Origin of the sequence: Nocardia farcinica, assembly GCF_001182745.1 — a bacterium.
Classification (GTDB): Bacteria; Actinomycetota; Actinomycetes; order Mycobacteriales; family Mycobacteriaceae; genus Nocardia; species Nocardia farcinica.
In genome coordinates, this window is sequence record NZ_LN868939.1 from 223,466 (window position 1) to 335,852 (window position 112,387).

The 112,387-nt window shown below is 70.2% G+C and carries 113 protein-coding genes and 2 pseudogenes; 48 read left to right on the forward strand and 67 right to left on the reverse strand.

Annotated elements, in window-relative coordinates:
- Positions 1 to 204 precede the first annotated feature (204 nt).
- Complete coding sequence (locus AMO33_RS18140; RefSeq protein WP_060593682.1) at positions 205 to 1,113, reverse strand: SDR family oxidoreductase; 909 nt, start codon at positions 1,111 to 1,113, stop codon at positions 205 to 207.
- Positions 1,114 to 1,162: 49 nt separating this feature from the next.
- Positions 1,163 to 1,957 carry an SDR family oxidoreductase gene (locus AMO33_RS18145; RefSeq protein ID WP_060593683.1) on the reverse strand — a complete coding sequence of 265 codons (795 nt, stop codon included), beginning with the start codon at positions 1,955 to 1,957 and terminating at the stop codon, positions 1,163 to 1,165.
- Between the two features lie 52 nt (positions 1,958 to 2,009).
- On the opposite strand from AMO33_RS18145, the gene AMO33_RS18150 reads away from it, so the two are divergent.
- From AMO33_RS18150 to AMO33_RS18165, 4 genes are all read left to right on the forward strand, one after another.
- Complete coding sequence (locus AMO33_RS18150; protein ID WP_011207042.1) at positions 2,010 to 2,783, forward strand: enoyl-CoA hydratase family protein; 774 nt, start codon at positions 2,010 to 2,012, stop codon at positions 2,781 to 2,783.
- Positions 2,783 to 3,664, forward strand: a complete 882-nt coding sequence (locus tag AMO33_RS18155; RefSeq protein WP_179946654.1) for a CoA transferase subunit A — start codon at positions 2,783 to 2,785, stop codon at positions 3,662 to 3,664. The genes AMO33_RS18150 and AMO33_RS18155 overlap by 1 nt, the downstream gene beginning before the upstream one ends.
- 71 nt (positions 3,665 to 3,735) lie before the next feature.
- Positions 3,736 to 4,497 (forward strand): CoA-transferase subunit beta, encoded by a 762-nt coding sequence (locus AMO33_RS18160; RefSeq protein ID WP_060595028.1) that lies wholly within the window; start codon positions 3,736 to 3,738, stop codon positions 4,495 to 4,497.
- Complete coding sequence (locus AMO33_RS18165; RefSeq protein ID WP_060593685.1) at positions 4,494 to 5,588, forward strand: NAD(P)H-dependent flavin oxidoreductase; 1,095 nt, start codon at positions 4,494 to 4,496, stop codon at positions 5,586 to 5,588. Before AMO33_RS18160 ends, AMO33_RS18165 begins: the two co-directional genes overlap by 4 nt.
- Before the next feature lie 120 nt (positions 5,589 to 5,708).
- Here AMO33_RS18165 and AMO33_RS18170 read toward each other — a convergent pair whose 3' ends face one another.
- Positions 5,709 to 6,662, reverse strand: a complete 954-nt coding sequence (locus tag AMO33_RS18170) for a GlxA family transcriptional regulator (RefSeq protein WP_060593686.1) — start codon at positions 6,660 to 6,662, stop codon at positions 5,709 to 5,711.
- A gap of 144 nt (positions 6,663 to 6,806) precedes the next feature.
- Between AMO33_RS18170 and AMO33_RS18175 the strand changes: the two genes are divergently transcribed.
- Positions 6,807 to 7,445 carry an isochorismatase family protein gene (locus AMO33_RS18175; RefSeq protein ID WP_060593687.1) on the forward strand — a complete coding sequence of 213 codons (639 nt, stop codon included), beginning with the start codon at positions 6,807 to 6,809 and terminating at the stop codon, positions 7,443 to 7,445.
- A 64-nt stretch (positions 7,446 to 7,509) separates the two neighbouring features.
- Here AMO33_RS18175 and AMO33_RS18180 read toward each other — a convergent pair whose 3' ends face one another.
- A complete protein-coding gene (locus AMO33_RS18180) occupies positions 7,510 to 8,280 on the reverse strand; it encodes an SDR family oxidoreductase (RefSeq protein WP_060595029.1) in 771 nt (256 codons plus the stop codon).
- A gap of 101 nt (positions 8,281 to 8,381) precedes the next feature.
- On the opposite strand from AMO33_RS18180, the gene AMO33_RS18185 reads away from it, so the two are divergent.
- Entirely contained in the window at positions 8,382 to 9,251 is an 870-nt protein-coding gene (locus AMO33_RS18185) for a helix-turn-helix transcriptional regulator (protein WP_060593688.1), read from the forward strand.
- 71 nt (positions 9,252 to 9,322) lie between these two features.
- On the opposite strand, the gene AMO33_RS18190 is transcribed toward AMO33_RS18185, so the two are convergent.
- The 4 genes from AMO33_RS18190 to AMO33_RS18205 all read right to left on the reverse strand — a co-directional run bounded on the left by AMO33_RS18190 (position 9,323) and on the right by AMO33_RS18205 (position 12,954).
- Positions 9,323 to 10,630, reverse strand: coding sequence for an NtaA/DmoA family FMN-dependent monooxygenase (locus tag AMO33_RS18190; protein WP_060593689.1), 1,308 nt, complete (start codon positions 10,628 to 10,630; stop codon positions 9,323 to 9,325).
- Between the two features lie 123 nt (positions 10,631 to 10,753).
- Entirely contained in the window at positions 10,754 to 11,260 is a 507-nt protein-coding gene (locus tag AMO33_RS18195; RefSeq protein ID WP_060593690.1) for a carboxymuconolactone decarboxylase family protein, read from the reverse strand.
- 39 nt (positions 11,261 to 11,299) lie between these two features.
- Positions 11,300 to 11,740: a DoxX family protein gene (locus AMO33_RS18200; protein WP_011207029.1), complete on the reverse strand. Its 441-nt coding sequence runs from the start codon at positions 11,738 to 11,740 to the stop codon at positions 11,300 to 11,302.
- A 41-nt stretch (positions 11,741 to 11,781) separates the two neighbouring features.
- Positions 11,782 to 12,954, reverse strand: coding sequence for a serine hydrolase domain-containing protein (locus tag AMO33_RS18205; RefSeq protein WP_060593691.1), 1,173 nt, complete (start codon positions 12,952 to 12,954; stop codon positions 11,782 to 11,784).
- Positions 12,955 to 13,236: 282 nt separating this feature from the next.
- Between AMO33_RS18205 and AMO33_RS18210 the strand changes: the two genes are divergently transcribed.
- Entirely contained in the window at positions 13,237 to 14,118 is an 882-nt protein-coding gene (locus AMO33_RS18210; RefSeq protein WP_060593692.1) for a sigma-70 family RNA polymerase sigma factor, read from the forward strand.
- 447 nt (positions 14,119 to 14,565) lie between these two features.
- On the opposite strand, the gene AMO33_RS18215 is transcribed toward AMO33_RS18210, so the two are convergent.
- Positions 14,566 to 15,675 carry a cytochrome P450 gene (locus AMO33_RS18215; protein WP_307582837.1) on the reverse strand — a complete coding sequence of 370 codons (1,110 nt, stop codon included), beginning with the start codon at positions 15,673 to 15,675 and terminating at the stop codon, positions 14,566 to 14,568.
- Positions 15,676 to 16,323: 648 nt separating this feature from the next.
- Between AMO33_RS18215 and AMO33_RS18220 the strand changes: the two genes are divergently transcribed.
- A complete protein-coding gene (locus AMO33_RS18220; protein ID WP_076573949.1) occupies positions 16,324 to 17,217 on the forward strand; it encodes a helix-turn-helix domain-containing protein in 894 nt (297 codons plus the stop codon).
- Positions 17,214 to 17,420 carry a DUF397 domain-containing protein gene (locus AMO33_RS18225; RefSeq protein WP_011207023.1) on the forward strand — a complete coding sequence of 69 codons (207 nt, stop codon included), beginning with the start codon at positions 17,214 to 17,216 and terminating at the stop codon, positions 17,418 to 17,420. The genes AMO33_RS18220 and AMO33_RS18225 overlap by 4 nt, the downstream gene beginning before the upstream one ends.
- 338 nt (positions 17,421 to 17,758) lie before the next feature.
- Here AMO33_RS18225 and AMO33_RS18230 read toward each other — a convergent pair.
- A pseudogene (locus tag AMO33_RS18230) lies at positions 17,759 to 18,409 on the reverse strand (IS3 family transposase); the annotation flags it as partial.
- Between the two features lie 69 nt (positions 18,410 to 18,478).
- Between AMO33_RS18230 and AMO33_RS18240 the strand changes: the two are divergent.
- A protein-coding gene (locus AMO33_RS18240; protein ID WP_373457302.1) for an IS3 family transposase occupies positions 18,479 to 19,644 on the forward strand; the annotation gives its coding sequence in 2 pieces (ribosomal slippage) (positions 18,479 to 18,761 and positions 18,761 to 19,644; 1,167 coding nt in all).
- A gap of 90 nt (positions 19,645 to 19,734) precedes the next feature.
- Positions 19,735 to 19,872, forward strand: coding sequence for a helix-turn-helix domain-containing protein (locus AMO33_RS30495; protein ID WP_019288304.1), 138 nt, complete (start codon positions 19,735 to 19,737; stop codon positions 19,870 to 19,872).
- 699 nt (positions 19,873 to 20,571) lie between these two features.
- On the opposite strand, the gene AMO33_RS18245 is transcribed toward AMO33_RS30495, so the two are convergent.
- Positions 20,572 to 21,753, reverse strand: a complete 1,182-nt coding sequence (locus AMO33_RS18245; protein ID WP_006902556.1) for a serine hydrolase domain-containing protein — start codon at positions 21,751 to 21,753, stop codon at positions 20,572 to 20,574.
- 179 nt (positions 21,754 to 21,932) lie between these two features.
- On the opposite strand from AMO33_RS18245, the gene AMO33_RS18250 reads away from it, so the two are divergent.
- Both AMO33_RS18250 and AMO33_RS18255 read left to right on the forward strand, forming a co-directional pair.
- Complete coding sequence (locus AMO33_RS18250) at positions 21,933 to 22,898, forward strand: alpha/beta hydrolase fold domain-containing protein (protein WP_006902557.1); 966 nt, start codon at positions 21,933 to 21,935, stop codon at positions 22,896 to 22,898.
- Positions 22,899 to 22,912: 14 nt separating this feature from the next.
- On the forward strand, positions 22,913 to 24,055 hold the full coding sequence (locus AMO33_RS18255; protein ID WP_060593695.1) for a helix-turn-helix domain-containing protein: 1,143 nt from the start codon (positions 22,913 to 22,915) through the stop codon (positions 24,053 to 24,055).
- 454 nt (positions 24,056 to 24,509) lie between these two features.
- Here the strand turns inward: AMO33_RS18255 and AMO33_RS18260 are convergent.
- The 5 genes and pseudogenes from AMO33_RS18260 to AMO33_RS18280 all read right to left on the reverse strand — a co-directional run.
- A pseudogene (locus AMO33_RS18260) lies at positions 24,510 to 25,148 on the reverse strand (HAD family hydrolase); the annotation flags it as partial.
- A gap of 628 nt (positions 25,149 to 25,776) precedes the next feature.
- On the reverse strand, positions 25,777 to 26,931 hold the full coding sequence (locus AMO33_RS18265) for an acetyl-CoA C-acetyltransferase (RefSeq protein WP_060593696.1): 1,155 nt from the start codon (positions 26,929 to 26,931) through the stop codon (positions 25,777 to 25,779).
- A 61-nt stretch (positions 26,932 to 26,992) separates the two neighbouring features.
- Positions 26,993 to 27,616, reverse strand: coding sequence for a TetR/AcrR family transcriptional regulator (locus AMO33_RS18270; protein WP_170916178.1), 624 nt, complete (start codon positions 27,614 to 27,616; stop codon positions 26,993 to 26,995).
- A gap of 45 nt (positions 27,617 to 27,661) precedes the next feature.
- Positions 27,662 to 28,459, reverse strand: a complete 798-nt coding sequence (locus tag AMO33_RS18275; RefSeq protein WP_060593697.1) for an SDR family oxidoreductase — start codon at positions 28,457 to 28,459, stop codon at positions 27,662 to 27,664.
- The gene (locus tag AMO33_RS18280) at positions 28,456 to 29,646 is read right to left on the reverse strand and encodes an acyl-CoA dehydrogenase family protein (protein ID WP_011207013.1); all 1,191 of its coding nucleotides are present in this window, start codon (positions 29,644 to 29,646) and stop codon (positions 28,456 to 28,458) included. Before AMO33_RS18280 ends, AMO33_RS18275 begins: the two co-directional genes overlap by 4 nt.
- A 90-nt stretch (positions 29,647 to 29,736) precedes the next feature.
- Here AMO33_RS18280 and AMO33_RS18285 point away from each other — a divergent pair, with 90 nt between their 5' ends.
- The 7 genes from AMO33_RS18285 (at position 29,737) to AMO33_RS18315 (ending at position 37,392) form a co-directional block, all read left to right on the forward strand.
- The gene (locus AMO33_RS18285; RefSeq protein ID WP_275896130.1) at positions 29,737 to 31,293 is read left to right on the forward strand and encodes a FadD3 family acyl-CoA ligase; all 1,557 of its coding nucleotides are present in this window, start codon (positions 29,737 to 29,739) and stop codon (positions 31,291 to 31,293) included.
- On the forward strand, positions 31,293 to 32,183 hold the full coding sequence (locus AMO33_RS18290) for an enoyl-CoA hydratase (protein WP_041559787.1): 891 nt from the start codon (positions 31,293 to 31,295) through the stop codon (positions 32,181 to 32,183). The genes AMO33_RS18285 and AMO33_RS18290 overlap by 1 nt, the downstream gene beginning before the upstream one ends.
- The gene (locus tag AMO33_RS18295; RefSeq protein WP_011207010.1) at positions 32,183 to 33,325 is read left to right on the forward strand and encodes an acyl-CoA dehydrogenase family protein; all 1,143 of its coding nucleotides are present in this window, start codon (positions 32,183 to 32,185) and stop codon (positions 33,323 to 33,325) included. The genes AMO33_RS18290 and AMO33_RS18295 overlap by 1 nt, the downstream gene beginning before the upstream one ends.
- Positions 33,322 to 34,350: an acyl-CoA dehydrogenase family protein gene (locus AMO33_RS18300; RefSeq protein ID WP_060593699.1), complete on the forward strand. Its 1,029-nt coding sequence runs from the start codon at positions 33,322 to 33,324 to the stop codon at positions 34,348 to 34,350. Before AMO33_RS18295 ends, AMO33_RS18300 begins: the two co-directional genes overlap by 4 nt.
- Positions 34,351 to 34,500: 150 nt before the next feature.
- Positions 34,501 to 35,556, forward strand: a complete 1,056-nt coding sequence (locus tag AMO33_RS18305; RefSeq protein WP_060593700.1) for an acyl-CoA dehydrogenase family protein — start codon at positions 34,501 to 34,503, stop codon at positions 35,554 to 35,556.
- Between the two features lie 121 nt (positions 35,557 to 35,677).
- On the forward strand, positions 35,678 to 36,154 hold the full coding sequence (locus AMO33_RS18310; protein WP_060593701.1) for a MarR family winged helix-turn-helix transcriptional regulator: 477 nt from the start codon (positions 35,678 to 35,680) through the stop codon (positions 36,152 to 36,154).
- Entirely contained in the window at positions 36,151 to 37,392 is a 1,242-nt protein-coding gene (locus tag AMO33_RS18315; RefSeq protein WP_060593702.1) for an MFS transporter, read from the forward strand. Before AMO33_RS18310 ends, AMO33_RS18315 begins: the two co-directional genes overlap by 4 nt.
- A gap of 59 nt (positions 37,393 to 37,451) precedes the next feature.
- Here AMO33_RS18315 and AMO33_RS18320 read toward each other — a convergent pair whose 3' ends face one another.
- Together AMO33_RS18320 and AMO33_RS18325 are read right to left on the reverse strand one after the other, a co-directional pair.
- Entirely contained in the window at positions 37,452 to 37,784 is a 333-nt protein-coding gene (locus AMO33_RS18320) for a hypothetical protein (protein WP_060593703.1), read from the reverse strand.
- Positions 37,784 to 39,001 carry a Rieske 2Fe-2S domain-containing protein gene (locus AMO33_RS18325; protein WP_011207004.1) on the reverse strand — a complete coding sequence of 406 codons (1,218 nt, stop codon included), beginning with the start codon at positions 38,999 to 39,001 and terminating at the stop codon, positions 37,784 to 37,786. The genes AMO33_RS18320 and AMO33_RS18325 overlap by 1 nt, the downstream gene beginning before the upstream one ends.
- Positions 39,002 to 39,200: 199 nt before the next feature.
- Here AMO33_RS18325 and hsaA point away from each other — a divergent pair, with 199 nt between their 5' ends.
- The 7 genes from hsaA to AMO33_RS18360 all read left to right on the forward strand — a co-directional run bounded on the left by hsaA (position 39,201) and on the right by AMO33_RS18360 (position 45,108).
- Positions 39,201 to 40,364: a 3-hydroxy-9,10-secoandrosta-1,3,5(10)-triene-9,17-dione monooxygenase oxygenase subunit gene (gene hsaA, locus AMO33_RS18330; RefSeq protein ID WP_060593704.1), complete on the forward strand. Its 1,164-nt coding sequence runs from the start codon at positions 39,201 to 39,203 to the stop codon at positions 40,362 to 40,364.
- Positions 40,364 to 41,245: a 4,5:9,10-diseco-3-hydroxy-5,9,17-trioxoandrosta-1(10),2-diene-4-oate hydrolase gene (hsaD, locus tag AMO33_RS18335; protein ID WP_011207002.1), complete on the forward strand. Its 882-nt coding sequence runs from the start codon at positions 40,364 to 40,366 to the stop codon at positions 41,243 to 41,245. The genes hsaA and hsaD overlap by 1 nt, the downstream gene beginning before the upstream one ends.
- A gap of 2 nt (positions 41,246 to 41,247) precedes the next feature.
- Complete coding sequence (gene hsaC, locus AMO33_RS18340; protein ID WP_011207001.1) at positions 41,248 to 42,156, forward strand: iron-dependent extradiol dioxygenase HsaC; 909 nt, start codon at positions 41,248 to 41,250, stop codon at positions 42,154 to 42,156.
- 46 nt (positions 42,157 to 42,202) lie between these two features.
- Positions 42,203 to 42,790 (forward strand): 3-hydroxy-9,10-secoandrosta-1,3,5(10)-triene-9,17-dione monooxygenase reductase subunit, encoded by a 588-nt coding sequence (hsaB, locus tag AMO33_RS18345; protein WP_011207000.1) that lies wholly within the window; start codon positions 42,203 to 42,205, stop codon positions 42,788 to 42,790.
- A 73-nt stretch (positions 42,791 to 42,863) separates the two neighbouring features.
- Positions 42,864 to 43,520: an SRPBCC family protein gene (locus tag AMO33_RS18350; protein ID WP_060593705.1), complete on the forward strand. Its 657-nt coding sequence runs from the start codon at positions 42,864 to 42,866 to the stop codon at positions 43,518 to 43,520.
- Entirely contained in the window at positions 43,520 to 43,906 is a 387-nt protein-coding gene (locus tag AMO33_RS18355; protein ID WP_060593706.1) for an ArsR/SmtB family transcription factor, read from the forward strand. The genes AMO33_RS18350 and AMO33_RS18355 overlap by 1 nt, the downstream gene beginning before the upstream one ends.
- 65 nt (positions 43,907 to 43,971) lie before the next feature.
- Positions 43,972 to 45,108, forward strand: a complete 1,137-nt coding sequence (locus AMO33_RS18360) for a Fic family protein (RefSeq protein WP_060595032.1) — start codon at positions 43,972 to 43,974, stop codon at positions 45,106 to 45,108.
- A gap of 2 nt (positions 45,109 to 45,110) precedes the next feature.
- Here the strand turns inward: AMO33_RS18360 and AMO33_RS31630 are convergent, their stop codons facing one another.
- From AMO33_RS31630 to AMO33_RS18380, 5 genes are all read right to left on the reverse strand, one after another.
- Positions 45,111 to 45,284 (reverse strand): hypothetical protein, encoded by a 174-nt coding sequence (locus AMO33_RS31630; RefSeq protein WP_159005432.1) that lies wholly within the window; start codon positions 45,282 to 45,284, stop codon positions 45,111 to 45,113.
- A gap of 87 nt (positions 45,285 to 45,371) precedes the next feature.
- A complete protein-coding gene (gene dmpG, locus AMO33_RS18365; RefSeq protein ID WP_011206996.1) occupies positions 45,372 to 46,409 on the reverse strand; it encodes a 4-hydroxy-2-oxovalerate aldolase in 1,038 nt (345 codons plus the stop codon).
- A gap of 13 nt (positions 46,410 to 46,422) precedes the next feature.
- A complete protein-coding gene (locus AMO33_RS18370; protein ID WP_011206995.1) occupies positions 46,423 to 47,331 on the reverse strand; it encodes an acetaldehyde dehydrogenase (acetylating) in 909 nt (302 codons plus the stop codon).
- Between the two features lie 10 nt (positions 47,332 to 47,341).
- Complete coding sequence (locus AMO33_RS18375; protein WP_060593707.1) at positions 47,342 to 48,127, reverse strand: 2-keto-4-pentenoate hydratase; 786 nt, start codon at positions 48,125 to 48,127, stop codon at positions 47,342 to 47,344.
- Position 48,128: 1 nt separating this feature from the next.
- Positions 48,129 to 49,763 (reverse strand): FAD-binding protein, encoded by a 1,635-nt coding sequence (locus AMO33_RS18380; protein WP_060593708.1) that lies wholly within the window; start codon positions 49,761 to 49,763, stop codon positions 48,129 to 48,131.
- A 99-nt stretch (positions 49,764 to 49,862) separates the two neighbouring features.
- Between AMO33_RS18380 and kstD the strand changes: the two genes are divergently transcribed.
- Together kstD and AMO33_RS18390 are read left to right on the forward strand one after the other, a co-directional pair.
- Complete coding sequence (gene kstD, locus AMO33_RS18385) at positions 49,863 to 51,587, forward strand: 3-oxosteroid 1-dehydrogenase (protein WP_060593709.1); 1,725 nt, start codon at positions 49,863 to 49,865, stop codon at positions 51,585 to 51,587.
- Between the two features lie 193 nt (positions 51,588 to 51,780).
- Entirely contained in the window at positions 51,781 to 52,641 is an 861-nt protein-coding gene (locus AMO33_RS18390; protein ID WP_060593710.1) for a MaoC family dehydratase, read from the forward strand.
- An 86-nt stretch (positions 52,642 to 52,727) separates the two neighbouring features.
- Here AMO33_RS18390 and AMO33_RS18395 read toward each other — a convergent pair whose 3' ends face one another.
- The 6 genes from AMO33_RS18395 to zapE form a co-directional block, all read right to left on the reverse strand.
- Positions 52,728 to 53,186 (reverse strand): hypothetical protein, encoded by a 459-nt coding sequence (locus tag AMO33_RS18395; protein WP_060593711.1) that lies wholly within the window; start codon positions 53,184 to 53,186, stop codon positions 52,728 to 52,730.
- A complete protein-coding gene (locus tag AMO33_RS18400; protein WP_060593712.1) occupies positions 53,183 to 54,457 on the reverse strand; it encodes a DUF58 domain-containing protein in 1,275 nt (424 codons plus the stop codon). Before AMO33_RS18400 ends, AMO33_RS18395 begins: the two co-directional genes overlap by 4 nt.
- Positions 54,454 to 55,416 (reverse strand): AAA family ATPase, encoded by a 963-nt coding sequence (locus tag AMO33_RS18405; protein WP_060593713.1) that lies wholly within the window; start codon positions 55,414 to 55,416, stop codon positions 54,454 to 54,456. The genes AMO33_RS18400 and AMO33_RS18405 overlap by 4 nt, the downstream gene beginning before the upstream one ends.
- 10 nt (positions 55,417 to 55,426) lie before the next feature.
- Positions 55,427 to 55,924: a hypothetical protein gene (locus AMO33_RS18410; protein ID WP_011206987.1), complete on the reverse strand. Its 498-nt coding sequence runs from the start codon at positions 55,922 to 55,924 to the stop codon at positions 55,427 to 55,429.
- Positions 55,921 to 56,856: a DUF4129 domain-containing protein gene (locus AMO33_RS18415; protein WP_076573967.1), complete on the reverse strand. Its 936-nt coding sequence runs from the start codon at positions 56,854 to 56,856 to the stop codon at positions 55,921 to 55,923. Before AMO33_RS18415 ends, AMO33_RS18410 begins: the two co-directional genes overlap by 4 nt.
- Positions 56,857 to 57,013: 157 nt before the next feature.
- Entirely contained in the window at positions 57,014 to 57,964 is a 951-nt protein-coding gene (zapE, locus tag AMO33_RS18420) for a cell division protein ZapE (protein WP_060593714.1), read from the reverse strand.
- Positions 57,965 to 58,043: 79 nt separating this feature from the next.
- On the opposite strand from zapE, the gene AMO33_RS18425 reads away from it, so the two are divergent.
- Positions 58,044 to 58,628 carry a TetR/AcrR family transcriptional regulator gene (locus tag AMO33_RS18425; protein ID WP_060593715.1) on the forward strand — a complete coding sequence of 195 codons (585 nt, stop codon included), beginning with the start codon at positions 58,044 to 58,046 and terminating at the stop codon, positions 58,626 to 58,628.
- On the opposite strand, the gene AMO33_RS18430 is transcribed toward AMO33_RS18425, so the two are convergent.
- The 7 genes from AMO33_RS18430 to AMO33_RS18460 are packed head-to-tail and all read right to left on the reverse strand — an operon-like array spanning position 58,625 to position 66,151.
- Positions 58,625 to 59,080 (reverse strand): NUDIX hydrolase, encoded by a 456-nt coding sequence (locus tag AMO33_RS18430; RefSeq protein ID WP_060593716.1) that lies wholly within the window; start codon positions 59,078 to 59,080, stop codon positions 58,625 to 58,627. The genes AMO33_RS18425 and AMO33_RS18430 overlap by 4 nt on opposite strands.
- 45 nt (positions 59,081 to 59,125) lie before the next feature.
- Complete coding sequence (locus AMO33_RS18435; RefSeq protein ID WP_011206982.1) at positions 59,126 to 60,322, reverse strand: lipid-transfer protein; 1,197 nt, start codon at positions 60,320 to 60,322, stop codon at positions 59,126 to 59,128.
- Complete coding sequence (locus AMO33_RS18440) at positions 60,312 to 60,749, reverse strand: MaoC family dehydratase (RefSeq protein WP_011206981.1); 438 nt, start codon at positions 60,747 to 60,749, stop codon at positions 60,312 to 60,314. The genes AMO33_RS18435 and AMO33_RS18440 overlap by 11 nt, the downstream gene beginning before the upstream one ends.
- A complete protein-coding gene (locus AMO33_RS18445) occupies positions 60,746 to 61,678 on the reverse strand; it encodes a bifunctional MaoC family dehydratase N-terminal/OB-fold nucleic acid binding domain-containing protein (protein WP_060593717.1) in 933 nt (310 codons plus the stop codon). Before AMO33_RS18445 ends, AMO33_RS18440 begins: the two co-directional genes overlap by 4 nt.
- Positions 61,679 to 61,721: 43 nt before the next feature.
- The gene (locus AMO33_RS18450; protein WP_011206979.1) at positions 61,722 to 62,891 is read right to left on the reverse strand and encodes an acyl-CoA dehydrogenase family protein; all 1,170 of its coding nucleotides are present in this window, start codon (positions 62,889 to 62,891) and stop codon (positions 61,722 to 61,724) included.
- Complete coding sequence (locus tag AMO33_RS18455; RefSeq protein ID WP_060593718.1) at positions 62,876 to 63,940, reverse strand: acyl-CoA dehydrogenase family protein; 1,065 nt, start codon at positions 63,938 to 63,940, stop codon at positions 62,876 to 62,878. The genes AMO33_RS18450 and AMO33_RS18455 overlap by 16 nt, the downstream gene beginning before the upstream one ends.
- 24 nt (positions 63,941 to 63,964) lie before the next feature.
- Entirely contained in the window at positions 63,965 to 66,151 is a 2,187-nt protein-coding gene (locus tag AMO33_RS18460) for an acyl-CoA dehydrogenase (protein ID WP_060593719.1), read from the reverse strand.
- 145 nt (positions 66,152 to 66,296) lie between these two features.
- On the opposite strand from AMO33_RS18460, the gene kstR reads away from it, so the two are divergent.
- From kstR to AMO33_RS18495, 7 genes are all read left to right on the forward strand, one after another.
- Positions 66,297 to 66,932, forward strand: a complete 636-nt coding sequence (kstR, locus tag AMO33_RS18465; protein ID WP_060593720.1) for a cholesterol catabolism transcriptional regulator KstR — start codon at positions 66,297 to 66,299, stop codon at positions 66,930 to 66,932.
- A gap of 249 nt (positions 66,933 to 67,181) precedes the next feature.
- The gene (otsB, locus tag AMO33_RS18470; RefSeq protein WP_060593721.1) at positions 67,182 to 69,752 is read left to right on the forward strand and encodes a trehalose-phosphatase; all 2,571 of its coding nucleotides are present in this window, start codon (positions 67,182 to 67,184) and stop codon (positions 69,750 to 69,752) included.
- A 148-nt stretch (positions 69,753 to 69,900) separates the two neighbouring features.
- Positions 69,901 to 70,881, forward strand: a complete 981-nt coding sequence (locus AMO33_RS18475) for a metal ABC transporter solute-binding protein, Zn/Mn family (protein WP_060593722.1) — start codon at positions 69,901 to 69,903, stop codon at positions 70,879 to 70,881.
- A gap of 126 nt (positions 70,882 to 71,007) precedes the next feature.
- Entirely contained in the window at positions 71,008 to 71,844 is an 837-nt protein-coding gene (locus AMO33_RS18480; RefSeq protein WP_011206973.1) for a metal ABC transporter ATP-binding protein, read from the forward strand.
- A complete protein-coding gene (locus tag AMO33_RS18485) occupies positions 71,844 to 72,710 on the forward strand; it encodes a metal ABC transporter permease (RefSeq protein WP_086839283.1) in 867 nt (288 codons plus the stop codon). Before AMO33_RS18480 ends, AMO33_RS18485 begins: the two co-directional genes overlap by 1 nt.
- 93 nt (positions 72,711 to 72,803) lie before the next feature.
- Positions 72,804 to 73,973 (forward strand): acyl-CoA dehydrogenase family protein, encoded by a 1,170-nt coding sequence (locus tag AMO33_RS18490; protein WP_041560602.1) that lies wholly within the window; start codon positions 72,804 to 72,806, stop codon positions 73,971 to 73,973.
- Between the two features lie 19 nt (positions 73,974 to 73,992).
- Positions 73,993 to 74,802 carry an enoyl-CoA hydratase/isomerase family protein gene (locus tag AMO33_RS18495; protein WP_011206970.1) on the forward strand — a complete coding sequence of 270 codons (810 nt, stop codon included), beginning with the start codon at positions 73,993 to 73,995 and terminating at the stop codon, positions 74,800 to 74,802.
- 37 nt (positions 74,803 to 74,839) lie between these two features.
- On the opposite strand, the gene AMO33_RS18500 is transcribed toward AMO33_RS18495, so the two are convergent.
- The 6 genes from AMO33_RS18500 to carD form a co-directional block, all read right to left on the reverse strand.
- Complete coding sequence (locus AMO33_RS18500) at positions 74,840 to 75,118, reverse strand: hypothetical protein (RefSeq protein ID WP_011206969.1); 279 nt, start codon at positions 75,116 to 75,118, stop codon at positions 74,840 to 74,842.
- 123 nt (positions 75,119 to 75,241) lie between these two features.
- On the reverse strand, positions 75,242 to 76,216 hold the full coding sequence (gene rlmB / locus AMO33_RS18505) for a 23S rRNA (guanosine(2251)-2'-O)-methyltransferase RlmB (protein ID WP_060595035.1): 975 nt from the start codon (positions 76,214 to 76,216) through the stop codon (positions 75,242 to 75,244).
- The gene (gene cysS / locus AMO33_RS18510) at positions 76,216 to 77,619 is read right to left on the reverse strand and encodes a cysteine--tRNA ligase (RefSeq protein WP_060593723.1); all 1,404 of its coding nucleotides are present in this window, start codon (positions 77,617 to 77,619) and stop codon (positions 76,216 to 76,218) included. Before cysS ends, rlmB begins: the two co-directional genes overlap by 1 nt.
- A 66-nt stretch (positions 77,620 to 77,685) precedes the next feature.
- Entirely contained in the window at positions 77,686 to 78,153 is a 468-nt protein-coding gene (ispF, locus tag AMO33_RS18515) for a 2-C-methyl-D-erythritol 2,4-cyclodiphosphate synthase (RefSeq protein WP_060593724.1), read from the reverse strand.
- A gap of 57 nt (positions 78,154 to 78,210) precedes the next feature.
- Complete coding sequence (gene ispD, locus AMO33_RS18520; RefSeq protein WP_060593725.1) at positions 78,211 to 78,903, reverse strand: 2-C-methyl-D-erythritol 4-phosphate cytidylyltransferase; 693 nt, start codon at positions 78,901 to 78,903, stop codon at positions 78,211 to 78,213.
- A gap of 2 nt (positions 78,904 to 78,905) precedes the next feature.
- Positions 78,906 to 79,394, reverse strand: coding sequence for an RNA polymerase-binding transcription factor CarD (gene carD, locus AMO33_RS18525; RefSeq protein WP_011206964.1), 489 nt, complete (start codon positions 79,392 to 79,394; stop codon positions 78,906 to 78,908).
- 351 nt (positions 79,395 to 79,745) lie between these two features.
- Between carD and AMO33_RS18530 the strand changes: the two genes are divergently transcribed.
- Positions 79,746 to 80,417, forward strand: a complete 672-nt coding sequence (locus AMO33_RS18530; protein WP_076573951.1) for a hypothetical protein — start codon at positions 79,746 to 79,748, stop codon at positions 80,415 to 80,417.
- 96 nt (positions 80,418 to 80,513) lie between these two features.
- Complete coding sequence (gene radA / locus AMO33_RS18535) at positions 80,514 to 81,902, forward strand: DNA repair protein RadA (RefSeq protein WP_060593727.1); 1,389 nt, start codon at positions 80,514 to 80,516, stop codon at positions 81,900 to 81,902.
- A gap of 25 nt (positions 81,903 to 81,927) precedes the next feature.
- Here radA and AMO33_RS18540 read toward each other — a convergent pair whose 3' ends face one another.
- Entirely contained in the window at positions 81,928 to 82,593 is a 666-nt protein-coding gene (locus AMO33_RS18540) for a hypothetical protein (RefSeq protein WP_060593728.1), read from the reverse strand.
- Between the two features lie 123 nt (positions 82,594 to 82,716).
- Complete coding sequence (locus AMO33_RS18545) at positions 82,717 to 83,340, reverse strand: carbonic anhydrase (protein WP_060593729.1); 624 nt, start codon at positions 83,338 to 83,340, stop codon at positions 82,717 to 82,719.
- A 123-nt stretch (positions 83,341 to 83,463) separates the two neighbouring features.
- Between AMO33_RS18545 and AMO33_RS18550 the strand changes: the two genes are divergently transcribed.
- Positions 83,464 to 84,363 carry an HhH-GPD family protein gene (locus AMO33_RS18550; protein ID WP_275896131.1) on the forward strand — a complete coding sequence of 300 codons (900 nt, stop codon included), beginning with the start codon at positions 83,464 to 83,466 and terminating at the stop codon, positions 84,361 to 84,363.
- Positions 84,364 to 84,370: 7 nt separating this feature from the next.
- Here the strand turns inward: AMO33_RS18550 and AMO33_RS18555 are convergent, their stop codons facing one another.
- Entirely contained in the window at positions 84,371 to 85,120 is a 750-nt protein-coding gene (locus tag AMO33_RS18555; protein ID WP_060593730.1) for an alpha/beta fold hydrolase, read from the reverse strand.
- A gap of 40 nt (positions 85,121 to 85,160) precedes the next feature.
- Here AMO33_RS18555 and mhuD point away from each other — a divergent pair, with 40 nt between their 5' ends.
- From mhuD to AMO33_RS18570, 3 genes are all read left to right on the forward strand, one after another.
- Complete coding sequence (gene mhuD / locus AMO33_RS18560) at positions 85,161 to 85,484, forward strand: mycobilin-forming heme oxygenase MhuD (protein ID WP_060593731.1); 324 nt, start codon at positions 85,161 to 85,163, stop codon at positions 85,482 to 85,484.
- A 183-nt stretch (positions 85,485 to 85,667) separates the two neighbouring features.
- Positions 85,668 to 85,865 carry a CbtB domain-containing protein gene (locus AMO33_RS18565; protein WP_060593732.1) on the forward strand — a complete coding sequence of 66 codons (198 nt, stop codon included), beginning with the start codon at positions 85,668 to 85,670 and terminating at the stop codon, positions 85,863 to 85,865.
- Complete coding sequence (locus tag AMO33_RS18570) at positions 85,856 to 86,638, forward strand: CbtA family protein (protein WP_060593733.1); 783 nt, start codon at positions 85,856 to 85,858, stop codon at positions 86,636 to 86,638. The genes AMO33_RS18565 and AMO33_RS18570 overlap by 10 nt, the downstream gene beginning before the upstream one ends.
- Positions 86,639 to 86,760: 122 nt before the next feature.
- Here the strand turns inward: AMO33_RS18570 and AMO33_RS18575 are convergent, their stop codons facing one another.
- Together AMO33_RS18575 and AMO33_RS18580 are read right to left on the reverse strand one after the other, a co-directional pair.
- Positions 86,761 to 87,192 carry an OsmC family protein gene (locus tag AMO33_RS18575; protein WP_060595037.1) on the reverse strand — a complete coding sequence of 144 codons (432 nt, stop codon included), beginning with the start codon at positions 87,190 to 87,192 and terminating at the stop codon, positions 86,761 to 86,763.
- An 89-nt stretch (positions 87,193 to 87,281) separates the two neighbouring features.
- Positions 87,282 to 87,740, reverse strand: a complete 459-nt coding sequence (locus AMO33_RS18580) for an SRPBCC family protein (RefSeq protein WP_060593734.1) — start codon at positions 87,738 to 87,740, stop codon at positions 87,282 to 87,284.
- Between the two features lie 70 nt (positions 87,741 to 87,810).
- Between AMO33_RS18580 and AMO33_RS18585 the strand changes: the two genes are divergently transcribed.
- Positions 87,811 to 89,310: a sensor histidine kinase gene (locus AMO33_RS18585; RefSeq protein ID WP_060593735.1), complete on the forward strand. Its 1,500-nt coding sequence runs from the start codon at positions 87,811 to 87,813 to the stop codon at positions 89,308 to 89,310.
- Between the two features lie 87 nt (positions 89,311 to 89,397).
- Here the strand turns inward: AMO33_RS18585 and AMO33_RS18590 are convergent, their stop codons facing one another.
- On the reverse strand, positions 89,398 to 90,246 hold the full coding sequence (locus tag AMO33_RS18590; protein ID WP_060593736.1) for an ABC transporter permease subunit: 849 nt from the start codon (positions 90,244 to 90,246) through the stop codon (positions 89,398 to 89,400).
- A complete protein-coding gene (locus AMO33_RS18595) occupies positions 90,243 to 91,142 on the reverse strand; it encodes an ABC transporter ATP-binding protein (RefSeq protein ID WP_060595038.1) in 900 nt (299 codons plus the stop codon). The genes AMO33_RS18590 and AMO33_RS18595 overlap by 4 nt, the downstream gene beginning before the upstream one ends.
- 110 nt (positions 91,143 to 91,252) lie before the next feature.
- Here AMO33_RS18595 and AMO33_RS18600 point away from each other — a divergent pair, with 110 nt between their 5' ends.
- From AMO33_RS18600 to AMO33_RS18615, 4 genes are all read left to right on the forward strand, one after another.
- On the forward strand, positions 91,253 to 92,458 hold the full coding sequence (locus AMO33_RS18600) for a sensor histidine kinase (protein WP_060593737.1): 1,206 nt from the start codon (positions 91,253 to 91,255) through the stop codon (positions 92,456 to 92,458).
- Positions 92,455 to 93,117 carry a response regulator transcription factor gene (locus AMO33_RS18605; protein ID WP_060593738.1) on the forward strand — a complete coding sequence of 221 codons (663 nt, stop codon included), beginning with the start codon at positions 92,455 to 92,457 and terminating at the stop codon, positions 93,115 to 93,117. The genes AMO33_RS18600 and AMO33_RS18605 overlap by 4 nt, the downstream gene beginning before the upstream one ends.
- A gap of 64 nt (positions 93,118 to 93,181) precedes the next feature.
- Positions 93,182 to 93,556, forward strand: a complete 375-nt coding sequence (locus tag AMO33_RS18610; protein ID WP_076573953.1) for a type II toxin-antitoxin system RelE/ParE family toxin — start codon at positions 93,182 to 93,184, stop codon at positions 93,554 to 93,556.
- Complete coding sequence (locus AMO33_RS18615) at positions 93,553 to 93,864, forward strand: helix-turn-helix domain-containing protein (RefSeq protein ID WP_011206945.1); 312 nt, start codon at positions 93,553 to 93,555, stop codon at positions 93,862 to 93,864. Before AMO33_RS18610 ends, AMO33_RS18615 begins: the two co-directional genes overlap by 4 nt.
- A gap of 69 nt (positions 93,865 to 93,933) precedes the next feature.
- On the opposite strand, the gene AMO33_RS18620 is transcribed toward AMO33_RS18615, so the two are convergent.
- From AMO33_RS18620 to ftsH, 18 genes are all read right to left on the reverse strand, one after another.
- Positions 93,934 to 96,489: an ATP-dependent Clp protease ATP-binding subunit gene (locus AMO33_RS18620; RefSeq protein ID WP_011206944.1), complete on the reverse strand. Its 2,556-nt coding sequence runs from the start codon at positions 96,487 to 96,489 to the stop codon at positions 93,934 to 93,936.
- Between the two features lie 399 nt (positions 96,490 to 96,888).
- Positions 96,889 to 97,437, reverse strand: a complete 549-nt coding sequence (locus tag AMO33_RS18625) for an anthrone oxygenase family protein (RefSeq protein ID WP_060593739.1) — start codon at positions 97,435 to 97,437, stop codon at positions 96,889 to 96,891.
- A gap of 200 nt (positions 97,438 to 97,637) precedes the next feature.
- Complete coding sequence (locus AMO33_RS18630; protein ID WP_220275695.1) at positions 97,638 to 98,237, reverse strand: FHA domain-containing protein; 600 nt, start codon at positions 98,235 to 98,237, stop codon at positions 97,638 to 97,640.
- 208 nt (positions 98,238 to 98,445) lie between these two features.
- The gene (locus AMO33_RS18635) at positions 98,446 to 98,808 is read right to left on the reverse strand and encodes a histone-like nucleoid-structuring protein Lsr2 (protein WP_011206941.1); all 363 of its coding nucleotides are present in this window, start codon (positions 98,806 to 98,808) and stop codon (positions 98,446 to 98,448) included.
- Positions 98,809 to 98,920: 112 nt separating this feature from the next.
- Positions 98,921 to 100,387 (reverse strand): lysine--tRNA ligase, encoded by a 1,467-nt coding sequence (gene lysS / locus AMO33_RS18640; protein WP_060593740.1) that lies wholly within the window; start codon positions 100,385 to 100,387, stop codon positions 98,921 to 98,923.
- A gap of 127 nt (positions 100,388 to 100,514) precedes the next feature.
- Positions 100,515 to 100,937, reverse strand: coding sequence for a rhodanese-like domain-containing protein (locus AMO33_RS18645; RefSeq protein ID WP_041560599.1), 423 nt, complete (start codon positions 100,935 to 100,937; stop codon positions 100,515 to 100,517).
- Positions 100,938 to 100,945: 8 nt separating this feature from the next.
- On the reverse strand, positions 100,946 to 101,578 hold the full coding sequence (locus AMO33_RS18650) for a cysteine dioxygenase (RefSeq protein WP_081433136.1): 633 nt from the start codon (positions 101,576 to 101,578) through the stop codon (positions 100,946 to 100,948).
- Positions 101,579 to 101,761: 183 nt separating this feature from the next.
- Positions 101,762 to 102,556, reverse strand: coding sequence for a type III pantothenate kinase (locus tag AMO33_RS18655; RefSeq protein WP_060593741.1), 795 nt, complete (start codon positions 102,554 to 102,556; stop codon positions 101,762 to 101,764).
- 28 nt (positions 102,557 to 102,584) lie between these two features.
- Complete coding sequence (panD, locus tag AMO33_RS18660; RefSeq protein ID WP_011206936.1) at positions 102,585 to 103,004, reverse strand: aspartate 1-decarboxylase; 420 nt, start codon at positions 103,002 to 103,004, stop codon at positions 102,585 to 102,587.
- A gap of 16 nt (positions 103,005 to 103,020) precedes the next feature.
- Positions 103,021 to 103,977: a pantoate--beta-alanine ligase gene (panC, locus tag AMO33_RS18665; RefSeq protein ID WP_060593742.1), complete on the reverse strand. Its 957-nt coding sequence runs from the start codon at positions 103,975 to 103,977 to the stop codon at positions 103,021 to 103,023.
- On the reverse strand, positions 103,974 to 104,921 hold the full coding sequence (locus tag AMO33_RS18670) for a Rossmann-like and DUF2520 domain-containing protein (protein WP_050767935.1): 948 nt from the start codon (positions 104,919 to 104,921) through the stop codon (positions 103,974 to 103,976). Before AMO33_RS18670 ends, panC begins: the two co-directional genes overlap by 4 nt.
- 134 nt (positions 104,922 to 105,055) lie before the next feature.
- Positions 105,056 to 106,684 (reverse strand): DUF6779 domain-containing protein, encoded by a 1,629-nt coding sequence (locus AMO33_RS32200; RefSeq protein ID WP_174520489.1) that lies wholly within the window; start codon positions 106,682 to 106,684, stop codon positions 105,056 to 105,058.
- A 71-nt stretch (positions 106,685 to 106,755) separates the two neighbouring features.
- Positions 106,756 to 107,223, reverse strand: coding sequence for a DUF3180 domain-containing protein (locus AMO33_RS18680; protein ID WP_041560597.1), 468 nt, complete (start codon positions 107,221 to 107,223; stop codon positions 106,756 to 106,758).
- A gap of 2 nt (positions 107,224 to 107,225) precedes the next feature.
- Positions 107,226 to 107,771 carry a 2-amino-4-hydroxy-6-hydroxymethyldihydropteridine diphosphokinase gene (gene folK / locus AMO33_RS18685; RefSeq protein WP_060593744.1) on the reverse strand — a complete coding sequence of 182 codons (546 nt, stop codon included), beginning with the start codon at positions 107,769 to 107,771 and terminating at the stop codon, positions 107,226 to 107,228.
- Positions 107,768 to 108,196 carry a dihydroneopterin aldolase gene (folB, locus tag AMO33_RS18690; RefSeq protein ID WP_011206930.1) on the reverse strand — a complete coding sequence of 143 codons (429 nt, stop codon included), beginning with the start codon at positions 108,194 to 108,196 and terminating at the stop codon, positions 107,768 to 107,770. Before folB ends, folK begins: the two co-directional genes overlap by 4 nt.
- Positions 108,193 to 109,020 (reverse strand): dihydropteroate synthase, encoded by an 828-nt coding sequence (folP, locus tag AMO33_RS18695; protein ID WP_050768204.1) that lies wholly within the window; start codon positions 109,018 to 109,020, stop codon positions 108,193 to 108,195. The genes folB and folP overlap by 4 nt, the downstream gene beginning before the upstream one ends.
- 59 nt (positions 109,021 to 109,079) lie before the next feature.
- A complete protein-coding gene (gene folE / locus AMO33_RS18700) occupies positions 109,080 to 109,724 on the reverse strand; it encodes a GTP cyclohydrolase I FolE (protein ID WP_041560594.1) in 645 nt (214 codons plus the stop codon).
- A gap of 113 nt (positions 109,725 to 109,837) precedes the next feature.
- Positions 109,838 to 112,228 carry an ATP-dependent zinc metalloprotease FtsH gene (gene ftsH, locus AMO33_RS18705; RefSeq protein WP_011206927.1) on the reverse strand — a complete coding sequence of 797 codons (2,391 nt, stop codon included), beginning with the start codon at positions 112,226 to 112,228 and terminating at the stop codon, positions 109,838 to 109,840.
- Positions 112,229 to 112,387 lie beyond the last annotated feature (159 nt).

Below are 112,387 nucleotides of genomic sequence, written 5' to 3' on the forward strand. Positions count from 1 at the left end.
CTCCCGAACCGAGCAGCGCAATGCCGGCAACAGCACTCGCTACTGCCAACGCACGGAACGTGCGACCAACGGCCATGCGCCAGCCTTCCCCTCTGTACAGCGCAAATCTTGCCCGGTCGCGACTTCATCCGGGACTTTTCGTGCAACGGGTGCACATCCTAATGTGCCGCCCGCATGACTGCAGGAAAAGGTAGCAACCCCGGATCAGGCTCCGTACACCGGTTCCGGCGGCGCGGCCTTGGCGATGAGGTCGGCCACGACCGGGCCGAGTTCGGCGGGATTCCAGCGGGCGCCGCGATCCACCGCGACACCGTGCCGCCAGCCGTCGGCGAGGGCGACCTTCCCGCCCTCGACTTCGAACATGCGCCCCGTGACGCCCGCCGACTGGGTGCTGCCCAGCCACACCACCAGCGGGGAGATGTTCTCCGGCGCCATCGCGTCGAAGCCGGATTCGGGCTTGGCCATCATGTCGGCGAAGACGGTCTCGGTCATCCGGGTGCGGGCCGAGGGCGCGATGGCGTTGACGGTCACGCCGTAGCGGGCGAACTCAGCCGCGGCGGTGAGGGTGAGTCCGGCGATTCCGGCCTTGGCGGCGCCGTAGTTGGCCTGGCCGACGCTGCCCTGCAGGCCCGCGCCCGAACTGGTGTTGATCACTCGCGCGTCGACCGGGCGCCCGGCCTTGGCTTCGCCGCGCCAGTACTCGGCGGCGTGCCGCATGGTGGCGAAATGACCCTTGAGGTGGACCCGGATCACCGCGTCCCACTCCTCCTCGCTGAGGTTGACGAGCATCCGGTCACGGACGAAGCCCGCGTTGTTCACCAGCACGTCGAGCCGGCCGAAGGTGTCCACCGCCTGGCGGATCAGGTTGCGCGCACCGGCCCAGTCGGCCACGTCGTCGCCGTTGGCGACCGCTTCGCCACCGGCCGCGGTGATCTCACCGACCACCTGCTGCGCCGGGGTCTCCCCGGTGCTGTCGCCGTGCAGCGAGGTGCCGACGTCGTTGACCACCACGCGCGCGCCCGCGGCGGCGAAGGCCAGCGCGTGCGCGCGGCCGATCCCGCGTCCGGCGCCGGTGACGATGACGACGCGCCCCGCGCAGATCTGCTCGTCCATTCCGTTGTCCTCTTTCGTTGGTCGGTGCGGGATTGCTCGACGGTGCGAGTCAGGCCCGCTGCTGCTCGCCGTTGGCCGCGGTGGACGCGGCGAGGAAAGGTGGTCGTTCGCCGCCGCCGTGCACCTGCAACATCGCGCCGCTGATGTAGGCGGCCAGCGGGGAGGCCAGGAACGCCGCGGCGCGGCCGACGTCCTCGGGGCGGGCCAGCCTGCCCAGTGGAATGGTGGCGCCGACGGCCTCGATGCCGTCGCGGTCGCCGTAGTGCAGTTCGCTCAGTTCGGTCTCGACCGGGCCGACGATCAGGGAGTTCACCCGCACCTTCGGCGCCCACTCCATCGACAGCGATTGCGTGAGGCTGTCGACGCCCGCCTTCGCGGCGCCGTAGGCGGCGGTGCCGGGCGAGGGCCGGTGGCCGCTGAGGCTGGAGATCATCAGGATCGAACCACCCTCGGGCTGGTCCTGCATCACCGCGTTGGCGGCCTGCGAAACCCACAGGGCGGACATCAGATTCAGCTCGATGATCTTGGTGTGGAAGTTGACGCTCGCGGTGGCGGCCGAGGCGAAGGGCGCGCCACCGGCGTTGTTGACCACGTGGTCGAGCCTGCCGTGGGTGTCCACCAGCGTCTCGATCAGCGCGCGGACCGCGGCGGCGTCGCGCACGTCGCAGGGCAGGAAGTGGGCCTGCCTGCCCTCGTAGGTCACCGGCTGCTCACCCGGCCTGCGGGCGCAGGCCACGACGGTGGCTCCCGCGGCGAGGAACGCCCTGCTGATTCCGGCTCCGACGCCGCGCACCCCGCCGGTCACCAAGACGACGCGATCGGACAGGTCGATTTCGAGTCCCACCGTGCTAACCTACCAAGCAACTGCTTGCTTTGCCAACCACGAAGGGTCCGCGATGGGGATCAACCGTCACACCGAATCAACCGGCATCACCGTGGTCACGGTGGACTATCCGCCGGTCAACGCCATTCCGACCGACGGCTGGTTCGCCATCGCCGACGCCGTCCGCGCCGCGGGCCGCGACCCGGAGACCAAGGTGGTCGTGCTGCGCGCGGAGAACCGCGGCTTCAACGCCGGGGTGGACATCAAGGAGATCCAGAGCAAGCCCGGCCACCAGGCACTCATCGACGCCAACCACGGCTGCTTCGAGGCCTTCGGCGCCGTGTACGACTGCCCGGTGCCGGTGATCGCGGTGGTGCAGGGCTTCTGCCTGGGCGGCGGCATCGGCCTGGTGGGCAATGCCGACGTGGTGATCGCCTCCGACGACGCGACTTTCGGCCTGCCCGAGGTCGACCGCGGCGCGCTCGGCGCGGCCACCCATCTGGCCAGGCTGGTCCCCCAGCACCTGATGCGCGCGCTGTTCTACACCGCGAGCACGATCACCGCCCAGCAGTTGCACCACCACGGCTCGGTGTACCAGGTGGTGCCGCGCGCCGAACTCGACGCCGCCGCGATGGAGGTGGCCAAGAACATCGCCGCCAAGGACGGCCGGGTGATCCGGGCCGCCAAGCGCGCGCTCAACGGCATCGATGTGCAGGACGTGCACCGCAGCTACCGCTACGAGCAGGGCTTCACCTTCGAGCTCAACCTGGCGGGCGTCGCCGACGAGATCCGCGCGCGTTTCGACGACGACCTCGCCGCACGCAAGGCCGGAAACCAGGAGCAGTGATGAAAGACAAACGAATGTCGCTCGACGACGTGGTCGGCGAGCTGCGCAGCGGCATGACCATCGGCATCGGTGGCTGGGGTTCGCGGCGCAAGCCGATGGCGCTGGTGCGTGCCATCCTGCGCTCGGACCTCACCGACCTGACCGTGGTCACCTACGGCGGGCCGGACCTGGGGTTGCTGTGCTCGGCGGGCAAGGTGCGCAAGGCCTACTACGGCTTCGTCTCGCTGGATTCGACGCCGTTCTACGACCCCTGGTTCGGCAAGGCCCGCACCTCCGGTGAGCTGGTGGTCCGGGAGATGGACGAGGGCATGCTCAAGTGCGGGCTGCAGGCGGCCGCCGCCCGGCTGCCGTTCCTGCCGATCCGCGCCGGACTCGGCTCGGACGTGTTCACCTTCTGGGAAGGCGAGCTGAAGACCGTCACCTCGCCCTACCCGGGCCCCGACGGCACGCCCGAAACCCTCACCGCCATGCCCGCGCTCACCCTCGACGCGGCCCTGGTGCACCTGAACCTCGGCGACAAGCACGGCAACGCCGCCTATCTCGGCGTCGACCCCTACTTCGACGACCTGTACTGCCTGGCCGCCGAGCGCCGCTACCTGTCGGTGGAGCGCGTGGTGGAGACCGAGGAACTGGTGAAAACCGTTCCGCCGCAGCAGTTGCTGCTCAACCGGATGATGGTCGACGGCGTGGTCGAGGCGCCCGGCGGCGCGCACTTCACCCTCGCCGGTGAGGACTACGGCCGCGACGAGAAGTTCCAGCGCCACTACGTGGAGGCGGCCAAGTCGCCGGAGAGCTGGCAGACCTTCGTCGACACCTATCTGGCGGTCTCGGAGGACGAGTACCAGGCCGCCGTCCGCCGGTTCGCCGACCAGGAGGCGTAGATGAGACACCATCGCGAAGCACTCATCGCAGCCGACCGGGTGCGGGTGTCCCGCAGAACACAGGAGGCGTGATGACTACGACAGAGACCGTGACCAGGGCCGAGTACTGCGCGATCGCCTGCGCGGAGATCTTCGCGGGCGCGGGCGAGATCATGGCCTCGCCGATGACGCCGATGGCGACTCTCGGCGCCCGGCTGGCCAAGCTCACCACCGAGCCGGACCTGCTGCTCTCCGACGGCGAGGCGCTGCTGCTGGCCGAGACTCCCCCGCTGGGCGGCAAGGCGCCGGTCGAGGGCTGGATCCCGTTCCGCAAGGTGTTCGACGTGGTCGCCTCCGGGCGTCGGCACGTGGTGATGGGCGCCAACCAGATCGATCGGTACGGCAACCAGAACCTGTCGGCGTTCGGCGCGCACCAGCAGCCGAGCAGGCAGATGTTCGGTGTGCGTGGCGCGCCCGGCAACACCATCAACCATCCGACCAGTTACTGGGTGGCCCGGCACAGCAAGCGCGTCTTCGTCGACCGCGTGGACATCGTGTGCGGGGTCGGCTACGACAAGGTGGATCAGGACAACCCGGCCTTCCGGTTCCTGCACCTGCACCGGGTGGTGACCAACCTGGGCGTCTTCGACTTCGAGGGCCCCGGCCACACCATGCGGGCGCGCAGCCTGCATCCCGGCGTCACCCCCGAGGAAGTCGCGGAGAACACCTCCTTCGAGGTCGCCGGCCTCGGTGAGGCGCCGCAGACCAGGCAGCCCACCGCCGAGGAACTGCGCATCATCCGGGAAGTGCTCGATCCCAAGAAGATCCGCGAGAAGGAGGTGCCCTCGTCGTGAACGCACCGACCCCGCGACTGCGCACCGCGCTGACCGACCTGGTCGGCATCGAGCACCCGGTCGTGCAGACCGGCATGGGCTGGGTGGCCGGGCCGAGCCTGGTCTCGGCCACCGCCAACGCGGGCGGCCTCGGCATCCTCGCCTCGGCGACGATGACCTACGAGGAACTCGAGGCCGCGATCGCCAAGACCAAGGCGCAGACCGACCGGCCGTTCGGCGTGAACATCCGCGCCGACGCCTCGGACGCGAACGAGCGCATCGACCTGCTGATCCGCGAGCGCGTCAAGGTCGCCTCGTTCGCGCTCGCGCCCAAGAAGGACCTCATCGCGAAGCTGAAAGACGCCGGGGTGGTGGTGATCCCGTCGATCGGCGCGGCCAAGCACGCGGTGAAGGTGGCCTCCTGGGGCGCCGACGCGGTGATCGTGCAGGGCGGCGAGGGCGGCGGGCACACCGGCCCGGTCGCCACCACCCTGCTGCTGCCCTCCGTGCTGGACGCGGTGGACATCCCCGTCGTCGCGGCGGGCGGCTTCTTCGACGGCCGCGGCCTGGCCGCCGCCCTGGCCTACGGCGCCGCGGGCGTGGCGATGGGTACCCGATTCCTGCTGACCCAGGACAGTTCGGTGCCCGACGCCGTGAAGCAGGAGTACCTGAACCGCCACCTGCAGGACACCGTGGTCTCCCTCAAGGTCGACGGCATGCCGCACCGCGTGCTCAACACCGAACTGGTGCAGCGCCTGGAGCATTCGGGCCGGTGGCGCGGGTTCGCCGCCGCGGTCTCCAACGCGGCCCGGTTCAAGAGCATGACCGGCATGAAGTGGTCCACCATCGTCAAGGACGGCCTCGCCATGCGCAAGACCAAAGACCTCACCTGGTCTCAGGTCATCATGGCCGCCAACACCCCCATGCTGTTGCGCGCCGGCCTGGTCGAGGGCAACACCCAGGCGGGTGTGCTCGCGGCCGGCCAGGTCACCGGCATCATCGACGACCTGCCCACCTGCAAGGAACTCATCGAACGGATCGTCACCGAAGCCGAGGAACGCTTGGACGCCCTTGCCTCCCTCCGCGCCTCGGCCCCGGCCACCGCGGAATAGGGCTCATCGCCCCGGCCCCGGAACCCTTGGGTTCCGGGGCCCTTTCCATCCCCGGCCGAACTCGTTCTTGCTCCTGCTGACCCCGAGAGGTGGGACGGGCCACGAGCGCGTCGGCATGGTCTATGCCGGGGTGGGGGCGAAGCGGCGGCGGTAGGTGGTGGGGGTGGTGCCGTAGGCGGCGGCGAAGTTCTGGCGGAGGGTGACGGGGCTGCCGAAGCCGCAGGCCGAGGCGATGGTGTCGACGGGCCAGTCGGTGGTTTCCAGCAGGGCGCGGGCTTCGTCGAGGCGGCGGTCGAGGATCCAGCGGGCGGGGGTGGTGCCGGTGGCCTGCTGGAAGTGGCGGACGAAGCTGCGGCGGCTCATGCGGGCGCGCTCGGCGAGCAGGTCGACGGTGAGCGGGTGGTCGAGGTGGGCCAGGGCCCAGTCCAGCACCTCCCCGATCGCGCCGTCGGTGGCGGGGCGCGCGAGCGGGCGCTCGATGTACTGGGCCTGGCCGCCCTCGCGATGCGGGGCGACGACGAGGCTGCGAGCCACCCGCGTCGCCGCCGCCACGCCGAGGTGCTTGCGGACCAGGTGCAGGCAGGCGTCGATGGCCGAGGCGGTGCCCGCGGAGGTGAGCACGTCGCCGTGGTCGATGTAGAGCACCGAAGCGTCCACCGAGGTGTCCGGTCGGCGTTCGGCGAGCAGCGGCAGCACCTCCCAGTGGGTGACGGCCGCGCGTCCGTCGAGCAGACCGGCATCGGCGAGCGGGAAGGCGCCGAAGCACAGGCCCGCGATCGTCGCGCCGCGCCGGTGGGCGTCGATCAGCTGGTTCTTCAGGTCGTCCCCCGCGGGCGCGAGCGATTGCAGCCAGGAGGGCACGACGACGATGTCGGCGCTCGCCAGGATCTCCGGCCCGGCGACGTCCCCGATCGGGTAGCCCTCGGCGGTGCGCACGGAACCGGCGCGGTCGGACCACAGCCGGGTCTGCCAGTCCGCCGCCAGAGCGAGCCTGCCGACCTCACCGAACACCGTGAGCGGCACCGCGAGATGGAACATGGGGAACCCGTCGAAGGCGTAGACGGCGATCTGCATGGCGACTCCCGAGGTTGGCCCGATTCCATCGTAAGTATGCATCCGTGCCACTCGTGGCGGTGCGGCGGGTGCCGAAGAATCGGTCAGCGGCGCGCCTCACCGGGGCGCGCGGCACGTCGGAACGCCACGGAGGAACAAGCAGCCATGACCACAGCACACCGCGCCCTCGTCGTCGTCGATGTTCAGCAGGAGTACTTCGGCGGCCCGCTCGAGGTCCAGCACCCGCCGCGCGAGGAGTCTCTCGCCAACATCGTGGCCGCGATGGATGCCGCTGCGGCCCACAACATTCCGGTCGCCGTCGTGCAGCACCGCTCCCCCGAGGGCGCGCCGGTGTTCGTCGAGGGCACCCCCGGCTGGGCGCTGCGGCCCGAGGTGGCGCAGCGGATCACGCCGGACACCAAGCACATCCACAAGGTGTACGGCAGCGTCTTCGCGGGCACCGATCTCGCCGAGTGGTTGCGGGAACGCGGCGTCGACACCATCACCGTCGTCGGGTACATGACCAACAACTGCGACATCGCCACCGTGGTGGAGGCGGAGGGTCTGGGCTTCGCCGCCGAGATCCTCGCCGACGCGACCGGCGCGATCCACCTGGCCAACGAAGCGGGCGCGGTGTCGGCGCAGGTCCTGCACGAGACGTTGATGGTGCTGTTCCAGTCGAATCTCGCCGCCGTCGCCGGCACCGCGGAGTGGGTGTCGGCGCTGGCGTCGGGTGCGCCGCTGGGCAAGAGCAACCTGGTGGCCTCGGCACAGCAGGGGCAGTCGGCCGCGGCGCTGGTCTGAGCGCCGACGCGCCGGTCCCTGGCCGGGAACGGTGGCGCCGGCGCCCAGGTCGACCAAGGCGCCCTCACCAGGGCAACGGACCGTATTCCACCCCGTCGGTGGCGCCCCACCGGTAGCCCCACAGCTGACCGGTGGGGCCGTCGGCGGGCAGGGTGGCCAGGTGCACGATCGGCTCGGCGCCCTGCTCGGGGGTCCGGAACCCGGAGTTGTGGTTCAGATCCGTGGCGCAGTACCCGGGGTTGGCGGCATTGACCTTGATCGGGGTGTCCCACAGCTCCTTGGCGTACATGGTGGTGATCATGGTCAGCGCCGTCTTGGACGACGGATAGGTGATCGAGACCATCGGCCACATCGGGCCGTCCTGGTCGTTCATCAGCTGCACCGAACCGACCTCGCTGGAGACGTTGACGATGCGCGCGGCCTCGGCGCGGCGCAGCAGCGGCAGCAGCGCGTTGGTGACCGCGACCGGTCCGAACACGTTGGTCTCGTAGACGGTGCGCATGATGTCGATCGAGGTGGTCGAGGGCAGCAGGCCGGTGTCGAAGCCCCCGGTGATGGCGGCGTTGTTGACCAGGATGTCCAGCCTGCCGAACTCCGCCTCGAGGTAGGCGGCGGTCTCGGCGATCGTGGCGGCGTCGGTGACGTCCAGCCGGACGAACCGGACGTCACCGCCGTCGGCGGCCAGCTTCTCGGCGGCGGCGCGCCCGCGCTCGGGATCCCTGGCGCCGACCAGGACGGTGCAGCCCCGCGCGGCCAGGGCGCGGGCGGTTTCGTAGCCGAGGCCCTTGTTGGCTCCGGTGATCAGCGCGATGGTGGCGGTGTCGTTGTGCGTCATGGCCACCACGGTTGCAGCGCGTTCGGCGGCCGGGGAGGGCCGGGCGAGCGTGGTATCACCGGTACCACCCTGACCCGGTCGCGGGCGCGCACACTGGGAACATGGCGAACCGGACCGATCTGGCGGCGTTCCTGCGGGCGCGCCGTGCCGATCTGCAACCCTCCGATGTGGGGCTGCCGCAGACCGGCCCCCGCCGCACCCCCGGCCTGCGGCGGCAAGAAGTCGCGCAATTGGCGGGCATCTCCGTCGAGTACTACGTGCGCCTCGAGCAGGCGCGCGGCCCGCACCCCTCGGCGCAGGTGGTCGGCGCGCTCGCCAGGGCGTTGATGCTCACCGCCGACGAACGCAACTATCTGTTCCGCACCGCGGGGCACCCGCCGCCCGTCGTGGCCGGCCCCGATCGCACTGTCTCCCCCGCGGTCCGCACCATCCTGGACGGGTTGACCACCATGCCCGCCTATGTGGTCGACGCGAGCTACGACATCCTGGCCTGGAACGCCATGGCCGTGTTCTTCATCTCCGACCTCACCGACACCCCCGAATCCGACCGCAACATGGTGCGCTGGGCGTTCCGCCGCCCGGCCGACGACCCGAGCTGGTCGGATCCCGAGACCCTGCAGTTCGCCACGACCACCGTCGCCGACCTGCGCGCCGCCTACGCCCGCTACCCCGGCAATCCCCGCCTGTCCGCCCTGGTGACCGAATTGCTCGGCACCTCGACGCGTTTCGCCGAGATGTGGGCCGCCCAGGACGTCGCCGAACGCCGCAACCACCGCAAGTGCGTCACCCATCCGGACCTGGGCGTGCTCGAATTCGACTGCCAGGTGCTGCACCTACCGGACAGCGATCAGCGGATCATCGTGTACTGCGCCGATCCCGGCTCACCCGCCGAAGCGGTCTTCCGCGAACTCGCCGAAGGCACCCGGCCGCTCGTCCCCCTGGCGCTGCCGGGCAGCGAACGCCGGAGCTGACCGCAGCGATCAATCGCAAGCACACGCCGGGTGGGGTCCTCACCCGGCGGGGTTCGTGGCGCGCCGAGTGTTCAGTGCCGCTGATCCGGCAGGGCGGGGAGTTCGAGATTCTCGCGGAAGGTTCCGCCGACGTAGTCGGTGCCGACGATGCCGCGGCGGCGCAGTTCGGGGAGCAGTCCGTTGGTGACGAAATCCCTGGTCCGCGGATCGCCGAGCCCGCCGAGGCCGATGACGTCGAGGACGCCTGCCGCGTAGCGTTCCTCGACCGCGTCGGCGAGCTGTTCGGGCGTGCCTGCGGCCGCCCAGTGGCCGGTGTCCTTGGCAGCGATGATGAGTTCGCGCAGGGTGCGGCCGGAGCGGGCGAGTTCGGTGAAGATCTCGACCCGGCCGCGGCGGCGGTTCACCGATTCGACGGCGGGGAGCAAGGATTCGGGTAGCGGCTTGTCGAGGGGCAGGTCGGTGAGGTCGACGCCGCCGCCGAGCATGTCGGCCAGGCGCAGGCGGCCTTCCTCGAAGTCGGTGGCCTCGTCACGGTCGCGGGCCAGGCGGGCCGCCTCGGCTTCGGTGGCGCCGAACGTGGCGTGCAGCGAGCTGAAGATGAGGGGCAGGCCGTCGGGGCGACCGAGTTCCTTGGCTCTGGCGCGGATTCGTGTGGTGTAGTCCAGGGCGTCGTCGAGGGTGGCCAGCGAGGTGAAGACGACTTCGGCGAACCGAGCGCCGAGTTCGACGCCGCCCACCGACTGTCCGGCTTGGAACTGCACCGGCCTGCGCTGCGGCAGCGGTGGGATGTTGAGCGGGCCGGCGACGGTGAAGTACCGGCCGCGGTGGTCGATCGGGCGGACCAGGCCCGGGTCCAGCTTCGCGCCGCCCGCGCCGTCGGAGACCAGTGCCCCCGGCTGCCAGGAGTCGAACAGCGCGTTGACCACCTCGAGCGATTCGGTGGCGCGGGCATAACGCTCCTCGGGGCTGGGCAGCCCCTCGTCGCCGTAGTTCTCCTCGCCGAGGGAGGAGGTGACCGCGTTCCAGGCCGCCCGCCCGTTGCTCACGTGATCGAGCGTGCCGAACAGCCTGGCCAGGTTGTAGGGGTGGTGGAAAGTGGTGGTGACGGTGGCGATCAGCCCCACGTGCGAGGTGACCGCGCTCAACGCCGCCAGATAGATCAACGGCTCCTGCGCGCCGATGGCCCCCTGCTTACCGAAGCTGAGCAGGTCGGCCGCGAAGAGCGCGTCGATTCTGTTGTCCTCGGCGATCTTCGCGACGTCCAGCGCGGAGGCGAGCGTGGATCGGGCCGGGTCCACCGCCGCCGCGTAGATGTCCTCTCCCCCGCTCACCCCGGTGACGGTCTTCAGTGGCCTGCGACGCGTGTTCTGCTCTCCCACCCGACCGACGGTAGGCCGGGTGGAAGGCGGCCGAACAGGGTTGGCGTCCCGGTGATTCGGCGGGAATACGGCCTGGCGGCACGGGCCGTCACGGCCGAGCGGCCCGTCGCCACGTTCGATGTGTCAGGCGGACACGGGGGTCCATTGTTCGGCCGGGGCCCGGCCGGGCAGCGGCTGTCCGATCAGTGCCAGCGGGACGAAGAAGTTCACCTGCCCGATGGCGATGGCGAGGGTGGCAAGGGCCTTGTCGTCGTAGTACTCGGTGGCGAGGGCGTAGAGCTCCTCGGGGACCCGCTCACCCTGTGCTGTCGGTTGCAGCACCGCTTCCACCAGGGCGAGCGCGACGCGTTCCGCGTCGCTGTAGTAGGGAGCGTCGCGCCAGGTCGCGACCGCGGCGATCCGTTCCTCGGTTTCCCCGGCAGCGCGCAGGTTCCCGGCGTGCAGGATCGCCAGGTAGGTGCTGCCGACGACCTGGCCGGCCCGCAGTTGGACGAGGCCGATGGTGGTCCGGGGAATCGTCCCGTTGCCGGTGGCTTTGAACAGTGCGGCACCGATCTCGCCGAGTTCGGGGACGAGCTGCTGGGGGTTGGGCAGCCGGGAGCCGTCGCGCTGCTGGGTGGTGATGCTCATGGTGATACTTCCTTCTCTGTTGGGGTGAAAACTGTGTGGTCAGGCGGTCTGGGGGCGAGCGGTGGTGCCGAGGGCGCGCAGTGCGGCGGTGAGGGATCCGCCTCGCGGCAGCCAGGCGCGGGCGGCGAAGGTGGCGGCGGCGAAGAACACGGGCATCGCCCACTTGTCGGGGCCGTCACCGGCGGCCATGTGCGAGGCGGCGGCGCCGCCGTAGACGAAGACCAGCCCGGCGTAGGCCCATTCCTTCGTCCGCGGGTGCCCGGGGGTCAGGATCGCGGCGAGTGCGGCGGTCTTCGCGACGCCGAGGATGGTGGCGAAGTAGAGGGGATAGCCGAGGTGGTCGAAGGATTCGCGGACGTAGGAGATCCGGGCCAGATCCCAGTAGGCGCCCACGGCGGTTTCGGCGAGCACGGCGGTGACGGGGACCCAGCGGGCGAGTTCGAGGCCGCGGGTGAGCATCGTGGTGGTGCGAGTGGACATGGTCGTGTTGCTCCAGACAGTGAGAGGGGTGGTCGCTGGGGTCAGGCGGCGGTCGCGAGACCGGTGGTGGTCGCGGCGCGGTGCAGGGCGGCGGCGAGCCGGGCGTTTTCGGGGGCGTTGAAGGCGAAGGCGGCGCGGCGGCGGGTGTAGCCGTAGGCCAAGCCGCTGTGCGGGTCGGCGAATCCGTCGGAGCCGGCGGAGCCGGTGTGCCCGAAGGCGTGCGCGCCCAGGAAGGGATACAGCAGGGATTTGGCTTCGAAACCCAGCGTGTAGGCGACGCGATCCCCGCGCACCAGATCCGGACCGTGGGAATGGATGGCGGAGATGGTGGCGATGGTCTCCAGCGACAGCAGCGGTTCCCGATCACCGATGCCGGTGGTGGCCGCCGCGTACATCGCTGCCACGCCGTGCGCACTGCCGACCCCGCCGGCCGAACCTTGGCCGAGGCGGCGCAGTTTCGCGTCGTTGGGCAGGGCCATGACGTCGGCGGCGGTGAAACCGCGGGCGTTGAGGTTGTAGGACACACCCGCGATCCCGTGCGGATTGGGCGAGTTCGCGTCGAAGGCCGCCTCCATCTCCGGTGTGGCCCGCCAGGGCAGGATCGGCAGGTAGCGGTGATCGAGTTCGGCCGGCAGGCCCAGATACACATCTAGTCCGTACGGTGCGCGGATGCGCTGCTCGAAGTGCTCCTGGATGGTGCTTCCGGTGACCGCGCGCACGACTTCGCCGATGATGGCGTAGGTGACGAACCCGCCGTAGCCGTGCACCGACCCCGGTTCGAAGAAGGGTCGCTGACCGACCAATCGCTCGGCGACAACACGCTCGTCGGCGAGCTCGTCGACGGTGAAACCACCGTCGGCCCCTACCACTCCGGAGCGGTGGACCAGCACGTCACGCACCGTGATGCGGTCCTTGCCCGCTGCGGCGAACCGTGGCCAGTAGTGGGCCACCGGCCGGTCGACATCGAGGGCCGCGTCCTGGATCAGCAACGCCACCACCAGCCCGGCCGCGCCCTTGCTCGTGGAATGCAGACCCGTGAGGGTGGTGCCGGACACCTCGCGCCCGGCCCACAGGTCCACCACCTTCCGGCCCCGCACGAACGCGGCCAGCTGCGCACCCGATTCCCCGTCCTCCTCGGCGACGACGGCGGCGAACTCGGCGCGCACCTGCTCATATCCGTCGGCGACGGTGCCGTGTACTTCGATCGCTTGCACTGTGCTGTTCCCTTCGATAGCAGCTGATGGGGTTCACGCGGCGGGAGGTCTTCGGCTCCGGAGTTCGCCGCGATTCGACTTCTGGTGCACTGACGGACGGCGGTGGGTAAACGTGACCGCAGCACGAGAAGCAGCAGGTAGACCCGCTGGGTAGCCGGTCTGGGGCCGCCGGGGCCGTGTTCCCGGCCCACGACCCCGGCGGCCTGCACGCGAAAACGGTTAGGGTCACGTTTCCCGTCGCCCGTTCGTCATCGGTACGGGACGAAAACCGAGGAGGACCCCGTGCACGATGAGCAGTACCTGGCCGACCGTTTCGAAGAGCACCGCACCCATCTGCGGGCGGTCGCCTACCGGATGCTCGGCTCGCTCTCCGATGCCGACGATGCCGTGCAGGAGGCGTGGCTGCGGCTGGCCCGCACCGATACCGGCGATGTCGATAATCTCGGCGGCTGGCTGACCACCGTGGTGGGCCGGGTCTGCCTGGATATGCTGCGCGCCCGCAAGACCCGCCACGAGGAGCCCCTCGAGACCGAGCATCTGCCGGACCCGGTGATTCTCGGCGAGAACACCTCCGACCCGGAACACGAAGCACTGCTGGCCGATTCGGTGGGGCTGGCGCTGCTGGTGGTGCTGGAATCACTGAGCCCGGCCGAACGACTCGCGTTCGTCCTGCACGACATGTTCGCCATGCCCTACGAGCAGATCGCCCCCATCGTCGACCGCACTCCACAGACCGCGAAGAAGCTGGCCAGCCAAGCGCGCCGCCGAGTCCAGGGCATGACACCGGCCCCCGATCCCGACCTGCCCCGGCAACGCCGCGTCGTGGACGCCTTCCTCACCGCCGCCCGCGGTGGCGACTTCGACGAACTCCTGCAACTCCTCGACCCCGACGTGGTGCTGCGCGCCGACGCCGGCGAAGCGATGCGCGTGATCCGCGGCGCGGCCGCCGTGGCCGGGCAAGCCGAAACGTTCCAGCGCATGGCCACCCTCTGCACTGTTCACCCGGCAGTGGTCAACGGCGGTACGGGATTGGTCAACACCGTCGAGGGCGCCCCGTTCTCCGTCATCGGCTTCACCGTCGCCAACGACCGCATCACCGCGATCGACATCCTCTCCGACCCCGCTCGTCTGGCCCGCCTCGACCTGACCGCGGTGCTGAATTGACGAGGGCGGTCGGCATGCCGCTTCCCCGCGCGGCAGCCGTGCGCGGCGGCGAGTTCGCCCAGCGTGTGCCGGTCGGCCTCGGCGCCGACCGCGAGATTCAGCAGTCCGAGAGCGACCGTACGGTTCCGTCCGTCCGGACGCGGTCGCGGAAGTACCGGTAGTCGTCCCGGCTGACCAGGAGAGCGGCGACCTTGGTGGAGCAGTGCCACGCGCAGTCGCCGTGGAGTTCCAGTGCGTTCGCGGCGTCCCGAGGTGAGCGCGTCGGCCAACGCGGGTTGTCGTGGCGGTGCTCGTCGGCGGTGGCGCGGAGAATGGATGCCCGAGCGAGCGGGACGACGGCGCCGATCGGCGAGAGGCCGGCGGACGTAGGCGCGCCCCGCCGGGTCGGGTCGGGCCGACCAGGTGCGGGAGTTGTGTGCGAGTCGTTCATGAGTGATCGCCTAACGCTCAGCGGAGGGCCGGAGCCGACGGGGACGGAACGGGAGGAAAGACGACCGGCAGCGCTCGTAGGGAGCGATGGAACGGTCCCGGCCGCCAGCGGAGCCGGTCGACGGGAACCGCCAATCCGATTTCGGGCAGGACGTCGAGAAGCTGTTCGATCGCCGCACCGGCGATCAGCTCGACCAGGGCCCGCGCGGGGCAGCGGTGCGGACCCGCGCCGAAACCCAGATGCGACTCGTTGCCGAAGAGGTCGCCGCCCATCACGGCCGGATCGTTGTTGCAGGCGGCCAGGCTGATCACGATCGGCTGATGGGCGGGCACCCAGGTATCGCCGATGAGCTGCGGCTGCCGCGGGTAGGACATGCAGAAGTTCGCCAACGGCGGATCGCGGAACAACACGTAGGTCAGTGCCTCCCGAGTCGAGACCGCACCCGCGGCGACCCGGCCCCCGAAATCCGGGCGGCTCATCATCGACAACGCCGTGTTGGCGATCAGATTCGTCAACAGCTCACCCGCCGCCGCGCACAGGCCGACCAGCTGGTGGATCACTTCCGCGTCGTCCAGGTCGGCCGGGTGCGCGAGCAGCCAGGACGTGAGGTCGTCTCCCGGCCGGCCGCGCTTGCGGGCGACGAGCTCGCCCAACGCCGTCACCGCCAACCGGTCTCCCCGCGGAGCATCGACCGTGGAATCGAACATCATCGCGATCCCGGCGGCGGCTCGCGCGCCGATATCGGGATCGCACCCGATCAGCTCACCGATTACCTCGAAGACCAGCGGGCGCGCGTAGTCGCCGAGCAGATCGGCCCGACCCGCGCGGCTGAACCCGTCGATCAACCGCAAGGCGCTGCGCTCGACCCCGGTGCGCAGCGCGGCCGTGTTCACGCGGCGCAGAGCGTCCACACCGGCCGCGCGATACCGAGCGTGCCGACCACCGCTGCTGCGCTGGGCATTCGGACGCTGCCGCATCATCGGCAGGACCGGGCAGTCCGGCGAGATGCCGCGCTGCCAGGAGCTGGGATCGGCCGGGAAATGCTCTGGGTCGTTGAGGATCTTCAGTGCGGTCCAGTAGCCGATCACCAGGGTCGCGGGAACGCCCGGTGCCAACCAGACCGGCACCAGCGCTCCGAAGTGTGCTCGCATTCGGGCGTAGGCGGAGTGCGGGTCGGCTGCGAATTGCGCGGTGTAGAGCGGAACACGGGCAGTGTTGTCGGCGTCGGGTGGCGAGCCGCGTCCGATGGGGCATTTGCTGGGGGTAATGCTGTTGTGCGGGCCGATCGACGGGGAGGGCGCCGCCGGTTTCACGCCGTATCGGACGCTGGGGCGGTCGAGGTTGCCGGCACCCACTCGGCCGTCGTACCGAACCGAAGGACCGACCACATCAGCCCGTCGCCGACGGAACTCGTTGGGCTGCAATGGAAGCAGTCGCGCCGACTTTCGTGACGCGGCAAGGAACGGCACGAGCACGCCGAGGGCCGCCAGCGGCAGAACCGCAAGGAGCAGACACAATTCGTACACAGGCATCTCAGATCCTCTGGACACAAGGGTGTTGGATTTGCCGCGATATCGCCGAGCCCCGGTTTCCCCCACCGCCGAAGCCCCTCAAGTACACACTGAATCAACCTAGAATTGGTGCCTCGCAAGCCAATTCGCACGAAACTCGTTGGTCGTCCATCGTGGGGCGGTGCACGAAGGACCGGTCCACGAAGGCACGGTCCACCACGCGCCGGTGCGTGGTGGACCTACCCTGGTAGGGAGGCACGGAGGATGACAGGTTCGACACTTCCCAGGCGAGCGCTCGGCCGAAGGCTGCGCGAGCTCAGAGAGCGGGCGAACAAGAGCCAGCTCGCCGCGGGCACGCGCATCGAGGTGTCCAAGCAGACGATCGGCCGCGTGGAGGTGGGAAGGCCCGCACGGATCAGCACCGCGCAGTACCGGGAACTGCTCGACCTCTACGGGGCGAGTGAGGCGGAGCGAGAGGAAGTGCTCGAGTTGCACAGGGAGGTGCGGGCGATCAACGACAGCGTCTCGACGCAGGGGTGGTGGCGCGCGTACTCCGACGTGGTCAATCCGCATTTCAACCACTACATGAGCCTCGAGCAGGCGAGCGATCGGGTGACCGCATTCCAGCTGACGCTCTTGCCCGGTCTCGTGCAGACGGTCAATTACCGACGCTGGATCGAGAGCACCACCGATCCGGCGGTAACCGCCGTCGACGTAGAACGGCGGCTGGAACTGCTTGCGCGGCGGCAGCATCGACTTATCGAGTCACCCGGCCTCCAACTGAACGCGCTGCTCTCCGAGGCTGCCCTTCGCCACCAGATCGGGGGTGCCGAGGTGATGGCCGAGCAGTTGCACCACCTCATCGATGTCAGCCGCTTGCCCAATGTCTCTCTTCGAGTCGTCCCCTTCACGGCGGGGCCGCATATGGGCCTGCGCACACAGAGCTTCGTCCTCCTGTACTTCCCGCCGCTTTCGGTGCACGTGGAACCGGAACCACCGATCGTGTACGTGGAGGGCTACACCGGCGCGCTGTTCCTCGAGGAGGATGCACTGGTCGCGCTCCACCGAGCGGCCGCAGAGGACATCCAGCGAGTAGCGCTGGACGAAGAGAGCACCAGGGAACTGGTGGGACAGATCGCGAAGGAGTACACAGCGTGAGTGCAGACCTATCCGGCGCACACTGGTTCAAGAGCACATTCAGCAACGCGGGCGGCGAGTGCGTCGAGATCGCCCACATGGACAACGGTGGGGTCCGTGTGCGCGACTCCAAGAACCCGAGCGGAGCCGTCTTGACCTTCACTCCGGCCGAATGGGATGCCTTTCTCGCCGGGGTGCGGGACGGCCAGTTCGACCGGCCCTGAGTATCGGAGCGTTGCCCAATGAAAGTGGAACGCCTCGCCTCGTCCAACTGAGGCGAGGCCGTTCCACCGTTGCTTCTAGATCAGTATTCGAATCACCCGATCGTTACGCTGCCCCGCGTCGATCTCGCGGGCGTCTACTCCCTGGCTGGTGTGCTGGAAGAAGGCGTCGAGCACTCAGCGTCGTACCCTGGCACTGGCGGCCATCGGAAATCACGGTGGCATCGTCGGGCGCCGAAATCCTCGCGCCCCCACGTCCCAGCCAATGAGTCCCGCGTGCGTCTCAGCAATGTCCACGGACTCTTGCGGAATTGAGGGGGACCCATTCGATGGTCCAGTCGCTATGCGGCTTGGGGTTGGTGGGTCGTGGTCCACTGTAGGGCGAACTCGGCGGGGGTGAGTCCGTGGTGGGCCGAATGGGGTCGGTTGGCGTTGTAGTCGATCCTCCAGTCTTCGATGATGACCCGGGCTTCGCGCAGGGAGTCAAAGGGCCAGGAGTTGAGCAGCTCGTCGCGCAGGCGGCCGTTGAACGATTCGATCCAGGCGTTCTGCCACGGGGAGCCGGGGTCGATGAATAGTGATCCGGTGCCGTTGAATCGGCACCAGTCGTTGACGGCGTGAGCGACGAATTCCGGTCCGTTGTCGAACCGCACGTAGCACGGTGGACCATGTATCAGGGCCAGGCGGTCGAGAACGTCAACCACGCCATCGGCGTTGATGACGCGGTCGACGTGGATCGCCAGGGCTTCGCGGGTGAACTCGTCGATCACGTTGAGCATTTTGATGGTTCGGCCGTCGGCGGTGGTGTCGAATTGGAAGTCCATCGCCCAGATCACGTTCGGCCGGATTGGGCACATCGCCCCAACCGCGGTCCCGATTCCGGTGAGCCGTTTCTTCCTGCGGCGCTGGGAAACTCGCAGCCCCTCCTCGCGCCACAGGCGGCGGATGCGTTTGTTGTTGACCGTGAAGCCCGCTTTGCGCGCGGCGATCGCGGGGGGCTGCTGCAGGGATAGGTGTCATCGATCTGGCTTGCCGGGAGGCGGGCCTGGAAGGATGTCATCGTGCCCAAGCCCTATCCCCGCGAGTTCCGTGACGACGTCGTCCGCGTTGCCCGCAACCGCGACGAAGGGGTGACCCTGGACCAGATCGCCGCCGACTTCGGGATCCATCCGATGACCTTGTCGAAATGGATGCGCCAAGCTGATGTCGACGAGGGCGTGAAGCCGGGAGCAACGACCTCGGAGTCGGCTGAGTTGCGGGAACTGCGGCGCCGTAACCGGCTGCTCGAGCAGGAGAACGAGGTCCTGCGCCGGGCCGCTGCCTATCTGTCCCAGGCTCAGCTGCCGGGAAAAAGATCTACCCGCTCGTGAAAGAGCTCGCCGCCGACGGGATACCCGTCGTGGTGACGTGCCGGGTGCTCGAGCTCGCTCGCCAGCCCTACTATCGGTGGCTGGCGAGCCCGGTCACCGCCGCGGAACTCGCCGAGGCCTACCGGGCGAACGCCCTGTTCGACGCTCACCGCGACGACCCGGAATTCGGCTATCGGTTCCTCGCCGACGAAGCCGGTGCCGCGGGTGAGCCGATGGCCGGTCGGACAGCGTGGCGGATCTGCTCGGCGAACCGGTGGTGGAGTGCGTTCGGCAAACCCCGCCGCGGCTCGGGAAAACGGCCAGGACCACCGGTCCACGACGACCGAGTCCACCGGGACTTCACCGCTGATCGCCCGAATCGGTTGTGGCTGGCCGATATCAGCGAGCATCGGACGGGTGAGGGAAAGCTCTATATCTGCGCGGTCAAGGACGTGTTCTCCGGTCGGATCGTCGGCTATTCGATCGACTCCCGGATGACCTCGCGGCTGGCGGTGACCGCTCTGCGCAACGCGGTCGCTCGCCGCGGTGAGGTGGCTGGCTGCGTGGTCCACACCGACCGAGGGTCGCAATTCCGTTCGCGGCGCTTCGTGCACACGCTGAACAGGTTTCGCATGGTGGGCTCGATGGGCCGGGTCGGCGCCGCGGGTGACAACGCGGCGATGGAGAGCTTCTTCAGCCTGCTGCAACGCAACGTCTTGGACCGGCGCGGCTGGGGCACCCGTGAACAGCTCCGGATCGCGATCGTGGTCTGGATCGAGCGCACCTACCACCGGCGGCGGCGCCAGGACCGGCTCGGCCGGTTGACCCCGATCGAGTACGAAGCGATCATGACCCCGGCAGCCCGACACGCTGCCTAACCACTGTCACCTGTTCGTGCACCAGCCCCGATCGCAGTAGCTGATCTGCCTTCAGCGCTCAGCTCCGCGCCTCGCCGGACGATGACGGCAATGGAAAGAGTCGAGCGCGATGCCATAGTGGCTGCGCTACGGGACAGCGGTGGCAATCGCGTCGCCGCCGCGAAGTTACTGGGGATCGCGAGGTCGTCTCTCTACCGCAAGATCGACACGTTCGGCATCCACGTGTGATCGCGCAGAATGCGGTGATCCGAGAGTCGTCCTATGGCCTTGCGTCCGGTAGCGGTGACTGTCGGGAGGTGCAGTTGATTTCATGCCGGAGAGCAGGTTTCCGACGCACCAGGTCTGATCGCAGGTGCTCGGGTAGTTCAGTCTGCCCGGGGAGGTGTGGCTGAATGTGTAGTCCTGACCATCGAATTCACGCACGATCGCGTGGTGGTCGATCATGCCGGAGGCCGACCGCGGTGCCGGGGCACAGTTGAACACACACGATGTCGTTGTTGTATCTGTTTGTGGTGTCGAGCTGCCTACGCCCTGGGCAAGCGTGGCGGTGGCGCGCGCTTGCAGGGCAGGTGGGCTGCTCTCTCGCAATCGGTATGCAGCACAGCCCGACCGGACTCATGGCCGAGTATCAGGGTGCAGGATGGTTCGTCTCCGGGCGACCTCGGGAAATCGATCGCCCTTGCGGCAAGCCCGTGGGAGATGGTGTTCGCGCTCGACCTGTTGCACCCAGACCTCGAACGGCGTGGCAACACCACACCGCTGCGGGTGTTTCGACACCCGCAGCGGTGTGGTTTCCGTGCGTCGGGTGGGGGATTTCACCCGATCTCGTTGATGTCGTCGTGTGGCTGTTCGGCGAGCGCACCGGTTACGCGAGCGGTCAACGGATCGAGGTCGATGTCCGATGCCGCGGCCTGGGATGGAACCGGGTCAGGAAAGGGCTCGATAGACGGCGGTCTCCATGTCGAGGTAACCACCGAGCGAGCCGGGGTCGGCGAACGGGAAGATCTGCGTCGCCCAGTAGCCTCCGATCTTGTTGTGCCGGTCGATCCAGTAGTAGAGGTTGGCCAGGCCTGCCCAGGCGAGAGAGCCTGCGGGACGGCCCGTGGGTGCTTCGGTTTCGTTGGTCATGAACGTGTAGCACCAGCCCTTGCGCTGGCCAGGGAAGAACTCGGCGTCGTTCGACAGCGACCCGATGACACCCGGAAGCATCTTCACGGTCAGGTCGCCGAGGTCGTTTCTGGTCGCCCACTCGACGGTGTCGGGGCGGAGGATGACGGTGCCGTCGTCTGCCTTGCCGTCGTTGAGCCACATCCGGATGAAGGCGAGGTAGTCACCGACGGTGGAGAACAGTCCGTGCCCACCCATGTCGACCTCGGGCGGGGTAGGGATGACGAAATCGGTGGCCTGGAGCCCGTCGTCGGTGCGCTGGTGCATGGTCGCCAGACGCGCGCGCATGTCGTCGGACGGAGTGAAGGACGTCGATGTCATGCCGAGTGGGTCGAGGACTCGTGTCTTCAGCGCCTCGCCGAGGCGGGTGCCGACGATGCCTTCGATCACCTGGCCTGCCCAGTCGATATTCGCGCCGTACTCCCACTGGGTGCCGGGATCGAACAGCAGCGGTGTCTTGAGCGCGTCCTTGGTGGCGGTGACGATGCTGGGCTGACCATGGTTCTCGGCGAGGCGGTTGTACGTCTCGTTGAAAAAGTCGTATCCGAAGCCGGCGGTGTGCAGCAGTAGTTGGCGGGTCGTGATGTCGGTCTTCGGTGCTCGCAGCAGCGGCTCGCCGTTCGAGTCGAAGCCCTCGATGACCTGGAGTTCGCCGATCGCGGGCGCGTACTCCTCGGCCGGGGAATCAAGGTCGAGATCACCGGACTCCACGAGTTGCAGCGCCACGGTGCCGGTGAGCGCCTTGGTGGTCGAGAAGATGCTGAAGACGGTGTCATCGGTCATCGGCTGGTCGTTGTCGACAGACCGCACCCCGGCGGACTCGATGAACATAGTTTCTTGGCCGTTCGTCATGCCCGCCACTACTCCGGGCACGGCACCGCTGTTCACCGTGGCGTGGATGGCTTCGCGGGCTGCGTCGACGACGCGCTGGGTATCGGACATGCGAGGTTGTTCCTCTCGTTCGGTCGACAGTGACGCTGCTCCAAGTTTTACGAACGTGTGATGGACGTCTCAACCGCCGTGGCGGCGCAGTTTCGCTCTGTTTCCCCGCCGAATGGCGGGTCCCTCAGTCGAAGGGCCGCCGTATTCTCGATCCGAGTCTTCGAGGAGGTGACGTGACGATGGCCCGAGCCGTGCCCCATCCACCATTCGATGCCGAACTCAAGGCGGGATTGGCTGTTGTAGGCGGCATGTTCCCTCCGACCGTCACTGCGGACCTGATCGAGTTCATGCGTACGTCCTATGCGTCCCCTCCGATGGACGAGGAATTCGACCGCCGCCGGATCGCGGTGAACGAAGTGACCTTCTCAGGGGGCGATGGCGCTGCCGTCACCGCTGCGGTGCTTCGTTCCCGGGACGTCAGCGGGCCCCGTCCTGCGGTGCTGTACGCGCACTCCGGAGGGTTGATGTTCGGAGACATGTTCAGCGGCCTGGATCTGGTGCTGGACTGGGTGACCGAACTGGGGGCGGTCCTTGTCACGGTCGATTATCGTTTGGCCCCTGAGTATCCCGACCCCTGCCCGCGTGAGGACATGTATGCCGCCCTGGAGTGGTTGGCTGCGCATGTCACCGATCTGGACGTGCGGGCGGACCGAATCCTGGTCGCCGGTGCCAGCTCCGGTGGCGGACTGGCAGCCGGTCTCGCGCTGGCTGCGCGGGATCGCGGTGGTCCCCGGTTGTGTGGGCAGGTGCTCGACTATCCGATGCTCGACGACCGGTGCATGACCGCCTCGATCGAGCAGTTCGACGGTATCGGTGTGTGGGACCGGATCAGCAACGAAACCGGCTGGACCGCGCTGCTCGGTGAACAGCGGGGCACCGATTTTGTCTCTCCGTATGCCGCCCCGGCCCGCGCGCGGGATCTGCGTGGGTTGCCGCCGGCCTTCATCGACGTCGGCGCGGCCGAGATCTTCCGGGACGAGGCGATCGACTACGCCAACAGGATCTGGCAAGCCGGTGGCGATGCCGAGCTGCACGTATGGTCCGGTGCCTTCCACGCGTGCGACATCTTCGCCCCGCATACCGGTGTGGGCCGGTCCATGATCCGGACCCGCAACACCTGGGTCGAGAAAATCCTTGCGGACTGAGGGCAGGAACGGACATGCAAGAGCTACTCGGTCGGATCGCTCGCCTCGATCCCAGTGCCAGTCTCGGTCTGCGCGTCATCGCGTGCTTCGACGAGTTGATCGTCGGCAACGTCAACACCCGTGCCCTGCTGGCAACCGCCGCCGCGCTGGCCGGTTGTACTGCAGGGTCCCGGCAGAGCGTCCCGCCACGGACTCTACGAGTCACTCCGAAAGGAGAAGCAGTGCAGGGTGAATCGCCGACAGATTCTTCCAATCTGCACGTGGCGTCGGAGGACGGCATCGATGTCTGGCTCGAACGCGACGGTGCTGCTGGGCCGAACGACGCACTCATCCTCGAGCGCCTGGCACTGGCCGTGCGGATCCGGAATGGGCGTGGAGCCCGGGAGATCGACAATCGCCGCCACCTCGGCATACTCACCGGTCGCGAGAGCACTCCCGACGAGCGCTTGACCGCGGCGAGTGCGCTCGGATTGTCGGCAACGGGCATGTATCGCCTCGTTGTGGCACCGCTGTTCGCGGTGTGGCGCAATCATCCCGCCGGCCCGGAGGACGTGATCGCCACCCCGTTCGGTCCGGTCCACGCCGTCGTTGTGCCGGAGCGGTACCCGCCGTTCGGCGCTTCGCCGTGCGGTATCGGAACGGCCACGTCGCCGGACTCGTTGGATCGGTCGTTCCGGACCGCGATGGTCGCTCTGCGCCTGTGCCGAGCGCCGAAGGAACCCCAGGTCGTTGCCGACTCCTACGGGGGTCTGATCGAACTGCTTGCCGACGCCGATGAGCACGCTCCGCACAGCGACGCCGACCGCGTCGAAGCCATCGCACACTACGCCTGGGGGATGGAGACGATCGACGCCGTCGTCGCTGCGCAGTCCGTTCGGGAAGCGGCGCGACTGCTCAACATCCACCACAGCACTCTTCAGGGCAGGATCGATACCATCACTGCGACACTCGGGTTCAACCCGTTCGAGGGATTCGGGCGTAGCCGGCTCGGGGCAGCGTTCCTGCTACATCGCTTGCGTACGTCGACAGTCCTCGACCTGCCGGCGGCTGCGGCACCCGGCAACGTCGCCGCGACACGAGCATTCTCTGCTGCCGAACTCGCCGAGGCCGAGTCCTATGCCAGGGAAGCCGGCGGGGAGGTCGAGCACCTGTCCTGAGCGGTATCCGGTCAGGAGATAGGGGACAAGGTGGCAGCATCACTGGAGAATTTCCGATGAGCGCCGTCACAAAGGAAGTAACCATGGCGAACCTCTACGACCACAACACCGGCGAGGTCCCGCCCGCCGCCGACGCCGCGGTGTGGCCGAACAGCCGCGGCGCCTACGTGCAATGAGCCGCCGACGTAGACGCGACTGGTCCGCGTCCGGGCTACCCCGCCTACGGGACGCCTGGACACGGGCCTTGTCGTCTGAATTGGGTCGGCAGGGCCGCGACATCGACGTGGCACGCGCCCACGGGGACCAAGCTCCAGCGGAGGTGCGGGAGGCCGTACGCGTCTACGACGCCACCCTCCCCGCACGCGAGGCGCTCATCGAGCACACCAGCCGCGCCGAGCTGTACTGGGTAACCGCGCCGATGGTGTGAGGGGGAGTCGAGCATGTCGGCACCTGTTGCGACAAGGGCGGGGAGTTCGGTCAGGAAGTCGATGCGGAAGTCGGCCAGTTCGGCCACCGAAGGCGAGTCCCGGTGGATCCACCCCCATGGACCGCGCTGGATGAACGCCGTCCGCATCCCCAGCGCCTTGGCCGGGGCGATGTCGTTGTCGAGACGGTCACCGACATACAAGATGACGTCGGCCGGCCTGTCCGCCTCCTCGATGATTCGATGGAAGAACGCGGTGTCGGGCTTGCTCACACCCCACTCATCGGAGGTCGCGATGAAGTCACAGGGCAGATCGAGTCCACGGAGCAGCTCACCGGCGCGCGCCGTCTGGTTACCGACTACGCCCACCCAAATTCCCGCTGCCCCGAGTTCGGCCAGGGCGGGGCGCACGTCGGCATACAGGTCGTCCTCACCGAACCATTCGGGCCGACCTGCGGCGGCGCGAGCCTCCCGTTCGGCGGTGAGGTCGAAGCCGGGGCGAAACACCTGGAAGGTCTCGCGGTAGTCCAGCCCCCGAGCGATGGTCGCGCCGAGTACGGCGACGAAGGTGTGCCGGGGAACTCCGAGCCAGTCGGCCCAGGTGCCATATTCGCGGGTCTCATCCACCAGGGTCTCGCCGACATCGAACACGACCGCCTCGATCACCACGTGGCTCCCCCTGCGATCTACACACTGGACCCGCTTCAGTGCGCGGGATCGGCCAAAGTGTAATCACCGCGCCACGGGCGTTGACGTCGTAGGCGCAGGCGCGCAGCTCGAGACCGTTTTCCAGCCGCGGAGAGCTGGGGGCTGTGCGACGATAGACCTCTGGTCGACCACACCGTGCAGCGAGGGGGCGGGTCATGGAGCGTGCGACGGTCTACCGCTGGAACATCCGCAACGGCACCGGCGTGCTGACGCGGACGGACGGCTCGCTCGCGTGGTTCCACTTGTCGACGGTGGAAAAGGGGGACGTTTTCACGCTCAGTGAAGGCGATCCGGTCGATGCCGAAATCGAGAATGTTCCTCAGGGGGGTACGAATGTCGAGCGGTATCCGTGCGGAGGCACGTGGAGTAGCAGTTGGAGTGTCAGCGCTTTTATGTTGCGCAGCAACTATTCTGACGGGTGCTCCGCCCGCCGGCATAGGAATAGCTTTGGTCCCTGGATGAAAGTGATAAATGTCCCCCGCCGAGGACAGCGGCGAATAACGAATGACACTGACGCGAGGCCGATCTGACCGACATCACCAACTTCGGGTGCGGGACCCGGCGACTGCGAGCCCCGCACCGTCCGAGATCAGGACTCCAGGCGCTCGATGATGGTCGCATTCGCCGTGCCGCCGCCCTCGCAGATGGTGAGCAGCCCGTAACGCCCGTTGCGGCGCTCGAGCTCGTTGAGCAGGGTGGCGAACAGCTTCGCGCCGGTCGCGCCGAGCGGGTGGCCCAAAGCGATCGCCCCGCCGTTGACGTTGACCTTCTCCGGATCCGCGCCGGTCTCCTTGATCCAGGCCAGCACCACCGGCGCGAACGCCTCGTTGATCTCCACCACGTCGATGTCGTCGATGCTCAGCCCGGTCTTTTCCAATGCCCACTTGGTCGCCGGGATCGGCGCGGTGAGCATGAAGATCGGGTCCGCACCACGCGCGCTGACGTGGTGGATGCGGGCGCGGGGCTTCAGCCCGTACTCCTGCACCGCCCATTCCGAGGCGAGCAGGGTCGCGCTGGCACCGTCGGAGATCTGGCTGGCCACCGCCGCGGTGAGCGGGCTGCCCTCGGCGAGCGGGGGTAGGGAGGCCATCTTCTCCAGGCTGGTCTCGCGCGGGCCCTGGTCGATCCAGAAGTCGCCGACGGGGACGATCTCGTTGTCGAAGCGGCCGTTCTTGATGGCGTCGCGGGCGCGTTCGTGGCTGCGCAGCGCCCATTCCTCCATGTCGCGGCGGCTGATGTTCCACTTCTCGGCGATCAGCTGCGCGCCGCGGAACTGCGACACCTCTTCGGTGCCGTAGCGGTGGTCCCAGCCCTGGGCGCCGACGAACGGGGAGTCGAAGCCGTATTCCTTGCCCGCGAGCATGGCCGCCGAGATCGGGATGGCGCTCATGTTCTGCACGCCGCCCGCGACGATCACTTCGGCGGTGCCGCTCATGATGGCTTGCGCGCCGAAGTTGATGGCCTGCTGGCTGGAGCCGCACTGGCGGTCGACGGTGACGCCGGGCACCTCCTCAGGGTAGCCCGCGGCCAGCCACATGGTGCGGCCGATGTTGCCGGCCTGCGGGCCGACGTTGTCGACGCAGCCGACGATCACGTCGTCGACGTTGATCGGGTCGATGGAGTTGCGATCGAACAGGCCGCGCAGCGCGGCCGCGCCGAGGTCGGCCGGGTGCACGCCGGCCAGGGCACCGCCGCGCTTGCCGACGGGGGTGCGCACCGCGTCGACGACGTAGGCGTCACGCAACGGGGCGTAGGGGCGGCGGGCCGAAGGTGCAGACATCAGAACTCCTAGTGGTGCGCAGGCGCTACGCCTGGTCGGTGCGCTCGGGCACGGTGAGCCCGTCGAGCACGATGGTGAGGTACTGCTTGGCGAGGTTCTCCACGGTGATCGGGCCGCCGGGCCGGTACCAGCGCACCGCCACCCACACGGTGTCGCGCAGGAAGCGGTAGGCCAGCTCGACGTCCAGCTCCGGGCGGAAGCTGCCGTCGGCGACGCCGTTGGTGAGCACCCGATGCCACAGCGCGCGGAACTCGCGGTTGTATTCGTCGATGTAGGCGAACCGCTCCGCATCGCGCAGCCGCTTGGCCTCGGCCTGGTAGATGGCCACGGCCGCGTGGCTGCGGTCGAAGGACTCGTAGGAGGCGAGCACGAGGGCTTCCAAGGTGTCGCGCGAGCTCAGGCCCGCCGCCACGATCTCGCGATAGCGGCCGAACAGATCGTCGAGGAAGCCGCGCAGGATCTCGTCCACCATCGACTCCTTGGAATCGAAATGGTGGTAGAGACTGCCGGACAGGATGCCCGCGGCGTCGGCGATGTCGCGCACCGTCGTCGCCCGCAACCCCCGCTCGGCGAACAGCTCGGCGGCCAGCCCCAGCAGCTCGGTGCGCCGGGTCGATTTCGAGGCGTCAGGTGCGGTCACGCGAGCCATGATACAACCAAGCATTTGCTTGGTGCCAGCCCAAGCTGTCGCATCTCAGGCTCGCTGGCTGCTGATGGAGACTACTTCGCCGGTGAGGTAGGTGGTGTAGTCGCTGGCGAGCATGGCGATGGTGGCGGCCACTTCCCACGGTTCGGCGGCGCGGCCGAAGGCTTCTCGTTCGGAGAGGCGATCGAGGAGTTCGGACGAGCTCACCTTGTCCAGGAAGGCGTGCCGGGCGATGCTCGGCGCGACCGCGTTGATCCGCACACCGAGTTCGGCGGCCTCGATGGCGCTGCACCGGGTCAGGGCCATGACGCCGGCCTTGGCGGCGGCGTAGTGGGCCTGGCCGTACTGGGCGCGCCAGCCGAGCACGCTGGCGTTGTTGACGATCACGCCGCCGTGGCCGGCCGCGCGGAAGTAGTTCAGCGCGGCGCGGGTGCAGCGGAAGGTGCCGTTGAGGGTGATGTCGAGGACGCGGTCCCACTGCTCGTCGGTCATGTCCACGACCGGGGTCTCACCGCCCAGACCGGCGTTGTTGACCATGATGTCGATGCGACCCAGGGCGGCGGCCGCGCCCCGCACCAGCTCGTCGACCTGGGTGGTGCTCTGCACGTCACAGGCGATGGCGGCCACCCGGCGCTCGGGGAACTCGCCCTTCAGCTCGACCTCGGTCTCGCCGAGCCTGCGCTCGTGCCAATCGGAGATCACCACGTCGGCGCCCTCGGCGAGCAGCCTGCGGGCGGTGGCCGAGCCGATGCCGGTGCCCGCGGCGGCGGTGACGACGGCGACGCGACCGGTCAGCAGGCCGTGACCGGGAATCGGCTGCGGGGCGACAGACAAGGGTCCGCTCATGGGCGGGCCTCCCGAGGGAGCCCGAGCACTCGCTCGGCGATGATGTTGCGCTGCACTTCGTTCGAACCTCCGTAGATCGTGTCGGCGCGGGTGAACAGATACAGCCGCTGCCATTCGTCGAGATCGCCCTCGCCCGCCACCAGGCCCTCGGCGCCGCGCACCGCCATCGCCAGCTCGCCGAGCCCGCGATGCCAGTTGGCCCACAGCAGCTTCGCCACCGAGGCCTGCCCGGATTCGTCGATGCCGCCGCCCTCCATGGTGCGCAGCGCGTGGGCGCGCAACACCCGCAGGCCGACCCAGGCGCGGTCGATGCGGTCGGCGATCAGCGGGTCGTCGGCGGCGCCGGTGCGCCGCGCCAGCGCCTCGATGTCGGCCAGCTCGCGGGCGAAGCGGATCTGCTGGCCCAGGGTGGAGATGCCGCGTTCGACGGCCAAGGTGCCCATCGCCACCTTCCAGCCGTCGCCGGGCTCGCCGACGACGAGGTCGGCGTCGGTGCGGGCATCGTCGAAGAACACCTCGTTGAACTCCGAGGTGCCGGTGAGCTGGATGATCGGGCGCACCTCGACACCGGGCTGTTTCATCGGCACGAGCAGGTAGGACAGGCCCTTGTGCCGGCTCGACCCCTTCTCGGTGCGGGCGACGACGAAGCACCAGTCGGCCACGTGCGCCAGCGAGGTCCAGATCTTCTGCCCGTTGATCGACCACTGGTCGCCGTCGAGGTGGGCGGCGGTGGTGATGGCGGCCAGGTCCGAGCCGGCGCCGGGTTCGGAATAGCCCTGGCACCACAGCTCGGAGACCGTGCGGATGCCGGGCAGGAAGCGCTGCTTCTGCGCCTCGGTGCCGAAGGCGAGCAGGGTCGGGCCGAGTAGCTCCTCCCCCACGTGCGAGACGCGCGCGGGCGCGTTGGCCCTGGCGTATTCCTCGTGGAAGATCACCTGCTGGCGCACGCTCGCTTCGCGGCCACCGTACTCCTTCGGCCAGCCCAGGCAGGTCCAGCCCGCGGCGGCCAGGTGCCGGTCCCAGGCCAGCCGTTCGTCGAATGCCTCGTGTTCGCGGCCTGGACCGCCGAGTCCGCGCAGCTCGCGGAATTCTCCGTCGAGATTCTCCGCCAACCACTCCCGCACTTCGGCGCAAAACGCCGCGTCCTGCGCGGCGGTGCCGGATTCTGAGGTCTGGATCGCAACCACGTCGGTAGGATAACCTACCAAGCACTTGCTTTGTAGAGCGCCGGCCCAAGTCCCCGGATCCGGCTCGCGCACCGACGGTGAGGAAACTCCGTGACTCCCCCTGCTCAGACGACACCGATGGCACTGCACGACGCCGCGCGCACCCACGGCGCGGCGCCCGCGCTGGCCGACGGCGAGGTCCGGCTCGACTGGACCCAGCTGCTGGCCGAGGTCCAGCGCACGGCGCGCGCGCTGATCGCGCGGGGCGTGCGCCGCGGCGACCGGGTCGCCATCTGGTCGCCGAACACCTATCACTGGGTGGTCGCCGCCTTGGCCGCGCATTACGCGGGCGCCGCGCTGGTGCCGTTGAACACCCGGTACGTCGCCGACGAGGCCGCCGACGTGCTCGGCCGGGTGCGCCCGGCGGCACTGTTCGTCGCAGGCACCTTCCTCGGCCGCGACCGTCTCACCGAACTCCGTGCCGTCGCACCGGAATTGGCCATCGAAACCGTGGTGGTGATCCCGGTCGAGCCGGGCACCTCGGTACCCACCGACGCGCGCACCCTCAACTGGCCGGATCTCGACGCCGCCGCCGAGACGGTCACGCCGGCCGAGGCCGAACAGCGGGCGCGCGAGGTCGACCCCGAGGACCTGTCCGACATCCTGTTCACCTCCGGCACCACCGGCCGCAGCAAGGGCACCCTGGTGGCCCACCGCCAGGCCATGTCGGTGGTGCGGGCGTGGGCCGAACGGGCGACGCTGCGGGCCGACGACCGGTACCTGGTGGTCAACCCGTTCTTCCACAACTTCGGCTACAAGGCGGGCTTCCTGGCGTGCATGGTCACCGGGGCGACCATCGTCCCGCAGGTCACCTTCGACGTGCCGCGCACGATGCAGCTGATCGGCTCGGAGCGGATCACCGTGCTGCCCGGCCCGCCCACCATCTACCAGACCATCCTGGACTTCCCCGGCCGCGAGTCCTACGACCTGAGCTCGCTGCGGGTCGCCGTCACCGGCGCGGCCACGGTGCCGGTGGTGCTCATCGAGCGGATGCGCTCGGAGCTGGCCTTCGACGTGGTGCTCACCGCCTACGGGCTGTCCGAGTCGGCGGGCTTCGGCACCATGTGCAGCCCCGACGACGACGCGGTCACCGTCGCCAACACCTGCGGCAGGCCGATCGCGGACTTCGAACTGAAGCTGAGCGAGGCGGGCGAGGTGCTGCTGCGCGGACCGAACGTGATGCTCGGCTACCTCGACGATCCGGAGGCCACCGCCGAGACCATCGACGCCGAGGGCTGGCTGCACACCGGCGACATCGGCACCGTCGACGAGCGCGGCTACCTCAAGATCACCGACCGGCTCAAGGACATGTACATCAGCGGCGGTTTCAACGTCTATCCGGCCGAGGTCGAACAGGCGCTGGCCCGGCTCGACGGGGTGGCCGAGTCGGCGGTGATCGGGGTGCCCGACGAGCGGATGGGCGAGGTCGGCAAGGCGTACGTGGTGCGCAAGCCCGGTGCCGAGCTCACCGAGGAGCAGGTGATCGCGCACGCCAAGACCGTGCTCGCCAATTTCAAGGTGCCGCGCTTCGTCGAATTCCGCGACCAGCTGCCCTACAGCGCCGCCGGGAAAGTGCTCAAGCGTCAATTACGTGAGGAGAAGCAGTGATGTCAGACCAACCCGCCGGGGTGCCCGACGAAGGCGAGGTCGTCACCTACGAACGGCGCGGCCGGGTCGCGATCGTCACCATGAACCGCCCCGACTACCGCAACGCGCAGAACTCGGTGATGACCTACGCCCTCGACGCCGCCTTCGAGCGCGCCGTCGAGGACGACGAGGTCGGGGTGATCGTGCTGGCGGGCAACGGCAAGCACTTCAGCGCGGGCCACGACATCGGCACACCGGGCCGTGACCACCACGTGCGCTACCAGAACAAGGCCACGCTGTGGTGGGACCACGTCGACAAGGCGGGCGGCGATCAGCGTTTCGCCCGCGAGTCCGAGGTCTACCTGGGCATGTGCCGGCGCTGGCGGGAGATCCCGAAGCCGACCATCGCGATGGTGCAGGGCGCCTGCATCGCGGGCGGGCTGATGCTGGCCTGGGTGTGCGACCTGATCGTCGCCTCCGACGACGCGTTCTTCTCCGATCCGGTGGTGCGCATGGGCATTCCGGGCGTGGAGTACTTCGCCCATCCGTGGGTGCTCGGGCCGCGCGCGGCCAAGGAATTCCTCTTCACCGGTGACCGGTTCGGGGCCGCGCAGGCCAAGGAGTGGGGCATGGTGAACCGGGTGGTGCCGCGCGCCGAGCTGGAGGCCGAGACGATGGCGCTGGCCGAGAAGATCGCCGCCATGCCGCGCTTCGGGCTCGCGCTGACCAAGAAGGCGGTCAACCAAGCCGAGGACCTGATGGGCATGCGCACCGGCATGGACTCGGTGTTCGGCCTGCACCATTTCGCGCACGCGCACAACGCCGAGGTCGGCGCCGACTCGCTGGGCGGCATGAACGCCCGTTCCATGCGGGACTCGGCGCGCACGGCAGAGCAGAACGGGACGGCGTAGTGGATCTGGAACTGGATCAGGCGGCGCAGGACTTCCAGCGGGAAGTCCGGGAATTCCTCGCCGCGAACAAGCCCGCGCAGCCGCTGCCCTCGATGGACACCAAGGCCGGGTTCGAGGCGCACCGCGACTGGGAGCGCACCCTGGCCGAGGCCCGGTTCTCGGTGGTGTCCTGGCCGCGCGAATACGGCGGGCGCGATGCCTCGCTGCTGGAATGGGTGCTGTTCGAGCAGGAGTACTACGCCGCGCAGGCGCCGGGCCGGGTCAGCCAGAACGGCATCTTCCTGCTCGCGCCCACGCTGTTCGAGCACGGCACCCCCGAGCAGCTCGACCGGATCATGCCGCGGATGGCGCGCGGCGACGACATCTGGGCGCAGGCCTGGTCGGAGCCGGAGGCGGGCAGCGACCTGGCGGGCATCCGCTCGACGGCGCGGCGCACCGAGGGCGGTTGGCTGCTGAGCGGCCAGAAGACGTGGAGTTCGCGGGCGTCGTTCGCGGACTGGGCGTTCGGGCTGTTCCGCAGCGACCCCGAGGCCGAGCGGCACAAGGGCCTCACCTACGTGATGTTCCCGCTCACCGCCGAGGGCGTGTCGGTGCGGCCGATCCCCCAGCTCGACGGTGAGCCGGGATTCGCGGAGATCTTCCTCGACGACGTGTTCGTGCCCGACCAGGACGTCATCGGCGCGCCCGGCGAGGGCTGGCGGGTGGCGATGAGCACCTCCAGCAACGAGCGCGGCCTGTCGCTGCGCAGCCCGGGCCGGTTCACCGCCACCGCGAGCAGGCTGATCGACCTGTGGCTCGAGCGCGGCGAGCGCACCGACACCGCTCAGCGCGACGCCGTGGTGGACGCCTGGATCCGCAGCGAGGCCTACCGCCTGCACACCTTCGGCACCGTCACCCGGTTGAACGAGGGCGGCAAGCTGGGCGCGGAATCCTCCATCACCAAGGTCTTCTGGTCCGAGCTGGACATCGCCATGCACGAGACCGCGCTCGACGTGCTCGGCGCCGACGCCGAACTGGCCGGGCGCTGGACCGACGGCTACCTGTTCGCGCTGTCGGGCCCGATCTACGCGGGCACCAACGAGATCCAGCGCAACATCATCGCCGAGCGGCTGCTCGGTCTACCGAGAGGAAGCAGCCGATGAGATTCGCGCTCAGTCCCGAGCAGGCCGATTTCGCCGCCAGCGTGCGCAAACTTCTCGACGCGGGCCGCACGCCCGCCGCGGTGCGGGCCTGGGCGGCGGGCGACCGTGAACCCGGCCGGGCGCTGCTCGGACAGCTGGCCGAGCAGGGCGTGCTCGGTCTGGCCATCGACGAGGACAACGGCGGCATGGGCGCCGAACCGATCGACCTGGTGGTGGCGTTCGTCGAACTCGGCCGCGCCGCCGCCCCCGGCCCCCTGGTGGAGAGCGCCGCCGCGATTCCGGCCCTGCTGCAAGCGCTGCCGGACGCCGACGCCGCGCAACGCTGGCTGCCCGGCATCGCCGAGGGGTCGGCGCTGGCCACCATCGCCTTCGAATCCGCCGGTACGACAGTGGCATTGGACGCCGAGGCCGCCGACGTGGTGTTCGTGGTCTCCGGCGACCGGATCACCGTGGGCCGGGCGACAGGCGAGGTCCGTTCGGTGGATCCGGCCCGGCGGTTGAGCACGGTCGCGCCGGGTGAGACGGTGGCCGAGGGCGAGCCGGCGCGCGCCGCGGTGGCCCGCGCGTTCGACGCGGGTGTGCTCGCCTGCGCCGCCCAGCAGTTGGGGGCGGGCCGCGCGCTGCTGCACGCCGCGACCGAATACGCCAAGCAGCGCAAGCAGTTCGGCAGGCCGATCGGCGAGTTCCAGGCCGTCAAGCAGAAGCTGGCCGACGTGCTGATCGCGCTCGACCTGGCCGAGCCGCTGCTGTATCGCGCGGCGCTGACCTTCGACGAGCCGAGCCGGGAGCGCGATGTGTCCGCGGCCGCGGTGGCCTGCGGGGACGCCGCGTACACCGCCGCCCGCGCGGCCCTGCAGGTACACGGTGCGATCGGCTACACCGCCGAGTACGACCTGTCGTTGTGGTTGACCAAGGTCACCGCACTGCGATCGGCGTGGGGCACCGCCGACGTGCACCGCGGGCGCATCGCCCGCGCGCTCCGCGAGGAGGCGCTGCGCGAACGAGCACTGCGAGGCACCGCGTGAGCGGGTCAGCGCCCGAAGGCGGCAGCGCAGCATCACCACGCAGGGCGCCCCGATCACGCGAGAAAGGCACAGCGTGAGCGGGTCAGCGCCCGAAGGCGGCAGCGCAGCATCACCACGCAGGGCGCCCCGATCACGCAAGAGAGGTACAGCATGAGCGAGAGCGAATTGAAGGAGTTCGCCGACTCGGTGCGGGCGCTGCTGGGCAAGCACGCCCAGCCCGCGGCCGTGCGGGCGGCGATGGACACCGACCTCGGCTACGACCCGGCGTTGTGGCGGCTGCTGTGCGAGCAGATCGGCGTCGCCGCGCTGGCGATTCCCGAGGAGTACGGCGGCATCGGGGCGAGCCTGGTCGAATCCCTGCTGGTGGTGGGCGAACTGGGCCGCACGCTGGCCGGTGTGCCGATGCTCGGCTCGGCGGTGCTCGGCGCGCAGGCGCTGCTGCTGTCCGGCGATGACGAGGCGTGCGCCCGGCTGCTGCCCGAGGTGGCCGAGGGCGGCCGCACCCTGGCGGTGTGCTGGGCCGGCCCGCGCGGCTGGGACGAGCCCGGCGTGCGCGCCCGGGGTGAGAGCCTGTCCGGCACGGCGCATTACGTGCTCGACGCGGCCGGAGCCGGCACGCTGATCGTGGTGACGGCGGAGGGCTTGTTCGAGGTCGCGGCCGATGCCGAGGGCGTCGCCCGGCGGGTGGTGCCCACCCTCGATCCCACCCGCAAGCTCGCCGAGGTCACCTTCACCGAGGTGCCCGCCCGGCGCCTCGGCACGGGCGATCCCGCCCCGGTGATCGCCCGGCTACGCGAGGTCGCGTGGGCCGCCGTGGCCGCCGAGCAGGTCGGCGCGGCGCAGCGGTGCCTGGAGATGACCGTCGAGTACACCAAGTCGCGGGTGCAGTTCGGCAGGCCGATCGGCAGCTTCCAGGCGCTCAAGCACCGGATGGCCGACATGTACGTGCTGGTGGAGTCGGCGAAGTCCGCCTCCCGGCTGGCGACGGAGTCGGTGGCCACCGGTGCGGAATCGGCGGCCGAGGATGTGTGGGTGGCGCGTGCACAGTGCTCGCGGGCCTTCACCGACGTGGTCGCCGAGACCGTGCAGATGCACGGCGGCATCGCGATCACCTGGGAGCACGACGCGCACCTGTTCTTCAAACGCGCCCACGGCGACGCGCAGCTGTTCGGCCCGGCCCGGCGGCCCCTGCCGCTGACCGCCTGACCCCGGTACGGGCCCGACCTGCACCGACGAGACCCCGGCGAGCCCGCTCGCCGGGGTCTTCGGCGTCTGGAGTGGGATATTTCACGAGAAATATATAGTTAGCTTAGGTAATAATGTTCTGGTGCGGCATGCTGCGGTGACCAGGGCGGACGACACGGTCGTCGATCTCGTCGTCGCCGCGAGCAGGCTCACCCGGCTGGCCGGGGCGATCGCCGACGACGATCTGCCCAGGGCGACAGCCCGGGCCCTGGCGGTCCTGGACGAGCACGACGCGGTGCGCGTCAGCGAATTCGCCCGCAACTACGGGTCGTCCCAACCGGCGGCAACGGCGCTGCTCGGCCGACTCGTCGACGCGGGCTATGCGAGCAGAAGCAAGGACCCCGCCGATTCCCGGGCCGTCGTCGTCGCCCTCACCCCGGCCGGACGCGAACGGCTCGCCCGGGTGCGCGCGGCCTACGGCACGGCGATGACCGCCCGGCTCGCCGACGGCATCGACCCCGAACGCCTGCGCTCCGCACACGACGTCATGACCGAACTGCTGGCGGCGCTGTCCACGCCCGCGCCCCGGCCCGACCCGTCGAGGACTCCCCACCCATGAGCACCGCGACCCACGCGCGCCCGAGCGCGCCGGAATCGACCAGGCAACCCAAGGCAGTCTGGGCGGTGGCATTCGCCAGCGTCATCGCCTTCATGGGCATCGGCCTGGTCGACCCGATCCTCAAGCCGATCGGCGAACAGCTGCACGCCTCCCCCTCGCAGGTGTCGCTGCTGTTCACCAGCTACATGGCCGTCACCGGCATCGCGATGCTGGTCACCGGTGTGGTGTCCAGCCGGTTCGGCGCGAAGAAGACACTGCTGGCCGGTCTCGCCATCATCGTGGTGTTCTCCGCGCTGGCGGGCATGTCCGACTCGATCGGGCAGATCGTCGGTTTCCGCGCGGGCTGGGGCCTGGGCAACGCCCTGTTCATCGCCACCGCGCTGGCCACCATCGTCGGCGCCGCCAGCGGCGGGGTCGCCAAGGCGATCATCCTGTACGAGGCGGCGCTTGGCATCGGCATCGCGGCCGGCCCGCTGCTGGGCGGTGTGCTCGGCGACATCAGCTGGCGCGGGCCGTTCTTCGGCGTCGCGGCGCTGATGGCGATCGCCTTCGTCGCGATCGTGGCGCTGCTGCCGGAACTGCCCAAGCCCGCGCAGCCCACCTCGCTCGCGGCCCCGTTCCGGGCGCTGCGCCACCGCGGACTGCTGATCGTCAGCATCACCGCGCTGCTCTACAACTTCGGCTTCTTCACCCTGCTCGCCTACACCCCGTTCCCGCTGGACATGGGCAGCTACGCGATCGGCTTCATCTTCTTCGGCTGGGGTGTGCTGCTGGCGATCACCTCGGTGTTCGCGGCCCCGCGCCTGCAGCGCCGCTTCGGCACGCTGCCGATGATCGCCACCGTGCTCGGCCTGTTCGCCCTCGACCTGGCGGTGATGGCGATGTTCGCCGAGCACAAGCCGGTGCTGATCGTCGGCGTGGTGCTCGCGGGCGCCTTCCTGGGCGTGAACAACACCCTGATCACCGAGGCCGTGATGATCTCCGCGCCGGTCGAGCGTTCCACCGCCTCGGCCGCCTACAGCTTCGTCCGCTTCGCCGGTGGCGCGGTGGCCCCGTGGCTGGCGGGCAAGCTCGGCGAGCACATGGTGGCGCTGCCGTTCTGGGTGGGCGCCGCCTGCACCGCCGCCGCCGTCGCCGTGCTGCTCCTCGGCCGCAACGCCCTGGCCCACATCGACGACCACGACCCGGCCCCGCACTCGATCACCGAAGCCCAGGCCATCACCCTCGGCGACGACTGACCCGTCACTCCCCGTGACGGAACCGGCAGGCGACGTACAGAACGGTCGCCGGCCGAGACTCACTCCGGGATCGGGAGGACGCCCTCGTCGACCGCCCACTTGATGGTCTTCTCCAGGCTCGGGCAGGTGTCGGGGCGGCCGGGGGCGGCACCGGATTCGGCGAGGCCGGCGAAGACCGGGCAGCGGGTAGCGGGTGGCTCGGTCCACTCCACCGAGGTCTGGTGCGCGCTGTACTTGCGCACCAGCACACGGCTGTGACACCCCTGGCAGTGCAGGGGTGTCATGCCGTCCTCGAGGTAGCGCTGCTTGTCGAGCGCGGTCTGGGCCTGCACCGCCGCCCGCCGCGCGGGCTGATCGGCGAAGTCCGGCGCCTTGGCCCAGCTCGCGCCCATCAGACCCCGGCCTCGGCTTCCTTCTTGGCCTGCTCGGCCTCTTCGGCCTCGCGCTTGCGGCGCAGGTTCTCCGCCACCTCGGCCTCCCATGCCTCGTTCGCCTTGGTGGTGTCCACCTCGAACTCGAAGCGCTGGGTCATCTTCTCGGTCACGTCGGCCACGTCCACGTAGAACTGCTCGTACCAGCGACGCAGCTGGTAGACCGGGCCGTCCTCCTCGCACAGCAGCGGGTTCTCGACCTTGGACTTGTGCTTCCAGATCTCCACGTCCTGCAGGAAGCCGGTGCCGAAGAATTCGGTCATGCTCTTGGCGAGCTTCTCGGCGGTCGCGTCGTCGATCCCGGTCGGCTTCTCCACCGTCAAGCCCCATTGCAGGACGAAGGAGTCCTGGGTGACCGGGTAGTGGCAGTTGATCAGCACGACCTTGATCTCGTACCCGCCGTAGATGTTGGTCAGCGGGTTGATCATGTACGACGGGCCGAAGTACGACGCCTCCGACTTCAGCAGCGTCTCACCGCCGTACTTGGCCGCCATCCCGACGTCCGGGCGCCCCTTGGTCTCCAGGAACTGGGTGGCGACATGCCCTTCGAAGACGTTCTTGAAGTACGTCGGGAAGGCGAAGTGGATGTAGAAGAAGTGCGCCATGTCGACCACGTTGTCGATGATCTCGCGGCAGTTGGCGCCCTCGATCAGCAGCGAGTTCCAGGTCCACTCGGTCCAGCCGCTGTCGTGGCCGTCCTTGGGGTTGCCCTCGGCGTCGGCGTAGGGCCCCTCGATGTAGGGGATGGTGACCTCCGGGGGCGGTGGGTTGCCCTCGTGGTCGTGCCAGACGAACAGCTGGCCGTTGCGCTCGAGCGTCGTCCACTTGCGGGTGCGGGCCAGCGGCGGCACGCGCCGCGCGTACGGGATCGCGGTGCACTTGCCGTTGACGCCGGACCAGCGCCAGTCGTGGAACGGGCAGGCGATGTCGTCACCCTTGACCTCGCCCATGCTCAGGTCGCCACCCATGTGCCTGCAGTAGGCATCGAGCACCCGCAGTTCGCCCGCGCTGTCGGCCCAGACGACCAGCTTCGTGCCGAAGACTTCGACCGCGTGCGGCTTGCCGTCCCGGAACGTCTTGGCCAGGCCGAGGCAGTGCCAGCCGCGCGCATATCGCGTGGGCGTGGTACCCACATCGAGCTCCCTGACCTTCGCACCGCCCTTGGGCGTATCTGCCATCGCGATTCCTCCTCCTTCTGTACTAGAACACGTTACAAAAATGTCGCGCTCCATGCCAGCGATTCGGCCCACTTCCTGCATGGGCGCGTCCGAGTACCTGCGATGAACCGCACTTCTCGACATAAATAAGAACGTGTTCTAGTCTCAGAGACAAATGAGTACCGGTTACCAATCCGACCAGGCAGGAGCAGGTCCCGAGATGACGCAAGAAGTGACCGAGCGGGTCGAAGCGCTGTTGCCGACGCTGCGCGAACGCGCGCAAGAGGCCGAGGACCTGCGGCGCATCCCCGACGAGACGATGAAGTCGCTACAGGAAACCGGCTTCTTCCGACTGCTGCAGCCCAAGCAGTGGGGCGGCTACGCCGCCGATCCGGTCGTCTTCTACGACACCGTCCGCCGGATCGCGGCCGCGTGCGGTTCCACCGGCTGGGTGGCCGGCATCATCGGCGTGCACAACTGGCATCTGGCGCTGTTCGACCAGCAGGCCCAGGAAGACGTGTGGGGTGAGGACACCGAGGTCCGCATCTCCTCCTCCTACGCCCCGATGGGCGCGGGCACCGCGGTCGAGGACGGCTACCGGGTCTCCGGGTCGTGGGCCTGGTCCTCGGGCTCGGACCACGCGACCTGGGTCGTGGTCGGCGGCCCGGTGATCAAGGACGGCAAGCCGGTCGATTTCGGCAGCTTCCTCATCCCCCGTTCGGACTACCGCATCGATGACGTGTGGAACGTCGTCGGCCTGCGCGGCACCGGCTCCAACACCGTGGTCGTGGAGGACGTGTTCGTGCCGCGGCACCGCTTCCTGAGCTTCCGCGCCATGAACGAGATGAAGTCGCCCGGCCTGGAGCGCAACACCGACCCGGTCTACAAGATGCCGTGGGGCACCATCCACCCCACCACCATCTCCGCCCCGATCGTCGGCATGGCCTACGGCGCCTACGCCGCGCACGTCGAACACCAGGGCAAGCGCATCCGTGCCGCCTACGCCGGGGAGAAGGCCAAGGACGATCCCTTCACCAAGGTGCGGGTGGCGGAGGCCTCCAGCGACATCGACGCCGCCTGGCGCCAGCTCTCCGGCAACGTGGCCGAGGAGTACGCGCTGCTGAAGGAGGGCAAGGAAGTGCCCTTCGACCTGCGCGTGCGGGCCCGCCGCGACCAGGTGCGCGCCACCGGCCGCGCGATCGCCTCCATCGACAAGCTCTTCGAGGCCTCCGGCGCCACCGCGCTCGCCAACGGCACACCGCTGCAGCGCTTCTGGCGCGACGCGCACGCCGGCCGGGTCCACGCCGCCAACGACCCCGAGCGCGCCTACGTCATGTACGGCACGCACGAGTTCGGGCTGCCGGTCACCGACGGGATGGTGTGATGACCTCGACCGCCGAACTGACCTACGAGTCGACCTCCCGCTACGCCCAGGTCCGCCCGGATCTGAAACTGCACTACCACGAGGCCGGTGTGGGCAACGGCCCGACGATCGTGCTGCTGCACGGCGGCGGCCCCGGCGCCTCCTCCTGGTCGAATTTCGCCCGCAACATCCCGGTGCTGGCGCAGAATTTCCATGTGCTCGCGGTGGACCAGCCGGGATTCGGGCGGTCGGACAAGCCGGTCGACCATCCGCAGTACTTCTCGCACTCGGCCGCGGCGCTGAAGGATCTGCTGGACACCCTCGGCGTCACCGAACGGGTGCACCTGCTGGGCAATTCGCTCGGCGGCGGCGCGGCCGTGCGGTTCGCCCTGGACTACCCCGACCGCGCGGGCAAGCTGGTGCTGATGGGCCCCGGCGGGCTGAGCATGAACGCCTACGCGCCCGACCCCACCGAGGGTGTGAAGCTGCTCTCCCGCTTCAACTTCGAGCCCACCAGGCAGAACCTGGAGGCGTTCCTGCGCATCATGGTGTTCGACCAGAAGCTGATCACCGACGAGCTGATCGACGAGCGCTTCGCCTCGGCCGCGACACCCGAGGCGCTGGCCGCCACCCGGGCGATGGGCAAGTCCTTCGCCGGCCCGGATTTCGAGCTCGGCATGCTCTGGCGCGACGCGTACAAGCTGCGCCAACCGGTGCTGCTGATCTGGGGTCGCGAGGACCGGGTGAACCCGCTCGACGGCGCGATCGTCGCCACCAAGATGATCCCGCGCGTGCAGCTGCACGTGTTCGGCGGCTGCGGACACTGGGCGCAACTGGAGAAGTTCGACGAATTCAACCGGCTGGCAACGGACTTCCTGTCCGGGCCCGGCAAGGAGAGTTAGACATGGGCATCCGATCGCTCGGCTACCTGCGCATCCAGGCCACCGATATGGCGGCCTGGCGCGAGTACGGCCTCAAGGTGCTCGGCATGGTGGAAGGCAAGGGCGGCGATCCGAACTCGCTCTACCTGCGCATGGACGAGTTCCCCGCCCGCCTGGTGATCGTGCCGGGCGAGGCGGACCGCCTGCTGGTCTCCGGCTGGGAGACCGCCAACGCCGAGGAGCTGCAGGACATCCGCGACCGGCTCGACCGCGCGGGCGTGCCCTACAAGGAGGGCACCGAGGCGGAGAAGGCCGACCGCCGCGTCTACGAGCTGATCAGCTTCGAAGACCCCTCCGGCAATGTGCTCGAGGCGTTCCACGGCGTGGCGCTCGAGCACCGGCGGGTGGTGAGCCCGTACGGGCACCGCTTCGTCACCGAGGAACAGGGCCTCGGGCACGTGGTGCTCAGCACCAAGGACGACAAGGCCGCGCTCGAGTTCTACCGTGACGTGCTCGGCTTCCGGCTGCGCGACTCCATGCGGATGCCGCCGCAGATGGTCGGCCGGCCCGCCGACGGCGAACCGGCCTGGCTGCGCTTCTTCGGCTGCAACCCGCGCCATCATTCGCTGGCCTTCCTGCCCATGCCCACCCCCAGCGGCATCGTGCACCTGATGATCGAGGTGGAGAACGCCGACGACGTCGGCCTGTGCCTGGACCGCGCGCTGCGGCGCAAGGTCAAGATGTCGGCCACCCTGGGCAGGCACGTCAACGACAAGATGCTCTCGTTCTACATGAAGACCCCGGGCGGCTTCGACGTCGAATTCGGCTGCGAGGGGCTGGAAGTCGACGACAGCGACTGGATCGCCCGGGAGTCCACCGCCGTGAGCCTGTGGGGTCACGACTTCTCGGTGGGCATGCGCGAGCAGCAGTGATTCGAGCGGCCCCGGCGGATTCCGGGGACGGGACAGGGCAGCAACGATGGAGACGAATGTGACCGCCGACGCCAATCCGGTGATCGATCCCCGGCAGTTCCGCACTGTGCTCGGGCAGTTCTGCACCGGCATCACCGTCATCACCACCTTCGGTGCGGACGCGGCGCCGGTCGGCTTCGCCTGCCAGTCGTTCGCCGCCCTGTCCCTGGATCCGCCGCTGGTGCTGTTCTGCCCCACCAAGGGGTCGCGCTCGTGGGCGGCGATCGAGCGGTCCGGCCGCTTCTGCGTGAACATCCTGGCCGAGGCGCAGCAACCGGTGTGTGCCCGGTTCGGGTCCCGCGAGGAGGACAAGTTCGCAGGCACCTCCTGGCACACCTCGGAACTGGACCTGCCCGTGCTCGACGACGCGCTGGCGACCGTCGAGTGCCGGGTCGACAGCGTCATCGACGGCGGTGACCACTACATCGTCATCGGCCGGGTGCTCGCCCTGTCGGAATCCACCGACTCCGGCCGCCCGCTGCTGTTCTACCGCGGCCAGTACACCGCCATCGAGCCGGAGAAGACCACCCCCGCCCCCTGGCGCGCCGATCTGGACCACTTCCTCACCACCACCACGCTGGACACCTGGCTGTAGCTGTCCACCGGGGCCCTGCCGGTGGCCCCGACCTCCTGCTAATATAAGTTCACACTTATCAAAGGAGGTCGTCATGGCATTGCTGACAAATCCGGTCGCCACGGCCGGACTGGTGACGCGCGAGGTCAGGACCGGGAGCCGGGCGGGAGTACCGACCCGGATCGCGGTGGCGCGGCGCAGCTACCCCACCGAGCAGGCGGACCTGTGGGACGCGCTCACCAACGCCGAGCGGCTGCCGCGCTGGTTCCTGCCGATCACCGGGGAACTCGGCATCGGCGGTCGCTACCAGCTCGAGGGAAACGCGGGCGGGATCGTCGAGGAATGCGACGAGCCGCGCCAGTTCGCCGTCACCTGGGAGATGGGACCGCAGGTGTCGTGGCTGCGGGTGACGCTCACCCCCGGCGACGACGGGACCGTGCTGGAGCTGGAGCACGAGGCGCCGGTCGATCCCCAGATGTGGGAACAGTTCGGGCCGGGCGCGGTCGGTGTCGGCTGGGATCTGGCGCTGATGGGGCTCGACGAACATGTGCGCACCGGCGAACCGGTGGACACCGATGCCGCGCTGACCCTGCACACCACGCCCGACGGGATCACATTCATCCGCACCGCCGCCGAATCGTGGGCCGATGCCGCCATCGCCGACGGCGACGACCCCACCACCGCGCACACCGCCGCCGAACAGACCATCGTCTTCTACACCACCGAACCCGAGGAGGGCGCCGAGTCCTGATGGCGGCATCCCCGGCGAAGATCTTCGAGGCACTCGGCGACCCGATCCGCCGCCACCTGCTCGAGCTGCTCGCGGCGGGTGAACAACCCGCGGGCGCCCTCGTCGCGGCGGTGCAGCAACACGCCGCCATCTCCCAGCCCGGCGTCTCCCAGCACCTGAAAACGCTGCGCGACGCCGGGTTGGTCACCGTGCGCGCCGAGGGCACCCGCCGCCTCTACGCCCTCGACCCCACCGGCCTGGACACCGCCCGCACCTGGCTCACCACCCTGCTCGACCCCCTGCACCCGTTCACCCAACCCCTCGACGCCCTCGCCACCGAAGTGGCCCGCGGCAAACGCACCCGCCGCACCAGCCCCGACTCCCAGACGACCGCCCGAGGCGCCTGAAGCCGCCCGTCCGAGCGTCCTGACATCAGATTGATTGAATCATTACGTCATCTAGAATGCGGGTCATGCTGTTTCCGACGCCGCCCTTGAGTCCCCGCGACGAGAAGGTGCTGGCCGACGTCGACCGGATTCGGCACGACCTCCAGCACCAGCTTCGCGGGACTCCAGCACCGTGGACAGGAGGATTGCGCAAGTTCCTCACCGCCGACGCCGTAGCCGCGTCGAACTCGATCGAGGGCTTCAAGGTCTCGACCGTCGACGTGGAAGACCTCATGGCGGGCGAACGAGATGTCGAGGTCTCGGAGGAGAATCGCGCCGAGACGCTCGCCTACGAGCGGATGATGACCTACATCCAGACGTTGCACGACGTCCCCGACTTCGCCTACAGCAAGGGACTGCTCAACTCACTGCACTGGATGCTGCAGGGGCACCGCCACAGCACGCGCAAGCCGGCCGGCCAGTGGCGGCGCGGGCCCGTGTATGTCACCGACGCTCGCGACCCGAACATCGCGGCCTATGTCGCCCCCGACGCCGCCGCCGTACCGGCCCTGATGGCAGAGCTGGTCGACTGGCTCGAGGACGACGACGGGACGCACTCGCTGGTACGTGCGGCGATGGCGCACCTGCACCTCGTGTGCATCCATCCCTGGGCCGACGGAAACGGCCGGATGTCTCGGTCGTTGCAGACGCTGCTCATCGCGCGGGAAGGTGTGCTCGCCCCCGAGTTCTCCTCGATCGAAGCGTGGCTCGGTAGACCGGGCAACACGTGGGAGTATTACCAGGTGCTCGCCCGCCGCGGCCCCGAATACCAGCCGGACCAGGACGTATCGGACTGGCTCAGGTTCAATCTCACGGCGTATCACCAGCAGGCGCAGACCGTCCACGCACGATTCGACATCTCCGGCCGGGTGTGGACCGCACTCGCGGAATCAGCCGCGCAGGAGCGCCTCGATCCTCGGACGGTATCGGCCCTGCACGACGTGGCGATGTCGGGTCGCGTGCGACGTTCCCGGTACGAGCGGAGTGAAGGTCTGAACATGCAACAGGCCCAACGCGACCTGCGCGACCTGGTCAAGATGCGCATTCTCGAGCCGGTCGGCCGAACCAGGGCGAGGTACTACGTCGCCGGGCCGCGTTTCCCGGAACGGGCGATGGAACTGGCCCGGACGCCGATCGTCCTGCGGGATCCGTACAGCGAGTAGGCCTACTCCACAAGGCGGACGGTGGCGAAGATCTCGCGGGCCTGGGCGGGGGTCAGTTCGTCGGGGACGCCGCGATCGGCGGCCAGGGTGCGGACGAGGATGGGGTTGTCGAGGTCGGGCGCCTTCGAGCGGCTGACGTAGCTGACGGTGCGCAGTTCAGCGCCGACGCCAACCACGTGCGACGACCCGGGCCGCCCGCAACGGACGACCCGGGTCGTGGCGCACGGTCGACCTATCCGGTCACACGGCGGCCCGCATCCCGCTCACACAGTGGCGGTCTGCTGTTCGCGCTGCAATTCCAGTGCGATGTCGATGAGTTGGTCCTCCTGCCCGCCGACGAGCTTGCGCCGGCCGGCGCGCACGAGCATTTCCGCGGCGGAGACCCCGTAGCGTTCGGCCTGGCGTTCGGCGTGCTTGAGGAAGCTCGAGTACACCCCCGCGTAGCCCATCATCAGGGCCTGGCGGTCGAGCAGGCATTCCTGCGGCATGGCCGGGCGCACCACGTCTTCGGCCGCGTCGGCGATGGCGAAGAAATCGATGCCGGTCCTGATGCCGAGCTTGTCGCAGACGCCGACCAGCGCCTCGACCGGGGTGTTGCCCGCACCCGCACCGAAACGCCGTGCGCTGCCGTCGATCTGGGTGGCGCCCGCGCGGATGGCGTAGATGGAGTTGGCGACCGCGAGGTCGAGGTTCTCGTGGCCGTGGAAGCCGACCTGGGCGTCGTCGCCGAGTTCGGCGACCACGGCGGCGACCCGGTCGGAGACCTGCTCGAGCACCAGCGCGCCCGCGGAGTCGACGATGTAGACGCACTGGCAGCCCGCGTCGGCCATGATGCGGGCCTGCTTGGCCAGCACCTCCGGCGGCTGGGTGTGCGACATCATCAGGAAGCCGACCGTTTCCAGGCCGAGTTCACGGGCCAGGCCGAAGTGCTGGATGGAGACGTCGGCCTCGGTGCAGTGGGTGGCGATGCGGCAGATGGAGGCGCCGTTGTCCTGGGAGACCTTGATGTCCTCCTTCACCCCGACGCCGGGCAGCATCAACACCGCGATCTTGGCCTGCTTGGCCGTCTGCGCGGCGATGGTGACCAGTTCCTGCTCCGGGGTCTTGGAGAACCCGTAGTTGAACGAGGAACCGCCGAGCCCGTCACCGTGGGTGACCTCGATGACGGGCACGCCAGCGCCGTCGAGAGCGGCGACGATGTCGCGCACCTCGGTGGCGGTGAACTGGTGGCGCTTGTGATGCGAGCCGTCACGCAGCGAGGTGTCGGTGACGCGGATGTCGAGTTCTGCGGAATAAGCCATGGTTGATCGCTCCTTACACCCGGGCCGAGGTGATCTGGCCGGCGATGACCTCGCCGACCTTGGTCGCTGCCGCGGTCATGATGTCGAGGTTGCCCGCGTACGGCGGCAGGAAGTCGCCCGCGCCTTCCACCTCGACGAACACCGACACCTTCGCCAAGCCGCCGGACACCACCGACGGCTCGTCGAACTGCGGCTCGTTGAGCAGCCGGTAGCCGGGCACGTACTGCTGGATGTCGGCGACCATCCGATGGATGGAGTCGGCGATCGCGTCGGTGTCGGCGTCCTCGGGGATCGCGCAGAAGATGGTGTCGCGCATGATCATCGGCGGCTCGGCCGGGTTCAGGATGATGATCGCCTTGCCGCGCTGCGCACCGCCGATGGTCTCCACGCCCCGGCTGGTGGTCTTGGTGAACTCGTCGATGTTGGCGCGGGTGCCCGGCCCGGCCGAGACCGACGACACCGAGGCGACGATCTCGGCGTAGGGCACCGGCACGACGCGCGAGACGGCGGCCACGATCGGGATGGTGGCCTGCCCGCCGCAGGTGATCATGTTGACGTTGGGGGCGTCCAGGTTCGCGCCCAGGTTCACCGGCGGCACCACCGCAGGGCCGACGGCGGCCGGGGTCAGGTCGACCGCGCGGATGCCCGCCTCGGCGTAGCGGGGGGCGGCGGCGCGGTGCACGTAGGCCGAGGTGGCCTCGAAGATCATGTCGGGCAGCTCCGACTGCGCCAGCAGCCAGTCCACGCCCTCGTGCGAGGTCTCCAACCCCAGGCCGCGGGCGCGCTTCAAGCCCTCGCTCTCGGGGTCGATGCCGATCATCCAGCGCGGCTCGATGGCCTGCGAACGCAGCAGTTTGTAGAGCAGATCGGTACTGATGTTGCCGGACCCGACGATCGCGGCGGTGACGGTCCCGTTGGACACGACAGGCCTCCTAGGTGAATTGCAGACGGACGGAACCGAGTCCGGCGAACTCGGCGTGGAACGTGTCGCCGGGGCGGGCGTCGATGGCGCGGGTGCACGAGCCGGGCAGCACGATGTCGCCCTTGCGCAGCCGCACCCCGAACGAGGCGACCTTGCGGGCCAGCCACGCGACCGCGATCACCGGGTCGCCGAGCACCGCGTCGCTGCGCCCCTCGGCGACCACCTCACCGTTGCGGGTGAGCACCGCGTCGATGGCCTTGATGTCGATGTCGGCGGGCGCCACCCGCTGCGGACCGAGCACGAAACCGGCCGAGGACGCGTTGTCGGAGATGGTGTCGCACAACCCGATGTTCCAGTCCTTGATGCGGGAATCGATCAGCTCGATCGCCGGCGCGTAGGCCACGGTCGCGGTCAGCACGTCGGCTTCGGTGCAGTCCGCGCCGGGCAGGTCGGCGCCGAGCACGAAGCCGACCTCGACCTCCACCCGTGGGAACAGGTAGCGACCGGCCTCCACCGGAACGTCCTCGAAGACCTCCATCTCGGCCAGCAGGTGCCCGTAGTCGGGCTCGTCGACGCCCATCATCTGCTGCATGGCCAGCGAGGACAGGCCGACCTTGTGCCCGACCACCCGCGCGCCCGTGTCCAGGCGGCGGCGGATGTTGATCAGCTGGATCTCGTAGGCGTCGACGACGTCGATGTCGGGGTGCCTGGCGACCAGCGGGTCGATGGCGACCCGCTCGGTCTCGGCCCGCCAGAGCTCGTCGGCGAGTTCGGTTCGTACCGCGTCGGACAGCACGCTAATTTCCTTCCGCTGAGGCTTGTTCGAGGACGCCCGCCGCGCTGCGACCCGCCCGGCGGCCGGAGAAGACGCAGTCGGCCAGGGACAGTCCGCTGACATAGGACTCCGAGCAGATGCCGACGGCGGTACGGCCCGCCGCGAACAATCCGGGGATGTCGTGCCCGGCCGTCGATCGCACCGCTCCGGTGGTCTCGTCGACGACCACACCGCCGAGGGTGAGCATCGGGCAGGGGTTGATGACGCTCGGTTTGATACCGACATCCAACAGCCAGTAGGGCCCGCTGCGCACGGGTTCGCAGAACTCGGCGGGCTTGCCGACCGGGTCCGGCGCGCCCGCGGCGATGGCGGCGTTGTGCGCCTCGACGGTGGCGCGCAGTCCGGCCGGATCGATGCCTGCCTTGCGCGCGGCGTCTTCGAGGGTCGCGCCGCGGATCGCCTTGCGGCGCATCACCTCGAACTGGGCGCGCTGGAACCAGGCCGATTGGGTGCGCATCTGTGCGATGCCGAGCCGCATGCGCTCGTCGTCGGCGAGCACCCAGCCCAGCCCGTCGTGTTCGTTGACGAGCTTGTGGCCGACGGCGGCGCCGTAGCGGGTCTCGTCGATCACCCGGCGGCCCTCGGCGTCCACGAGCAGGGCACCGGTGAACGCGCTGGGCGGCAGGATGAACCGCCACGCGGAGATGTTGCCCATCCGGTCGGTGGCCGCGCCCACCTCCTGCGCCATCAGGATGCCGCTGCCGTCGTCGCCGGTGCTGCCCAGTTCCAGGCCGTGCCGGTACTGCGGGCCGTAGCGGTGCACGAGTTCACGATTGGCGATGAAGCCGCCCGCGCTGACGATCACGCCACGGCGGGCGTGCACCCGGATGGTGGTGCCGTAGCGGCGGTCCAGCGCCTCCAGGCGGCGCTCGAGATTCTTGCGCAGCGGCGGGTAGTAGATGCCGGGCTTGGCGGCGACCTTCGCCATCCGGACGTAGCGGTCGCGCACGGCGGCGGGGGCATCGCGCAGCGTGCGGCACTCGACCCCGACGACCGCGCCGTCGGCGTCGGCGATGAGACGCGTTGCGGTGGTTAGTGTTTCGACCCGGACGCCGTGGCGGGCCGCGGAGGCGGCCAGCGGGCCGGTCAGCTTCTTGCCGGAGGTGCCACGCCCCTTGACGCGGTGGCCGCGCTGGGCAGGCTCGGCGACCTCGCGGCCGTAGCCGGAGACCTCGCTGCCGGAGTAGTACAGGTAGTACTTGTCGTTCGGGTAGGAGGTCTTGTACGGGCACAGCGAGGGCTCGAACGGCACGCCGTGCCCCTGCAACCAGTCGATCATCGCCGGGCTCTCCTCGACGAACCGGCGCAGCGTCTCCGGCGCGACCGCGTCACCGACCTCGCGGGTCAGGTAGGCCAGCATCTGTTCCGGGGTGTCGGAGACGCCCGCCGCCCGCTGTACCGAGGTGCCGCCGCCCGCGTAGATGATGCCGCCGGACAGCGCGGAGGTGCCGCCGCCGGTGAACCGCTCGAGCACCAGCACCTGCGCACCGGCCGCGGTGGCCTCCAGCGCGGCACAGGCGCCCGCCGCCCCGAACCCGATGACGACGACATCGGCGGCGAGGTCCGCATCCGCGCCCACCTGCACTCGACTGGCCATGCACTCCACTCCGAATTGAAACAAGTTTTCTCGGCAGATGGAACGCCGAGCAGGTCTTCTGCCACTCAACATAGACCAAAGGCGCGTCCATTCTATAACGTGTTCTACATGACTGATCCGGTTCTGGACCCACACAGCTACGACGTGGTGGTGGTCGGCAGCGGCGCCGCCGGTATGACCGCCGCCCTCACCGCCGCGCACCACGGCCTGCGCGTGGTCGTCCTCGAGAAAGCGGCGCACTACGGTGGCTCGACCGCCCGGTCCGGCGGTGGCGTGTGGATTCCCGGGAACAAGGCGCTGCGCGCCTCCGGTCGTCCCGACGACCGTGAGGAAGCCCGCACCTACCTGCACAGCATCATCGGCGACGTGGTGCCCAAGGAACGGATCGACACCTACATCGACCGGGGCGCCGAAGCCTTCGATTTCGTGCTCGACCACACCCCGCTGCAGATGAAGTGGGTGCCCGGATACTCCGACTACTACCCGGAGGCGCCGGGCGGGCGCGGCGAGGGCCGCTCGTGCGAGCCCAAGCCGTTCGACCTGAAGGTGCTCGGACCGGAGAAGGACAAGCTCGAGCCCGCCTACGCCAAGGCGCCGCTGAACGTGGTCGTCATGCAGGCCGACTTCGTGCGGCTCAACCTGATCCGCCGCCACCCGAAGGGCATGCTGCGGGCCATGCGCGTCGGAGCGCGCACCTACTGGGCCAAGTTCACCGGCAAGCACATCGTCGGCATGGGCCAGGCCATCATCGCCGCCATGCGCAAGGGGCTGATGGATGCGAACGTGCCGCTGCTGCTGAACACCCCGATGACGAAGCTGGTGGTCGAGGACGGCCGGGTGACCGGCGTGGAGGCGCTGCACGACGGCGAGCCGGTGGTGTTCTCGGCGCGCTACGGGGTGGTGCTCGGCAGCGGCGGATTCGAGCACAACGCGGAGATGCGCGCGAAATACCAGCGCCAGCCCATCACCACCGAATGGACGACGGGCGCGGCGGCCAACACCGGCGACGGCATCCGCGCGGGCATGGAGATCGGCGCCGACGTGGACTTCATGGAGGATGCCTGGTGGGGTCCGACGATCTTCAAGGGCGGTCGGCCGTGGTTCGCGCTGGCGGAACGGAATCTGCCCGGATGCGTCATCGTCAACGCGCAAGGCAAGCGGTTCGCGAATGAGTCCGCTCCTTACGTCGAGGCCGTGCACGCGATGTACGGCGGTGAATACGGGCAGGGTGAAGGGCCCGGGGAGAACATCCCCGCGTGGCTGGTGTTCGACCAGCGCTACCGCAACCGCTACATATTCGCCGGACTCCAGCCCGGACAGCGCTTCCCGTCCCGCTGGATGGAAGATCAGAACATCGTCAAGGCCGACACCCTCGCCGAACTGGCCGAACTGATCGGCGTGCCGGTGGGCAATCTGACCGCGACCGTCGAGCGGTTCAACAAGTTCGCCGAGACCGGCAAGGACGAGGACTTCGGCCGCGGCGACAGCCACTACGACCGCTACTACGGCGACCCGACGGTGAAGCCCAATCCGTGCCTGGCCGCGCTGGTGCAGGGCCCGTTCTACGCGGCAAAGATCGTGCCGGGCGATCTCGGCACCAAGGGCGGCCTGGTGGCCGACGAGTCCGGGCGGGTGCTGCGCGAGGACGGCTCGCCGATCCCCGGCCTGTACGCCTCGGGCAACTGCTCGACGCCGGTGATGGGCCACACCTACGCCGGGCCCGGCGCCACCATCGGACCGGCCATCACCTTCGGCTACCTCTCGGTACTCGACATCCTCGCGCGCAAGAACGAGCAGTCCCCAGCCGCTTCGGGCACAGCCTGAGCGGTCAGCGGCGGAGGCGGCAGCGCAGCGTCACCACGAAGCCGCCCCGCTCAGGCACAACAGGCACAGCCTGAGCGGTCAGCGGTGCACCACCTGTCCGCCTGATGGGCTCCGGTCTTCCCGGACCGGAGCTCTCCCCTCAGGATGGAGGCACGGTCCGGCCGTCCCCACGTATCCACAAGGAGATTTCCCCATGCCCATCGATCCGTCCGTCGCCCTCGGCGCGCAGCTGCCGAGCCGCGAGTTCGCGTGGACCCCCTCCGACGTGCAGCTCTACCACCTGGGGCTGGGCGCGGGGACCCGCTGGACCGACGAGGCCGAACTGCGCTACCTCGACGATCGCGAGCCGCAGGTGCTGCCCACCTTCGCGACCGTGGCGCAGACCCTGCACGAGACCGAGCCACCGAAGGTGAGCTTCCCCGGCATCGACATCGATCTGGCCAAGGTGGTGCACGCCTACCAGGAGGTGCAGGTGCACCGGCCGATTCCGGCGGCGGGCAAGGCGACCAGCACCGGCCGGATCAGCGAGCTGTGGGACAAGGGTTCGGCCGCGGTGATCGTGCAGGAGCACACCATCACCGGCTCCGACGGCGCACCGCTGTGGACGACCCGCTCGTCGATCTTCGCCAAGGGCGAGGGCGGATTCGGCGGTGAACGCGGGCCGAGTACCAGAACCGAACTGCCCGACCGCGATCCCGACGCCGAGGTCGCGATTCCCACCCTGCCGCAGCAGGCCCTGCTGTACCGGATGCTCGGCGACCGCAATCCGCTGCACTCGGACCCGGCGTTCGCCAAGGCGGCCGGGTTCCCCGCGCCGATCCTGCACGGCCTGTGCACCTACGGCCTGGTCTGCAAGGCCGCCACCGACACCGTGCTCGACTCCGACGCCACCCGCGTCACGGGTTTCCGGGCCCGCTTCGCCGGTGTGCTGTTCCCCGGCGAGACCATCCGCGCCCGGATCTGGCGCGGCGCGGGCGAATTGACGATCGCCGCCACGGTGGCCGACCGCGACGACGCCCCGGTCCTCGGCGACGTCACCTTGACCTTCCAGTAGCGGACCCCGCCGGGTGGGCGGGCTACTCGGCATAGTGCCCGCCCACCACCACGATGACGAGTTCGCTTTCGGTGACGTAGTAGTCGTCATTCCCGGCGGGTGCTCGGCGTGGCGGCCGGGGTGGGGCGGGGGGTGAGGGTGGGGACGAGGACGGCGTAGAGGGCGATGACGGCCACCGGGGCGAGGGCGGGGAGCCAGGCGAGGTGGAGCGGGAGGACGGCGGCGGTGGCGGCGCAGGCGGTGCCGCCGACGGCGCCGAGGACCGACGGAAGTGTGGTGGGGACGACGCCGGCGGGGGCGGCGACGGTGGCGGCGTTGAGCAGGTAGGCGGTGGCGACCAGGCCGGTGGCGGCGGCTTCGACCACGCCGATGTCCGCGGCCAGCGCGAGCACGGCGACGGTGAGCAGCACCGCGCCCACCGCGGCGGACCGGAACCACCAGCTCAGCACCACCAGGACCAGCGCGGGCAGCGCGGCGGGGGCGAAGATCAGCGCGACGGCGGCGACCAGGAGCGCACCGGCGAGCGCGGCGAGGAATCGGGTCATCGGCGCACCCTCGTACTACGGCGGTGCTCGGGCAGCAGGCGCATCACCTGGTCCAGCCGCACGTCCTCGGGCCACGGCACGATGTCCACGCCGATCGCCGCCATGTCCCGATACATGGTGGCGCGCTCGAGATGCCACATCCTGGCCAGCGTCGGATCGAGTCCGTCGCGGAAAGGCGTGCCGCGCAACACGTCCACGACGACCACCACGTGCCCGCGCTTGCGCAGATCGATGAGTGCCAGCGCGAATTGGGTGTCGAGCAGTGTGGAGAACGCGACGACGATCGCGCCCAACGGCACCGCGGCGTGCGGGGCGAGCGTGCCGGTGGTCGGGATGTGTTCGTCGCCGACGGCGAGCACGGTGTCGACGATGCGGTAGAACTGGCGGCGGCCGATGTCGGGGCGCAGCCAGCGCGGCTGCTCGCCCAGGCACACCACGGCCGTGCGGTCGCCCGCCGACAACGTCGACTGCACGACCTGCGCGGCGCCGCGCACCGACAGCTCCAGCGCGTCGCTGGCGGGGCCGGGCGCCTGGAGCGAGGTGTCGATCAGCACCACCACGTCGGCGGACCGGTTGGTCAGCCGTTCGGTGACATACAGCCGTCCCCGCCGGGCGCTGACCGGCCAGTTCACCGTGCGCAGCTGGTCGCCCGGGGTGTATGCGCGGATGTCGGCGTATTCGACGCCGGGCCCGTGCCTGCGCGTCAGGTGGGTGCCCAGGCGCTCGGGCAGCTCGGTGCGCGGCATCCGCATCAGCTGCGGATCGGTGACCGGATAGACGAAGAGCTCACCGGCGGGCAGGATCTCGGTCGCCACGGCCAGTCCCGCCGGACTCAGTGCCGACACCCGCACCGACAGCGGATAGCGGCCCCACCGCGACGCCGACAACGCCAGCCGCAGCCCGGCGGGCGCGGCACCGGAATCGCTGGTCTCCTCGATCGTCACGTCGAGCCCCGGCACCGGTTCGGGGGTGATGCGCAGCAGCGCGTGCCCGGATTCGACGAAGGCGGCGACCGTGCACACCACCTCCTCGGTCTCGAAGCACCGCTGGGTGCCGCCGCCGTCGACCTCGATCCGGGTGGGCGAACGCTGCCACGGCGCGGTGGCGAGCACTCCGAGCAGCGGCGCCGCGAACACCACCGGCTGCCACCGCGCGAACACCACCGCCGCCAGCAACGCGACGGCCGCGCAGCCGGCGAGCATGTAGACCAGCGGGGCGGGCTGCCAGCGCAGTTCGGCCTCGACGGTGGTCTCGGCGTCGCGGTGTCTCATGTCGTGGTGGCGCGCGGCACCGGGAGCCTGCGCAGCAGTTCGCCGATCACGTCCTCGCCGCGCACCCGGCGCACCCACATCTCCGGGCGCAGCGTGATGCGGTGCGCCATCGCCGGAATCGCCAGCGCCTTCACGTCTTCCGGGATGACGTAGTCGCGGCCGAGCAGCAGGGCACGGGCACGGGCCATCTGCACCAGGTCCAGTTCGGCGCGCGGGCTCGCCCCCACCTCCACCTGGGGATGCCCGCGGGTGGCCCCGGCCAGGGCCACCACGTACCCGACCACGTCGGGGTGCACGGAGACGTATTCGACGGACTGGCGCATCTCCAGCAACGCGTGCGCGTCGACGACCTGGTCGACCTCCGGCTGCACCGAACCGCGCTCGAGCCTGCGCCGGATCATCTGGGTCTCGTCGGCCTCGGAGAGATAGCCCAGCCGCAGCTGCACGGCGAAGCGGTCGAGCTGCGCTTCCGGCAGCGGGTAGGTGCCCTCGTACTCGATCGGGTTGTCGGTGGCCAGCACGATGAAAGGCTGTGGCAGCGGGAAGGTTTCGCCGTCGATGCTGACCTGTCCCTCGGCCATCGCCTCCAGCAGGGCGGCCTGGGTCTTGGGCGGGGTGCGGTTGACCTCGTCGGCCAGCAGCACGTTGGTGAACACCGGCCCGCGCCGGAAGTTGAACCGGCCGGAGTTCATGTCGTAGATGGTGGAACCGAGCAGGTCGGCGGGCAGCAGGTCGGGGGTGAACTGCACGCGGGTGAACTCGAGGCCGAGCGCGGCGGCGAAGGACCGGGCGATGAGGGTCTTGCCGAGGCCGGGCAGGTCCTCGATGAGCACGTGGCCGCCGGAGAGCACGGCGATCATGATCAGCCGCAGCTCTTCCTGTTTGCCGACGACGACGCGGGACAGTTCCCGCAGCACCGCCTCGGCACGCTGGACCGTCACGTCCAAGGGCATGGTCATGGCACTCGTCTCACATTCTCTGCAGGCGGTGCAGGATCTCGTCCAGCGCGGCCCGGCCGGGGGCGGGGGTCGTCTGGTCGCGCAGCTCGGAGTTCGCCGGGTCGACCCACCGCCACAACTCCGGGCCGAACTGGTGCAGGCCCGCGGCCTCCATCGCGCGGCGGTTCTTGGCCACCCGCATGCCGGCGGACAGCTCGAATTCCTTGGCCAACAGGGGCCGCAGATGCCGGTCCCAGTCGGCGCGGGTGCCGTCGGCGCGGTCGGCGAGCATCTGCGCCCTGGCCTCCCAGCGCCGCAGCATCTCCACCGGGCCGTTGTCGATCTCGTCGGCGCGGTCGTCGGCGGCGCGCGCGGTGCGCTCCCGCAGCGACGCCAGCAGCAGCACCAGCGCGATCGCGACCGGCACGGCGGCCAGCGGCAGCAGCGCCTCGCGCAGCCGGGCCGCGGCGATCGCCTCCAGCAGCAGTACCGCGCCGATCGCGGTGACCGCGACGGCGGTCCTGGTCATACCGTCTCCTCCTGCGGCATCTCGCCCTGCAGGTCGGCGAGCACGACGCGCAGCAGTTGCTCGGCGCGCATGCGCTGCCATTCGAGCATGGCGTGTGGGCTGAACCGCGCCTCCTCGAACAATGCCACCAGCTCGCGGGCGGAGGTGTCGTGCAGGGCGCCGCGTTCGAAGGCGCGGGCCAGCACCTCCATCGGGGTGTCGGAGGCCAAGGGGGCGGCGGCGCGGCCGGAGGCGAGACCGCGCTCCATGGCGACGTAGCAGGCGATGATCGCGGTGCGCGGGTCCTGGCCGGGGGCGTTCATCGCGGCCAGGCCCATCTCGGCGGCGCGGGCCAGCGAACCGACTTCGGCCGGGGGCGCGGGCGCCTCGACCAGGACGGTCTCGCGTGCCCGGCGCCGGGTCGCCAACGCGACCGCCAGCAGCCCGGCGCAGGCGACGGCGACCAGCGCGACGGCGGCGACGACCGCCAGGGTCAGGGCGGTGCCACTGAGTTCGGCCGCACCGGAACCGGGCGACGGCGCGCCGGTGGGTGCGGGTTCCGGTGGCGCACCGCTCCCGGTGGCCGGGGCGGGCTCGGTGGGAGCCTGTGCCGGGAGCACGACGAAGAAGACCGCCGAGGCGGCGGCGACGAGCAGGGCGAACGCGGTGAGGGCCGCCAGCACCAGCAGGCCCGTGCGGCCCAGCCGCCACTGCACGGGTTCCGGTTCGCGCTCGGGCTCGGGCATGCTCAGCGGTAACCGGTGCTGGCTGGCGAGCACGCCCGCCAGCAACACCACGATCGAGACGGTCAGCAGCACGGGCATCAGGGCGACGGTGAGCGCCGACGGCGGGCCCGGTTCGGCCGGTCCGGCGGCGGGAGCGCCGGGGATGTGACCGCGCAACGCGACGGTGGCGACCGCGATCAGCATGATCAGCACGATCACGCGGGTCATCGGCGCACGCGCCCGAGCCACCAGCATTACCACCAAACCTGAGAACTGCTCGAAACAGCCACATAGTTACATGCCGGACGGTCCGCCCGGGACCGAATCGCAGAGTTCGAGCGCCCCGGATGCGCGGCGTCGCCGCAGGTCGACGGCGGGGTGATGATCACACAGCCCCGCGGACCGCCGGCTGTGAAATCTCATAGAGTCTGCTGACCGTCCGGTCGAGGTCGCTACCGGCGGGCATCCCCGCCGCCAGCACGGCCGGCGGCGCGGCGGCATGGACGATGACCGGCCGGTCGGCGTCGTAGAGCACGTCGATCAGGGTGATCCAGCGGGTCACCAGGTCCGCGTGCACGGTGCGCAGCAGCGGGACGGCGCCGATCACCCAGCGCTCGAACCGGGCGGCGAGCGCCACGTAGTCCGCGGCCGACACCGCGCTGCCGCACAGGTCGGTGAACGACGCCACCAGGGTGCCCGCGGTGGCCGCGTGCACCGGCACGGTGTGCGCGCCGATCCGCACCGCGGTCGTCGCCGCACAGGGCGGGCCACCCAGCAGATACCGGCCGGCCGCGAATCCGGCTGCGGTCCGGCCGGAGCCGTGCCTGCGGTAATCCAGTGGACCGTCCACGGCCACCACGTCCAGGTGCGCGCGGATGGCCGCGATGACGGGCAGGAAGCGGTCGTGGAACAGCGGATTGGGCAGCAGCTGCTCCGGACGCTGGTTCGAGGTGACGACCAGCGGGACGCGGCGGGCGAACAGCGCGTCGAGCAGCCGGGCCACCAGCATGGCGTCGCCGATGTCGTCGGCGTGGAATTCGTCGAAGCACACCAGTTCGGCATCCCCGATCAACGCGGTCAGTGCGCCGTCGACGGACCCGGTGTCCTGCCGGGCGCGGTGCAGCAGCGCGAAGAACTCGTGGAAATGCCAACGGCGCGTTCGGGTGCGGGTCGCGGCGGCGAGGAGGTGGTCCATCAGCATGGTCTTGCCACGGCCGGGGCGCCCGTGCAGGTAGACGCCCCGGGCACGACGGCGTGGCCGACCGCCGTCGAGCAGCGCGGCCAGCCGGTCCGCCGCCGCGCGCTGCCCGGCATCGAGTTCCACGATCCCGCTCACCGCGACCTCCTCCTGTCGTCACCGCCGTCTCCTCTACAGTTGTAGAGGGGGACGCGCGAGACGACCAGCGGAGGTGACGATGTCCACAGACGGCCGGCGCACACAGATCGTGGCGACGGCCGTCGACCTGATCGCCGACGCAGGCATCCGGGCACTCACCCACCGCGCGCTCGACCGCGCGCTGGCGCTGCCCGCCGGATCGGCGTCGTACTACTTCCGCACCAGGCGGGCGCTGCTGGCCGCGGTGGTCGACCACATCGCCGAACGCTCGCGTGCGGATTTCCGGGAGGCCGGACTCGCTGCCTCGGACGACGTCGACGCGGTGGCCGACGGCATCGGGAACTGGCTCGACGACCTGCTGGCCGCCCGCCGCGCGCAGCTGCTCGTCCGGCACGCCCTGATCCTCGAGCTCGGCGCGGATACCGAACTGCGCGAGCGGCTGGCCGCCGGGCTGTTCTCGGTGGAGCGGGTCCGAGAACTGTTCGCCGCCTGGGGAATCGGAGATCCTCATCGGGCCGCGCTCGACTTCGTCGCCGTGCTAGAGGGCGCGGTGTTCGACCGGTTCGCGGGCCACCGGCGCGCCCTGGTGGCGGGCACAGCGGAGAGCCGCGCACAGCTCACCGGCCTGGTGACGGCCTACCTGCGCGGGGTGCGTGGCCGCTAGGGCTCCCCCGGAGGTACTGCCGCCCAGCCGATCTCGGAGTACGGCCGGCCGGAACGCAGTGCCCGGACACCGGCCGCGGGATAGTCGATCACGTCCGCGGGCAGCGCGTCGAGCGCGAACCAGCGCAGCTCGTAGCACTTGTCCGGCTCCCGATTGACCGGCTCGCCCGTCCATCGTTCGGCCAGGAAGAACAACCCGAGTCGCGGTTCCAGGCCCACGTCCACGACGTGCGCGGTGTGCACGAGCCGCAGGTCGGCCGGATCGATCCGGACGCCCACCTCCTCGAGCGCCTCCCGCGCGGCGCCGGCGCGGGCGGGTTCGCCCGCCTCCAGCTTGCCCGCGGGCAGATGCCAGCGCCCGTCGAAGCGGTCCGCGCTCCGGCGGCGGCTCAGCAGCAGCGAGCCGTCGCGCACCAGCAGCACGTGCACATCGACGAAGTGGCGGACGGTCATCGGACTCCTTCGCGCGGGGACCGCAGCCACGGTAGCGCGGGCGACTCAGCCCGCGCTGAGCACCAGCCCCGAGGTCGGCACGCCGGTGCCCGCGGTGACCACGATGTTCGCCAGTCCCTCGACCTGGTTCACCGACGTGCCGCGGATCTGCCGCACCGCCTCGGTGATGCCGTTCATGCCGTGGATGTAGGCCTCGCCGAGCTGGCCGCCGTGCGTGTTCAGCGGCAGCCTGCCACCGTGCTCGATGGCGCCGTCGGCGATGAAGTCCCTGGCCTCGCCGCGCCCGCAGAACCCGAGTTCCTCGAGCTGCATGAGCACGAACGGGGTGAAGTGGTCGTAGAGGATCGCGGCCTGCATGTCCTGCGGGCCGAGCCCGCTCTGCGCCCACAGCTGCTGCCCGACCAGGCCCATCTCCGGCAGGCCGGTCATGGCGTCGCGGTAGTAGCTGGTCATCACGTACTGGTCCGCCCCGGAACCCTGGGCGGCACCGACGATCACCGCGGGCTTCTGCGGCAGGTCGCGGGCTCGTTCCACGCTGGTGACCACGATGGCCACCCCGCCGTCGGATTCCTGGCAGCAGTCGAGCAGATGCAACGGTTCGGCGATCCAGCGGGAGCGCTGGTGGTCCTCGAGGGTGATCGGCTTGCCGTAGAAGAACGCGTCCGGGTTGACCGCGGCGTGCTTGCGGTCGGCCACCGCGACCCGGCCGAAATCCTCGCTGGTGGCGCCGTAGACGTGCATGTAGCGGCGGGCCACCATGGCGACCTGCGCGGCGGGCGTGCCGAGGCCGTGCGGGTAGGACCAGCCCGCGTCGATGCCGGAGGAGGTGGGCGCGGTGGCCAGCGCGGTGGAGAACTGCCCGAACCGCGAGACCGACCGCTCGTTGAACGCTCGGTAGGCCACCACCACCTCGGCCACCCCGGTGGCCACCGCCATCGCGGCCTGCTGCACGGTCGCGCAGGCGGCGCCGCCGCCGTAGCCGATGTGGCTGAAGAAGGTGAGCTGCGGGATGCCGGTCGCGCGGGCGACGGCGGCCTGGGTGTTGTTGTCCATCGTGAACGTGGTGAGCCCGTCCACATCGGCCGCGGTGAGCCCGGCGTCGGCCAGCGCCGCGTGCACGGCCTCGGCGGCCAGCCGCAATTCGCTGCGCCCGGACTCCTTGGAGAAGTCGGTGGCGCCGATCCCGACGATGGCGGCGCGGCCGCTCAGGGGGGAACGGTCGGCCGGCGATTTACTGGTCAAGACTGCCTCCGGTGAAGCCGATGACGGCGGTCGCCGTGATGTGGTCGCCGAGACTGTCGCGGCCGACGACGGCGATGGTGACGTCGGTGTCCGACACCTCGGTGACGGTGCCGGTCAGGGTGAGCGTGTCCCCCGCGTACAGCGGCACGCCCAGGCGCAGCGCGATGGACTTGACGACCGCGCGAGGACCCGCCCAGTCGGTGACGAAGCGCTGCACCAGGCCGGTGTCGGTGAGGATGTTGACGAAGATGTCCTTCGAGCCCCGCGCGACCGCCTTGTCGCGATCGTGGTGCACGTCCTGGAAATCGCGGGTGGCGATCGCGGTGCTGATCACGAAGGTCGGATCGGCGTGGATGACCAGTTCGGGCAGCGTCGTGCCCACCTCGATCCGCGCCGGGATCGGCGGTGCGTCGGTCGTCTCGGTCATGCCGTCACCTTCCAGTAGGGCAGCGTGGCGTCGTCGTCGAGTTGTTCGAAGGCCACCTCGACCGGCAGGCCGACGCGCACCTCACCGGGGTCGATGCCGCGCAGTTCGCCCAGCATGCGCACCCCTTCCTCCAGTTCCACCAGGGCGACCACGAACGGCAGCTGCCGTCCGGGCACCTTCGGCGCGTGGTGCACCACGTAGCTGAACACGGTGCCGCGGCCGCTGGCGACCACGTAGTCGGTCTGTTCGGATTTGTCCTTCCACACCGCCGGGATCGGCGGATGCCGCAGCGTGCCGTCGGGCAGGCGCTGGATCCGCAACTCGCCGAGTTTCGTGCCTGCCCAGAAGAATTCGGTGTCGTGGGAGACCAGCGGCTTGACCCGCTCGCCCGCGGGCCGCTCGGCGGCGGGTCGCGGTGCGAACTTCAGGATGCGGAACAGCATCTCGGTGACGAGTTCGTCGCCGACGTACCAGAGGGTGCGGAAGGTGACGAACCACCCCTCCCCCAGTCCGGTCCGCTTGGGGCCGGAGATGCTGTCCAGCCTGCTGGTCACGGTGACCTGTTCGCCGGGCACCAGGTAGCGGTGGTAGATCTGCTCGCAGTTGGTACCCACCACCGAGGTGTAGCCCGCGGCGTCGAGCAGGTCGTTGGTCTGCGCCATCGGATCGTCGGGCGGGCGGACGCCGCCCAGCCCGAACATCGTCCAGACCTGCGCCATCGCGGGCGGGGCGACGATGCCGGGGTGGCCGGCGGCGCGGGCGGCGGCCTCGTCGACGTAGATCGGGTTGGTGTCGCCGATGGCCTCCACCCAGTTGTTGATCATCGGCTGGTTGACCGGGTCGCGCGCAAGGCGCGGTGCGCACTCGCCCGCCGCGATGATCTGCTCCGCGGCGGCGACGATGGCCTCCGGCGTCGTCGTGTCCGGCACGCGCGGCTCCTTCTCTGTCGGTAGGGGGGTCGGATACGCCGGGTCAGCGCGGCACGCGCGGCAGCTTCAGCCCGGCGGTGGCGACGAGTTCGCGCATGATCTCGTTGACGCCGCCGCCGAAGGTCACCACCAGGTTCTGCTTGGTGCGCCGGTCCAGCCAGCCCAGCAGTTCCGCGGTGGCCGGTTCGGCGGGGTCGCCGTAGCGGCCCACGATCTCCTCCACCAGCCGGCCCGCCTCCTGCAACTTCTCGGTGGAGAACACCTTGGTGGCCGAGGCGTCGGCGATGACCTGCGACTGGTCGGCGTCCGCGCGCTCCGCGGTTCCGGCGACCTGCCAGTTCAGCAGTTCGTTGAGCCGCACCATCGCGTGCACCCGGCCGAGCGTGCGGCGCACGTCCGGCTCGGCGAGCACGCCCTGGGCGGCGGCCCACTCGCGCACGCGGTCGTAGAGCTGCTCGATCTTGCCCGAGGGGCCGAGGCCGACACGCTCGTGGTTGAGCTGGGTGGTGATCAGCTGCCAGCCCCGGTTCTCCTCGCCCACCAGCATGTTCGCCGGTACCCGGACGTTGTCGAAATAGGTGGCGTTGGTGTGGTGCGCGCCGTCGCAGGTGATGATCGGCGTCCAGCTGTAGCCGGGATCCTTGGTGTCGACGATCAGGATGGTGATGCCGCGGTGGCGCGATTCCACGGTGCCGGTGCGGCAGGCCAGCCAGATGTAGTCGGCCTCGTGCGCGCCGGTGGTGAAGATCTTCTGCCCGTTGACGATCCAGTCGCCGGAGGCGTCGCGCACGGCGCTGGTGCGCAGCGCCGCCAGGTCGGTGCCCGCCTCGGGTTCGGAGTAGCCGATGGCGAAGTGGATGTCGCCGGTGAGGATGGCGGGCAGGAACTTCTGCTTCTGTTCCTCGGTACCGTACACCTGCAACGTCGGTCCGACGGTCAGCAGTGTCACCAGCGGCAGCGGCACGTCGGCGCGCACCGCCTCGTTGTAGAAGATCTGCTGTTCGACCGGGCCGAAGCCCTGCCCGCCGAACTCCTTCGGCCAGCCAACACCCAGCCAGCCGTCGCGGCCCATCCGGCGCACCACGGCGCGGTAGGCGTCGCCGTGGCGGTTGACCGCCATCTCGGCTTCTTCCTCCGGGGTCACCAGACCCGCGAAGTAGGAACGCAATTCGTCGCGCAGCGCGCGCTGCTCGGCGGTCAGATCGATGAACATCTTGCTCCTAGACGATCCAGGCGCAGCGATTCGCCGCCGAGCCAGCGGGCGAGGTCCTTGGCCTGTGAGTAGTAGCGGTGCATCGGATGGGTGATGTCGACGCCGAGGCCGCCGTGCAGGTGATGACACTTCTGCATGGCCGCGGGCAATTCCGCGGCCACCGTGTAGGCGAGCACGTCGAGGTCGTCGTCGACGCGCGCGCGGTGGTCCGCGTCGCCCTCCTCCTGCGCGAGCGCCCAGCTCGCGGAGACCGCGACCGCGTGCAGGGTGCGGGAGACGACATACAGATCGGCGACCTCCTGGGCCACCGCCTGGAACTCCGCCAACGGCCTGCCGAACTGGCGGCGGGTGCGCAGGTGCTCGGCGGTGAGCGTGAGCGCACCCTTCAGCAGCCCGTCGGCCACCGACCCGATCGCCGACACCGCGTAGCGGTGCAGGTCGGCCAGGTCGCCGGGCAGCAGCCGCTCCGCCGGGATCGCCACATCCGCCAGCCGTACCGTGCATTCCGGCAGACCACCGGAGGCGGGCGAGGCGGTGCGGGTCAGCCCCTCGGCGTCGCCGTCGACGAGGGCGATACCGGCGTCGGTCGGGATCAGCAGCCAGCGGGCCTCCTCGGCGTAGGGCACGGCGATCTTGTGCCCGCTGACCCGCACCACGGCGCCGTCGGCGACCGCGGTGGTCTTCGGCGAGGTGGTGAACGGGCGGCCGGGCTCGCTCAGCGCGGCGGTGAGCACCGCGCCCTTGCCGACTTCGGGGTAGACCACTTCGGCGACCGCGTCCGGCAGCACCGGTAGCAGCGGCAGCAACCCGAATCCGAGCGTCGGCAGGGCGGGCACGGCGACGGCATCGGTGGCGAGTTCGGTGAGCAGCACGGAGATCTCCGCCTGCCCCATCCCGTCACCGCCGAAGCGCTCCGGCAGCGCCAGCCCCAGCAGGCCGGTCTCGACGAGGCTCGGCCACAGCCCCATGTCGCGGGCGGGCTCGCGCTCGAGCAATCCGACGACGACCTCGGCGACGGCGTCCTGGCCCTCGTCCCTGGTGAAATCCACGGTGTTCTCCCAGTTGGCTTTCGATCAGCTGTCCGCGTCGCGGGGCAGCCCGAGGATCCGCTCGGCGGCGACGGTGAGCAGGATCTGCTCGGTGCCGCCCGCGATGGACAGGCACCGGGTGAGCAGGAACTCGGTGACCTCGGCGGTCTCCTGCGCACCGAGCGGCCCGGCGACCTCCACGGCGAACTCGGCCACCGCCTGCCGATGCCGCACCCCGACGAGTTTGCGCACGCTGCTCTGCGCGCCCGCGTCGCCACCGGCCAGCACGGTCAGCGCGGCGCGCTGTTCGAGCAGCAACCCGCCGATCGCGTCGGCGACGAATCCGCCGAGCCGGTCGGCGATCAGCTCCGCGCCGGGCCCGGTGGCGGGCAGCTTGGCGATCAACTCCTCGAGGGCGGGCCCGATCCCGTTGCCGCCCATGGCGATCCGTTCCGCGGAGAGGGTGGAGCGGGCGATCTTCCAGCCGTTGTTCAGCGCGCCGACCAGGCAGTCGTCGGGCACGAAGACGTCGTCGAGGAACACTTCGCTGAAGCGCGCCTCCCCGGTGATCTGCACCAGCGGACGAACCTCGAGGCCGGGACTCTTCATGTCGACCAGGAAGTAGCTGATGCCGCGGTGCTTGGGCGCCTCGGCGTCGGTGCGGGCCAGGCAGATCGCCCAGTTCGCGCGGTCGCCGAGCGAGGTCCACACCTTCTGTCCGCGCAGCCGCCAGCCACCGTCGACCCGGGTCGCGGTGGTGCGCAGCGCCGCCAGGTCGGATCCCGCCTCGGGCTCGCTGAACAGCTGGCACCACACCACCTCACCGTGCAGCGTCGGCCAGGCGAAGCGGTCGATCTGCTCCTGGGTGCCGTGTTGCAGCAGGGTCGGGATCGCCCAGCCGCCGATCGCGAGATCCGGGGCGGCCAGGCCGGCACGGCGCAGTTCCTCGGAGATCATCAGGCCGGTCATCGGATCGGCGCCGCGGCCGTAGGGCGGCGGCCAGTGCGGCATCACCAGGCCCGCGTCGACCAGCGCGGCGCGCTGTTGTTCGGCGGGCAGCGCGGCGATCGCGGCGACCTCACGGGCCAGGCCGGTCGCGGCGGCGCCGTCGACCTGCACGCCGTCGGCGGCCAGCACCCGATCGGCACCGGTGGTGCGGCGATGCCCGGCGCGGGTGAGTTCGGTGACCCGGGCGCGCCAGCGCGCCGACCCGCCGAGCAGCTGCCGCAGCGCGGTGGCCCGGCGCAGGTAGAAGTGCGCGTCGTGTTCCCAGGTGAAGCCGATGCCGCCGAGCACCTGGATGCAGTCCTTGGCGGTCTCCACCGCCGCGTCCAGGGCGATGGCGGCCGCGATGGCCGCGGCGATCGGCAGCTCGGCGCCGCCCTCGTCGACCGCGGCCGCGGCGTCCAGCGCGACGGCGCGGATCAGCTCGGTGCGGCACAGCATCCACGCGCAGATGTGCTTGACCGCCTGGAAGGAGCCGATCTTGCGGCCGAACTGCTCGCGCACCTTGGCGTAGTCGACCGCGGTCTCGAGACACCAGCCGGCCAGCCCGGCCAGTTCCGCGGCGGCCAGCACCACCAGCAGGTCCTCGACCCGGTGCGGTGCGGTGAACACCTGCCCGGCGGTGACCGGCGTCTCCGCGCAGTGCACGGCGGCCAGCGGCGTGCTCGGATCGGTGGGCCGCAGCGGTTCCACCCGCAGGCCCGGCGCGTCCGGCGGCAGCAGGCACCAGCGCGGGCCGTCGGCCGAGCGCACCGGCAGCAACACCGCGGTGCCCGGCGCGGCGCCGAGCACGAGGGGCCAGCTACCGCTGAGTGACCCGGTCTCGGCGAGCGCGGGTAAACTCTGTGCCGATTCGGGCGAAAAGCTCGTCTCGGCAACGCTGTCGAGAGTATCGAGGGTATCGAGCGCGACGCCGCAGGGCAGATCCTCGGCGAGCGCACCGGAGGTGACGAGGTTGGCCAACGCCGTGGTCAGCACCGGTCCGCCGACGAGATCGTGCGCAGCCTGTTCCAGGAGCACGGCCAGGTCGGCGACCGTCGCGCCCGCGCCACCCGCCTCCTCGGCGACCGCGACGCGGAAGACGCCGAGGTCGGCCAGCGCGGGCCAGTACCCACGCCAGAATCCCTCGGGTTCGGCTCGCATTGTTGCAATCGGGCGGACCGATCCGGCCCAGCCCCGCATCGACTCCTGAACGGCTTTATGCTCGTCAGTGGTGGCGATGGTCACACTCCATACCGCCTTTCCCGGCGTGACTCCCACACCTAGAACATGTTCTAATATCCCTGCCGGGCGGAAGTCAAGACAACGCCGTCCTCTCCTCGACCGCGCAGCCAGGCAGACGAAACGACGTTTCCGGAAAGGACTCTCATCGATGGCCAGTCCGTCCCGATCGCAGCCCGCCGCCGCGCGCCCCGCGACAGTCACCACCCTGAGCGAGGACGAGCTGAGCTCGGCGGCGCAGCGGGAGCGCCGCAAGCGCATCCTCGACGCCACCCTCGCGCTGGCGTCCAAGGGCGGGTACGACGCGGTGCAGATGCGCGCGGTGGCCGAGCGGGCCGACGTGGCCGTGGGAACCCTCTACCGGTACTTCCCGTCCAAGGTGCATCTGCTGGTGTCCGCGCTGGCCAGGGAGTTCGAGCAGTTCGAGAGCAAACGCAAGCCGCTGGCGGGCTCCACGCCGCGCGAGCGCATGCACCTGCTGCTCACCCAGATCACCCGGATGATGCAGCGCGACCCGCTGCTCACCGAAGCGATGACCCGGGCGTTCATGTTCGCCGACGCCTCCGCGGCCGCCGAGGTGGACCGGGTCGGCAAGGTGATGGACCGGGTCTTCGCCCGGGCGATGAACGACGGCGAGCCGGATGAGCGCCAGCTCGCCATCGCCCGCGTCATCAGCGACGTGTGGTTGTCGAATCTGGTGGCCTGGCTCACCCGCCGCGCCTCGGCCACCGACGTGAGCGACCGGCTGGAACTGACCGTCGATCTGCTGCTCGGCGACAAGGAGTGAGGCGGCGGGGCGTGATCGGCGCCTCGCTTCCCCGGTGCGCACAGTGCCCGTGAGCGGGTTACCGTGGTAGTCATGCCGCGGTGCCGTCGAGGGGGTTACCCGTCGGTTATCCGTGCGGCGACCGGACGAATCCGCGATGTGGGCTCGCGATCGTCCGCACGCCGACCGGCGCGCTGCGGTGCGGCAAATTCAACACAGTATTGTTTTGGCCGCCCCTGAATCATCCCCTCCGATCACTAGGTTGGATGCGTGAGCGCACAGGATCTGCCACAAGAACTTCGCCGTGCACTGTCGACGGTCGCGCGCGAGCCACGGCTGCTGGTCGCATCGGACTACGACGGGACGCTCGCGCCCATCGTCTCCGATCCGTCCAAGGCGTATCCCCACCGGGAGTCGGTGAGCGCGCTACGCGCCCTCGCCGGGCTGACCGGCACCACCGCGGCCGTGATCTCCGGCCGCGCCCTGCGTGATCTGGCGGCGCTCTCGCGCCTGCCCGTCGAGGTCCAGCTGATCGGCAGCCACGGCTCGGAGTTCGACGTCGGCTTCGTGCACGCCATCGACAACGACGCCAAGCAGTTGCTGCACGAGGTCCAGGCCGCGCTGACCCAGATCGCCGACGACAACCCCGGCGCCTCGGTGGAGACCAAGCCGGCCAGTGTCGCGCTGCACGTGCGCAACGCCGCCCCCGAGATCGGGCGCCGGGCGCTGGAATCGGTCCGCCAGGGTCCGGCGCGCTGGGTCGGGGTGCAGGTCACCGAGGGCAAGGCGGTCATCGAACTGGCCGTCATCCAGACCGACAAGGGCACCGCCCTGGACACCATCCGCCACCAGGAGGGCGCGACGGCGGCGGTGTTCTTCGGCGACGACGTGACCGACGAGAAGGCGTTCCGCGTGCTGTCGGGCCCCGATGTCGGCATCAAGGTGGGCGAGGGCGAGAGCCTGGCCAAGTACCGGGTGGACAGCACCGAGGCCGTCGCCTGCGCGCTGGCCTTCCTGCTCGAGGAACGCCGCACCTGGCTGGCCGGTGCGAGCGCACCGCGCATCGAGCGGCTGACCATGCTGGCCAGCCCGCGCTCGGTGGCGCTGCTCACCCCCGACGCCACCGTCACCTGGTTCTGCCACCCCGAACCGGACTCGGCCGCGGTGTTCGCCCATCTGCTGGGCGGGCCGCAGGCCGGGCACTTCGGCGTCGCGCCGGAACGGCCCGGCCTGCCGCTGTCGCAGCGCTACGTGGACGGCACCATGACCGTCGAAACGCGTTGGGCCAGTTTGCAGGTCACCGACTACCTGCCGCACGACGTGGCCCCCACCCGCACCGACCTGACCCGGGTGATCAGCGGCCACGCCAGGGCCGTGGTCACCTTCGCGCCCCGGCCGGAGTTCGGCCAGGTGCCGGTGAGCCTCGAGGCCGACCGGGACGGGCTCAAGGTGCTCGGCACCAACGACCCGATGGTGCTGCGTTCCCCCGGCGTGCAGTGGCGCATCGACAACGACGGCGTGCACGACGTCGCCACCGCCGTCGTCGACCCGGCGCAGGGCCCGGTGGTGCTCGAACTCCGCTGTGGCACACACGATCTGGACCCCGCATCGGCCAGCGAGACCGAGCGCAGGCGCGAGGCCGAGCGGTACTGGCGGGAGTGGGCGAACTCGCTGGAGCTGCCGCCGCTCAAGCCGGACCTGATGAAGCGTTCGGCGCTGACGCTGCGCGGGCTGGTGCACGCGCCGTCCGGCTCGATCCTCGCGGCGGCCACCACCTCGCTGCCCGAGGACATCGGCGGAGTGCGCAACTGGGACTACCGCTACTGCTGGCTGCGCGACGCGGCGCTCACCGCGCAGTCGCTGGTCACCCTGGGTTCGCTGACCGAGGCCGAGCAGTTCCTCGGCTGGGTGCACCGGGTGCTGGAGACGCTGCCCGGCCCCGAGCGCCTGCACCCGCTCTACACCATCTACGGCGAGACGCTGCCGCCCGAGGCCGTGATCGACCAGCTGCCCGGATACGCGGGCTCGCGGCCGGTGCGCGTCGGCAACGCGGCGAACATGCAGGTGCAGCTGGACGTCTTCGGCCCGATCGTCGACCTGATCTCGACGCTGGCGCACGCGCGCGAGCGCAAGGGCATCACCGAGCCCGCCAAGGCACTGCCGGATGCCGATTGGGAACTGGTGCACGCCATGGTGGCCGCGGTGCAGCGCCGCTGGACCGAGCCCGACCACGGCATCTGGGAGATCCGCGGGAACCCCCGTCACCACGTGTACTCCAAGGTGATGGGCTGGCTGACGGTCGACCGCGCGCTGACGCTGGCGCAGAAGTTCGACCGGCCGGTGGACCCGGAGTGGGTGAGCCTGCGCGAGACCATCGCCGAGGAGGTCAAGTCCAAGGGCTGGAACGACGAGGTCCAGTCGTTCACCGCCGCCTACGACGGCACCGATCTGGACGCGGCCACCCTGCACATCGGCCTGAGCGGGCTGATCGACCCGTCCGACCCGCGCTTCGCGGCCACCGTGGTGGCCACCGAGGCCGAGTTGCGCAGTGGCTCGACGGTGTACCGCTACCACCACGACGACGGCCTGCCCGGCGGCGAGGGCGGCTTACACCTGTGCGCGGCCTGGCTGGTCGAGGCGTACCTGCTGATCGGCAAGCGCTCCGACGCCGAGGCGCTGTTCGCCCAGCTGGTCGACGTGGCGGGCCCGACCGGCCTGCTCAGCGAGGAGTACGACCCGGTGGCCGAGCGCTCGCTGGGCAACCACCCGCAGGCCTACAGCCACCTGGGCCTGCTGCGCTGCGCCCAGCTGCTCTCCCAGCCGGTGCAGGTGCTGGTCTGACCCGATTCCGGCGACGGCCCCGCGACCGACCGCGGGGCCGTCGTCGTGTCACCGGCCACAACATCGCCGGCCGAGGCCGGTGATATCGCACAGGTGCGCTACTCTTTAATGGAAATCGTTTCCGTTTCAAGTAGTGTGGAGTCCCGTCGTGAGGAACAGAATCACCCGGTTCGCCGGCATCGCCCTTGGCGCGGTCACCATCGCCGCCGCGACGGCCTGCTCCGGCGGCTCCGACGGCGGCGACCGGATCACCGTGGTGGCCTCCACCAACGTCTGGGGTGACATCGCCGCGGCCGTGGCCGGGCCCGATGCCGAGGTGAGTTCGCTGATCTCCGACCCCGCCGCCGACCCGCACTCCTACGAGGTGACCGCCGTCCAGGCGGCCGAACTGTCCGACGCCGACCTGATCGTCTACAACGGCGGACACTACGACGAGTTCATCGACAAGGCCATCGGTGGCAAGAACAAGCGCACCGTGAACGCCGTGGAGATCGCGGGCGGCGGCGGCGCGGACGAGCACGGTCACGACCACGGCGCCGAGGGCGACGCCCAGGCCGCCCCGGCCGACGGCCACGATCACGGCAACCACGAGCACGACGCGCACGAGCACGACAACGAGCACGTCTGGTACGACACCCACGTCGCGGGCGAGGTGGCCGAGCGGATCGCCGATTCGCTGGGCGAACTGGACCCCGACCACCGGCAGGCCTACGCCGACCGGGCCGCCGCCTTCACCGCGCGCCTGGCCGGAATCGACGCCGTCGTCGACCGGATCGCCGCCGAGCACCCGAACCAGCCGGTGGTGCAGACCGAGCCGCTGGCGCAGTACCTGGTGCTGGCCGCCAAGGCCGACGACCGCACGCCGCACGAGTTCCAGGAGGCCATCGAGCAGGGCACCGATCCCTCGCCGGCCGCCGTCGCCGCGGTGCACGACCTGATCACCACCAAGCAGGTGCGCGCGCTGATCTACAACGTGCAGACCGAGGACAAGATCACCAAGGACATCCGCGCCCTCGCCGACACCGCGGGCATCGCGGTGGTCGAGGTGACCGAAACCCTGCCCGAGGGCCTGGATTACATTCAGTGGCAGACCCGCAACGCCGAGGCACTCGCCACCGCACTCGCCTGAGACATGCCCCGGACCCGTCCACTTCGCCCCCAGGGAGCAGCGCTGACCGAGCCGATCGAACGGGCCACGCCGCCCGACGCCGCCGCACCCGCCGCCGTCACCCCGGACGCGCGGCGCGAGTCCGCCGTGCCCGCGGTCCGGCTGCGCGCGGCGCGGCTGTCCTTCGGCGAGCGCACCCTGTGGGACGGCCTCGACCTGGACATCCGGCCCGGCGAATTCGTCGCGGTGCTCGGCCCGAACGGCTCGGGCAAGACCTCGTTGCTCAAGGTGCTGCTCGGCCAGCTCCAGCTGACCGAGGGGACCGCCGAGGTGGTCGGCAAGCCGGCCAGGGCGGGCAACGCCGACATCGGCTACATCCCGCAGCAGCGCACCATCGACGCCGGAGTCCAGCTGCGCGGGGTGGATCTGGTCGGCCTCGGTGTGGACGGGCACCGCTGGGGCCTCGGCCTGCGCGGGCGCGCCGAGCGCAACCGCAAGGTGGCCGCCGCCGTCGCCGCGGTGGGCGCGCAGCACTACGCCGACGCGCCGCTCGAGACCATGTCCGGTGGCGAACAGCAGCGGCTGCGGGTGGCGCAGGCCCTCGTCGGTGATCCCGAGGTGCTGCTGTGCGACGAACCGCTGCTCAGCCTGGACCTGGCCAATCAACGGCTGGTCGCCGAACTGATCGACAAGCGCAGGCGCAGCCACGACACCGCCGTCCTGTTCGTCACCCACGAGATCAACCCGATCCTGCCGTTGGTGGACCGGGTGCTGTATCTGGTGGACGGGCGATTCCGCATCGGCACCCCCGCCGAGGTGATGACCTCCGAGGTGCTCTCCGAGCTGTACCGCACCGAGGTCGACGTGCTGCGGGTGCGCGGGCGGCTGGTCGTGGTCGGCACCGGCGACACCCTCGACGCCCTCGGCTCGGCCGGGGCCGAACACTGTCACGCCGAGCCGAGCCACAGCGGGGTCAACGCCTGATGGACAAACTGGCCGACGTACTCGGCAAGATGTTCGACCTGTCCACCACCGCCGACCTGCTCTCCTACGACTTCGTGCAGCAGGCGGTGCTCGCGGCCGCGCTGCTCGGCCTGCTCGCCGGTGCGATCGGTCCGCTGATCATCAGCAGGCAGATGTCCTTCGCCGTGCACGGCACCAGTGAACTGTCGCTGACCGGCGCGGCGGCCGCGCTGCTCGCGGGCATCGGCGTGGGCATCGGCGCGATCGCCGGGTCGGTGGTGGCGGCGGTGCTGTTCGGCCTGCTCGGCACCCGCGCCCGCGAGCGCGATTCGGTGATCGCGGTGGTGCTCTCGTTCGGTCTCGGCCTGTCGGTGCTGTTCCTGTGGCTCGGGCCCGAACGTGCCGGATCGAAGTTCTCGCTGCTCACCGGTCAGGTGGTGGCCGTCGGCTACAGCGGCCTCGCGCTGCTGATCACCTGCACCGTGCTGGTGCTGGCGGTGCTGGCGGCGATCTACCGGCCACTGCTGTTCGCCAGCGCCGACCCCGAGGTGGCCGTCGCGCGCGGCGTGCCGGTGCGCGCGCTGGCGGTGGTGTTCGCGGTGCTGCTCGGCGTGACCGCCGCCTTCGGCGTGCAGATCGTCGGGGCGCTGCTGGTGCTGGCACTGCTCATCACCCCCGCCGCGGCGGCCGCGCAGGTGACCGCGAATCCGGTGCGGGCCACCGTGCTGGCGATCGTGTTCGCCGAGCTGGCGGCCGTGGGCGGCATCCTGCTGTCGCTGGCGCCGGGCGTGCCGGTGTCGACGTTCGTCACCGCCATCTCGTTCGCCATCTACCTGCTCTGCCGCCTCATCGGCGCACGTCGCCGCAGGTCCGTGGCGGTACGCTGATCGTCGGCAACTTTTGAGGGCAGCCGACCTCAGTCGGGTGCGCGCGGTTTCGTATGCTCGATCCGACCGCCCACCGAACGAATGGTTGCCACCGTGATCGACTTCTCGATTCCCGCCGACCTCGCCGCCGAGCGCGACCGCGTCCGCCGATTCGTCATCGACAAGATCGTCCCGTTCGAGCGCGACCCGCGCCTGACCGCGCACGGCCCGACCGACGAGCTGCGCCAGGAACTGGTGGAACTGGCCCGCGCGGAGAAGCTGCTCACCGTGCAGGCGCCCGAGGAGTTCGGTGGCCGCGGCCTCAGCCACGTCGAACAGGCGGTCATCTACGAGGCGGCGGGCTGGTCCACCCTCGGCCCGGTCGCGATGAACTGTGCCGCCCCCGACGAGGGCAACATGTACCTGCTCGGCAAGATCGCCGACCGCGACCAGATCGACCGCTACCTCATGCCGGTGATCAACGGGCACCAGCGCTCGGTCTTCGCCATGACCGAACCCGAAGGCGCGGGCTCCGATCCCGGCCAGCTGTCCACCGAGGCGGTGTTCGACGGCGAGAACTTCGTCGTCAACGGGCGCAAGTGGCTCATCACCGGCGCCGACGGAGCCAAGACCTGGATCATCATGGCGCGCCTCGCGCCCAATCCGCACCTGCCCGAAGGGCCGACCCTGTTCCTCACCGACGGCGACCAGCCCGGCATCGTCATCGAGCGGACCATGAACACGATGGACCGCAACTACGTCGCCGGCCACGGCGTGGTGCGCTTCGACAACCTCACCCTGCCCAGGTCGGCCCTGCTCGGCGAGGCCGGACAGGCGCTGCGGTACGCCCAGCTGCGGCTGGCCCCGGCCCGGCTCACCCACTGCATGCGCTGGCTCGGCGCGGCCGAGCGCGCGCAGAGCATCGCCGTGCAGCACGCCAGGACCCGTACCGCGTTCGGCAAGACCATCGGCGAGCACCAGGGTGTGTCGTTCATGCTGGCCGACAACGAGATCGCCCTGCACCAGTGCCGGTTGACCATCTGGCACGCGTGCTGGCTGATGGACCAGGGCGAGAAGGCCCGCCACGAGAGCTCGATGGCGAAGTCCTATGTCTCCGAGGAGCTGTTCAAGGTCGCCGACCGGTGCGTGCAGGTGCTCGGCGGCATCGGCATCAGCGACGAGACGGTGGTCGAGATGATCTTCCGTGACATGCGCGCATTCCGGCTGTACGACGGCCCGACCGAGGTCCACAAGTACGCGATCGGCCGCAAAATCCTCCGCTGATTTCGGCTACCATCCCCCCATGAGTTCGGAACTGCTCGTCGATGTCTCCGCGGGCATCGCCGTCCTCACCCTCAATCGCCCCGCCCAGCAGAACGCCTTCACCCCCACGATGGCGGCCGAGCTGGGCGCGGCCCTGGCCCGCTGCGACGCCGAGGACGCGATCCGGGCCGTGGTCATCACCGGCACGCCGCCGGCGTTCTGCGCCGGTGCCGATCTGTCCCACCGCGTCGGCGAGGTCAGCGCGACCATCGAGCCCGCGCCCTGGCGGGTGCGCAAGCCGGTGATCGCGGCGGTCAACGGGCACGCGGTCGGCCTCGGGCTGGCGCTGGCCCTGCAGTGCGACCTGCGGTACCTGGCCCGCGACGCGGTGTACGGACTCAACCAGGTGCGCCGCGGCGTGCTCGCCGACGGCTACGCGCACTGGACGCTGCCGCGCCTGGCCGGCATGGCCAACGCCGCCGACATCATGCTCACCGGCCGCACCTTCGACGGCGAGGAGGCCAAGGCGATGGGCCTGGCGAACGCCTGCCTGGCCGGCGGCGAAGTGCTGCCGACGGCGCTGTCGGTGGCACACGATCTGGCCAACGGCTCCGCGCCGCTACCGGTCGCGCTGTCCAAGCGCCTGCTCTGGGAGAGCCTCGGCATGACGCCGGGCATGGTGGGCAGGCTCGAGTCGGAACTGAACGCCCACGTGGCCAAGAGCGTCGACGGCGGCGAGGCGATGGCGGCCTTCCGCGACCGCCGCCAGCCGAACTGGACCGGCAGCATCAGCACCGAATGGCCCACCTGGGACGAGAATTCGGAGCCGGACCGCCCCAGCCTCGACTGACCGCCTCGGCACCCGGCAGCGCACCCGAGGCACCCGCTCAGGCGTTGCCGCCGAGCACCACCAGCAGGAACAGCACCGCCATGATGATCATCAGCACGGTGCCGACGACGCCGAGGATGTAGCCGACCATCACCTGCACACGGCCGCCGATCGCGCCGCCGGACGCCTCGATCTGGTCGAGTGCCCGCTTGCCCAGCGCCCACGCCACCGGGCCGAGGACACCGCAGCAGAGGATGCTCGCCGCACCGAGAAACAACACCGCCGTGGCGTGTGGATGCTCGATCGGCGTGCCGATGGGCTGATTGGGTATCACCACCAGCCGAATTCTACGGGGCCCGAGCGCATCCGCGCGTCTTTTACCGCCGCACCGGGTCACCCGGGCGTTTCGCGCACGGCCGCGGACGGCGACCGTAAGCGCTTGCGGCGCAGTGGCGTTCGGTCAGCGGCGACGCTGGCGGGTGATCTCGGAGAGCACCACACCCGCCGCGACCGAGGCGTTCAGCGATTCGACCGGCCCCGCCATCGGAATGCTCAACACCGAGTCGCAGGTCTCGCGCACCAGCCGCGACAGGCCCTTGCCCTCCGAACCGACCACGATCACGGTCGGATCGGTACCGTCGAATTCGTCGAGCGAGGTGTCGCCGCCCGCGTCCAGGCCGACGATCTGCATCCCCTGGTTGGCCCAATCCTTGAGCGTGCGCGTCAGATTCGTCGCGCGCGCGACCGGCAGCCTGGCCGCCGCGCCCGCGCTGGTGCGCCAGGCCACCGCGGTGACGCTGGCGCTGCGGCGCTGCGGAATCAGCACGCCGTGACCGCCGAACGCGGCCACCGAGCGGATCACCGCGCCGAGATTGCGCGGATCGGAGATGTTGTCCAGCGCGACGAGCAGCGCGGGCTCGGCCGAGGAGCGCGCCCGCTCGGCCAGATCGTCGGGGTGGGCGTAGCGGTACGGCGGCACCTGCAACGCCAAGCCCTGGTGCAGACCGTTGGAGCTCATCCGGTCCAGGTCGGTGCGCAGCACCTCGAGAATCGAGATGCCGGTGTCGGCGGCCAGTTTCACGCTCTCGGTGAGCCGCTCGTCGTTCTCGGTGCCGACGGCCACGTACAGCGCGGTCGCGGGCACCCCCGCGCGCAGGCACTCCACCACGGGATTGCGGCCGAGCACCAACTCCGGGCCGTCGTCGTTCTTGCGGCCGGCCGGACGCCCCGCCGCACCACGCGGGCCGGCCTTCGCCGCGGCCTTCGCCTTGGCGGCGGCCCGCTTGGCCGCCGGATGCTTGGTGCGCATCTCCGCGGGCGGTGTGGCGCCGCGGCCCTCCAGTCCGCGCCTGCGCTTGCCGCCGGAGCCGACGACCTGCCCCTTCTTGGTGCCGCTCTTGCGCACGGCGCCGCGTCGTTGCGAATTCCCTGCCATCAGTTCGCCTTTCCGCGCGCGGTGCGCAGCGACCACTCGGGGCCGTTCGGGGTGTCGGTGACGTCGATGCCCGCGGCGTGCAGCCGGTCGCGCACCGCGTCGGCGGTGGCCCAGTCCTTGTCGGCGCGCGCCTGCTGGCGTCGGTCCAGCTCGGCGCGGACCAGCACGTCGAGCGCCGTCTGGGCGACCGAATCGTCCTGCTTGTCGTCCCACTGCGGGTCGAACGGGCACACGCCGAGAATGCCGAGCATGGCGCGGACCTGACCGCCCAGCTCGCGCGCGGTGTCGACGGCGCCCGCCTCCAGCGCCTTGTTGCCCTCGGTCACCAGGCGGAACACCTCGGCCAGCGCGCGCGGCACCGCGAGATCGTCGTCCATCGCCTCGGCGAACGCGTCGGTCCATTTGCCCACCGGGATCTCCCCCACCCGCTCGGCGGTGCGGTGCAGGAACGCCTCGATGCGCTGGTACCCCGCCACCGCGTCGTCGAGCGCCTTGTCGGAGTATTCCAGCATCGAGCGGTAGTGCGCGCTGCCGAGATAGAAGCGCAGCTCCACCGCGCGCACCTTGGTGAGCATGTTCGGCACCGAGAGCACGTTGCCCAGCGACTTGGACATCTTCTCCCCGCCCATCGTCACCCAGCCGTTGTGCAGCCAGTAGCGGGCGAAGCCGTCACCGGCCGCCTTGGACTGGGCGATCTCGTTCTCGTGGTGCGGGAACACCAGATCCATACCGCCGCAATGGATGTCGAACTCGGCGCCGAGGTAGAACTCGGCCATCGCCGAGCACTCCAGATGCCAGCCGGGGCGACCGGGGCCCCACGGGGACGGCCAGCTCGGCTCACCGGGCTTGGCGGCCTTCCACAACGTGAAGTCCCGCGGGTCGCGCTTGCCCTCGCCCGCGCTCTCGCCCTGGTGTACGTCGTCGAGCTTGTGGCCGGACAGGGCGCCGTACTCGGGGTAGCTCTGCACGTCGAAGTAGACGTTGCCGGCCGAGGCGTAGGCGTGCCCGCGCTCGATCAGCCGCCGCATCAGCTCGACCATCTGGGTGATGTGCCCGGTGGCCCGCGGCTCGGCCGAGGGCGGCTGCACACCCAGCAGCCGGTAGGCGCGATCGAAGGCACGCTCGTAGGTGGCCGCCCACTCCCACCACGGGCGGCCCGCCTCGGCGGCCTTGTTCAGGATCTTGTCGTCGATGTCGGTGACGTTGCGGATGAACCAGACGTCGTAGTCGTGCGCCTGCAGCCAGCGGCGCAGCACGTCGAAGGCCACTCCGGAGCGCACGTGACCGATGTGCGGCTCGCCCTGCACGGTGGCGCCACAGAGGTACACCGAAGCGCGGCCGGGAACCAGCGGCGCGAATTCGCGCATGGTTCGGCTTTCGGTGTCAAAGAGGCGCAGTGTCACGGGGGCGATCCTAGTCGGTCGTAGCAGGGCGTTCGTGTCGCGGCTCGACGGAACGCGGCCGCGGTGCTATACGCGCGGCCGCAGCAGCGCGGTGGCGACCGCGGCGATGCCCTCGCCGCGGCCGGTGAGGCCGAGTCCGTCGGTGGTCGTGCCGGACACCGAGACGGGCGCGTCGAGCAGGTCACCGAGCACCCGCTGGGCTTCGGCGCGGCGCGGTCCGATCTTCGGCCGGTTGCCGATCACCTGCACGGCGGCGTTGACGACCTCGAAGCCCGCTTCGCCGAGCAACCGCCTGACCTCGGTGAGCATGGCCGCGCCGGAGACGTTGGCCCATTCCGGACGGCCGGTGCCGAACACCGCGCCCACGTCGCCCAGCCCGGCCGCCGAGAGCAGCGCGTCGCACAGCGCGTGCGCCGCCACGTCACCGTCGGAATGCCCGGAACAGCCGTCCTCGCCCTCGAAGAGCAGCCCGGCCATCCAGCACGGACGGCCCGGCTCGATGGGGTGCACGTCGCTGCCGATTCCCACTCGCATGCCGACGACGTTCTCACACCGTCGACGGGGCGCCGAGCGGGGGCGGCGCGAGTTCGGTCACAGCGCGGCGCGGCGGTCGAGCAGCGTTTCGGCCAGCCGCAGATCCAGCGGCGTGGTGATCTTGAAGGCGAGCGGATCACCGGCGACGGTGTGCACCGGCTCGCCGAGCCGCTCGACCAGGCCCGCGTCGTCGGTGGCCGGTACGTCGGCCGCGTACGCCGCGCGCAGCAGATCGGCGGTGAAGCCCTGCGGAGTCTGGACGGCGCGCAGCGCGGCGCGGTCGGGCGTGCCGGTGACGACGCCCGCGGCGTCGACGGACTTCACGGTGTCGACCACCGGGAGGGCGGGCACCACCGCGCGACGACCCGCGCGGAGTTCGCCGACGATTCGCCCGATCAGCGCGGGCGGGGTGAGCGCCCGAGCGGCGTCGTGCACCAGGAAATATCCGGCATCCGGAGCGGCGGCGAGTCCGGCGCGAACCGAATCGGTCCGCTCGGCACCGCCGACCACGACCCGCACGACCTCCGAGGGCGGCAGCAGGGCGACTGCGCTCTCGACCCATTCGGCGGGCACCATCACGATGATGCGGTCGACCACCCCGGCGGCCAGCAGGCCGTCGACAGCGAGTCGAACCATGGGTGTGCCGCCGACCGGGACGAACGCTTTGGGAGATTGCTCACCCAGGCGCACGCCACGACCGGCGGCAGGAACCAACGCAACGACGGAACCGTCGTTGTCGGCGTCGTTCACGGTCAGGAAGCCGCTGCGAGGACCTCGTCGAGCAGCGTCTCGGCCTTGCCGTCGTCGGTGCCCTCGGCGAGCGCCAGCTCACCGACCAGGATCTGCCGGGCCTTGGCCAGCATCCGCTTCTCACCGGCGGACAGGCCGCGGTCCTGCTCCCGGCGCCACAGGTCGCGCACGACCTCGGCCACCTTGTTCACATCGCCGGAGGCGAGCTTCTCCAGGTTGGCCTTGTAGCGGCGGGACCAGTTGGTCGGCTCCTCGGTGTGCGGCGCACGTAGCACCTGGAAGACTCGATCGAGACCCTCCTGGCCCACGACATCGCGCACGCCGACGTATTCGGCGTTCTCCGCGGGTACGCGTACGGTCAGGTCGCCCTGGGCGACCTTGAGGACCAGGTATTCCTTTTGCTCACCCTTGATGGTGCGAGTCTCGATTGCTTCGATCAGCGCCGCTCCGTGGTGGGGGTAAACGACGGTGTCTCCGACCTTAAAAATCATGTGTCCCGTGCCCCTTTCGATGTTCACAGTTTAACATGCGACTCGATAACGGCGCGATCAACTGTGCAGGTCAGGGCCACAACGAGGGCACCGCCGGGGTTGACAGAACAGCCGGGGTGTGCATCACGTTGTGCCAGAACGAGTTATCGACGGGCATCACCTGCGGCTGCCCGGAACGGGTGTCGTGGCGGTCACGTGGCAAACCCCCGCGCAACCCGTCAACCGTTATGCAACGGATGCCGACGCGCCCGTGTCGACGACCCCGTAACCAGCGCGCGCGAGTCGACTACTACGCTGCCTAGTTACTACTCTCCGTAGCGGAGTGTGCCCGGTCGACATGGAGGACAAGCCGTGACTGCCCTGAACTCACGTCTGATGGTGACGGTGGCCGCATTCGCCGCCGGCGCCGCGCTCGCGCTGTCCGGCTGCAGCGCGGGTCAGATCTCGCAGACCGCGAATCAGGCTTCGGCGATCAACGGCAACTTTGCCGACGTCGAGGAGATCTCGCTGCGCAACGTGCACATCGTGTTCCCCGGCGAGGGCTATACCAACACCCAGGGCGGCAAGGCGCTGCTCGCGCTGTCGGTGGTGAACAACAGCGAGACCACCGCCGACGAGCTGACCAGCATCACCACCGACCTCGGCCAGGTCGAGATCACCCCGCCCGCCGGCAAGTCGCGCTTCGAGATCGGCCCGCAGCAGATCGTCGTCGCGGCCCCCGCGCAGACCGGCGCGTCCGCCGCGGGCGAGCACGGCGACGGCCACGGTTCCGCGACCACCTCCCCCGCCCCGACCACCACGGCACAGCCCGCCGCGGACCAGGACGAGGCCGAGCACGCCCTCATCGAGATCACCGGGCTCACCAAGGACATCACCCCCGGCCTCGCCTACACCGTCTCGTTCAACTTCAAGGAGAACGGCACCGTGCAGGTCCAGGTGCCCGTCGACGCGGGCACCGAGGCCGAGCGGCACGAGTCGCCGCTGTCCGGCCCGGCGCCGGAGGGCCACGGCGGCGGCCACTGAGGCGCCCCACCGCCACCCCGATCCAGACCGAAAGGCTGTCGCACCCGGTGCGGCAGCCTTTCTCGTTCTGTCGGCCCGGCTGCGTATCGTGCCGGTGTGGCAAAGACCAAGGCGATCTTCCGGTGCTCGGCCTGCTCGCACGAAGTGGCCAAATGGGTGGGCAAGTGCCCGGACTGCGGCGCCTGGGGCACGGTGGACGAGGTGGCGGTCTCGGCCACGGCGCCGGGTGCGCCCGGTCGGCGCGCGATGCTGCCGAGCACCGCGGCCGCACCGATCTCCGCGATCGATTCGCAGGTCACCAAGGCCCGCCCCACCGGAGTGTCGGAACTGGACCGGGTGCTCGGCGGCGGGGTGGTGGCCGGATCGGTGGTGCTGCTCTCCGGTGAACCCGGGGTGGGCAAGTCCACCCTGCTGCTCGAGGTCGCCCACCAGTGGGCGCGCCGGCCCGGGGAGAAGGCGCTCTACGTCACCGCCGAGGAGTCGGCCGGGCAGGTCCGGCTGCGCGCCGACCGCACCGGCGCCGTGCACGAGCAGGTCTTCCTCGCCGCGGAGTCGGACCTGTCCATCGTGCTCGGCCACGTCGAGCAGGTGCGGCCGACGCTGCTGGTGGTGGACTCGGTGCAGACCATGCTCGCGCCCGAGGCGGAGGGCGTCATCGGCGGTGTCACCCAGGTCCGGGCGGTGACCGCGGCACTCACCTCGCTGGCCAAGGCCAGCGGCATCGCGGTGCTGCTGGTCGGTCACGTCACCAAGGACGGCAACGTGGCCGGGCCCCGCACCCTCGAGCACCTGGTGGACGTGGTGCTCCAGTTCGAGGGCGACAAGAACTCCACGCTGCGCATGGTGCGCGGCATCAAGAACCGCTTCGGCAGCGCCGACGAGGTGGGCTGCTTCGAACTGCACGAGGACGGCATCGCCTGCGTGGACGACCCGTCCGGGCTGTTCCTGCACCACCGCACCGACCCGGTGCCGGGCACCGCGGTCACCGTGGCCATGGACGGCAAGCGGCCGCTGGTCGGCGAGGTGCAGGGGCTGACGGTGAAGACCGAGATCCCGGCACCGCGCCGCGCGGTCAGCGGCCTGGACTACAACCGGGTCGCGATGGTGCTCGCGGTGCTGCAGAGCCGCGGCCGGGTGTTCCTCGGCAAGCACGACGTGTACGCCGCCACCGTCGGCGGCATGCGGCTGGCCGAACCCGCCGCCGACCTGGCCATCGCACTGGCCATCGCCAGCGCGGAATGCGATACCGCGCTGCCCGCCGGCTGGGTGATCCTCGGCGAGGTCGGCCTGGCGGGCGAGGTGCGCAAGGTGACCGGTGTGGCGCGGCGGCTGGCCGAGGCCGAGCGGCTCGGTTTCACCACCGCGCTGGTGCCGCCCGGCTCGGAGCGGTTGAAGGGCGCGACCATTCGCGTCCACGAGGTCGGGGACGTGCGTTCGGCGTTGCGCATCAGCGGATTACGCGGACGCAAGTCCGGCGGTGACTGATTCCGCGCCGATCAGGCGATACCCGTCAGGCGATGTTGAACGGCTCGGCGGCGCTGCGCACCGAGCCCAGTTGCGCCACAACGGAATAGGCCCCCGGCGGGACCGGGACGCGCTCGCCCGCGCAGTTGGGCTGCGAAGTGGAGCCGGACCAGGTGACCTGGAAGGCCGCCTGTTCGCCGCGATCGAGGGTGCGCACGTCGGGATGGCCGTCGGGGTAGCAGTCGGTGCTGGCCCAGAGCCTGCGGGTGCCGTCGAGGGTCTGGACGAAGACCTGCTGGGCGGCGGAGCCGACGTCCCGCGCGCACGGCTCGGCGGAGATGTTGGTGATCACGATGCCGAAGACCGGCTGTTCCCCCACCCGGTAGGTCGGCTGCGCGACGGTCACCTTCACCGCCAGCGACTGGTCCGGGCACTGGTTGGCCACCGGCGCCTCGGCGGTCGTGCTCGCCCCGGAGGACTTGGGCGCGCTCGGATCGGCGCTGCCGGACGGTTTGGTGGTCTCGGTGGCCCGGTCGGCCGAGGAGGTCGAGGTGGTCGTGGCGGCCGCCGCGTCACCCGGCGAGTCACCGCCGCGCGCCACCATCAGCACGAGCCAAATCACCAGCGCGAGCACCACGACGAGGATCCCGACGGCGAAAACGCGACGACGCCAGTAGATCTCCGGTGGCAGCGGTCCAGTCGGTTCCAGCACGATTCAAACTTACGGCCACCGCGGGGTGCGTTGGTTCAGGACCTCGGCGTGTCGGCCCCGCAGGGGGCCGCGCGCCGAGGTCGACGCCCACCGCACGCTGGAGTTATGTCGGCTGTGTCTGGTTCAGACGACTTCACCGATGTTGCCGACGACACGCTCCAGCTGCACCTTGCCCTCGGCCAGCTTGTAGGTCACGCACGCGATGGCGAGCTGGCCGGACTCGACCTTCTCGGAGATGATCATCGAACGCTGCATGAGCAGCTTGCTCGTCTCCACCACGTGTCGCGCTTCCATCTCGTCCACGCTGGACAGCCCTTCGCGGCGGCCGACCAGGATGGACGGGGCGACCCGCTCGACGACGCTGCGGATGAACCCGCCGGGCACCTCGCCGCCGTCGAGGGCGTCGATGGTGGCCTTGACGGCGCCGCAGCTGTCGTGGCCGAGCACCACGATCAACGGCACGTCGAGCACCGCCACGCCGTACTCGATGGAGCCGAGGACCGAGCTGTCGATGACGTGGCCCGCGGTGCGGACCACGAACATGTCGCCGAGGCCCTGGTCGAAGATCAGTTCGGCGGCCACGCGGGAGTCACCGCAACCGAACAGGATCGCGGAAGGATGTTGCCCGGCGACGAGCTTGGCTCGGTCCGCGGCGCCCTGGCTAGGATGCAGCAGGTTGCCACTGACGAATCGCTCATTTCCCTCGCGGAGGGACTTCCAGGCGCTGATCGGGTTGGAGCGAGGCATATCAACCATTGTGCACACGAGCATCATTACCAGCGAGTCGGTCCCGTTACGGGCGGGCGAAGAGGACCTGGCGTGGTGGCGGCGGAGACGGTGAGGACAGTGCGGAGCGGGGCGGATCGACAGGTGGGCGCGCAGGTGGCCGACGGCGGCGGAATCGACCACGACGCGCTGCTGGACTGGTACGCCGCAGCGGCCCGCGACCTGCCGTGGCGGCGCCCCGGCGTGACCGCGTGGCAGATCCTGATGAGCGAGATCATGCTCCAGCAGACGCCGGTCGCCCGGGTGCAGCCGATCTGGCTGGAGTGGGTGCGGCGCTGGCCGGTGCCCTCGGCGATGGCGGCCTCCTCCCAGGCCGAGGTGCTGCGCGCCTGGGGCAAGCTGGGCTATCCGCGCAGGGCGCTGCGGCTGCACGAATGCGCCGGGGTGCTCGCCGCCGAGCACGGCGACGAGGTGCCCGCCGACGTGGACGTCCTGCTCGGACTGCCCGGCATCGGCGCCTACACCGCCCGCGCGGTGGCCTGCTTCGCCTACGGCATGCGGGTGCCGGTGGTGGACACCAACGTCCGGCGGGTGGTGGCCCGTGCGGTGCACGGCCGCGCCGAGGCGGGCAATCCGTCCGCGCGGGATCTCGCCGAGACCGAGGCGCTGCTGCCCGCGCAGGTCGAACCGGCCGCCCGCTTCTCGGCGGCGCTGATGGAGCTCGGCGCCACCGTGTGCACCGCCCGCAACCCGGATTGCGGCCGCTGCCCGCTACCGCACTGCGCATGGGTGAGCGCGGGGCGCCCCGCCTCGGAGGTGGTGCGGCGCACGCAGAAGTACGAGGGCACCGATCGGCAGGCGCGCGGCCGGCTGCTGGACGTGTTGCGCGCGGCCAGCGGCCCGGTGGAGCGGGTGCGCCTGGACCTGGCCTGGACCCGCGACCCCGGCCAGCGCGACCGTGCGCTGGACTCGCTGCTGGTGGACGGCCTGATCGAGCAGACCGCCGACGGCCTGTTCGCCCTGGCGGGCGAAGGCGAACGTTGAACCGGAGCTAGGGCGCGCCGAGCACCCGGTCGAGGAACCTCGCCACCTCCACGCGGTAACGCCGCGGCTGTTCGTCGTGCACCAGATGCCCGGCGCCGGCGACCCGCACGTACTCCGCGTGCGGATTGACCGCCGCCATCTCGCGCATCTGACCGGGCGGGGTGATGGTGTGCTCGCCCTCGATGAGCAGCGCGGGCACCCGCACGGCCCGCCACTCGGCCCAGAACGAGCGCCCGCCCCACTCCTCGGAGATGTCGCGGAAGGTGGCCACCGAGCCGTGCAGCCGGTACCCCTGCGGGCCGTGTTCGAAGGAGTTGAGGAAGTAGCGCCCGGCCACCGGGCCGAAGTACGACAGCACCGCGTCGGCATCGGGGAACGGCTGCGGCCAGGACTCGATCATCGCGGCCCAGTCGGCGGCGGTGCGGCCGGTGAAATCCGGGGCGATGTCCTCGACCACCAGCGCCCGCACCCGCTCGGGGTGGTGCGCGGCGAACACCCAGCCGTGCAGCCCGCCCATCGAATGCCCGATCACCGCCATGGGCTCGCCGATCCCGGCGGTGGCCTCGGCCAGGTCGGCGACGAACGCCTCGGTGGTGAGTTCCGGTGGCGCGGGGCGGCCGTGGCCTGCGGCGTCGAAGGTGTAGACGTGGCCGTGGCCGCGCAACCAGTCCAGGTGTCCGGCCCAGGTGCGCGCGCTGCCCATCAGTCCGTGCAGCAACAGGATCGGGGCGCCTGCGCCGCCTTCGTCGTACAACATCGCCTCGATTGTGCACCGGCGACCGACGTATTGTCGGGACATGGCAGTTGTGAAGATCAACGCGATCGAGGTCCCCGAGGGCGCCGGACCGGAGCTGGAGAAGCGGTTCGCCCACCGCGCGCACGCCGTGGAGAACTCCCCCGGCTTCCTCGGCTTCCAGTTGCTGCGGCCGGTCGCGGGTGACAACCGCTACTTCGTGGTGACCCAGTGGGACTCCGAGGAGTCGTTCGCGGCCTGGCGCGACGGCCCGGCGCGGGCCGCGCACGCCGGCAGCGGCGAGCAGAAGCCGGTCGCCACCGGCGCCTCGCTGCTCGAGTTCGAGGTCGTGCTCGACGTGCCCGCCAAGGCCGGCGCCGCGGAATGAGCTGATCACCTCGGCCGCACCGTATTGACGCCGCATGCGTCGCGGTGCCATTGTGCGAGGTGACCGAGCGAGGGTGACGCGGTAATCCCGGTGGAATTCCGGAGCGGTCGCGCCACTGTAGAGCCAGACACCGGCACCCTCGCACCACCGCCGACGGGACGCTGAATCCCGAGGAGGACACCCATGGCCATCGCGCATTCCCCCGCCACCAGGTCGACCGATTCGGTCGCCACCGTGCTCGTCACGGTCGGTGTCGTTCTGCTCGCACTGCTCACGCTCTACCTGGTCGGCTTCGATCAGGGCGCCGTCTCGCGCGGCGGGATGTTCCTGCACGAGCTGATGCACGACGGACGTCACCTGCTGGGTGTGCCGTGCCACTGACCGGATCACTGAAGACCCTGCTGCTGCGTGGCCTGCTGGCCGGTCTGATCGCCGGTCTACTGGCGGCCACCGTGGGACATTTCGTGGGCGAGCCGAAGGTCGAGGCGGCCATCGCCTTGGAAGAGGCCCTGGCCGCGACGCCGGAAGAGGCCCCGGTGGAGGCGGCGCATTCACACGAGGGCGCGGCTGCCCATTCGCACGGTGACGACGAGGCGTTGGTCAGCCGTACCGGGCAGAAATTCGGCCAGTTCCTCGCGCTCGGGCTCACCGGGCTGGCGCTGGGCGCGATGTTCGCCGCGGCGGCTCATCACGCCCGCCGCTGGACCGCACTGTCCGGGCCCGCGCTCGCACTGGTGCTGGCGGCGGGCGGCTGGGCGGCCGTGGTGGCGGTGCCGTTCTTCAAGTACCCGGCCAATCCGCCCGCGGTGGGCGACCCCGACACCATCGATCACCGCACACTGTTGTGGTTCGCGGTGGTGCTGCTCGGCATCGCCGCGGTGGGTGCGGGCGGGTTCGTTCACCGGCTGCTCGCCGGACACCCGGCGACGCTTCGGCTGATCGCGGGCGTGCTCGCGTTCGTCGCGGTCACCGCGGTCGGGTATGTGGCGTTGCCCGGCGTGGACGAGGTGCCCGCGGGATTCCCGCCCAGCCTGCTCTGGCAGTTCCGGGTCTCCTCGCTGGCGGTGTCGGCCACGCTGTGGACCGCGCTCGGACTCGGCTTCGCCGCGCTCACCGAACGCGCGGCCCGGTCGCGGGAACTCGTCGCCGCCTGAGCGCACGACACGGGAAAGGGCGGTGCGGTCTCGGGACCGCACCGCCCTTTCTCGTCGGCACCGTTCTTCTCGTCGGCACCGCTCTTCTCGTCGGCAGGGCGCTTTCTCGGCGCGGCCGGAGCTCAGGCGAGGGCGGCGTCCAGGCTGATGGAGTCGACACCGGCCAGCGCCTTCGACACCGGGCAGCCCGCCTTGGCGGCCTCGGCCGCCGCCTGGAACCCGTCGGCGTCCAGACCCTGCACGCGGCCACGCACGGTCAGCTGGATGCCGGTGATGCGGAAGCCGCCCGCCGGGTCGGGGCCGAGCGTGACGTCGGCGGTCACGTCCAGGCTCTCCGGGGTGCCGCCCGCATTGGCGATCTGCGCCGACAACGCCATCGCGTAGCAGGAGGAGTGCGCGGCGGCGATCAGCTCCTCCGGGCTGGTGGTGCCGTCGGCGGAACGCTTCGGGAACGACACGTCGTACTTGCCGACGCCGGAGCTGGCCAGCTCCACCTGACCGGAACCGTCCTGCAGACCACCTGTCCATGCGGTGCGCGCGGTACGTGTTGGCATCATTGTCCTTTCACGATGTGAGCCGTACTACTCCTGCACGATCGAACCTACCCGCGCGCCGCGTTCCGCGCGCCCGTTCCCCGGTCCCGTCAGGCGCGATTCGATTCGCCGGAGATCCGCTCGTCGAGCTGCTCGAGCATCCGCGGCCACACCTGCTGGTGCAGGTCGCGCACGGCCGCACTGGCGAAGCCTGCGTGCGCGAGCCGCAACCGGATGCCGCGCGGCTGCTTCACCAGCTCCACCCGCACCACCGTCTCGGCGCCCTCGGTGGCGGCGGTGACCCAGGTGAACTCCACCTCGCGGTCGGGGGTCAGCCGCAGGAACCGGCCGTAGTGCGGGTTGCGCTTGCCCTCGAACTCGGTCTCGAAATAGAACGGCTCGCCGACCTCTGGCCGCATCCGCACCGAGTCCGGCGCCGCGAGCCAGATGTCGAAGCCGCGGGTGAGCGCCGCGTAGAGCAGCGACGCGGGTGCCGTCATCACCCGCTCCACGGACAGCTCGTGCGGGCGTGCGGACAGATCGGGAAGGCGAGTGGACTGGTCGACCATGCCCGGACCTTACCCGGGAAAATCGTCGCATGACCGGAGCCGCAGCGGCACGGCCGAATAGGCTGCAGGGGTGACACCGCCAGGCATAGCGAATCGGGACTCGATCGTGCGCGACTGCGCCATCGCCTTGATCGTCGCGATGATCCAGGTCGCGGGTGGGCGTGCGGCGAATGTGGGGCAGACCGGGGTCCGTTCGCTGGATGTGCTCGGCTGCGTGTTGCTGCTGGCCGGCCCGATCGCCCTGGTTTTCCGGCAGGTGGAACCGCTGCCGGTGTTGGTGCTGGCGCTGGCCGCGTGCGGGATCTACCTGGCCCTGGACTACGGCTACGGTCCGGTGTTCCTCGCGCCCGCGGTCGCCTTCCTCACCGCCGCGGTGAGCGGATCACGCTGGTGGACTTATCCTTTCGTGCCCGCGAGCTTCGTGATATTCGTCTGGCCGGTGCCCGCCCTGCTCGGGCGCGGGCCCGGCGTGGCGGTGGTGTGCGCCGCGGCGGGGTGGCTGGTGGTGCTGGTGGCCGCGGCCGAGGCGGTGCGGGTGCGGCGGGCGATGGCGCGGTTGCGGGAGGAGCGCTTCGACGCGGCCCGGCGGGCCGAGGCCGCGCAGCGCGAGCGGTTCGCCTGTGAGGAGCGGCTCACCGCCGCCCGTGAACTGCACGACGTGCTGGCACACAGCCTTTCGCTCATCAACGTGCAGTCCTCGGTGGCGCTGGAGCTGTTCGAACGCAAGCCGATGCAGGCCCGCTCCGCGCTGGCGGCGATCAAGAAGGCCAGCAAGGATTCGCTCGACGAGGTGCACGCGCTGTTGCCGACCATCCGGCGCGGCCCGTTCGCCGGGCCACTCGCCGACGACAAGACCGCCGATCCGGACCGGCCGCGGCGGCCGGGCAAGCGCGGCGGCGTGAGCGGCAGACTCGGCCTGCCGGTGGACCGCACCCGGCACGACCGCGAGCCCCGCCGCGACCCGCGCCGGACCCCCGCCGAACCGGCGCCCGCCCCACGCGCCCCCGAGCCCGGTCTCGCCGACCTGGACGCGCTCGTCCAGCGCGCCCGCGCGACCGGGCTCACGGTGCAGATCAAGGTCGTCGGGGATCCGGTCGAGCTGCCCGAGGCCATCGATGCCGCCGCCGCGGGGATCGTGCAGGAATCGCTGACCAACGTCATCCGGCACGCCGTCGGCGCCACCGCCACCGTGACCGTCCGCTACACCGCCGAATCGGTCGACATCACCGTCGACAACGGCAGGCCCGCCGGACCGCAGACCCGGTCACCGGGAGCGGGGAACGGCATCATCGGCATGCGGGAACGGGCGCACGCACTCGGTGGCGCGCTGACGGCGGGTCCGCGGCCGAGCGGCGGCTACCGGGTCGCCGCCAGGCTGCCGGTGCGGGTCGCGCCGACGCCGCCGACCGCCGCCGGGAACGGCGGCGGCGCACCCGACCCCTCCGGCGCGGACCGGCCGGTCGAGCGCGTCGCATCGTCGCCGGAGCCCGAGGCGCCCGGTGGGAACGGGCACCCGTTGGAGACGGACAACTCGCCGCTCCCCGCCGAGGCGCGCGCACCGGAGTCCTGACCCGGCAACGACATTCGCACCCGATCGACATTCGCACCCGATCGCCGGGTGCTCGCCCGGCCGCCACCGGACGAGCACGGCCCCGGGTCAGGCCAGGTCCCGCCGGCGCATCAGCCACACCGTCGCGCCCGCGAACAACAGGGCGTAGACCGCCAGCAACACAAGGGATTCGCCGCGGGAGAGGATGTCGAGCACGCCGGGCGTGGCGGGCCCGTCGACGGTGCGCAGGGTGCCCGCCAGCGAACCGGCGGCGGTGCCGGGCAACCGGTCGGTGAGCGCCCGCAGCGGACCGAGAATGCCCGCGGTGCCGCGCAGCAGGTTCTCCACCACCAGCACCCACACCAGGCCGAGGCCGGTGGCCAGTGCCGGGCCACGCGCGACCGCGCCCAGGAAGGCGCCCGCCAGCGTCCACATTCCCAGAATGGCGGTGCCGTAGGCGATTCCGGAGAGGATGCGGCCGGCGTCGGGTAGCGCGAGCGACTGGGATTCCGCCGCGGCGATCAGGGCCGCGGTGCCGGTGTCGATCACGAACACCGCCACGACCAGCGCCACCGTCACCAGTGCGAGCGCGACCAGCGCCGAACCAGCCACCGTCACGCGCGAGGGCCCCTGGGTGAACACGGTTTTCCAGGTGCCCCAGCCGTAGCCGCTGCCCACCGCCAGCGCGCCGAGGATGAGCATCAGCGCACCGCCGAACATCGCCATGCCCTGGGTGAAGACCTCGGGCACCGCGGCGGGCAACATCTGTTGGAGCAGCACCTCTTTCGGCTGCGCGTCGGCCATCGCGCTCTGTTCGCCGGACCGGTAGGCCAGATAGTTGAACAGGTAGGCGAACACCAGATTCAGCACCACCCAGGTGCCGAGCACGATCCAGAACACCGGCCAGCGGCCCAGCCTGGCCAGCTCCGCCCGTACCGCGGTCGTCAGCTCGTTCATCGCAGCGCCCCTTCCGTTCCGGTGATCTCGAAGAACACTTCCTCCAACGACTTCTCGTCGACACGCAGCTCCAGCAGATCCGCCCCCGCCGCGACCACGGCACGCGCCACGTCGGGCGCCGCGTCGGCCGGTGCGTCGATGCGGATGCCCTCGCCCGCCCGCCGCACCGTCCCGGCGATCCCGCGCACCGCCGACAGTGCCGTCTCCCACGGCTCGGCACGCACGAACAGTGCTGCGCCGCCGCGCAGTTCGGCCACCGTCGACTCGGTGACCAGGCGCCCGTTCGCGATGACGCCGACCCGGTCGCAGATCTCCTGGACCTCGCTGAGCAGATGGCTCGACAGCAGCACGGTGTGCCCCTCGCCGGCGAGCCCGGCGATCAGCGCGCGCATCTCGGCCATCCCGGCCGGGTCGAGCCCGTTGGTCGGCTCGTCCAGGATCAGCAGGTCCGGGCGACCGAGCAGGGCTGCACCGACGCCGAGCCGCTGCTTCATCCCGAGCGAATAGGTGCGGAAGCGATCGCCTCCGCGGGCGGTGAGGCCGACGCGGTCCAGCGCCTCGTCGACCTCGGCCCGGCCCAGACCGCGATAGCGCGCGAGCACCCGCAGGTTCTCCCGGCCGGACAGGTAGGGATAGAAACCCGGACCTTCGATGAGCACGCCGATCCGGCGCAGCACTGCCGGATCGCCGGGCACCCCGCCGAGCACGGTCGCGGTACCCGCGCTCGGCCGGATCAGCCCGGCCAGCATGCGCAACGTGGTGGTCTTGCCCGCCCCGTTCGGGCCGAGGAATCCGTAGACCTCCCCGGCGGCCACGCGCATGCCCACGTCGTCGACGGCGGTGTGTTCGCCGTAGCGTTTGGTCAGCCCCGAGGTGACCACGATGGAATTCGTCATGCTGTTCAGCCTCGGCCGCGCGTGGTCACGGCACATCCGTCCACCGGCGACCCTCGAACTACGCGCCGCGACGGACGCCGACGGCCCGGCGCGCGCCTAGGCTGCGAAGGATGAGCACGGCGGCGATCACACGCATCGGCAGGGACTGGGGGCTCGCGCTGGTCGTCGCCGTCGCCCAGGTCGGCCTGAGCCGCCCGGCGAACCTGAACCAGACCGGCGTGCGCGCTCTCGACCTGCTCGGCTACCTGCTGCTCGTGGCCGGTCCGATCGCGCTGGTGTTCCGGCGACGCGCGCCGTTGCCGGTGCTCGCGGTGACGCTGGCCGCCTGCGCCGGCTACCTGCTCGGCGGCTACGGCTACGGGCCGGTGTTCCTCGCGCTGGTGGTCGCCTTCCTGACCGCCGCGACCCGCGGCTCCCGCTGGTGGACCTATCCGCTGCTGCCGATCGGCTATCTCGCGTTCGTGTGGCCGCTGCCCGTCCTGCTCGGCGAGACGGTGAACGGCTGGCAGCTGGTGGGGATCGGGGCGTGGCTGGCGGTGCTCGGCAGCATCGCCGAGGGAGTACGGCAGCGGCGCGCCGCCGTCGAGGCGCGGGCGCAACGCGCCGAAGCCGCCCGCCGGGACGCCGAGGCGCAGCGCGGGCGGCGGGCCAGCGAGGAGCGGCTGAGCATCGCCCGCGAACTGCACGATGTGCTCGCGCACAGCCTGTCGCTCATCAATGTGCAGTCCTCGGTGGCGTTGGCGCTGTTCGACGCCGAGCCCGAGCAGGCCCGCTCCGCGCTGGCGGCGATCAAGACCGCCAGCAAGGACTCCCTGGCCGAGGTACACACCCTGCTCGAGACCATCCGCGCGGGTGCACCGCTCGGCCCGCCCGAACCCGCGCCGGGCATCGGCGATCCCGACGCGCTGGTGCGGCCCGCCCGCGACGCCGGGCTCGCCGTGCGGGTCACGGTGCGGGGCGAGCCGCGGCCGTTGCCCAGCGTCATCGATGTGGCGGCGGCGCGGATCGTGCGCGAGGCGCTCACCAACGTGGTCCGGCACGCGCCGGGCGCCGCGGCGCAGGTGTGCGTCCGCTACGGCCCGGCGTCGGTGGAGATCACCGTCGACAACACCCGGCCGCTGCGGACGGCGGCCCGGTCCGGTGGCGGCAGTGGCATCGCGGGAATGCGGGAGCGGGCGCATGCGCTCGGTGGGACGGTGACGGCGGGCCCGCGGCCCGACGGCGGCTTCCGCGTCGCGGCCCTGCTACCCGTCGCGCCCCGCGAGACAGCCGCTGCCACCGGCGAATCCGCGCACCCGGAACGGGAGGGACGATGAGCATCCGAGTACTGGTCGCCGACGATCAGGCCCTGGTGCGCGGCGGCTTCGTCGCGCTGCTCGCGGCGCAGCAGGGCATCGAGGTGGTGGGCGAGGCCGACGACGGCGAGCAGGCCGTCCGGCTGACCCGCGAGTTGCGCCCGGACGTGGTGCTGATGGACATCCGCATGCCGGTGCTCGACGGGCTCGCCGCCACCAGGACCATCGCCGCCGACCCCGCGCTCACCGATGTGCGCGTCGTCGTCCTCACCACCTTCGAACTCGACGAATACGTCTTCGAGGCGATGCGCGCCGGTGCCACGGGCTTCCTGGTCAAACACACCGAACCGGCCGATCTGGTGCGCGCGGTCCGGGTGGTGGCCGCCGGTGACGCGCTGCTCTCCCCCGGCGTCACGCGCCGCCTCATCACCGAGTTCGCCGCCCACGCCAAACAACCCCCGCCCACCGCCCTCGCCGAACTCACCGACCGCGAACGCGAGGTGATGGCGCTGGTCGCCGAGGGCCTCACCAACGCCGAGATCGGCGCCCGCCTCTACCTGAGCCCGGCCACCGCCCGCACCCACGTCAGCCGCATCCTCACCAAACTCGGCGCCCGCGACCGCACCCAACTCGTCGTCCTCGCCTACGAATCCGGCCTCGTCCGCCCGGGCTGGAGTTAGCACGTTGGCGACGCAGCCCGAAGTTGCGTGCGCACACTCATATAAAATTGTGTATAATCACTGTGTGAGGGGGGAACCGACAAGAAAACCAGCTGTCAGGAAACCAGTTGTCTTCATCGGCCGCGCACTCGACGAGATCCGCGACTTTCCATCAGCGGCGCGGCAGGACGCTGGGCATCAGATCGATCTCGTCCAGTGCGGGGAGACCCCGCGAGGATCGAAGCCGATGCCTTCGGTCGGCAAGGGTGTTCGTGAGATTCGTATCGCCGAAGACGACGGCTGGTTCAGGGTCTTCTACGTCGCCGACCTCGGTGACGTCGTGTACATCCTGCATGGTTTCCAGAAGAAGTCGAACCAGACTCCGAGACGAGCTGTCGAGACCGGCATCAATCGGTACCGGCTGGCCGTCGCGGAGTCGCAGCAGAGGGTACAGCGATGAAGGAACACCAGGAACAGCAGGAATTCGCCTCGGTCTTCGATGCCCTCGCCGATACGCCGGCGGAGTCGGAGAACCTCAAGGTGCGGTCGCAGCTGATGCGGGCGATCCGTGATCGAATCGATGAATTCGGCTGGTCACAGCGGGTGGCCGCGACGAACCTCGGAGTGACGCAGCCGCGTATCTCCGACCTGAAGAACGGGAAGATGAGCCGCTTCTCGGTGGACACGCTCGTCAACCTGGCGGCCAAGGTCGGGCTGACGGTCGAGGTGCGGATCGTCGATACCCGCACCGTCGACGCTCCCGCCTGACCCTCCGCGAACGGCCACGAACGGCCGAGGCCCGCTCCCAGGGGGAGCGGGCCTCGGGGTTCGGGGCGATTACTCGCCGGCGGCGGCTTCGGAGGGGCCTTCGGCGGCGCCGGTGAGGACGACCTCGGGCTTCTCCTCGGTGGGGGCCTTGGTCAGCTTCGCCTTGCCGGTGAAGGTGAACTTGGCGTCCTCGCCGGAGCCTTCGCCGTCCCAGCCCTCGACATCGACCAGGATGGTCTGGCCGGGGCCGATCTCGCCGAAGAGGATCTTCTCCGACAGCTGGTCCTCGATCTCGCGCTGGATGGTGCGGCGCAGCGGCCGGGCACCGAGCACGGGGTCGAAGCCACGCTTGGCGAGCAGGTTCTTGGCGGTCGGGGTGAGCTCGATCGCCATGTCCTTGTTCTTCAGCTGCGTGGCGACGCGGCCGATCATCAGGTCCACCATCTCGACGATCTGCTCGTTGGTGAGCTGGTGGAAGACGATCACGTCGTCGATGCGGTTGAGGAACTCGGGCCGGAAGTGCTTCTTCAGCTCGTCGTTGACCTTGAGCTTCATCCGCTCGTAGTTCGAGCCCTCGTTGTTCGACTGCGAGAAGCCGAGGCCGACCGCCTTCGAGATGTCCTGCGTGCCGAGGTTCGAGGTGAAGATCAGCACCGTGTTCTTGAAGTCGACCGTGCGGCCCTGGCCGTCGGTGAGGCGGCCGTCCTCGAGGACCTGCAACAGGGTGTTGTAGATCTCCTGGTGGGCCTTCTCGATCTCGTCGAACAGCACGACCGAGAACGGCTTGCGGCGCACCTTCTCGGTGAGCTGGCCGCCCTCCTCGTAGCCGACGTAGCCCGGAGGGGCACCGAACAGCCGCGAGGCGGTGAAGCGGTCGTGGAACTCGCCCATGTCGATCTGGATGAGCGCGTCGTCGTCGCCGAACAGGAAGTTCGCCAGCGCCTTGGACAGCTCGGTCTTACCGACACCGGACGGGCCGGCGAAGATGAACGAGCCGGACGGACGCTTCGGATCCTTCAGGCCGGCGCGGGTGCGGCGGATGGCCTTGGACACGGCCTTGACCGCATCCTCCTGGCCGATGATCCGCTTGTGCAGCTCGTCCTCCATGCGGAGCAGACGGGTGGTCTCCTCCTCGGTGAGCTTGAACACCGGGATACCGGTCCAGTTGGCCAGCACCTCGGCGATCTGCTCGTCGTCGACCTCGGCCACGACGTCCAGGTCACCGGAGCGCCACTGCTTCTCCCGCTCGGCGCGCTTGGCGACGAGCTGCTTCTCCTTGTCGCGCAGGCGCGCGGCCTTCTCGAAGTCCTGCGCGTCGATCGCGGACTCCTTCTCCCGGCGCGCGTCGGCGATCTTGTCGTCGAACTCGCGCAGGTCCGGCGGCGCGGTCATCCGGCGGATGCGCATGCGCGCGCCCGCCTCGTCGATCAGGTCGATCGCCTTGTCCGGCAGGAACCGGTCGTTGATGTACCGGTCGGCCAGGGTGGCGGCGGCGACCAGCGCGCCGTCGGTGATGGACACCCGGTGGTGCGCCTCGTAGCGGTCGCGCAGGCCCTTGAGGATGTTGATGGTGTGCTCGACGGTCGGCTCGCCCACCTGCACCGGCTGGAAGCGGCGCTCCAGGGCGGCGTCCTTCTCGATGTACTTGCGGTACTCGTCGAGGGTGGTGGCGCCGATGGTCTGCAGCTCGCCGCGGGCCAGCTTCGGCTTGAGGATGGAGGCGGCGTCGATCGCGCCCTCGGCGGCACCGGCACCGACCAGCGTGTGCAGCTCGTCGATGAACAGGATGATGTCGCCGCGGGTGTTGATCTCCTTGAGCACCTTCTTCAGGCGCTCTTCGAAATCACCGCGGTAGCGGCTGCCCGCGACCAGCGAACCGAGGTCGAGGGTGTAGAGCTGCTTGTCCTTGAGGGTCTCGGGCACCTCGCCGTTGACGATGGCCTGCGCCAGGCCCTCGACGACGGCGGTCTTGCCGACGCCGGGCTCGCCGATCAGCACCGGGTTGTTCTTGGTGCGGCGGCTGAGCACCTGCATGACCCGCTCGATCTCCTTCGAGCGGCCGATCACCGGGTCGAGCTTGCCCTCGAGCGCGGCCTGGGTGAGGTTGCGGCCGAACTGGTCGAGCACCAGCGAGGTGGACGGGGTGCCCGTCTCGCCACGCGCGCCCGACTCCACCGGCTCCTTGCCCTGGTAGCCCGACAGCAGCTGGATGACCTGCTGACGAACCCGGTTCAGGTCGGCGCCGAGCTTGACCAGCACCTGGGCCGCCACGCCCTCGCCCTCGCGGATGAGGCCGAGCAGGATGTGCTCGGTGCCGATGTAGTTGTGGCCGAGCTGCAGCGCCTCGCGCAGGCTCAGCTCCAGCACCTTCTTGGCGCGCGGGGTGAAGGGGATGTGCCCGGACGGGGCCTGCTGGCCCTGACCGATGATCTCCTCGACCTGGCTGCGCACACCCTCGAGCGAAATGCCGAGGGACTCCAGCGACTTGGCCGCGACACCTTCACCCTCATGGATCAGGCCAAGCAGGATGTGCTCGGTGCCGATGTAGTTGTGGTTGAGCATCCGGGCCTCTTCTTGGGCCAGGACAACGACGCGCCTCGCGCGGTCGGTGAACCTCTCGAACATCGCTCCCTCACTCTCCTGCTCAGACCTTCAGTGGCATCCGACGCTTCAGTGCTGTCGCCAACCTGTCGGTCGTCAGCCTGCCATGAAGCCCGGGGGTTGTGGTCCCCGCCATCCACTCTAGTTGGCGGGGGTTCCGGCCGCCTGCGGTCCACCCTATTGGGGACCGGCGACAACACGGTCATTCACTCATAACGTGGCCGTTCCGGGATTCGTTTCCGCTCTCGTTTTGCCTAGAGCGAACAGCCACCCGGCCGAGCCCGCGACCGCCCGTCGCGCCCGTGACCCGGGCGCCGGCGACGGGTACCTGCCCGCCTACAACCCCGGCCGGCGGGGGTTTGTTCCCGCCGGCCGGGATCGTGCCAGTCGTACCCGGGTGATCCCGGCGCGAAACGAGCGGGCTCACACCCCCGCGGACACCGCGCCGGCCGTATGGGTCACCGGCGCCGCCTCGGCGCGCGCGGCACCGGCGCTGACCAGCGCACCGCACAGCACCAGGAAGGCCAGCGTGTGCAGGACCGCGCGCCCGATGTTGTAGCGCACCCAGGCCGCCTCGAAACCCGCCCGCACCGCCGCCGGATCGACGATCACCGCCGGGTCGCCCGCGGCGGCCAGCCGCTCGTTGAGCGGGACGTTCAACCCGGCGGTCACCGCGAACGCGGCGATGTCGAGCACCAGCGCGACCAGGATCCACACCAGGGTCGTGCGCTGCGCGCCGCCCAGGTGCAGCGCCGCCGCCAGCACCGTGCACGCGACCGTGCCCACGAAGGGGGCCAGGAACCACGGATTGAGGATCGCGACGTTGACCTTCTGCATCACCTCGACGATCGTGCGATCGTCGGTGCCCGCCAGCGCGGGCATCACCGAGATCGCGTAGGCGTAGAAGACGCCCGCGATCAGACCTGTCGTCAGCACCGCCGCCACCAGCGCGGCGATTCTCAGCGCGACCATGCCGTTTCTCCTGCCTCGACGATCCCGGAACCTCGGCGTCCGGGGATGCCTCGAGTCAACCGGGAGCGGCGGCGGGCCGACATCGCCGAGACGCTCGCGTGCCTACGCGATCGTCCAGCCGGCCGGAGCGGGTCAGCGCCCGGAAGCGGCAGCGCAGCGTCACCACGAAGGGCGCCCCGCTACGGCATGATCGGCAGTGCTCACAGGTCGCGGTCGGAGATGATGCCGCTCTGCATCGCCAGCGCGGCCAGCCGCACCCGCTTCTGGTTCTGCGGCAGGTTCTCCACCCCGAACTTGGCGAACAGGGCGCGCAGATGTGTCTTGATGGCGTCGACGCTGAGGAACAATTCGTCGGCGATCTGCTGGTTGGAGGCGGGCGTCGCGAAACCCGCCCCGTTCTTGTACGGCCTGCACAGCGCGACGAGGACCGCGCGCTGGGTCTCGGTGAGCGAACGCAGGGTCGGGATCGAGCCGGTCGCCACCCGGGTGATGTCCTCGGCGGGCGTGCCGAACTCGTGGAAGGAGACCAGCGAGCTGCCCACCCGGATCCGGTCGCCCGGTTGCAGCCGGTGCCTGCCGACGAGCCGTTCGCCGTTGACGAAGGTGCCGTTGCGGGACAGCCCGTCGTCGACGATGGTCCAGTGCGCGCCCAGGTACTCGACCGCGGCGTGCAGGCGCGAGACCTCGGCGTCCCAGCTCAGGGAGAGGTCGGCCTGCGGGGAGCGGCCGATGGTGATGCGCTGGCGCTCCGGTGTCAGCTCGAACTCCTGCTGACGACCCGCGTCATCGGTGTACCGCAACAATGATCCGACGAATCCAGTCACCGCGCCGATACCTCATCTCTCCAATACCGCCGGTGACGACCATCGCACAGATCCGGCCGTGTCGCCCACCCCGGCCGGACGCCGGGAGCGTCCGATCATCGGCGATATATACCGAAGTCCTATCACAAAGATGCTGCCGCCCGGGCGTCGCACGATTCGCCCGGGCGGCAGTCGAAAATCGGAACTAGCCCTTAGCGGCCTTGTTGTACGCCTCGGTGATGTCGGCGGAGATGCGGCCCCGGGCGGAGACCTTGTGGCCATTACGGCGAGCCCACTCGCGAATTGCGGCGCTTTGTTCGCGATCGATCGAAACCCGGCTCTTCGGGGTGGCGGAGGCGCCGGTGGTGGCGGCCTTCGCGCGACGACGTCCACTCACCCGGCGAGCATTGGAAACCCACTGCTCCAGCCCGTCACGCAGCTTCGCTGCATTCGCCGCCGACAGGTCGATCTCGTACGACACACCGTCGATCGCAAACTCGATGGTCTCGTCCGCGATGGACTCACCGTCGACATCGTCGATCAGGCTAACGGTGACCTTCTTTGCCATGAGATGAACGTCCTCTCGAAATCGTGCGACCCGCGACTAGGCCGATTACCCGAGGTAAGAATACCGTGAAGTCGAAAAATTCCAAGACGAGACCGGAACAGCCCGCGGCCGGTCAGCGAGCGACCGGACGCACAATTGGGAACAGTATCGTTTCCCGGATTCCCAAACCGGTGAGCGCCATCAACAAGCGATCGATTCCCATACCGGTTCCGGTGGTCGGCGGCATGCCGTGCTCCATCGCGGCGAGGAAGTCCTCGTCCAGGACCATTGCCTCGTCGTCACCCTGGGCCGCGAGTCTGGCCTGATCGACGAACCGCTCGCGCTGGATCACCGGGTCGACCAGTTCGGAATAACCGGTGGCCAGCTCGAAGCCGCGCACATACAGATCCCACTTCTCGGTCACGCCGGGCTTGCTGCGATGTTGCCGGGTGAGCGGAGAGGTCTCCACCGGGAAGTCGCGAACGAAAGTCGGGGCATACAGCTTGTCGCCGTACTGGTGTTCCCAGAGTTCTTCGACCAGTTTGCCGTGGCCGTACCCCTTCTCCTCCGGAATTTCCAGCCCGACACGCGCTGCGATGGCACGCAATTCCTCGACCGTGGTTTCCGGAGTCACCGGCTCGCCGAGGGCGTCCGACAGCGACGGATACATCTCCACGGTCGCCCACTCGCCGCGAAGATCGTATTCGGTGCCGTCGGCCAGGGTCACCACCTGGGTGCCCAAAGCCTCCTGTGCCACCTCCTGGATCAATTCCCGGATCATCGTGGCGGAGTCGTCGTAGGTGCCGTACGCCTCATAGGTTTCCAGCATCGCGAACTCCGGCGAATGGGTGGAGTCGGCACCCTCGTTGCGGAAGTTCCGGTTGATCTCGAAGACCTTCTCCAGTCCGCCCACCACACAGCGCTTCAGGAACAACTCCGGCGCGATGCGCAGGTAGAGGTCCATGTCGAGGGCGTTGGAATGGGTGACGAACGGGCGCGCGGCCGCACCACCGTGCAGCGTCTGCAGCATCGGCGTCTCGACCTCGAGGAATCCGCGGCGCTCCAGCGCGTTGCGCAGGGCACGCACGACGGCCACCCGGGTCCTGGCCATCTGCCTGGCCTCCGGGCGCACGATGAGGTCCACGTAGCGCTGACGGACCCGGGACTCCTCGTTCATCTCCTTGTGCGCCACCGGCAACGGCCGCAGCGATTTCGCCGCCATCGACCAGGAATCGGCCATAACGCTCAATTCGCCGGTGCGCGAAGCGATCACCTCGCCGTGCACGAACACGAAGTCGCCCAGGTCGACATCGGCTTTCCAGGCGGCCAGCGCGTCCGCGCCGACCCCGTTGAGGCTGATCATCGCCTGCAGCTTGGTGCCGTCACCCTCCTGCAGGGTGGCAAAGCACAGTTTGCCGGTGTTGCGCAGGAAGATGACGCGGCCCGCGACGCCGACCTGCTGACCGGTCTGCGTGTCCGGCGCCAGGTCCGGGTGGGCGGCGCGGATCTCGGCCAGGCTGTGCGTGCGCGGCACGACCACCGGGTAGGCCTCGGTCCCCGCCTCGAGCAACCGCTCGCGCTTCTCCCGGCGAATCCGCATCTGCTCCGGGACGTCGTCGACGTCCTGGGCTGGTCGGCTGGATTGCCCCGCAGGAGCCGAACCCGCGGAGCGACCGGACGAAGGCGTGTTCGGGGTGCTCACATCCGGTAACCCTAGCGAGGAGGAATTACAGGGCGGCGAGCGAGGCCACTTCCCGGGCGAAGTGCGGGGTCCGGCTGGCGACGGTGAGCAGTCCGGCGGCCTTCAGCGCCTGGTAACCCCCGACCAGATCGGTGGCCCGGTGCAGGCCGAGCTGCTGCAGCGAGGCCGCGGCCAGGCTGGAGGTGTAGCCCTCCGAGCAGACCACGATCCACTCCACATCGTGATCGGTGGCCAGTGCCAGCCGCGCGGAACTGCTCGGATCGAGCCGCCATTCGAGCACATTGCGCTCGATCACCAGGGCGCCGGGCAACGTGCCCTCCCGGTCGCGCTGGGCCTGCGGACGGATGTCGACCAGCAGGGCGCCGCGGGCGAGGGCCTCGGGCAGTTCCCAGGCGTAGATCCGGCGCAGGCCGGCACGGGCCAGCTCGAGCATCCGGTCGATGGTCAGATGGCTCATCAGATGTCACCTTCGGGCTCGTCGGTGAGAACGGTGCGGGTGCGGCGCAGCGTGCCCTGACCGGTGATCTCGTAGTACGACATGGCGGTCAACGGGGGTGAATAGGCGTGCACGCTGAGGGTGGGTTCGGCGGTGACCGGCTCGATCGCGGCGGGGGCGCGCATCACCTCGTGCACCCAGCCGATCGGGAACGCGGCCTGATCGCCCGCCGACAGCGTGCGGGCGCGCAATTCCGTTCCGGTCCACCGTAATTCGGAGAGGGCGCCGCTGAGCACGGTCAGCGCGCCGAGCGATCCGGCGTGGTCGTGCAGTTCGGTGGTCTTGGCCGGGGTCCAGCTGATCAGCCAGACGTCGACCTCGTCGTCGGCACGCAACCGGGTGGCCCACCGCTCTTCGGTCGGCCACGCGCCGCCCGCGGGCAGCAGATGGTCGTAGCGGCCGTCGAGTACGTCCTCGGCGCCTTCGTCGGTCAGGCGCAGCAGGTCGGCCGGGCGCAACCGGGTCGGCAACGCGGGCGCGACCGCACGCTCGAGACGCGCGTCGTCGGGGGTGAGCACCGGCGTACGGCGAGCGGCACGCGGAGCGGTGGTGGTCGCCGGAATACCGGCAAGGGAGAGAACAGAGGAACGCATGAGCGAAACTCCAGGAGTTGTGAACGGTCGAGGGACTCGAAGTCAGCCTCGAACGGTCGAGGCCGGATCAGCCTCGACAACACTCCTGGGTGCGCACGCGGGAATACACGGCAGCGAGTGTAGCAGTGCCCGGCGGTGGGACGACAGCGCCCGGCGTGGTGACGCGCATCCCACCACCACCGGTCAGGTGCGGCGGCGCTGCTGGTTGCGTTCGTAGACGCGCAGCAGGCCGGTCAGCGTGAGATGCGGTTCGTGCTGGTCGATCGTCTCGGATTCGGGCACGATCAGCGGTGCGCTGATGCCGGTGGCCACCACGGTGACGTCGTCGCCCGCGAAGGCGTCGAATTCGTCGCGGATGCGATCGATCAGCCCGTCCACCAGGCCCGCGAAGCCGAACACCGCACCGGACTGGATCGCCTCGACGGTGTTCTTGCCCACCACCGAACGCGGGCGGGCCAACTCCACCCGGCGCAGGCCCGCCTTCTCGATCAGCGCCTCACCGGAGATCGCCACGCCGGGGGCGATCACACCGCCGAGGAACTCGCCCTTCGCCGAGACCAGGTCGACGGTGGTGGCGGTGCCGAAGTCGACCACGATCGCCGGACCGCCGAACCGCTGATGCGCCGCAAGCGCGTTGACGATGCGGTCGGCGCCGATCTCCTTGGGATTGTCGACCAGCAACGGAATGCCCGTCCGCACACCGGGTTCCACCACCACGTGCGGCACGTGCGACCAGTACCGCTCCAGCATGGTGCGCAGCTCACGCAGCACCGGCGGCACCGTCGACAGCGCCGCGACCCCGATCACCTGCTCGAGCGGCCCGCCGATCAGGCCGCGCAACTGCATGGCCAGCTCGTCGGCCGTGAGCAGCGGATTGGTGTGGATCCGCCAGTGCCGCTCGAGACGCGCGTGGGTTCCGCTGCCCGCGAACAGGCCCAGCTCGATGCTGGTGTTGCGGACGTCGATGGTCAGCAGCATCGCTGTCCCGCTCGACCCGGGCGCGCCATCAGGCGAAGGTGAGCGAACGCGGCGAGGTCAGCCCCGAACCCTCCGGCGCATGCGCCGGGTCGGAGCCGAGTTCGACCGGGCGGTTGCGCTCGTCGACGAAGACGACCTTCGGGTCGTACTCGGCGATCTCCTGCTCGTTCATCATCCCGTAGGCGATCAGGATCACCAGGTCGCCGGGGTGCACCAGGTGGGCGGCGGCGCCGTTGATACCGATCACGCCCGAGCCGCGCTCACCGGCGATCACGTAGGTCTCCAGCCGGGCGCCGTTGTCGATGTCGACGATGCAGACCTGCTCGCCCTCGAGCAGATCGGCGGCGTCGAGCAGATCCTGGTCCACGGTGACCGAGCCGACGTAGTGCAGATCGGCGTGGGTCACGGTGGCCCGGTGGATCTTGGACTTCATCATGGTGCGCAACATCGTCGTCGTCGCCTTTCTAGCGCGCGGGAGGAAGGAGGGCGGGGTCGGTGCCCGCGGGTTCCGGCTGGGAGTCGAGGTTCGGGTGTCCGTCGATGGGGGCGCCGAGGGTGACGGCGATGTTGTCGATCAACCGGGTGGTGCCGACCGTGGCGGCCACCAGCAACCGGGCGTTGCCCGAGGCGGGCGCCGGGCCCAGCGTCGAGGAGCGCAGCTCCAGGTAGTCGAGGTCGAGCCCGGGGGTCGCGTCGAGAACGGCCCGGGCCGCGGCGAGCACGCCCTCGGCGCCGAGCCCGCCCGCGTGCGCGCCCGCGGACAGCGCCGCGGACAGGGCCAGCGCCGTTTCCCGTTGTGCCGCATCGAGATACCGGTTGCGCGAGCTGAGCGCGAGACCGTCGGATTCGCGCACGGTCGGCACGGCCACGATGCGGACGTCGAAGTTCAGGTCGCGCACCATCTGGCGGATGAGGGTGAGCTGCTGGTAGTCCTTCTCGCCGAAGAACGCCTGGTGTGGGCGGGCGATCTGCAACAGCTTGGCGACCACGGTGAGCATGCCCGCGAAGTGCGTCGGCCTGCTCGCGCCCTCGAGCTCGGCGCCGAGCGGGCCGGGGTGCACGGTGGTGCGTGGGCCGTCCGGGTACATCTGCTCGGCGTTCGGGGCGAACACCAGCTCCACGCCCTCGGCCCGCAACAGCTCCACGTCGGCGTCCAGCGTGCGCGGGTATTTGTCCAGGTCCTCGCCCGCGCCGAACTGCAGCGGGTTGACGAAGATCGAGACGATCACGACCTGGTTGGTCCGCTTGGCCTGCCGCACGATCTCCAGGTGGCCCTGGTGCAATGCGCCCATGGTGGGCACCAGCGCGACGGTGCGGCCGACACCGCGCAGTGCCTTGGCCACCGACCCGAGCACGGCCGGGTCGTGGTGCACGGTGAGCTGGCCGGGCCGGTAGGCGCCGCGCAGCGTGGGGTCGATCATCGGCGTCCCTCCAGCAGGTCGATCAGGGCGGGGTTGGTGTCGGCGCGCTGGGCGGTGCGCAGCGACAGCGCGCGGTAGCCCTCGGCCACCCGCGGGTCGGCGGCGGCCAACGCGGCCAGGTGCGCGGCGACGGCGTCGGCGTCGCCCCTGGCCACCGGGCCGGTCAGGGCGGACTGGCCGCGGCGCAAAGCGTTGTCGAGCGCGGCCGAGGCGAGCGGGGCGAGCAGGCGTTCGGCCAGGCCGCCCGGCTGATCGTCCACGGTCTGCTGACCGAGCAGGCCGGGACCGGCCAGCGCCTCGCGCAGCGCCTGCACCGCGTCCAGCACCAGGGTGACCAGATGGTTGCTGCCGTGCGCCAGCGCCGCGTGATAGAGCGTGCGGTTCTCCTCGGCGACCCGCACCGGCTCGCCGCCCATCTCGATCACCAGCGACTGCGCGATGGCATAGCCGACGTCGTCGGCGGCGGTGATGCCGAAGCAGGCATTGCCGAGCCTGCTGAGGTCCTCGTCGTGACCGGTGAACGTCATGGCCGGATGGATGGCCAGCGGCAGCGCGCCGCGCTCGGCCAGCGGAGCGAGCACGCCGACGCCGTTGGCGCCGGACGTATGGGCGACGATCGTGCCGGGACGCACCACCGTCGCGGTGGCCAGCCCGCGCACCAGGCCGGGCAGTTCGGCGTCGGGCACGGCCAGCAGCAGCAGTTCGCTGCGGGCCGCGACCTGCTCGACCGGAAGGATCTCCGAATCGGGCAGCCGGGTACGGGCGCGATGCTTGGACGCATCGGAGATGGCGGCGACGCCGAACACCACGTGTCCGGCGCGTTCCAGCGCGGCGCCCAGGGCCGAACCGACGCGTCCCGCCGAGACGATTCCCACCGTCAGGCGTGCGGGCGCAGGGTCGAATCCCGAAGCCGCGCTGTCGGAAGTCGGGCGTGCCGAGGTCAACGTCGTCCTCTCGATGTCGTTCCAGTCCCGCCTTGCGGGTACCGGACGTTACGGGTCGAGGATATCGGCCCGCCGTTCGCCGAGGCTACGGGGCCGGGACGTGATTTGCGGCTCACCTGCCGCGACGGCGCCGGTCAGGGACGTTGCTGCTGCTCGGAAGCCAGATTCGCCATGATCTCGGCGACCGAGAGCCGGCGCTGGCCGTCCCCGGAACCCCCACCCTCCTCGCGACGCCGACGGCGCGACGAGGTGCCGATGGTGGGCGTCGTGGGACGCGGCGACGGCGTTTCGGCCGCCGGGGTGCGCGACGGTTGCTGCTCGTCGGGGACAGGTGCGTCCGGCGAACCGGGGGGTGCACCCGCGGCAGCAGGCACGGTGGACGGGTGCGCGCCGGCGGTCGGCGAGTCGGCGGCGGTGCCGGAGCCGGCGACCGGGGCGCTCGGACCGGCGGCGGACGGGTCTGCACCGGCAGCGGTCGCACCGACGGCGGTGCTCGAACCCACCGCGGCGCTCGGTTCGGTAGCGCCCGAAGCAGCGGCCACGCCGGAACCGGCGGCTCCGCTAGAAGCGGCGGGCACACCGGGATCAGCGGGCACGTCGGTACCAGTCGCCCTGCCTGGACCGGTCGCCACACCGGAACCAGCGGCCGTGCCGGAACCGGTGGCACCCGAACCCGCGGCGACGCCCGGACCGGTGGGCGCGGCGCCGGAACCGGGCGCGGCGGGATTCGCACCGGAGACGGTGGCTGATCCAGCGGCGGACGACGTCTTCCCCGAGGTGCCCGTACGCGCGGCGGCAGTGCTGGACCCGGCGGCGGCAGTGCTGGACCCGGCGGCGGGATTCGATCCGGCGGCGGCGGAAGCATTCGCCCCAGTGGCGGCCTTGCTCCCACCCGCCGGGGTGGGGTCCGAACCGGCGGCGGACGAACGACCGGACGAGGCCGGCGACCCGCCGGCAGGCCGTGTCGCGGCACCGGCAGCGGCGTCATCGTCGGAGGAAGCGGGATCGTCCGCCGCGTAGGCGTCGGCCCAGGTGCCGACCTCGCGGTCGCGGACGGTCTCGAAGGGGTGGGGCCAGGTCGGCGGGCGCAGCCGGGCGGGCGCGTCCGGAGGGGCCGGTTCGTCGTCGGCGGGCACGACGGAGGTCTCGGCCGTCACCGGGTCGTCGTCGGGGCTGGCGAAGGCGGGCGGGGCCGGGTGCTCGGGAACGAATACCGGCGTCAGCGGATTGCGCGCCGCCTGCCCGGTACCGGCATTCGCCGAGCTACCGTTCGCCGGCGCCGCGGCGGTGCCGGGCAGCTCCGGTACGCGCATGGCCTCGGCGCGCAGCGCGGGGCGATCCATCGGCAAGTCGCCGTCGAAGAGGCGCTGCAGGCTCTGGCGCAGCACGCTCAGTTCGGCGCGCAGCGCGGCCAGTTCGGCGGCGTCGGCGCCGACCTCCTCGCGGACCCTGGCCTCCACTCCCAGCTCGTACTCGCGGCGCGCGGTGATCTCCCGCTCGAGCTGCAACTCGTAGACCGTCTGCAGATCGCGCACCTTCGCCTTGTCCACCGCCGCGTCCTTGCGGTACTTGGTGGCGGCCATCGCGCCGATGGCGGCGGCCCACAGGGCGGCGACCATGCCGACCCGGATCATGTGCACGCTGTTGCTGAAGATCAGGAACACACTGGCAACCAGGCCGAGCAGGATCAGCGTGCCGATGAAGAATCTTCCCGCGTGGTCCCGTCGCGGACGGGAAGTGCTGCTACGGGAGGGTGAAGCCATGCACGCCAGGGTAGCCTGCCCGGGGACCCACGCCCATCGTCAGCGGACGTGATTACCGTCGGAATTGTTTGCTATGTGGTTGCCGTCTCATCGGTGGGGTCGTCGGGGGCACGACAGCAATACTCGAGCCACAACGCCGCGGCGACCAGGGCGACACCCGCGGAGAGACCGACGATCGCGCCCGGCGCATCGGCCGCCGCCGCCGTCAACGTGCCGCGCTGCGGGAACACCCAGCACAGGAAGCCCAGCCAGATCCCGGCCGCGATCGAGCCGACCTGCACCGACGCCTTCGCCAGGGCGACCGCGCGGGCGGCGGTGATCGGATGCAACTTGCGCCCGGTGCCCACCTCCTCGTTGCGCACCCTGGCCCGGATCACGAAGGCGAGCACCACCTCGAGGGCGGCCACCGGATACAGCGACGCGCCCGCGAAGACCGAGATGGGCGGCAGGCTGCCGTAGGCGAAGCGGGTGGCCGCCCAGGCCAGCAGCGCCGCGATCAGGACGTTGGCCACCAGGTCCAGCGCCTTGGTCGGCTTCAGTTTCACGAGGGCAACCCTTCCCCCGGAACCGCCGAGGCGCGCAGGGACAGATCGGTGCGCCGCACGCCGTCGCGTTCGGCCGGGTCGAGCGCGGCCAGCCAGTCGCGCACCGGGCGCTCGACGTCGCCGACGGCCAGCCGCGCGTGCGGCTCGGCCTCCAGCCAGGGGATCAGCACGAACGCCCGCTCGTGCGCGCGCGGGTGCGGCACCGTCAGCTCCGGATCGGCGCTGACCACCGGGCCGTCGGTGTCCGCGCACCAGATCACGTCGACATCGAGCGTGCGCGCACCCCACCGCACCGCCCGCGTCCGGTGGGCGGCCCGCTCCAGCCGCTGCCCGAGCGCGAGCCAGTCGCGGCAGCCGCGATCCGGATCGTCGACGACCAGGATCGCGTTGAGGAAATCGTCCTGCTCGACACCGCCCCACGGTGCCGTCGTGTAGACCGAGGACACCGCGACCAGCCGGTCGGCGACGGCGTCCACCACGCTGCGCAGGTACCCGAGCCGATCGCCCAGATTCGAACCGATCGACAACACCGCCCTGCTCACCGCGGCTCCCTGGTGCGGGTGGTGACGACCCGGACGTCGGCGAAGGTGTGCGGGATCGGGGCGGCGGGCTTGTGCACCACGACCTCCGCGCGCTGGATGCGCGGGTCGGCCATCACGTCGTCGGCGATCTCGGAGACGACCGTCTCGATCAGGTTGCGCGGCGGGCCCGCGACGATGCGCACGGCCCGCTCGGCCAGCGCACCGTAGTCGACGGTGGCGGCCAGGTCGTCGGAGGCGGCCGCGACGGTGAAATCCACCCACACGGTCAGGTCCACCACGAACTCCTGGCCGTCGCGGCGCTCGTGCTCGAACACGCCGTGCCTGCCGAACACACGCAGACCGCGCAGTTCGATGCGGTCGAGTTCCGCGCGCGAGTGGTCGGCCGGCTCGCCCGAACGCGCGGCCGGTGCGGTCTGCTCGGTCATCCCACGGCTCCTCGGACCTTCGGCGGCTGCGCCCGCTGCCAGGCATCGACGACGGCGATCGCATCCAGTGAGGACCGCACGTCGTGCACCCGCACACCCCACGCGCCGTACAGCGCGGCGAGCGCGGAGACCGTGGCGGTGGCGACCTCGCGCCCGTCGGGCGGGCGGGGTCCGTTCGCGTCGGCGAGCAGGGCGCCGAGGAAACGCTTGCGGGAGGCGCCGATCAAGACCGGCAGCCCCGCCTCGACGAATTCCGGCAGCGCGGCCAGCAGCGCCCAGTTGTGCGCGGCGTTCTTGGCGAAGCCGAGGCCGGGATCGAGGATCAGCCTGCCCGGATCCACGCCGGAACGCACCGCCAGCTCGACCTGCGCGTCGAGTTCGGTGCGCACCTCGGCGACGACGTCCTCGTAGTGGTCGGCGGGCCCGGTGTGCCGGTAGTCGGCGGCGGCCCGCCAGTGCATCAGGATCCACGGCACGTCGGCCTCGGCCACGACCTTCACCATGTCGGCGTCGGCGCGGCCGCCGGAAACGTCGTTGATCACCGAGACACCCGCCGCGAGCGCGGCCTCGGCGACCGCGGCGCGCATGGTGTCGACGCTGGTGGGCACCCCCGCGGCGACCAGGCCCTGGATCACCGGGGTCACCCGCGCGGCCTCGGTCGCCGGATCGACCCGGACCGCGCCGGGCCGGGTCGACTCCCCGCCGACGTCGATGATGTCCGCGCCCGCCTCGTACAGCTCGACGCCGTGCGCGATGGCACGGTCCGGGTCGAGGTAGCGGCCGCCGTCGGAGAAGGAGTCGCTGGTCACGTTCACCACGCCCATCACGACACAGCGGCGCCCGCCGCGCGCGGTGACATTCGTGGCGGACACCGCGGCCTCCCTCACTTACGCAGGATCAGATCGAGCGCCTCGGCACGCGAGGCGGCGTTGGTCTGCAGCAGGCCGCGCACGGCGGAGGTGGTGGTGCTGGCGCCGGGCTTGCGGATGCCGCGCATGGCCATGCACAGGTGCTCGGCCTCGACCACCACGATCGCGCCGCGCGGCTCCAGCTTGCGCATCACCGCGTCGGCGATCTGACTGGTCAGCCGTTCCTGCACCTGCGGGCGCTTGGCGTACAGGTCGACCAGCCTGGCCAGCTTGGACAGCCCGGTGACCCGGCCCGCCGGGCCGGGGATGTAGCCCACGTGCGCGACGCCGTGGAAGGACACCAGGTGGTGCTCACAGGTCGAGTACATCGGGATGTCGCGGACCAGCACCAGCTCCTGATGACCTTCGTCGAAGGTGGTGTCGAGCACGCGATCCGGTTCGACGTACAGCCCCGCGAACATCTCGCGATAGGCGCGCGCCACCCGGGCCGGGGTGTCGATCAGCCCGGGCCGGTCGGGGTCCTCGCCGACGGCGATCAGCAGTTCGCGAATCGCCGCCTCCGCGCGCGGCTGGTCGAACGGACGGCCCGTGGCCAGGGCGTGCAGCGGCGGCTCGGCGACCGCGGGCTGCGCGTCGTCGTCGAAGGCGGCCCGGTCCAGCCCGTTCGGGACCTGGTCCACCGCATTATGGTTGGCCGACAATCGAGGACACCTCCAAATCCGCGCCGGCAATCGTTCGGCACCGGCGAGGGTCGAGCCTAATCGTCGCCGGATCAGTTCCGGCCGTTCGGTCCGTCCCAGTCGCGGTTGTCGTCGTCCTCGCCGCGCGATCCGGGATGCGCCGGGTCCTCGCCCCGGCCGCTGTGCTGCGGGTCGCCCCACGGCTGGAAACCGCCGGGCTGCGGCTGTTCGGCGGGCCTGCCCCAGCCGCCGTATCCGGGCTGCGCACCCGGCTGCTGCGGCGCTTCGTCGCGCGGCGGCCAGCCGGGGGCCGACCAGCCCGCGGGGGCGCCGTAGTCGGGGCGCGACCCGTGCGTGCCGCCCTGGCGCGGGTAGGCCTGGGTCGGCGCGTGCGGCGAGGGGTAACCGCCGCCCTGCTGATGCGGGTAGGCGTACTGCGGTTGCGCCTGGTAACCCTGCTGCGGGTACCCGTTGGCGGGCACCGGCTCGCGCTGCTGCTGGGCCGCCACCGGCACCGCGGGTTCGGCCGGCTGCTCCGGCGGCCACGGCTCACCGCGCTCGGCGGCCAGCTCGCCCGGGGTCTTCACCGGCGGCTTGTCCGAGGGGATGCGCTCACCGAAATCGTTGAACGCGGTGATGCGCGGGCGCTTGGTGACCGAGGCGAGGATCTGCTCGAGATCCTTGCGGTGCAGCGTCTCGCGCTCGAGCAGTGCGGTGGCGAGGTCGTCGAGCACGTCGCGGTACTCGTTGAGGATGGCCCACGCCTCGGTGTGCGCGGCCTCGATGAGGTTGCGCACCTCCTCGTCGATCTCGCGGGCGACCTCGTGCGAGTAGTCCGAGGCCATGCCCATCGACCGGCCAAGGAACGGGTCACCCTGCTCCTGGCCGTAGCGGACCGCGCCAAGCCGGGCACTCATGCCGTACTCGGTGACCATCGCGCGGGCGATCTTGGTGGCCTGGTCGATGTCGGAGGACGCGCCGGTGGTCGGCTCGTGGAACACCAGCTCCTCGGCCGCGCGGCCGCCCATCGCCATCACCAGGCGGGCGATCATCTCCGAGCGGGTCATCAGGCCCTTGTCGTCCTCGGGCACCGTCATGGCGTGGCCGCCGGTGCGGCCGCGGGCCAGGATGGTGACCTTGTAGACCGGCTCGATGTCGGGCATCGCCCAGGCGGCCAGGGTGTGACCGCCCTCGTGGTAAGCGGTGATCTTCTTCTCGTGCTCGCTGATGATGCGGCTCTTGCGGCGCGGACCGCCGATCACGCGATCGACCGACTCCTCGAGCGCCTCGCCGGTGATGACCGCGCCGTTCTCGCGGGCGGTGAGCAGCGCGGCCTCGTTGATGACGTTGGCCAGGTCCGCACCCGACATGCCGACGGTGCGCTTGGCCAGCCCGTCCAGATCGGCGTCCGGGGAGATCGGCTTGCCCTGCGAGTGCACCCGCAGGATGGCGCGACGGCCGGCCAGGTCGGGATTGCCGACCGGGATCTGGCGGTCGAAGCGACCGGGGCGCAGCAGTGCGGGGTCGAGGATGTCGGGACGGTTGGTCGCGGCGATCAGGATGATGCCGGTGCGGTCGCCGAAGCCGTCCATCTCGACGAGCAGCTGGTTGAGGGTCTGCTCGCGCTCGTCGTGGCCGCCGCCCAGGCCGGCGCCGCGCTGGCGGCCGACCGCGTCGATCTCGTCGACGAAGATGATGCAGGGGCTGTTCTGCTTGGCCTGCTCGAACAGGTCGCGCACCCGGGAGGCGCCGACACCGACGAACATCTCGACGAAGTCGGAACCGGAGATGGTGAAGAACGGCACACCCGCCTCGCCCGCGACCGCGCGCGCCAGCAGGGTCTTGCCGGTGCCGGGCGGGCCGTAGAGCAGCACGCCCTTGGGGATCTTCGCGCCGAGCGCCTGGTAGCGCACCGGATTCTGCAGGAAGTCCTTGATCTCGTAGAGCTCCTCGACCGCCTCGTCGGCGCCCGCGACGTCGGCGAAGGTGGTCTTGGGCATGTCCTTGGACAGCTGCTTGGCCTTGGACTTGCCGAAGCCCATCATGCCGCCGCGGCCACCGCCCTGCATCCGGGCCATGACGAAGAGGAACAGGCCGAGCAGGATCACCATCGGCAGCACGAACAGCAGGATCTGCGCGAGCCAGCTGTCCTGCTTGACCACCGTGTTGTACGGCGCGCCGGAGCTCTGCACGGCGTCGAAGATCTTGGCCGAGGTCTCGCTGCCGCCGGGGTACTTGGCGATGATGCGGTCCGCGCCCTTGGTGGCGTCGTTGCCGTTCTTCAGATCGATCCGCAGCTGCTGCTCGCGATCATCGATCTGGACGTTCTCGATGTTGCCCTTGTCCTGGAGCTGGGCCAGCGCCACCGACGTGTCGACGCTCTGCCAGCCGCGCGTGTCGTCTCCGAAGTAGCTGAACGCATAGATCACCAGCAGGATGCCGGAGACTATGGCCAGGGTGCGAAACACTGTCTTGCGGTTCATAGAGCGTAGGCCGGGCGGCCAGTCCTTTCCGGTTTCTCCGGGTTCTGCCTAGCGAAACGTCGGGCACATCGTGGGGCATTCCGCTCCCGGCCCCGTCCGCGTGCGGGGGATTCGGATGCGGACAAGCCACGTTACCGCGTACGGTCTACTCGATACATC

Excerpts from the sequence above, each read along its gene's own strand:
- hsaD (WP_011207002.1), top strand. The coding sequence starts at position 40,364 with ATGACCTCGACCGCCGAACTGACCTACGAGTCGACCTCCCGCTACGCC.
- AMO33_RS18405 (WP_060593713.1), bottom strand. The coding sequence starts at position 55,416 with ATGACCATGCCCTTGGACGTGACGGTCCAGCGTGCCGAGGCGGTGCTG.
- hsaB (WP_011207000.1), top strand. The coding sequence starts at position 42,203 with ATGGAGACGAATGTGACCGCCGACGCCAATCCGGTGATCGATCCCCGG.
- AMO33_RS18250 (WP_006902557.1), top strand. The coding sequence starts at position 21,933 with ATGGCCCGAGCCGTGCCCCATCCACCATTCGATGCCGAACTCAAGGCG.
- AMO33_RS18620 (WP_011206944.1), bottom strand. The coding sequence starts at position 96,489 with ATGTTCGAGAGGTTCACCGACCGCGCGAGGCGCGTCGTTGTCCTGGCC.
- AMO33_RS18350 (WP_060593705.1), top strand. The coding sequence starts at position 42,864 with ATGGCATTGCTGACAAATCCGGTCGCCACGGCCGGACTGGTGACGCGC.
- hsaC (WP_011207001.1), top strand. The coding sequence starts at position 41,248 with ATGGGCATCCGATCGCTCGGCTACCTGCGCATCCAGGCCACCGATATG.
- AMO33_RS18655 (WP_060593741.1), bottom strand. The coding sequence starts at position 102,556 with ATGCTGCTGACCATCGACGTCCGCAACACCAGCATCGAGCTGGGCCTG.
- dmpG (WP_011206996.1), bottom strand. The coding sequence starts at position 46,409 with ATGGCTTATTCCGCAGAACTCGACATCCGCGTCACCGACACCTCGCTG.
- AMO33_RS18650 (WP_081433136.1), bottom strand. The coding sequence starts at position 101,578 with ATGCGTTCCTCTGTTCTCTCCCTTGCCGGTATTCCGGCGACCACCACC.
- ftsH (WP_011206927.1), bottom strand. The coding sequence starts at position 112,228 with ATGAACCGCAAGACAGTGTTTCGCACCCTGGCCATAGTCTCCGGCATC.
- AMO33_RS18545 (WP_060593729.1), bottom strand. The coding sequence starts at position 83,340 with ATGCCTCGCTCCAACCCGATCAGCGCCTGGAAGTCCCTCCGCGAGGGA.
- AMO33_RS18555 (WP_060593730.1), bottom strand. The coding sequence starts at position 85,120 with ATGTTGTACGACGAAGGCGGCGCAGGCGCCCCGATCCTGTTGCTGCAC.
- AMO33_RS18170 (WP_060593686.1), bottom strand. The coding sequence starts at position 6,662 with ATGCAGATCGCCGTCTACGCCTTCGACGGGTTCCCCATGTTCCATCTC.
- AMO33_RS18580 (WP_060593734.1), bottom strand. The coding sequence starts at position 87,740 with ATGGTCGACCAGTCCACTCGCCTTCCCGATCTGTCCGCACGCCCGCAC.
- AMO33_RS18415 (WP_076573967.1), bottom strand. The coding sequence starts at position 56,856 with ATGACCCGCGTGATCGTGCTGATCATGCTGATCGCGGTCGCCACCGTC.
- AMO33_RS18270 (WP_170916178.1), bottom strand. The coding sequence starts at position 27,616 with ATGGCTCGCGTGACCGCACCTGACGCCTCGAAATCGACCCGGCGCACC.
- carD (WP_011206964.1), bottom strand. The coding sequence starts at position 79,394 with ATGATTTTTAAGGTCGGAGACACCGTCGTTTACCCCCACCACGGAGCG.
- kstR (WP_060593720.1), top strand. The coding sequence starts at position 66,297 with ATGGCCAGTCCGTCCCGATCGCAGCCCGCCGCCGCGCGCCCCGCGACA.
- AMO33_RS18315 (WP_060593702.1), top strand. The coding sequence starts at position 36,151 with ATGAGCACCGCGACCCACGCGCGCCCGAGCGCGCCGGAATCGACCAGG.
- AMO33_RS18380 (WP_060593708.1), bottom strand. The coding sequence starts at position 49,763 with ATGGCCAGTCGAGTGCAGGTGGGCGCGGATGCGGACCTCGCCGCCGAT.
- hsaA (WP_060593704.1), top strand. The coding sequence starts at position 39,201 with ATGACGCAAGAAGTGACCGAGCGGGTCGAAGCGCTGTTGCCGACGCTG.
- folP (WP_050768204.1), bottom strand. The coding sequence starts at position 109,020 with ATGGGCGTGGTGAACGTGACCAGCGACTCCTTCTCCGACGGCGGCCGC.
- AMO33_RS18390 (WP_060593710.1), top strand. The coding sequence starts at position 51,781 with ATGCCCATCGATCCGTCCGTCGCCCTCGGCGCGCAGCTGCCGAGCCGC.
- AMO33_RS18635 (WP_011206941.1), bottom strand. The coding sequence starts at position 98,808 with ATGGCAAAGAAGGTCACCGTTAGCCTGATCGACGATGTCGACGGTGAG.
- AMO33_RS18575 (WP_060595037.1), bottom strand. The coding sequence starts at position 87,192 with ATGCCAACACGTACCGCGCGCACCGCATGGACAGGTGGTCTGCAGGAC.
- AMO33_RS18395 (WP_060593711.1), bottom strand. The coding sequence starts at position 53,186 with ATGACCCGATTCCTCGCCGCGCTCGCCGGTGCGCTCCTGGTCGCCGCC.
- AMO33_RS18195 (WP_060593690.1), bottom strand. The coding sequence starts at position 11,260 with ATGAGCATCACCACCCAGCAGCGCGACGGCTCCCGGCTGCCCAACCCC.
- AMO33_RS18425 (WP_060593715.1), top strand. The coding sequence starts at position 58,044 with ATGTCCACAGACGGCCGGCGCACACAGATCGTGGCGACGGCCGTCGAC.
- AMO33_RS18275 (WP_060593697.1), bottom strand. The coding sequence starts at position 28,459 with ATGAGCGGACCCTTGTCTGTCGCCCCGCAGCCGATTCCCGGTCACGGC.
- ispF (WP_060593724.1), bottom strand. The coding sequence starts at position 78,153 with ATGCGAGTGGGAATCGGCAGCGACGTGCACCCCATCGAGCCGGGCCGT.
- AMO33_RS18605 (WP_060593738.1), top strand. The coding sequence starts at position 92,455 with ATGAGCATCCGAGTACTGGTCGCCGACGATCAGGCCCTGGTGCGCGGC.
- AMO33_RS18245 (WP_006902556.1), bottom strand. The coding sequence starts at position 21,753 with ATGTCCGATACCCAGCGCGTCGTCGACGCAGCCCGCGAAGCCATCCAC.
- AMO33_RS18625 (WP_060593739.1), bottom strand. The coding sequence starts at position 97,437 with ATGGTCGCGCTGAGAATCGCCGCGCTGGTGGCGGCGGTGCTGACGACA.
- lysS (WP_060593740.1), bottom strand. The coding sequence starts at position 100,387 with ATGCGGATTCGCCGGGAGAAGCGCGAGCGGTTGCTCGAGGCGGGGACC.
- AMO33_RS18220 (WP_076573949.1), top strand. The coding sequence starts at position 16,324 with ATGACAGGTTCGACACTTCCCAGGCGAGCGCTCGGCCGAAGGCTGCGC.
- AMO33_RS18440 (WP_011206981.1), bottom strand. The coding sequence starts at position 60,749 with ATGACCGAGACGACCGACGCACCGCCGATCCCGGCGCGGATCGAGGTG.
- AMO33_RS18200 (WP_011207029.1), bottom strand. The coding sequence starts at position 11,740 with ATGTCCACTCGCACCACCACGATGCTCACCCGCGGCCTCGAACTCGCC.
- AMO33_RS18450 (WP_011206979.1), bottom strand. The coding sequence starts at position 62,891 with ATGTTCATCGATCTGACCGCCGAGCAGCGCGCGCTGCGCGACGAATTG.
- AMO33_RS18305 (WP_060593700.1), top strand. The coding sequence starts at position 34,501 with ATGAGCGAGAGCGAATTGAAGGAGTTCGCCGACTCGGTGCGGGCGCTG.
- AMO33_RS18495 (WP_011206970.1), top strand. The coding sequence starts at position 73,993 with ATGAGTTCGGAACTGCTCGTCGATGTCTCCGCGGGCATCGCCGTCCTC.
- AMO33_RS18355 (WP_060593706.1), top strand. The coding sequence starts at position 43,520 with ATGGCGGCATCCCCGGCGAAGATCTTCGAGGCACTCGGCGACCCGATC.
- rlmB (WP_060595035.1), bottom strand. The coding sequence starts at position 76,216 with ATGGCAGGGAATTCGCAACGACGCGGCGCCGTGCGCAAGAGCGGCACC.
- AMO33_RS18410 (WP_011206987.1), bottom strand. The coding sequence starts at position 55,924 with ATGACCAGGACCGCCGTCGCGGTCACCGCGATCGGCGCGGTACTGCTG.
- AMO33_RS18300 (WP_060593699.1), top strand. The coding sequence starts at position 33,322 with ATGAGATTCGCGCTCAGTCCCGAGCAGGCCGATTTCGCCGCCAGCGTG.
- AMO33_RS18290 (WP_041559787.1), top strand. The coding sequence starts at position 31,293 with ATGTCAGACCAACCCGCCGGGGTGCCCGACGAAGGCGAGGTCGTCACC.
- AMO33_RS18615 (WP_011206945.1), top strand. The coding sequence starts at position 93,553 with ATGAAGGAACACCAGGAACAGCAGGAATTCGCCTCGGTCTTCGATGCC.
- AMO33_RS18155 (WP_179946654.1), top strand. The coding sequence starts at position 2,783 with ATGAAAGACAAACGAATGTCGCTCGACGACGTGGTCGGCGAGCTGCGC.
- AMO33_RS18590 (WP_060593736.1), bottom strand. The coding sequence starts at position 90,246 with ATGAACGAGCTGACGACCGCGGTACGGGCGGAGCTGGCCAGGCTGGGC.
- panD (WP_011206936.1), bottom strand. The coding sequence starts at position 103,004 with ATGTTGCGCACCATGATGAAGTCCAAGATCCACCGGGCCACCGTGACC.
- mhuD (WP_060593731.1), top strand. The coding sequence starts at position 85,161 with ATGGCAGTTGTGAAGATCAACGCGATCGAGGTCCCCGAGGGCGCCGGA.
- AMO33_RS32200 (WP_174520489.1), bottom strand. The coding sequence starts at position 106,684 with ATGGCTTCACCCTCCCGTAGCAGCACTTCCCGTCCGCGACGGGACCAC.
- AMO33_RS18595 (WP_060595038.1), bottom strand. The coding sequence starts at position 91,142 with ATGACGAATTCCATCGTGGTCACCTCGGGGCTGACCAAACGCTACGGC.
- folB (WP_011206930.1), bottom strand. The coding sequence starts at position 108,196 with ATGACCGAGCAGACCGCACCGGCCGCGCGTTCGGGCGAGCCGGCCGAC.
- AMO33_RS18180 (WP_060595029.1), bottom strand. The coding sequence starts at position 8,280 with ATGACGCACAACGACACCGCCACCATCGCGCTGATCACCGGAGCCAAC.
- AMO33_RS18565 (WP_060593732.1), top strand. The coding sequence starts at position 85,668 with ATGGCCATCGCGCATTCCCCCGCCACCAGGTCGACCGATTCGGTCGCC.
- AMO33_RS18485 (WP_086839283.1), top strand. The coding sequence starts at position 71,844 with ATGGACAAACTGGCCGACGTACTCGGCAAGATGTTCGACCTGTCCACC.
- panC (WP_060593742.1), bottom strand. The coding sequence starts at position 103,977 with ATGATCGACCCCACGCTGCGCGGCGCCTACCGGCCCGGCCAGCTCACC.
- AMO33_RS18175 (WP_060593687.1), top strand. The coding sequence starts at position 6,807 with ATGACCACAGCACACCGCGCCCTCGTCGTCGTCGATGTTCAGCAGGAG.
- AMO33_RS18320 (WP_060593703.1), bottom strand. The coding sequence starts at position 37,784 with ATGGGCGCGAGCTGGGCCAAGGCGCCGGACTTCGCCGATCAGCCCGCG.
- AMO33_RS18400 (WP_060593712.1), bottom strand. The coding sequence starts at position 54,457 with ATGAGACACCGCGACGCCGAGACCACCGTCGAGGCCGAACTGCGCTGG.
- AMO33_RS18150 (WP_011207042.1), top strand. The coding sequence starts at position 2,010 with ATGGGGATCAACCGTCACACCGAATCAACCGGCATCACCGTGGTCACG.
- AMO33_RS18600 (WP_060593737.1), top strand. The coding sequence starts at position 91,253 with ATGAGCACGGCGGCGATCACACGCATCGGCAGGGACTGGGGGCTCGCG.
- AMO33_RS18140 (WP_060593682.1), bottom strand. The coding sequence starts at position 1,113 with ATGGACGAGCAGATCTGCGCGGGGCGCGTCGTCATCGTCACCGGCGCC.
- AMO33_RS18160 (WP_060595028.1), top strand. The coding sequence starts at position 3,736 with ATGACTACGACAGAGACCGTGACCAGGGCCGAGTACTGCGCGATCGCC.
- AMO33_RS18325 (WP_011207004.1), bottom strand. The coding sequence starts at position 39,001 with ATGGCAGATACGCCCAAGGGCGGTGCGAAGGTCAGGGAGCTCGATGTG.
- AMO33_RS18185 (WP_060593688.1), top strand. The coding sequence starts at position 8,382 with ATGGCGAACCGGACCGATCTGGCGGCGTTCCTGCGGGCGCGCCGTGCC.
- AMO33_RS18255 (WP_060593695.1), top strand. The coding sequence starts at position 22,913 with ATGCAAGAGCTACTCGGTCGGATCGCTCGCCTCGATCCCAGTGCCAGT.
- AMO33_RS18430 (WP_060593716.1), bottom strand. The coding sequence starts at position 59,080 with ATGACCGTCCGCCACTTCGTCGATGTGCACGTGCTGCTGGTGCGCGAC.
- AMO33_RS30495 (WP_019288304.1), top strand. The coding sequence starts at position 19,735 with ATGGAAAGAGTCGAGCGCGATGCCATAGTGGCTGCGCTACGGGACAGC.
- AMO33_RS18360 (WP_060595032.1), top strand. The coding sequence starts at position 43,972 with ATGCTGTTTCCGACGCCGCCCTTGAGTCCCCGCGACGAGAAGGTGCTG.